The sequence below is a fragment of the Stenotrophomonas sp. TWI602 genome (assembly GCF_039674045.1).
Classification (GTDB): domain Bacteria; phylum Pseudomonadota; class Gammaproteobacteria; order Xanthomonadales; family Xanthomonadaceae; genus Stenotrophomonas.
In genome coordinates this window covers 1-94376 of record NZ_JBDJMT010000013.1, presented here as the reverse complement: position 1 = coordinate 94376, position 94376 = coordinate 1, and the positions used below count along the sequence as shown (strand labels likewise).

Below are 94376 nucleotides of genomic sequence, written 5' to 3'. Positions count from 1 at the left end.
GGCCGGCGCCACGCGATCGTCCAGCATTCATGAGAGCCGGCCAGCGGCCGGCACTACCGGGTGACAGCCGGCACCCACGCAAAAAAAAACAGCAACCGATGGCTGCTGTTTTCGTCGATGCAATGGTGCGCCCGGAGAGATTCGAACTCCCGACCGCCTGGTTCGTAGCCAGGTACTCTATCCAACTGAGCTACGGGCGCATTTACATCGAATTTTTACTGCTGATACCGACGGCGAAATCGATACCCTGTTGATGGTGCGCCCGGAGAGATTCGAACTCCCGACCGCCTGGTTCGTAGCCAGGTACTCTATCCAACTGAGCTACGGGCGCGTCAACAGGAGCGGAATTATGCGGATCGGCGTCGCATTCGTCAACGGTTTTTGTGAAGGTCTTCATTCAAATGAACGAAGAAGCTGCTCCACCACGGCTTCCGGCGTTTTCATCCAGGCGAAGTGATCGGCACGCGCACCCAGCATCTGCGCACTGACCACGCTGAGCTGCGCACGCATGCCCGGCATCTTGGCCAGCAGGCCCTGCATCGAGCCCGTCGGTGCCAACCAGTCGTGGTCCATCACCACGGCGGCCGCCTGGCCGCGCAGATCGCGCATCGCGGCCTCCAGATCGGTCGCCATGCCAGCGGCCGCGTAGTGATTGTTGAGGCCCACGCGCGACCAGTCGCGGATCAACCCGCGCGCCTCGGTGCCACCAAAGCCGAGCTTCTTGCCGTGCAGGACCCCTTGGCGCTGGGCCAGCCAGGGCAGGAAGCGATACACCAGCGGCAGGGTCCAGCCACGCGGGGCCGGGAAGGTGCGCCAGTACGGCGTGCCGCTGGCGACCAGCCACACGCGGGCGAAGCGCTGCGGATGCAGACCGGCGAAGCAGCAGGCCAGCTGACCGCCGAGACTGTGGCCGCCGATGATCAAGGGTGTTGCAGCGTCTCCGGCCACGTTTGCCAGGCTCGCCGGCAGGTCCTGCTCGAGGAGGTCGCGATAGCCCCAGTCCTGCGTGCGCGACGGGCGCAGGCTGCTGCTGCCATTGCCGCGCCACTCGTGCAGGTACACCGCAATGCCACGCGCAGCGAGCGCCTCGGCGAACGGCAGGTAATGGCGCGCGGCCACGCCCAGCGCCGGCAGCCACAGCAGGCGTGCGCGTGGCTGCGTCGGCACGCGCGCCAGCAGTTCGAAGCGATGCCCGTCTTCGGCCTGCACAGGCAGGGGCGAGGCGTCGATCATGCCGGGCGTGCCGCACCGAAGTGGTCGATCACCAGCACCTCGCTGCGGCCCGGGTAATAACCGCTCTGCAGGCCACGCGCGACGTAATCGATGGCCGCTTCGCAGGCATTGGGCAATGACAGCCCCTGGCACAGCTGCGCGGCGATGGCCGAGGCCAGCGTACAGCCGGTGCCGTGCGCATCCACCCGCAGGCGGGTATGGATGAATTCTTCGCGGGTCACACCGTCGAAGTAGCGATCGATCACGCGACTGCCTTCGTCCAGATGCCCGCCCTTGAGCAGCACCGCGCCGGCGCCCAGCTCCAACAGCGCGTCGGCGGCATCTTCGGCCTCCTCGGCGGTGACGATGCGGCGGCCGAGCAGCAGCTCCGCTTCGGGGGTGTTGGGCGTCAGCAGCGTCGCCAGTGGGATCAGGCGCGTGCGCATCGCCACCAGTGCGCTGTCTTCGAGCAGTTTGGCGCCGCTGGTGGCGACCATCACCGGATCCAGCACCACGTGCGGTGGGCGGTGCTTTTCCAGTGCGTCTGCCACCAGTGCGATCACCTCGGCGTTGGCCAGCATGCCCAGTTTCACCGCATGGATATCGAAATCGGCGAAGCAGGCATCGATCTGCGCCTGCAGGAAGTCCAGCGGCGGCACGTGTACGGCGGTAACGCCGCGTGTGTTCTGTGCGGTCAGTGCGGCGATCGCCGACAGGCCATGCACGCGATGGGCGGCGAAGGCCTTCAGGTCGGCCTGGATGCCGGCACCACCGCCGGAATCGGAGCCGGCGATGGTCAGGGCGGAAACGGGGCTGGAAGGCGTCATGCCCCAATTGTGCAATGTTTGTCGTGGCAGTGCTGCCGCGCCCTCAGCGCGCCCGCAGCAGTGCCCACTGCCGGTACAGCACGTAGCCCACCCCGGTGCCGCCGGTGAGCAGTGCCGGGGCGAGCAGGGCGTCGTAGCCGAAGCGCAGGAACAGCATGGCGCCCATCACGCCGCCGGCCAGGAAGCCGCTGACGATCAACCCGCTCAGGGTCAGTCGACGGATCGGCAGCGGCAGGCCGCGCATCAGGTGGCCCAGCCCGATCCCGAGATCGGTGAACATGCCGCTGAGATGGGTGGTGCGCACCACCGCGCCACTGAAGGTGGTGGCCATCGCGTTCTGCAGGCCGCACGCCATCGCCGCGGCCAGTGCCCCCCAGATCTGCTGCTGTTTGAACAGCGGGATCGCGATCAGCAGCAACAGCGATTCCAGTGCCAGCACTGCGCCATAGCGGCGGCCCAGTTGCAGGCCGCTGTCCTGGATGATCACGCCGCTGAGCGTGGCGCCCACGCAGAACGCGATCAACAGCCCCCACAGGTGCCCGACCACGCGCCAGTCGCGTTGGGCCAGCGCCATGCCGAGCTGGCTGGTGGTGCCGGTCATGTGGCTGACGGCCTGGTGTTCGAACCCCAGGAAGCCGACCACGTTGACCATCCCGGCCACGCAGGACAGGGCGATCGCCCCGATCCAGACCCAGGTGGGCAGCCGGATGCTCATCCGGCGTGCGCGGTGGTGGTCACGGCACGATCAACGGCCCGCGGGCGGGCCGTTGAACTGCACATCCGAGAAGCTGCCGCTGGCCGGATCGAACAGCGCGCCCCAGAACTGCGCGCCGCCATCGCAGACCCGGATTGCATCGCGCGCTGGATCGATGTCGGCATCGTCAGGCAGATGGAAGGCGTTGAGATAGATCAGCTGCCGGCCGTCCATTTCGATGCCGACATATTGGCGGTCGAAATCGGCAGCCTTGGGCACCTGCGTTTCCAGCGACGGCAACCGGGCTTCCAGCTGCTCCACCTGTTGGCGGCTGGGCGCCCAGTAGCCGGTGACGCGCCCCGGCTCGCGGCCGGGGCTGGAACGCGAGCAGGTATCCAATACCTGGGCGGCGACGACGGGGCGGGTCACCACCCAGGACTGGCCGGTCTTGATCGCGGTCGGGACGCTGGCGCCCGGCCGCGTATTGGCAGGCGTGCAGGCGGCCGCCAGCGCAGCAAGCGCCAGCGGCAGGACGGCACGGGACAGGGAACGGCTCACAACACCTCCGAGGCGTAATCGGCCAGGCGCGAACGCTCGCCACGGCGCAGCGTCACGTGCGCGCTGTGCGGCCAGTTCTTGAAACGGTCCACCGCGTAGGTCAGGCCCGAGGTGGTCTCGGTCAGGTACGGGGTATCGATCTGTTCGACGTTGCCCAGGCAGACGATCTTGGTGCCCGGGCCGGCACGGGTGATCAGGGTCTTCATCTGCTTGGGGGTGAGATTCTGCGCTTCATCCAGGATCAGATAGCGTGACAGGAACGTGCGCCCGCGCATGAAGTTCAGCGAGCGGATCTTGATCCGGCTGGCGATCAGGTCGTTGGTCGCCGCTCGGCCCCATGCGCCGCCTTCCTGGGTATGCGTGAGCACTTCCAGGTTGTCGGTCAGCGCGCCCATCCATGGGGTCATCTTCTCTTCCTCGGTACCGGGCAGGAAGCCGATGTCCTCGCCGACGCTGACCGTGGCGCGGGTCATGATGATCTCGCGGTAGCGCTGCTGGTCCATGGTCTGGGCCAGGCCAGCGGCCAGCGCGAGCAGCGTCTTGCCGGTGCCGGCGGTGCCGAGCAGGGTGACGAAATCGATCTCCGGGTCCATCAACGCATTGAGCGCGAAGTTCTGCTCGCGGTTGCGCGCGCTGATGCCCCACACCGCATGGCTGCCGTGGCGGAAATCGTTGACCAGCGACAACGTGATCTTGTCGCCGTCCACCTTGGCCACGCGCAGTTCGACTTCATCGTCGCCCGGCAGGTAGGCGTACTGGTTGGGGTGCCAGCTCTCGTCTTCGCTGGCGATGATTTCGTAACTGGTGCGGCCCTTGTCGCTCCAGCTGCGCAGGTTGTCGGTGTGCTTCTTCCAGAAGTCTTCCGGTAGTTCGGTGGCGCCGGTGTAGAGCAGGCTGAAATCGTCCAGTGCGCGGTCGTTCTCGTAATCCTCCGAGACAATGCCGGCAATCGCGGCCTTGATCCGCAGGTTGATGTCCTTGGAGACAAACACCACCGGAATCTCGGGCACCTGTTCCTTCAGCGCCAGGATCGCGCCGAGGATGGCGTTGTCCGGAATCACCGCGCCGAAGCTCTTGCCCGCATCGAAATGACTGGTCTGGAATCGCAGCAGGCCCACGCTTTGCTTGCCGCGCAGCTGCAGCCCGTTCGGCCGTTGCAGCGGGATGCCGTCGGCCAGGTTGTCCAGGCCCGAGGCCTGCACCAGCTCATTGAGGAAGCGGCTGACCTGGCGCGCGTTGCGGCTGGCCTCGGTGGTGCCCTTCTTGCCGTTGTCCAGCTCTTCGATCACCTGCATCGGCAGGTAGACATCATGCTCCTCGAACTTGAACAGCGCGGTCGGATCGTGCATGAGCACGTTGGTATCCAGTACGTAGATGCGCTTGCCTCGGGTCATCGTCAATTCCTGGTGGCAGAACAGGGACAAGCCATCACGACCTGCGGGGCAGGGTGATGACCATTGGGGGTGCCGGATTGATCACTGGGTTTTCGCGGCCTTCAGGGCTTCAAGGACGGTGTCTGCGTGGCCGGCCACTTTGACCTTGCGCCACACCTGCACGATACGACTGTCCGGCGAAATGAGGAAGGTGCTGCGCTCGATGCCACGCACCTGCTTGCCGTACATGTTCTTCAGCTTGATCACGTCGAACGCGGTGCACAGCGCTTCATCGCCATCGCTGATCAGCGGAAAGGCGAAGCCCTGCTTGGCGCAGAAATTGTCGTGGGATTTGACCGAATCGCGGGAGACGCCGAAGACGCGGGCGCCGGCCTTCGTGAACTGCGGGAGCAGCGCGTTGAAATCGATGCCCTCGGTGGTGCAGCCCGGGGTGCTGTCCTTGGGGTAGAAGTACAGCACCAGCCACTGGCCGGCCAGATCGCCGAGGGTGGTGGTCTCGCCGCCGGACAACGCCAGCGGCAGTGCGAGGGTGGTGCTGTCCAGGGTGTCGCCGTCGTTCATGGGTTCCTTTCCGGATCCTGGGGTAGATCTACTACAACTGCATGAAACCCCGCGCGCCCGTGACGAACGCGCGAAGCATCAGAACTTCATCGGGTCCATGATCGCATCGAGGTTGAGGTGATCGCAGAACTCGAGGAAATCATCACGCAGCGCGGCAATGTGCATGTTGGCCGGCACCCCGATCGTGACCTGCGCGGAGAACATTTCCGCACCGGTCTGCATCGCGCGGTAACGCGTGCTCTGCAGGTTTTCGATGGTGATGCCCTGGCGGTCGAAGAAATCGGCCAGCTGGAACAGGATCCCCGGCTTGTCGGCGGCGATCACTTCCACGATGTAGGGCAGCAGGTTGGACTGCGCCTGCTTGGCACCGGTGCGGTACCAGACCAGCTTCAGGCCTTCCTCGCGCTCCAGCCGGGTCAGCATCGCCTCCAGCTTGGCCACCGAGTCCCACGAGCCGGTGGCCAGGGCGGTGACGGACACGTCGCGCCCGACCGTGGCCAGGCGGGCATCGACCAGATTGCAGCCACTGTCGGCGATACGCCGGGTCACAGGCAGCAGGGGGGACTCCGGATGCGTCGTATAGGCGTTGATCAGGAGGTGGTTTTCGGTCGGCGCAGGCCGCGGCGTGGTGTCGGTCAAGAGGGTTCCGGGTGATGCAAGGTGAGTCTGAACGGCCGGCGACGGCACGTTCGCCGGAGTCCAGCATACTTGCCCGCGCTTTCGACCCGCAAGTAACATGCAACGTACATCTGGCCGGCGTTTACGCAGGCCCGGTGCCCCCTTTCTTCCGAGCACGATGTCCTTGTCCCTTTCCGGTCTCATCACCGCGCTGGCGACGCCCTTCCAGGCGAACGGCGCATTGGATCCCGACGGTTGGCAGCGCCTGCTGCACCTGCAACTGGAGGGTGGTGTTCACGGGGTGGTGGTGGCCGGTTCGACCGGTGAAGCCGCTGCCCTGTCCGACGACGAATACGACCAGCTGCTGCGCAGTGCGGTCAAAACCGTCGCCGGACGCATCCCGGTACTGGCCGGGACCGGCCTGTCGGGGACGGCCAAAACGATCGAGCAGACCCGTCGTGCGGCTGCCAGCGGCGCGACCCATGCGCTGGTGGTGACCCCGCCGTACGTGCGCCCGACCCAGGCCGGCCTGATCGCGCATTACCGCGCGGTGGCCGACCAGGGCGGCCTGCCGGTCATCCTGTACAACGTGCCCGGCCGTACCGGCTGCGACATGCTGCCCGAGACCGTGGCCGAACTGGCGCGGCACCCGAACATCGTGGGCATCAAGGAGGCGGTCGGCGATGTGGGCCGCGTCAATGCCCTGCTGGCGCTGCGCTCGCCGGACTTCGCCATCCTCAGCGGTGACGACGGTACGGCCGCGCGTTCGATCCTGTCCGGCGTGGACGGCCTCATCTCGGTGGGCTCCAACGCCCTGCCGGGCGCGTACCGCCGGATGTGCGACCTGGCGGCAGCCGGGGAACGCGAGGCGACCGAGTCGTGGGATGCCCGTCTCGAGCCGTTCCATGAATTCTGCGGCGTGGAGTCCAACCCGATCCCGGTGAAGGACCTGCTGCGCCGGATCGGCATTGGTGATGGCCTGCGCCTGCCGCTGCTGCCCTTGTCCGCGGCCCATCACGCCGCTGCCGAACACCTGGCCACCGATATCGGTGCGCTGGAAGCACTATCCAACCACTGATGTCAGTGGTCACCCAGGAGATTCCCATGCGTCAATCCGTTTCCGCCTTCCGCGTGCTGTCCTTCGCGATCCTGGCTACCGCCACCCTCGTCGGCACCACCGGTTGCTTCAAGCGCGGCGCCAAGGGCGACTACGCCCTGGCCCCGGAAGTGCGCCCGCTGGAAGTGCCGCCGGATCTGAACGTCCCGGCCGGCCAGGCTGCCGCTACCGCTGCCACCAGCTCCTCGCTGGCCTCGCAGGCGGCGCGCCCGGCGCCGGCCGCGAACCCGGCGGCCGCCAACAATGCCGGCTTCACCGTGCCGGGCACCAAGGAAGAGGTGTTCGCCAAGGTCGGTACCGCCCTGGAGGCCGTTGAAGGCGTGAAGATCGCCAGCAAGGCCCAGCTGCTGGGTTCCTACGATGTGGCCTTCGAAGGCAGCGACTTCCTGGTCCGCGTGGTCGCCGTCGATGCCGGTGCTTATGTGTCGGCCGTCGACCCGCGTGGCCTGCCGGCCACCGCAGCGGCTCCGACCAAGCTGCTGGGTGAGCTGAAGGCGAAGCTGGCCCCGTAAGGAGGCCTGCGGTAGGTCCGCTCGCTGACCGGGCAGGCATGCATTGCGTGCTTGCCCGGCTCTGACGCTGACGGCGTTGGGGCGAAGGGCAGCCGGCCAGCGGCCGGCACTACCGGGGATCCGGTTGGGGAAACAAAAAGGGCGCCCTAGGCGCCCTTTTTCGTTTGCGACATGCCGCGGCTCAGCGTTCCAGAAGGGGCAGCTTGTCCGGCTTGCCGTCCCATTCGCCGGCATCGGCGGGCGGGTCCTTGCGCACGGTCAGCACCGGCCAGGCCTTGGCCAGCTCGGCGTTCAGGGCGACGAACGCTTCCTGCCCGGCGGGCACGTCGTCTTCGGGGAAGATCGCGTTGACCGGGCACTCCGGTTCGCACAGGGTGCAATCGATGCACTCATCCGGGTCGATCACCAGGAAGTTGGGGCCTTCGTGGAAGCAATCCACGGGGCACACTTCCACGCAATCGGTGTGTTTGCACTTGATGCAGTTTTCGGTGACGACGAAAGGCATGGGGAAATCCGGCGTTAAGCCGACCAATTCTAGAACAGGTTGTGGCTGAATGCTGGCGTGGCGTGCTCAGACAGCGCGCCTCGATACCTGATCAAGTGCGGGCGGCCCTTGTGCAACAAGGCGTTGCGGGTGATGCGCGGCGCTTCCCTGTCAACGTGCGCCACCGCTGGCCAACCGCCCGGTGCATGCCCGGCCCGCAACCGGTCAGGCCACGTGGACCCGGCTCTCCGGCAGACCGGGGTGGTCCTGGCGCGCGCTGAACAGGCTGCCCGCATGCGGGCTTGCGGCCAGCGCCTCGGGCGTGTGGTCCAGCTGCGAACTGATCACGTACAAGGTGCGCAGGTCGGGGCCGCCGAAGGCAACGCAGGTGGGGTTCTTGACCGGCACCGGCTGCACCTGCAGCAGTGTGCCGTTGGCGCCATAGCAGCTCACCTGGCTGGCGCGCCATTGCGCGTTCCAGACCCGCCCATCGGCATCCACCGCCGACCCGTCGGGCTCGGCAGCGCGGTTGGCCAACGTGGTGAACACACGCACGTTGGCGGTGCTGGCGCGCTCTGGGTCGTAATCGCAGGCCATGATCTGCGGCGTCACCGAATCGCACCAGTACAGCGTGCGGCCATCCAGGCTGAAGCTGATCGCGTTGGGAATCACGATGCCCGGCAGCGGCAGTTCGCGCAGGCCGTGGCGGCTGGAGTACTGATAGAAGCGGCCATCGGCGGCGCGCGCCGGGTGTTCGTTCATCGTGCCGAACACGAAGTTGCCGTGACGGTCGGCGCGGCCATCGTTGCTGCGCGTGTATGCGTTGTGTGGGTCCACATCGGCCAGCCACTGCAGCGGCAGCGCATCGTCGGTGGCGGCAGCCAGGTCGGCGCGGTGCAGCGAACTGACCAATGCGACCAGCAGCGTGCCATCGTCGAACAACCCGATGCAGCCGGGGCGGTCCGGCAACACCCAGTGGCGCGTGCTGCCGCTGGCCGGCGTGTGCTGCCACAGCCGACGTTCGGCGATGTCGATCCAGAGCAGGCTCTGCCGCCGGTCGCACCAGAGCACGCCCTCGCCGTGGGTGCAGCGGCTGTCCACCGCCAGCGTGGCCGGCGCGCGTTCGAGGCTCATTGCGACGCACCGGTGGGCATCCGCACCATCGGCGTGGCGCCACAGCGGGATGGGGCGATCGGGCGAACGAACATGGGCATGGGCAGGCGCTCCTCGACAATGCCGCGCCACGCCCGGGAGTGGGCAGGGCGGCCAGGCGGGCATGGTCGCAGTGGAGGGCGTCGGTGATCAACCGGTGGTCGAGCGCGGCGATGCGCGCACGCCGCCGCGGGCCGCCGCCAGGTCCGGGCCCACCCGCCGCCGCCCAGCCGGCGCGAAAGGTATGAGAACCTGCGCCATCCGTCCCTGCTGCGGTCGTGCGCAGCGTCCCTTCAACCCAGGGTTTCCCATGACCAGTGCTTCGCTCAGCAGTACACGTGCCGGCAGCGGCGAGAACACCGGCTTCATCATCCTGATCAGCTGCGTGGCCACCATCGGTGGCTTCCTGTTCGGGTTCGACAGCGGCGTGATCAACGGCACCGTCGATGGCCTCAAGGACACCTTCCAGTCCAGCTCGGCCGGGATCGGCTTCGAGGTCGCCTCGATGCTGCTCGGCTGCGCGATCGGTGCGTTCTTCGCCGGCCGCCTGGGCGACCGGCTCGGCCGCCGCGGCGTGCTGATCATCGCGGCGGTGATGTTCCTGTTCTCGGCCCTGGGGGCCGGTGCGGCGCACAGCTCCACGGTGTTCATCATCGCCCGGGTGATCGGCGGGTTCGCGGTCGGCGCGGCCAGCGTGATGTCGCCGGCCTACATTGCCGAGGTGGCCTCGGCCCGGTACCGCGGCCGGTTGGCCACGGTGCAGCAGATCGCGATCATCAGCGGGTTGTTCTGTGCCTTCCTCAGCAACTATCTATTGGCCAAGGCGGCCGGCGCCTCCACCGAGTCCCTGTGGCTGGGCCAGGCGGCATGGCGCTGGATGTTCTGGATGCAGGCCATTCCCTCGCTGCTGTTCCTGTGCCTGCTGCTGGTGATCCCGGAAAGCCCGCGCTTCCTGGTGGTCAAAGGGCGCCGTGACCAGGCCCTGGCGGTGCTGACCCGTCTGTACGGGCCGGCCGAGGCCCAGGCCAAGATCACCGAGATCGAGGGTTCGCTGTCCCAGGACCAGCACCGCCCGACCTTCTCGGACCTGATCAGCAAGGCCACCGGCAAGCTGCGCCCGATCGTCTGGATCGGCATCGGCCTGGCGGTGTTCCAGCAACTGGTCGGCATCAACGTCGTCTTCTATTACGGCGCCGTGCTGTGGCAGGCGGTGGGCTTCTCGGAGAGCGACGCGCTGCTGATCAACGTGCTGTCCGGTGCGCTGAGCATCGGTGCCTGCCTGGTCACCGTGGTGCTGATCGACCGCATCGGACGCAAGCCGCTGCTGTGGGTCGGCTCGGTCGGCATGGCGATCTCGCTGGCGCTGGTCACCCTTGCCTTCGCCAGCGGCTCGCTGGATGCCGGCGGCAAGCTGCAGCTGTCCGACAGCATGGGCGTGCTGGCGCTGGTGGCGGCGAATGTCTACGTGATCTTCTTCAACATGTCCTGGGGCCCGGTGATGTGGGTGATGCTGGGCGAGATGTTCCCCAACCAGATCCGCGGCTCGGGGCTGGCGGTGGCCGGCGCGGCGCAGTGGACGGCCAACTTCGCCATCACCGTGTCCTTCCCGGTCCTGCTGGGCAGCATCGGCCTGGCCGGGGCCTACGGCATCTATACGGTGGCCGCGGTGCTGTCGGTGTTCTTCGTGCTGCGCTTCGTCAAGGAGACCAAGGGCAAGGAACTGGAGCAGATGGAGGGGTGAGCGCCGCTTCCGACATCCTCGTCGCGGGGCGCTTTGCCGGGTCGGGGGTGCACTCCCCGAGCCGGGCCTGGCAGGGCAGGCGCCGCACGCCCTGACCCTGAACGCAAAAAACCCCGCCGTGGCGGGGTTTTTGGCTTTCTGCACCGCGACTGGTGCTCCCTAGGGGACTCGAACCCCTGTTTTAGCCTTGAGAGGGCCACGTCCTAACCATTAGACGAAGGGAGCAGGCTTTGTCGCGAACTGCGCAGCGCGCTAGTATATGGACCTAGATGCCATTGGGCAATCCCGAAAACTCAACCGGAAGCGCCAACATCAATTCCTCTGCTACATCACCGTTCAGCCTGCGCGTGATCCCGCGCGATCAGCACAACATCTCCCGCAAGGACATCAGCCCCAACGCCCTGCGCGTTCTGTACCGGCTGCGTGATTCCGGGTTTGCCGGTTACCTGGTCGGCGGCGCCGTCCGCGATCTGCTGGTGAACGGCCACCCCAAGGATTTCGACGTCGCCACCGACGCGACGCCCGAGCAGGTCAAGCAGTTGTTCCGCAACTGCCGGCTGATCGGCCGCCGTTTCCGCCTGGCGCACGTGGTGTTCGGCCGCGAGATCATCGAGGTCGCCACCTTCCGCGCCAACATCGACGATGGCAGCGGCGACCGTGAGATGGAAAACGGCATGCTCGTGCGCGACAACGTGTACGGCAGCATCGAAGACGACGCGATCCGCCGCGACTTCACCTGCAACGCCCTGTACTACGCGATCGAGGATTTCTCGGTGCGCGATTACACCGGTGGCTTTGAAGACGTGCAGGCCCGCCTGATGAAGCTGATCGGCGACCCCGAGCAGCGTTACCAGGAAGACCCGGTACGCATGCTGCGCGCGGTGCGCCTGGCGGCCAAGCTGGGCTTCCAGATCGAAGAGGCGACCGCCGAACCGCTGCCGCGCCTGGCCAACCTGCTGGCCGAGGCCGCCCCGGCGCGTCTGTTCGAGGAAGTGCTCAAGCTGTTCCTGTCCGGGCACGGTGTGGCCAGCTTCGAGGGCCTGGAGCGGTACGGCCTGCTCGATGTCATGTTCCCGGAAAGCGCCGCGGCCCTGCGCAGCAATCGCAGTGGTGCGTTGCGCCGCATGGTCATCGAAGGTCTGCACAACACCGATCTGCGTGTGGCCAATGACGAGCCGGTGTCGCCGTCGTTCCTGTTCGCGCTGCTGCTGTGGCCGGCGTTCTGCCGCGCCCTGGCCAGCCTGCAGAAGCAGGGCGTCGCACTGGAAGAGGCGCAGCGCCGTGCGGCGGACCGCGTAACCCTGCACCAGCTCACCACGATCGCCCTGCCGCGCCGCTTCTCGCTGCCGATGCAGGAGATCTGGTTGCTGCAGGGCCGCTTCGGCTCGCGCCAGCGCAAGCGGGTGATCCGCACGTTGACCCATCCGCGCTTCCGCGCCGCCTACGATTTCCTGGTCCTGCGCCAGGTCGCCTCCAGCGAGCATGAAGCCGACGTGGCGTTCTGGCGCGAGGCCCAGCTGCAGTCCGGTACCGAGCTGGATTCGGCGCTGGATGCCGCCCAGGCCGACGGTGAGGGCGAAGACGGTGCACCGCGCAAGCGTCGCCGCCGCCGTCGTCGTCCCGGTGGAGTGGCAGGCGAGTAAGCCGTGACCCTGGCCTGTATCGGATTGGGCGCCAATCTCGGGGACGCCGCGCAGACCCTGCGCGATGCGTTCCAGGCGCTGGCGGCCCTGCCGCAGACCACACTGCGGGCGCGCTCGCAGCTGTACAGCACGCCGGCGTGGGGCAACCTGGATCAGCCGGCGTTCGTCAACGCCGCCGCCGTGCTGGAGACCCGGTTGCCCGCACCGGATCTGCTGGCTGCTTTGCTGGAGATCGAGCGCCGCTTCGGCCGCGTACGGGATCCTGCCGTGCACTGGGGGCCGCGTGCACTGGATCTGGACGTGCTGCTGTACGGCGAACAGAGCATCGATCTGCCGCAGTTGCAGGTACCGCATCCCTATCTGCATGAGCGCGCGTTCGCGCTGCTGCCGCTGGCCGAGATCGCGCCCGACGCCATCATTCCCGGGCACGGCCGCGTGCGGGATGCTGTGATGCGGGTCGAGGCCTGCGGGATCGCTTCAATAGGAGGATAATGCGGGGCTTATCGCCACCGGTTATCAGCTCATGAGTACCCACGCAGACAGCAAGCCCTGGACCGTGCCCGCGTTGGCCGAGGCCAAGCGCAACGGACAGAAGCTGGTGATGTTGACCGCCTACGATGCCGGGTTCGCCCGCAGCTTCGACGCCAACGGCGTGGACCTGATCCTGATCGGCGACTCGCTGGGCATGGTGGTGCAGGGGCATGACTCGACCCTGCCGGTGACCACCGACGACATGGTCTATCACACCCGCGCCGTGGCCCGTGTACTGCAACGCGCGCTGCTGGTGGCGGATCTGCCGTTCGGCGCCGACGCTACCCCGGAGCGCGCGCTGGATGCCTCGCTGCGCCTGCTGCAGGCCGGTGCGGAGATGGTCAAGATCGAAGGTGCCGGCTTCAAGCTGGACATCATCCGTTACCTGGTCGAGCGCGAGATTCCGGTCTGTTCGCACCTGGGCCTGACCCCGCAGTCGGTGCTGCGCCTGGGCGGTTATCGCGTGCAGGGCCGTGGCGACGCCGCCCAGCAGCTGCGCGATGATGCCAAGGCCGCGGTCGCCGCCGGCGCCAGCCTGGTCGTGCTCGAATGCGTGCCCACGCCGGTGGCTGCCCAGGTCACCGCGGACATCAGCGTGCCCACCATCGGCATCGGCGCCGGCCCGCAGTGCGATGGCCAGGTGCTGGTGCTGCATGATTTCCTCGGTCTGGACAGCGGCCATCGCCGTCCCAAGTTCGTCAAGGATTTCCTTGCCGAAGGCGGGTCGGTTGCCGGTGCGGTCCGTGCCTACGCCGACGCCGTGCGCGACGGCTCCTTCCCCGACGCAGAACACGCCTACGCCTCATGATCGAAACCGTCACCGAACTGTCCCGTCTGCGCGCCGTCGTCAACGGCTGGAAGCGCGAGGGCCTGCGCGTCGCGCTGGTCCCGACCATGGGCAACCTGCACGCAGGGCATTATTCACTGGTCACGCTGGCCCGGCAGTACGCCGATCGCGTGGTCTCCAGCGTCTTCGTCAACCCGACCCAGTTCGGCCCGAACGAGGACTTCACCCGCTACCCGCGCACGCCCGAAGCCGACACCACCGGGCTGGAGCAGGCCGGGTGCGATGTGCTGTGGCTGCCCACCGTTGAATCGATGTACCCGTTCGGCGTCGAGCTGGCGGCCAGCGTCAATGTGCCCGGCATCAGCGGCCTGCTCGAAGGCGCGCACCGCCCGGGCCATTTCGATGGCGTCTGCACCGTGGTCTCGCGCCTGTTCAACCAGGTGCAGCCGGATGTGGCGGCCTTCGGCAAGAAGGACTACCAGCAGCTGGCGGTGATCCGCCAGATGGTGGAAGACCTGGCCTTCCCGATCCAGATCGTCGGGGGCGACATCGTGCGCGAAGACGACGGTCTGGCGATGAGCTCGCGCAACCAGTATCTCAACGCCGAGCAGCGCCCGGTCTCGACCACCATCCACCAGGTGCTGCTGGGCATGCGCGAAGGCTTCATTGCGGGCAAGAGCCGCAGCCTGATCGAGGCCGAAGCCGCCGCGGCGCTGCAGGCCGCCGGGTTCCAGGTCGACTACGCCGTGGTCCGCCTGCCGGACCTGTCCGAGCCGGCCGATGCCAACGACGGCACCCGCGTGGCGCTGATCGCCGCGCGGATCGGCAACACCCGGTTGATCGACAACCTGGAGTTCTGAGGGCTGCGCCCCGCCGGGTAGGGCCACCCCATGGGTGGCTGCTGGGCGATGCCGGACGCGCAGCCACCCATGGGGTGGCTCTACCGGGGCGGCGGGGCGGCCTGAAGATGCTGAACGGTGGGCAGCCCCCTCCCGGGACCGGCGCCGCGCGCCCTGCCGCCGATCCAGCGGGTGCTAGAATTTCCCTTTCCTTTACCGTTGTCCCGTCGCCATGCACCTGTCCCTGCTGAAGACCAAGATCCACCGCGCCACCGTGACGCATTCCGAGCTGAACTACGAAGGTTCCATCGCCATCGATGACAACCTGCTGGCTGCCACCGGCATCCGTGAGTTCGAGCAGGTGCACATCTGGGACGTCACCAACGGTGCGCGTTTCTCCACCTATGCCATCCGCGCCGAAGCCGGCAGCGGTGTGGTGTCGCTCAACGGTGGCGCCGCGCGCCACGTGCAGGTGGGCGACATCATCATCATCGCGGCCTTCGCCAGCATGAGCGAAGAAGAAGCTGACAGCTTCAAGCCGAAGTTGGTATATGTGGACGGCAAGAACCAGATCTCCCACACCAACGACACGATCCCGACACAGGCCGCATGACACAGCACAACGGATTCGACCCGCTTCATTCCCATGCCCAGCGCCTGCGTGGCGCGAGCATCCCTTCGTTGATCGCCGCCGAACCGGGCCGCGCACAATCGCTGGGGCTGCGGGTCGGTCCGTTGTACGTCAATTTCGCGCGGCAGAAATACGACCGCGCGGCGTTGGATGCACTGCTGCAGCTGGCCGCCGAGCGCGATGTCGCTGGCGGCTTCCAGCGGCTGTTCCGTGGTGAAACGGTCAATGTGACCGAAGGCCGTGCGGCGCTGCACACCGCGCTGCGCGGCGATGCCAGCGGCGCTCCGGTGGCCGGTGAGGCCTTCGCCACCGCCGCGCAGGTGCGCCAGCAGATGGGCGAGCTGATCGCCGCGCTGGAAGCAACCACTATCACCGATATCGTCAGCGTCGGCATCGGCGGCTCGGACCTGGGGCCGCGGCTGGTCGCCGATGCGCTGCGTCCGGTCTCCGGGGCGCGCTTCCGAGTGCATTTCGTGTCGAACGTGGACGGTGCCGCGATGCAGCGCACGCTCGCCACGCTGGACCCGGCGACCACGGCCGGCATCCTGATCTCCAAGACCTTCGGCACCCAGGAAACACTGCTCAACGGGCAGATCCTGCATGACTGGCTGGGCGGCAGCGAGCGCCTGTATGCGGTCAGCGCGAATCCGGAGCGTGCGGCCAAGGCCTTCTCGATCGCCGCCGGCCGCGTACTGCCGATGTGGGATTGGGTGGGCGGGCGCTATTCGCTGTGGTCGGCGGTCGGTTTCCCGATCGCACTGGCGATCGGCTTCACGCGCTTCGAGCAGCTGCTCGAGGGCGCGGCGCAGATGGACGAACACGTGCTCACCGCGCCGCTCGAACAGAACCTGCCGGTCCTGCATGCCCTGACCGATATCTGGAACCGCAACCTGCTCGGCCATGCCACGCATGCGGTGATGACTTATGACCAGCGCCTGGCGCTGCTGCCGGCCTACCTGCAGCAGCTGGTGATGGAAAGCCTGGGCAAGCGGGTGCAGCTTGATGGCAGCCCGGTTGCCAGCGACACCGTGCCAGTGTGGTGGGGCGGGGCCGGTACCGATGTGCAGCACAGCTTCTTCCAGGCGCTGCACCAGGGCACCAGCGTGATCCCGGCCGACTTCATCGGCTGCGTGCACAACGATGACCCGTACGTGGTCAACCACCAGGCGCTGATGGCCAACCTGCTGGCGCAGACCGAGGCGTTGGCCAATGGCCAGGGCAGCGAGGATCCGCACCGCGAGTATCCCGGTGGCCGCCCGAGCACGCTGATTCTGCTCGACGCACTGACTCCGCAGTCGCTGGGTGCCCTGATCGCCATGTACGAACACGCCGTGTACGTGCAGTCGCTGATCTGGAACATCAACGCCTTCGACCAGTTCGGCGTGGAGTTGGGCAAGCAGCTGGCCAGCCAGTTGCTGCCCGCGCTGCAGGGCCAGTCGCATGCGATCACCGATCCGGTGACGCTGGAGCTGCTGGGCCGGCTGACCGCCTGACCACCGCGTAGATCCGACCGTTGGCCGGCTAAAAGGGCAGGTAGAGCCGACCGTTGGTCGGCTATCGCGCGCAGCGCGCGGTGTTGATCGATGTGGCGAAGAGCAGCCGACCAACGGTCGACTCTACCGGTTGATGCGCCCGTGTTTGAGCAGCCGACCAACGGTCGGCTCTACCGATGCAGGTTCAGTGCGGGTAGGGCCGACTAAAAAGGCAGGTAGAGCCGACCGTTGGTCGGCTATCGCGCGCAGCGCGCGGTGTTGATCGATGTGGCGAAGAGCAGCGGACCAACGGTCGGCTCTACCGGTTGTTGCGGCCGGTGTTTGCGCGGCCAGCCCGCGCCCGGCCTTACCGGCTTGGGTCGCGCTCCGGGCTCGGCCGCTTGGCCAGCTTGCGCTGCAGCGAGCGCCGGTGCATGCCGAGCAGACGCGCCGCGGCGGACACGTTGCCGCCGGTTTCATGCATCGCCTGCTGGATGTGCTCCCACTGCAGCCGGCTGATCGGGGTCATCGCATCCGGCGGCTCCATGTCGCCATCGTCGGCCGGGCCATCGTCTTCTTCGCCGAGCGCACGCAGGATCATCGGCACCGTGGCCGGCTTGGGCAGATAGTCGTCCGCGCCGAGCTTGATCGCTTCCACCGCGGTGGCGATGCTGGCATAGCCGGTCACCAGCAGGATCCGCATGTCTTCGCGCAGGGCGCGCAGCGGCTGGATCAGCGCCAGGCCGGATTCGGTGCCGAGCTTGAGGTCGATCAGCGCGTAGGCCGGCGGCTGCTGCCGGGCCAGCAGCAGGGCCGAGGCGGTGTCGCTGGCGGTGACGGTTTCCAACCCTTTGCGGGCCAGGCTGCGCTGCAGCGTGCGCAGGTACAGTTCGTCGTCGTCGACCAGCAGGCCATGGCTGGCCTGGCCGGGCGCGGGGGTGAAAGCAGTCATGCGGAAGTCTCCCGTGGGGACAAGGGAAGGCGGAAGCCGACGCGGGTGCCGGCGCCATTGGCCGGGCGCATCCACAGCTCGCCGTCCAGGCGTTCGATGGTGGCGTGGGACAGGGCCAGGCCCACGCCCATGCCATCGGTCTTGCCGCTGTTGAACAAGGTGCCGGGCAGCACGGCCTGGCGGGCATCGAAGCCGTGGCCGTAGTCGCGCACTTCGCCGATCAGGTCATCGCCCTCGATGCGCAGCGACAGATCCACCTGCGGCCGGTCGGCCTTCTCACCCGCGTCGGCGGCATTGTTGAGCAGCACCATCAGCAGGTGCCCGATGCCCGGGTCCAGTGGCAGGGTGAGCGGGGCATCCTCATTGCGCTTCAGCGCGATGGTCGGACGCACCAGCCGCCACTGTTCCAGCACCTGCGGCAACGTCACCGCATCGCGGCCGGGTGCATCGCCGGCGGCCGGGCGGGCGAGGGCGAGCACCCGCTCCCGACACTGCACCAGCAGCTCGCGCAGGGTTTCCACGTCATCGCGGACCTCGCTGCTTTCGGTCTGGTCGGCGATATCGTCGGCGAGCAGGGTCATGGTCGCCAGCGGGGTATTGAGCTCATGCGCCACCGAGGCGGCATGGGTGGCCAGCGCGACGATGCCCTCATTGCGCACGAAGCGTTCGCGCAGCATGGCCAGCTCGCGTTCGCGCTGGCGCAGGGCGATCGCCAGTCGGGTCGCGAACACCAGCACCACCGTGGCCGACAGCAGGAAGTTGCAGACCACGCCCCACTGCTGCATCTGCGCACCGGTGAAATAGCCGCTCGGCAGCGGCAGGCCGAACACGCCGCTTGCTGCATAGCCGATCAGGCAGGCCGCGGCCACGGCGAGGGTCCAGCGCAGGGGCAGGGCGAGCGCAGCCAGTGCGATCAGGATCAGGAAGAGTGAGCCGAAGGGATTGGCGATCCCGCCGCTCCAGCCGACCATCCAGGTCAAGACGGTGACATCCACCAGGATGTGGCAGAACGCGGTGAGTGGTGCGGTGTCGGCATCGTGTACGCGCAGTTGCGCATACAGATTGAACAGGGCCAGTGCAGCCACGCCGGCCCAAAGCGGCAGCTGCGGCAACTCCAGGCCCAGTACCCAGGTGGCGACCAGGATCGTGGCGGCCTGGCCAGCCACGGCCAGCCAGCGCAGGCTGCACAGGGTGCGGAGGAAGGGGGCGTCGGTACCGGTCATGTGCGCACATCGTATGCGCTCCGGCCTGGACCTGCCTGCGACAATAGGCCGCATCCGGGGTAGGCGGCGCGCGCGGGGCGCTGAACATGAGTGCCAACCAACGCTGGGCACCTACCCGTGCGCTGGGCGCGCTAAAATAGGCGGATGCATGACGCCGTGACCCGACCGACCCAACCCGCCGACTCCGCCGTGTGGGCCCGCCGCCAGACCCAGCCCGTCCATATCGGCGGCGTGGTCGTGGGCGGGGGCCATCCCGTGGTGGTGCAGTCGATGACCAACACCGACACCGCCGATGTCGCCTCCAGCGTGAAGCAGGTCGCCGAACTGTGGCGCGCGGGCTCGGAGATGGTGCGGTTGACCGTCAACAATCCCGAGTCGGCTGCGGCCATCCCGCGGATCGTGGAGAAGCTGCAGATGATGGGGATCGATGTCCCCCTGATCGGCGACTTCCATTACAACGGCCACCAGCTGCTGACCCAGGAGCCGGCCTGCGCCGAAGCGCTGGCCAAGTACCGGATCAATCCGGGCAACGTCGGCTTCGGCAAGAAGAAAGACACGCAGTTCGCGCAGCTGATCGAGTTTGCGATCCGCTACAACAAGCCGGTCCGCATCGGCGCCAACTGGGGCTCGCTGGACCAGTCCCTGGCCGCGCGCCTGATGGACGAGAACAGCCAGCGCGCGCAGCCGTGGGATGCCGGGCGCGTGCTGCGTGAAGCGCTGATCCGCTCGGCGCTGGATTCGGCGGAGACCGCCGTGGAACTGGGCCTGCCGCGCGATCGCATCGTGCTGTCGGCCAAGGTCAGCGGCGTGCAGGAGCTGATCGCGGTGTACCGCGACCTGGCCCAGCGCTCGGATTTCGCGCTGCACCTGGGCCTGACCGAGGCCGGTATCGGCAGCAAGGGCATCGTCGCCTCGTCGGCGGCGCTGGCGGTGCTGCTGCAGGAAGGCATCGGCGACACCATCCGTATCTCGCTGACCCCCGAACCGGGCCAGTCGCGCACGGCCGAAGTGATCGTTGCCCAGGAGCTGCTGCAGACCACCGGGCAGCGTGCCTTCACCCCGCTGGTCACGGCCTGCCCCGGCTGCGGCCGGACCACCTCGGAGTTCTTCCAGGAGCTGGCCAAGGTCGTGCAGAACCACGTGCGCGAGAAGATGCCGCTGTGGAAGGTGAGCCACCCGGGTGCGGAGAACATGACCCTGGCGGTCATGGGCTGCATCGTCAACGGCCCGGGCGAATCGCGCCACGCCAATATCGGCATCTCGCTGCCGGGCACGGGTGAAACGCCGGCCGCGCCGGTGTTCGTGGATGGCGAAAAGACGGTCACCCTGCGTGGCGAGAACATCGCCCAGGACTTCGTCACGCTGATCGATGAGTACGTTGAACGCACCTATGTCCGAAGCGCCGGGTAAGCCGACGGTGCTGGCCACGCCGGAGCCGGCCGCCGGCGTCCGCCACTGGATGGGCCGCAACGCCTGGCGCTTCGTGCTGCTGTTCGTGGGCGTGTTGCTGCCGTTGGCGGGCTTCGTCGCCCTGGCCGATGAAGTGCACGAGCTGGAGGCGATCTACTTCGACGACCTGCTGTTGTGGAAGCTGCACGCCCTGCATTCGCCGGGCCTGGACCGGTTCTTCGTGCTGCTGTCCAAGCTGGGCTACGAGTGGTTCCTGATTCCGGCCGACGTGCTGGTCGTGGGCCTGCTTGCCTGGCGCAAACGCTGGCGCGAGGCCAGTTTCGTCGCGATCTGCTTTGCCGGCTCGGCCCTGTTGAACCTGGGCAGCAAGCGCTTCTTCCAGCGCGACCGGCCCAGCCTGTGGGAGTCCATCGCCCCGGAGAGCACCTTCAGCTTCCCCAGCGGCCATGCCATGGGCTCGATGACCCTGGCCGTCACGCTGGTGCTGCTGGCCTGGAACACCCGCTGGCGCTGGCCGGTGGCCCTTGCCGCGCTTGCTTTCGCGGTCCTGGTGAGCGTCTCGCGCATGTACCTGGGGGTGCATTACCCCTCCGATATCCTGGCCGGCTGGTGTGCCGCCCTGGTCTGGGTGGTAGGGTGCTTCCTGGTCATGTTCCGCCGCCGCCATCCGTGGCGGCATCGCCACTGAAACAAATACGGCGGTAAACTGGCCGAAAGCGGCATGAAAGCGGGCTGCACCCATAGGCTGCTCCATTGGATCAGGCAAGGGTGAGAGGCACAGGGGGAGGGCAGGACAGCATGTCTGTGATGCGCGGACCAGAACGCGATGATGGGGAACCCGGTTCCTTGTGATCGCCACATCCCGCGGCTAGGCTTGCCCCCGTTCACAGTGTTTGACGAGGTTGGCGGATGACGATTCGAGTGTATCTGGTGGACGATCATGCCCTGGTGCGTACGGGCATGAAGATGATCCTCTCCAATGAAACCGACATCGAGGTGGTCGGTGAGGCGGAGAGTGGCGAAGATGCGCTGCCGGATATCCGCCGCCTGCGGCCCGACGTCGTGCTGTGCGATCTGCACCTGCCGGGCGTGAGCGGCATGGAAGTCACCGAGCGCGTGGTCCGTGGCGATCACGGCACCCGCGTGGTGATCGTCTCCGTCCTTGAAGATGGCCCGATGCCCAAGCGCCTGCTCGAAGCCGGTGCTTCCGGCTACATCGGCAAGGCCTGCGATGCACAGGAACTGCTGCGCGCGGTGCGTGATGCCGCACTCGGCCGCCGTTACCTGGGCAACAGCATCGCGCAGAACCTGGCGCTGTCGAACGTGGAAGGCAACCATTCACCGTTCGACACCCTGTCCCCACGCGAACTGGAAGTGGCGCTGCTGCTCACCCAGGGCCTGCGCCAGGAAGACATCGCCAAGCGCCTGAGCCTGAGCGCGAAGACCGTCAATACGCACAAGGCCCGCCTGTTCGAGAAGATGGGCATCAACGACAACATCGCGCTGGCGCGCATGGCCAGCCAGTACGGCCTGGTGGATCCGGCACGCCCGATGTAACCCGCCTTCTGGCGGCGGATGGAAAAACGCCCGGGCATGCCCGGGCGTTTTCGTTCAGTGCGCGCGGACCCGCGCGACGATCTTCGCGGCCTGGGCCGCACTCTCGCGCACCTTGTCCCACTCGCCGCGCTCGATCCAACCGCCCGGCACCATCCACGAACCGCCGATGCAGACCACGTTCTTCTGCTCCAGGTACTCGGCTGCCGTGTCTTCGGTGATGCCACCGGTCGGGCACAGCTTCAGATCCGGGATCGGACCGGCCAGACCCTTGATCATCGCCAGCCCACCCACGGCCGAGGCCGGGAACAACTTGCACACCCGGAAGCCGCGCGCATACAGCGCCAGCATTTCCGTCGGCGAGGCCGCACCCGGCACCACCGGCAGCGGTGCCTGCGCCAGCGCATCGGCCATGTGCGCCGGCGTACCCGGCGTGACCAGGAAATCCGCACCCGCATCGATCGACTGCTGCATCTGCTCCACGGTCAACACCGTGCCCGCACCCACCACCACATCCGGCAGCTCGCGCTTGAGCATGGCGAGCGCGTCCATCGCCACCGGCGTACGCAGCGTCAGCTCGATCGCCGGCAGCCCGCCCTCCAACAACGCCGCGCTGACCGCACGGGCCTGATCCAGCGTATGCACCGTCACCACCGGCAGAATGCCGGCGGCCTTCAACAGGGTTTCAGCGCGTTTCTGATGCTCGACGATGCTCATGCGTTTTCAATCCTTATTCCAAAAAGTACGACGCCAACAACGCGCCGATAAGTGTCGGGAGGCAGCGGGATGGCCCCAACCAGGACCGTTACAGCGCCATGGATGGCGCTGACGAGCCCCCATGGATGGGTTCACGGCGCGTCCTGGTTGGGGCCATCCCGCTGCCTCAACCAGAACATCCGGCCGCCGCGTTTGCGTCAGCTCACGCGTCCTTACCCTCATGCGGCGCATCCGCCGCCGCGGCATCATGCCCAAGCTCGTACTCCGCATCGTAATTCCAGATGCTGCCGTCATCGGCCGCCGGCCCGCACGAAATCGACATCGCGCCCTGATCGGCAGGACCCACCAGGCGGCGGCTCATCGCGAACAGATTGCGGCCCAGATCATGCGCCGCCGGTGCGGTGTTCGGCGCCGGCTCACGTGCCGCGAACTCGGCCGCATCCACCAACAGCTCCAGCGTGCCGGCCTCACCATCCAGACGGATGATGTCGCCCTCGCGCACACGTGCCAGCGGACCGCCACGCGAGGCTTCCGGGGTCATGTGGATCGCCGCCGGGAACTTGCCCGACGCGCCCGACAGACGACCGTCGGTAACCAGCGCCACGCGACGGCCCTGGTTCTGCAGCAGGCCCAGCAGCGGCGCCAGCGAATGCAGCTCCGGCATGCCGTTGGAGCGCGGACCCTGGTAACGGACCACCGCCACGAAATCGTGCGGCAGCACACCGGCAGCGTGCAGCTTGTTGAGGACCTGCGGCGCATCGACCACCACCGCCGGCGCTTCGATCGTGCGGAACTCCGGCTTCACCGCCGACAGCTTGATCAGCGAACGGCCGAGGTTGCCGCGCAGCAGGCGCAGGCCGCCCTGGGATTCGAACGGATTGGCCACGCCACGCACCACATCCGGATCGGCGCTCTCGCGCACACCGTCGATGTAGGTCAGCTTGCCGTCGCGCAACGCCGGCTCCTGGCCGTACTGCGGCATGCCGCCTTCGGCCACGGTCTGCAGGTCGGCGTGCATCAGGCCGGCCTCCATCAGCTCACGGAACACGAACGCGGTGCCGCCCGCGGCAGCGAAGCGGTTCACGTCGGCTTCGCCGTTCGGATAGACGCGGGCCAGCAGCGGGATCAGCTGCGAGAGCTGGTCCATGTCGTCCCAGGTCAGCACGATGCCGGCCGCACGCGCCACTGCGATCCAGTGGATGGTGTGGTTGGTCGAGCCGCCGGTGGCCATCAGGGTGACCACGGCGTTGACGATCGCGCGTTCGTCGATCAAGCGGCCGAGCGGTCGGAAGTCGTCGCCCAGCGCGCTGATCTCCAGCGCACGCACAGCTGCCTGGCGGGTCAGTGCATCGCGCAGCGGCGTATCCGGATTGACGAACGAGGCGCCCGGCATCTGCACGCCCATCGCCTCGAGCAGGGTCTGGTTGGAGTTGGCGGTGCCATAGAAGGTGCAGGTGCCGGCGCCGTGGTACGAGGCGGCTTCGGCTTCCAGCAGTTCTTCGCGGGTCGCCTGGCCGGCCGCATAGCGCTCGCGCACTTCGGCCTTCTGCTTGTTCGGAATGCCCGGGGTCATCGGGCCGGCCGGCAGGAAGATCGCCGGCAGGTGGCCGAAAGCGAGCGCACCGATCAGCAGGCCCGGCACGATCTTGTCGCAGACGCCGAGGTAGACGCTGGCATCGAACATGTCATGGCTCAGGCCGATCGCGGTTGACTGGGCGATCACATCGCGCGAGAACAGCGACAGCTCCATGCCGCCGCGGCCCTGGGTGACGCCGTCGCACATCGCCGGCACGCCACCGGCAACCTGTGCGGTCGCGCCGAGTTCGCGCGCGGTTTCGCGCAGGATCTCCGGGTAGTGCTCGAACGGCTGGTGCGCCGAGAGCATGTCGTTGTACGCGGTGATGATGCCCAGGTTGGGCGTCACGCCGCCGCGCAGGCGCGACTTGTCGGTCGGGCCGCACGCGGCGAACCCGTGGGCGAGGTTGCCGCAGCTCAGGCGCGAACGGAACGGACCGTCGCGCAGCGCCGCGTCGACACCGGCCAGGTAGGCGGCGCGCGAGGCGACGCTGCGCTGGACGATGCGCTCGGTGATGGCATGGAGTTTGGGATGCAGGCTCATTGGCTACCGGCTATGAGAAGGCGAACGGAACAACACCGGGGCAACTCAGTCACACCAGTGGACGCGCAGTTTCGCGCCGTCGAGATCGATCGCGTTGAGGATGGGATACAGCTGCGGATTGTTGCTTTCCAGCGCGTGCTTGAGCACTTCCAGCTTCTGCTTGCCACGCAGCAGCAACAGGCGCTGGCGGCTCTGCTTCAGGCCGTGCGGCGTGAGGGTGATGCGCAGCGGCCACTGGTTCGCACCGGGGCAGCCGGTGGCATCCAGCGCCGCGTAGGGCAGGGTGCTTTCCAGTGCGCGGTTCAAATCCTTCGAACCCGGGAACAGCGAGGCGGTGTGGCCGTCATTGCCCATGCCCAGCACGCTCACGCAGGGCCGCTGGCTGTGCCGGGCCTGCAGGTTGGCGCTGTAGACGCACTCGGGCAGCGGCTTGCCGACCCGCACCAGCGGATCGAAATGCGCGCCTTCAGCACGGGTGAGAAAGCTCTCCTTCACCAGCCATGCATTGCTGTCGCGATCCTGCGGCGAGAGCCAGCGCTCATCGACCAGGCTCACTTCCACCCGGTCCCATTGAACGTCCAGCTCGGCCAGTGCCTGGTAGATCGGCGCCGGCGTGGTGCCGCCGGAGAGCAGCATGCGCGCCCGGCCGAACTCGGCGATGTCGCGGTTGAGCTCGGCGGCCATTTCGGCGGCCACGGCCTCGATCCAGCCATCGGCATCGCCATGGCGGATCAGGGTGAAACGATCGGACGTATCCAGGGTATTCATGCGGTGCCTCCCGGCAGATCGCGTTCCACATCCGCCGCATACGCGGCCGCGCCGAGCAGGCCGGGGCTGGGGTGCATCACCGCCAGTGACGGCACCTTGGACATGATCGAAGAGAAGCGGCCCTTGTGTTCAAAGCGCTGGCGGAAGCCGGAGTGCTGCAGCGAATCGAGCATCTTCGGCACCAGGCCGCCGGTCAGGAACACGCCATCCCAGGCGCCCTGCATCAGCACCAGGTCACCGGCGATCGCGCCGAACACCGCACAGAACACATCCACGGTCCGCATCGCCTGCGGGTCGCCATGCAGCGCACGCGCGGTGACGTCCACCGGCTGCAGCTGGCCCGGATCGATGTCGGCCATCTCGCACACGGCGCGATGGATGTTGACCAGGCCGGGTCCGCAGATCAGGCGCTCGTTGGAGACACGGCCGAACTGTTCGGACAGGATTTCCAGGATGCGGATCTCTTCCGGCGTCCCGGGCGGGAAGCTGACGTGGCCACCCTCGGTTTCCAGCGGATAGCAGCGGCCGTGGCGCAGGATCAAGCCGCCCACGCCCAGCCCGGTGCCGGGGCCGATCACCGCGTAGTTGCGCGGCTGGCCCGGCTTGCCCGGCACCCACGCCGCGCCGCCGACCTGGATCACATCGTGCGGCTGCAGCAGCGAGATCGCCATCGCCTGGGCGGCGAAGTCGTTGATCAGGTGCAACTCATCGAAGCCGAGCATGTGCGCGGTGCGCATGCGCGAGATCACCCACGGGTGATTGGTGATGCGCGCTTCGTCACCGTCCACGCGGCCGGCCACGGCGAACACGCCGCGCTTGGCTTCCGCGCCGATCTGTTCGAGATAGTGCCGTGCGGCCTCGCCCAGTGAAGGGAACTCAGCGACGGCGAATTCGCGGATGCTGTCCTGCTGCAGTGGCGCGGCCAGCGAGGTGTCGGCGAGCGCGAAGCGAGCGTTGGTACCGCCGATATCCGCGACGAGGACCGGCTGGGACAACACCGTCATGCCTGGCCACCACGGGCAGCGTCGGCGTCGGCATCGGCGGGCAGGAAGCCGGCCGCTTCTTCCGGACCCCATTCACCGGCCGGGTAGGGCTGCAGCGGCAGCTTGGCTTCCTTCCATGCGTCGCTGACGCTGTCGATCCAGGCCCAGGCCGCGCGCACTTCGTCATCACGCACGAACAGCGCGTGGTTGCCGTTGAAGGCATCCAGGAACAGGCGCTCGTAGGCGATGCGGCGGTGCAGGCCGGTGGGTACGGACAGTTCCAGTTCCAGCGGGTGCAGTTCCAGCGCGCCCCATTCCGGGCCGGCCAGCGAACTCATCAGGCCCAGCTCGATGTTTTCCTGCGGCTGCAGCTGGAAGGTGATCCGGTTCGGGGTGGCGTTGCCGCGGTGCGGTCGTTCGAACAGCCAATGGGTGACCGGCTTGAGCGTGACCACCACGCGGGTGGTGCGCTCGGCCAGGCGCTTGCCGGTGACCAGATGGAACGGCACGCCGGACCAGCGCCAGTTGTCGATATGCGCGGTGACGCCGGCGAAGGTTTCCACATCGCTGCCTTCCGGCGGCTGGTAGGCCTGCGCGGGCTGGCCATTGATGGTGCCGGCGGTGTAGCGGCCACGCACGCTGTCACGCGCGGCGTGCTTGGCATCGAGCGGGCGCAGGGCGCGCAGCACCTTGACCTTCTCATCGCGGATGCGATCGGCTTCCAGCGAGGCCGGCGGCTCCATCGCGACCAGGCACAGCAGCTGCAGGATGTGGCTCTGGACCATGTCGCGCAGCGCACCGGAGCGGGCGTAATACGCATCGCGGCCGTCCACGCCCTCGCTCTCGGCGACCAGGATATGCACCGATTCGATGTAGTTGCGGTTCCAGACCGCCTCGAGCAGCGTGTTGCCGAAGCGCAGCGCGATCAGGTTCTGCACCGCGGCCTTGCCCAGGTAGTGATCCAGGCGGAACACGCGGTCTTCGTCGATCCACTGGCCGATGGTGGAGATGATCTCCTCGGCGCTGGCGCTGTCGCTGCCGATCGGCTTTTCCAGCATCAGCCGGTGCGGTGCGGCCAGGGCGCCGCCCTTGGCCAGGCCTTCGCAGGTGGAGATGTACAGGCCCGGCGGGATCGCCAGGTAGCTCACGCACTTGCGGTCGACCAGGTCATGGACCGATTCGGCCACGGACTCGGGATTGCGCAGATCCACCGAACGGTAGTCGATGCGCTGCAGCAGCGAGTGGATGTCGTCCTGGCTGGCCATGGGCATGGCCTGCTGCAGGCGCGGGCGCAGGATCTCGCGGAAGGCCTCGGTATCGTGCGGCGACAGCGCCAGCGCACGGACCTTGAAGTCTTCGGGGAGCAGGCCGTCGCCCAGCAATCGCAGCAGCGAGGGGAACAGATAGCGCTGGGCCAGGTCACCTGTGGCGCCAAACAGGAAGAGGGTGTCGTGCATCGCTCGAGTTTCAGATCCGGGTGACATCGTTGTCAATCGCTTCTCGTCTATGTTCTCGGGGGTCGGGCGGGGTCCGTTGTCTGCTTGTTGCAGGTGCAGCACGCCCCATGGATTCCGCCCGGCATGATGGCCTGCCGACCGGGTGTCGTGGGAGATATCGCATCCTCCCCGGCATCCCGATCACGGCCGACCATCGGATAGTGCCACGTGAAAACGTTTACATGGCAGAATGCGCAGACTGTATTCGATTGCAGTGGTCGCCGTCATGCGGCACCACGCCATCGACCTGCCATCGGGAGGGCCGAAGGCAGTTCCGCATAACAGCCCGGAGACCGGGCGGACTGGAATGGTGATATGGCAAAAGTGCAGTTGCAGGGCGTTCGCAAGGTCTACGACAACGGTCAGGTGGCCGTGCAGGGCGCGACCTTCGAAGTGGCCGATGGTGAATTGATGGTGCTGGTGGGGCCGTCGGGGTGTGGCAAGTCCACACTGCTGCGCATGGTCGCCGGCCTGGAGGAGATCAGTGGCGGCACGCTGACCATCGGCGAGCGCGTGGTCAACGACGTGGCGCCGAAAGATCGTGACATCGCCATGGTGTTCCAGAGCTACGCGCTCTACCCGCACATGACCGTGGCCGAGAACCTGGCCTTCGGCCTGAAGCTGCGCGGCCACGACAAGGCGACGATCAGCAAGCGGGTCAGCGAGGCGGCCGAAACGCTGGGCCTGACCGACATGCTCGACAAGCTCCCCAAGGCGATGTCCGGCGGCCAGCGCCAGCGCGTCGCGCTGGGCCGCGCCCTGGTGCGTGAGCCGGCGGTGTTCCTGCTGGATGAGCCGCTCTCCAACCTGGATGCGAAGCTGCGCCACAGCGTGCGTACGGAAATCGCGCAGCTGCACCGCAAGCTCGGCACCACGATGATCTACGTGACCCACGATCAGGTGGAAGCGATGACCCTGGGCCAGCGCATCGTGGTGCTCAAGGACGGCGTGATCCAGCAGATCGATACCCCGATGGCGCTGTATGACCGTCCGGCCAACCTGTTCGTGGCCGGCTTCCTCGGCAGCCCGGCGATGAACGTGCTGCGCGGCACCCTGCAGCGCACCGACAGTGGCTATGCCGTGCAGGACACCGGGCTGACCGCGCCGCTGGGCCAGGCCCGGATCGATCAGGCGTGGGTCGGCAAGGCGATCGCCGTGGGCGTGCGCCCGGAGCATCTGCAGCCGGCCGCCGCCGGGGATGCGACCGCGTTCGAGGCGATGATCGATGGCATCGAGCCGGTCGGCAACGAGATCTTCGTCAACATGACCAGTGGCGGCCAGCCGTTGGTGATGCGCGTGGCGCCGCAGGCGTTGCCCTCGGTGGGCGAGCCGATCCGTGTGGCGATCCACCCGCAGGGCCTGCATTTCTTCGATGCAGAGACCGGCGAGCGGTTGAACGACGCGTAACACGCGGCCGGGTTACGGGGTTGCCGGCCAGCGGCCGGCACTACCCGTGCCCGAATCCGGCAGTGCCACCAGATCCGGCAGTGCCACGAGATCCGGCAGTGCCACCAGATCCAGTAGTGCCACCAGATCCGGTTGTGCCGGCCGCTGGGCGGCTCCCCGTACACCCATCAACGTTCATGGCGTGCCGCATCGATCAACGGTCGATGCCTACCGGGTCTACCGCGCCAGACCGTCCAGCAAGGGCAGGTGAGCGGCCTGGACCCCGCCGACGCTCAACGGCTCCGGCGCGATCTCCAGCGGCAGTACCGCCAGGGCCAGGTCACCGGCCACCGACGCGACCGTGCCGATCGCCGCCTCGTTCTGATGTACCTGCGTGCCGCTGGTCGTGCCCTCCACGACCCGCAGCAGCTGCAGGGCGCGCTTGGCCTTGCCCAGGAAATGGGTGCGGGCCACGATTTCCTGGCCCGGGTAGCAGCCCTTCTTGACGCTGTACCCGTTCAGGCGGTCCAGCCCCAACTGCTGTGGCGTCCACTGCTCGCGCTGATCGGCGTCCAGTCGCGGCAGCCCGTAGCGCAGGTCGGACTGGCGCCAGGCCAGCGCGATATCCGCACTGTCGGCCGCAGCGGCCACGGCATCGGCCGCGCCGATCCGCAGGCTGCGCGGAAGCACATCGCTGCCGAGGTCCAGTTCGAGGTTTTCGCCGGCAAGTTGCGCAATCGCGGCCCCGGAGGCCGCTTCCGGCGCGGTGAAGCTCGCCACCACGGCCAGGTCGTTGCGCACCTCGATCCGGACCTTGCGGCGGAATACAAAACGCTGCAACTGCGACGCAATCGCATCGGCGTCGCCGTCGGCGAGCAGCAGCACGATGCGCTCCTCCTCCAGCCGCAACAGCTGGAACACAGCAATGGTGCGGCCCTTGGCCGTCAGCCAGGCACTCCACTGCCAATGCCGCAGGGGCAGGGCGGTGACGTCGCTGGAGAATTGGGCATGGGCAAAGGCGGCCGCATCGGCACCGCTGAGACTGAGCAGCTGGTGACCGGGGAGGCGCGAAAAGCCGGCGAAATCGGAGGGCAGGTTGTCAGGCACGTGAACGGGGTCTAAAATTTGTGCGTTGCGAGAACACCCATGATAGGCCAAACAACCCCCACTCCAGATTCTGAAGCTGAAGGCACGCTGGTACCGGAGGAGCAACCGCTCCCCGCGACGCCGGCAGTGCCTTTGGAAATCGGCGGCCGCGGCGGACTTGATCCGGTGCGGTACGGAGATTGGGAAAAAAACGGACGCTGCATCGATTTTTGATCAGCATTGAGCCAACGCGGCATTGCGCCGCCCAGCCGAGATAACGAGCCCAGCGAATGGCCGCCAGAGAACGTCCCCTTTCCCCGCACCTTCAGGTGTATCGCTGGCAGATTCAGATGGCCACCTCGATCCTGCATCGAGCGACCGGCATCTTTCTGTCTGTTGGAGCCCTGATCATTGCCGGCGGCCTGCTCGCCCTGATGATGGGTCCTGAATCCTGGAACTGCTTCACCGGCCAGGCCGGTAGCTGGTACGGCAAGCTCTTCCTGTTCGCCTGGACCTGGTCCTTCGCCTACCACCTGTGCAATGGCATCCGCCATATCGTGCAGGACTTCGCGATCGGCTTCTCCATCCCCGCCTTCGTGCGCAGCAGCTGGGTCTCGGTGTTCGCCAGCCTGGTGATCACCGCCCTGATCTGGGCCTATGTCTTCATGGGAGCGGCCGCATGAACAAGTACCGTACCCCGCTGAAGAACGTGCGTGGCCTGGGCGCCGCCAAGACCGGCACCGAGCACTTCGTGATGCAGCGCCTGACCGCCACCGCGCTGGTCGGCCTGAGCATCTGGTTCCTGGTGTTCGTGCTGAGCCTGATCGGCGCCGATTACGTGACCGCCACCGACGCGGTGTCCAAGCCGTGGAACGCGGTGCTGCTGGTCGGCTTCCTGGTCGCGATGTTCTGGCATGCCCAGCTCGGCCTGCAGGTCGTGCTGGAAGACTACATCCACAATTCGCTGCTGGCCCTGGCGCTGCAGACCACGGTGAAGTTCATCGCCGTGCTCGGCGGGATCGTCAGTGTTTTTGCGGTCGCCCGCATCGCGCTCGGCGTCGCCTGAGTCCAGGCACCAAGACAGGAATCCAGATTAGATGTCCGCTTACAAGATTACGGAACACAAGTACGACATGGTCGTGGTCGGCGCCGGCGGTGCTGGCCTGCGCGCCACGTTCGGTCTTGCCGCCAAGGGCCTGCAGACGGTCTGCCTGACCAAGGTCTTCCCGACCCGTTCGCACACCGTGGCCGCGCAGGGCGGTATTTCCGCCGCGCTGGGCAACATGGGTGAAGACGACTGGCGCTACCACTTCTTCGACACCATCAAGGGCTCGGATTGGCTGGGTGACCAGGACGCCATCGAGTACATGTGCCGCGAAGCGATCCCGGCCATCATCGAGCTGGAACACTACGGTGTGCCGTTCAGCCGTACCGAAGAAGGCAAGATCTACCAGCGCCCGTTCGGCGGCATGACCACCAAGTACGGCGAAGGCCCGTCCGCGCAGCGCACCTGCGCCGCGGCCGACCGTACCGGCCACGCCATGCTGCACACGCTGTACCAGCAGTCGCTGGCGCACAACGCGCGCTTCATGATCGAGTACTTCGCCCTCGACCTGATCTTCGATGACGAAGGCGTCTGCCGCGGCGTGCTCGCGCTGGACATGGCCGACGGCTCGCTGCACCTGTTCCGCGCCCATGGCGTGGTGCTGGCCACCGGCGGCTACGGCCGCGCCTACTTCAGCGCCACCTCGGCCCACACCTGCACCGGCGACGGCGGCGGTCTGGTCATGCGTGCCGGCCTGCCGATGCAGGACATGGAGTTCGTGCAGTTCCACCCGACCGGTATCTACGGCGCGGGCTGCCTGATCACCGAAGGCGTGCGTGGCGAAGGCGGCATCCTGCGCAACAGCAACGGCGAGCGCTTCATGGAGCGCTATGCACCGCACTACAAGGATCTGGCCTCGCGCGACGTGGTGTCGCGCTCGATGACCATCGAGATCCGCGAAGGCCGCGGCGTCGGCGAGCACAAGGATCACATCCTGCTCGACCTGACCCACCTCGGCCCGGGCGTGATCGACGACAAGCTGCCGGGCATCGCTGAAAGCGCCCGCATCTTCGCCGGCGTGGACGTGCACAAGCAGCCGATCCCGGTCATCCCGACCGTGCACTACAACATGGGCGGCATCCCGACCAACTACCACGGCGAAGTCGTGCGCAAGGTCGGCGACAACCCCGATGCGGTCGTGCCGGGCCTGTACGCCATCGGCGAAGCGGCCTGCGTGTCCGTGCACGGCGCCAACCGCCTGGGCTCGAACTCGCTGCTGGATCTGGTCGTGTTCGGCCGTGCGGTGGCCAACCGCTGCGCCGACACCATCAAGTCCGGCGCACCGCACAAGACCCTGCCGTCCGATGCCTGCGACAAGGCCCTGGGCCTGCTCGACAAGCTGCGTTACGCCAACGGCGACACCCCGACCTCGGTCATCCGCGATCGCATGCAGCGCACCATGCAGAACGACGCGGCGGTGTTCCGTACCAGCAAGACGCTGGAAGAGGGCTGCACCAAGATGGCCGAGATCTTCGACTCCTTCCAGGACGTCAAGGTCTCCGACCGTTCGCTGGTGTGGAACTCGGACCTGATCGAAACCTACGAGCTGAACAACCTGCTGCTCAACGCGGTGGCGACGATCAACTCGGCCGAACAGCGCAAGGAAAGCCGCGGCGCGCATGCGCATGAGGACTTCCCGGACCGCGACGACGTCAACTGGCAGAAGCACACGCTGGTCAACGTCGACGAGAACGGCAAGTGCGAGTTCGACTACCGTCCGGTCCACATGTACACGCTGAGCAAGGACGTGGACGTCGTCCCGCCCAAGCCGCGCGTTTACTAAGAGACCTGCGGCATGACCTCCGTCCACGCAGCGCTCGCCACCGCCACCTCCCGCACGGGTGGGGTGGTGCGTGCGCCGCGGGCCGGTGGTGTCGACTTCCTCATCTTCCGTGCTACCCGCGCCTGCTCTGCAGCGCGAGCCGCCTGAGCCAACGAGAACAGCCATGGCCGAGTTTTCCCTCCCCAAGAATTCCAAGATCGGAAAGGGCAAGCACTTCCCCGCCCAGACCGGTGCGAAGAACACCCGCACCTTCAAGATCTACCGCTGGAGTCCCGACGACGACAGCAATCCGCGCACCGATACGTATGAGATCGATCTGGACGCCTGCGGCCCGATGGTCCTGGACGCGCTGATCAAGATCAAGAACGAGATCGATCCGACCCTGACCTTCCGCCGTTCGTGCCGCGAGGGCATCTGCGGTTCGTGCGCGATGAACATCGACGGCACCAACACGCTGGCCTGCACCCGCGCGATTGCCGATTGCGGCAAGGCTGAAGTGCCGATCTACCCGCTGCCGCACATGAGCGTGGTCAAGGATCTGGTGCCGGACCTGACCCACTTCTACGCGCAGTACGCCTCGATCAAGCCGTGGATCCGTACCCAGACCCCGCCGCCGCCGGATCGTGAGCGCCTGCAGTCGCCGGAAGACCGCAAGAAGCTCGATGGCCTGTACGAGTGCATCCTGTGCGCCTGCTGCTCGACCAGCTGCCCGAGCTACTGGTGGAACGGCGAGCGTTACCTGGGCCCGGCCATCCTGCTGCAGGCCTACCGCTGGATCATCGACTCGCGCGATGAAGACACCGGTGCGCGCCTGGACGAGCTGGAAGACCCGTTCAAGCTGTACCGCTGCCACACCATCATGAACTGCTCGCGGACCTGCCCGAAGGGCCTGAACCCGGCGCTGGCCATTGCCGAGATCAAGAAGCTGATGATGGCGCGTCGCGCCTGATCCACGTATGTCCTGTAGAGCCACGCCATGCGTGGCTTCGCAGAAAAAGATCGAAACAGTAGAGCCACGCCATGCGTGGCTTTGCAGAAAAAGATCGAAACGGTAGAGCCACGCCATGCGTGGCTTTGCAGAAAAAGATCGAAACGGTAGAGCCACGCCATGCGTGGCTTTGCCTTATCTGGAAACGCAGAAAATGGACGAAGCAACTGAACTGAAAAAGCTGCGCTGGCGTTGCCGCCGCGGCATGCGCGAGCTGGACCAGCTGTTCGGCCGTTATCTGGACCGTTGCTGGCTGCAGGCACCGACAGACGAGCGCGAGGTTTTCCTGTTCCTGCTCGAGAGCGAGGACGATAAGTTGTGGCGCTGGTTCATGGGTTACGAGGAGTGCCCGCATGCAGCGCCCGCCGCCCTCATCGCCCGGATCCGCGCCCTTCCAGCGTGAGTGGTATCCCTCGCGCTGGCAGTGCCGCGCGCTGATCGCCATGGGCGCTGTGATGCCCTGGGCAGTGTGGGCGACCGATCTGCCCGCGCCGTGGGGCGTGCCGCTGGGCATGGTGGCGATGGCCGGCACCTGGTGGGAGGCGTGGCGATATGCGCGCCGCCCGGGCTGCGTCTTCGTGATTCCGGCGGACGAAGACCCGGTGCAGGTTGATGGCGAGCCGGTCGAGGCGCTGCAGATGCGGTGCCGCGGCCCGCTGGTGCAGCTGGGGTGGCGCCAGGACGGCCGCCGCCATTGGCGCCTGTTCTGGCCCGATACCCTTCCCCCGGGGCAGGCACGTGAACTGCGACTAGCCGTCCGGGCACACTGCATTTCCCGTTCACCCCCTGCAGTGGCACCATAGCCTGAATTGTCCGGCGTACCTGCATGTTCAAACCCATACCTGTCTCGATTGGCCTGCGCTACCTGCGCGCCAAACGCCGCAACGGCTTCATCTCCTTCATCTCCATGGCCTCGATCCTCGGCATTGCCCTGGGCGTGACCGTGCTGATCACCACGCTGGCGGTCATGAGCGGTTTCCAGAAGGAAATCCGCGATCGCCTGCTGCAGATGACCGCGCATACCACCATCACCACCGACGGCGCCCCGATGGCCGATTGGGCGCATGCGGTGGAGGTGGCCAAGAAAGATCCGCGGGTTGCCGGCGCGGCGCCGTACATCGAAATCCAGGCCATGCTCAGCGGTCCCCGCGTGCAGGGCGCCATCGTGCAGGGCATCGACCCGGCGCTGGAGCCGAACGTCTCGGTGATCAACCAGAAGGTCAAGAAAGGCAGCTTCGACAGCCTGACCGCGGGCAGCTACAACCTGCTGGTCGGCCAGGAACTGGCGATCTACCTCGGTGTCGGCGTCGGCGATACCGTGCTGGTCACGTTGGCCGAAGTGCAGGGCACGCCGATCGGCGCGATCCCGCGCATGAAACGCTTCACCGTGAGCGGCATCTTCGAAGCCGGTTACAACGAGGTCGACCGCGGCGTGGCCTACGCCAACATGGCCGATCTGGAAAAAGTACTGCGCATCGATGGCGTCACCGGTGTGCGCCTGAAACTGCATGACATGGACAAGGCGCTGGAGGTCGGCGTCGATCTGGCCCACAACCTGACCGGTGCCTACCGGGTCAGCGACTGGACCCAGCAGAACGCCAACCTCTACCACTCGCTGCGCATGGAGAAGGTGGTGATGGGCATCCTGCTCTCGCTGATCATCGCCATGGGCGCGTTCAACCTGGTCTCCTCGCAGGTGATGCTGGTCACCGACAAGCAGGCCGACATCGCGATCCTGCGCACCCTGGGCCTGACCCCGGGCGGCGTCATGCAGGTGTTCATGGTGCAGGGCTCGCTGATCGGCATCTTCGGTACCGTGCTCGGCGTGATCGGTGGCATCACCCTGACCTTGAACCTGGAGCGCATCCTCGGCGCGATCGAGACGCTGTTCAACGTCAAGCTGCTGCCGGAGGACGTTTACTACATCACCGGCCTGCCGACCGACATGCAGACCCCGGACATCATCGTGATCACCGCCGTGGCGCTGGTCATGAGCTTCCTTGCCACCCTGTATCCCGCCTGGCGCGCGGCACGTACCCAGCCGGCGGAGGCCCTGCGTTATGAATGAAGCACTCACCCTGGGCCAGGAAGTCATCCGCGCCGAAGCGCTGGCCAAGACCTATGCCGAAGGCCGCATGCAGACCCCCGTGTTCAACGGGCTGGACCTGCGCGTGGCGGCCGGCGAGACCGTGGCCATCATCGGCGCTTCCGGCGCCGGCAAAAGCACCCTGCTGCATCTGCTCGGTGGCCTGGATACGCCGACGGCGGGCGAGGTCTACGTGGCCGGCCAGCGCATGTCCGGCCTGTCCGACAGCCAGCGCGGCCAACTGCGCAACCGCGCGCTCGGCTTCGTCTACCAGTTCCATCATCTGCTGCCCGAATTCACCGCGCTGGAAAACGTGATGATGCCGGTGCTGCTGGGTGGCGAAGAAGTGGTTGACGCGCGCACCCGTGCGCAGGCGCTGCTGGAATCGGTCGGCCTGGGCCATCGCCTGGACCACAAGCCGGGCGAGCTGTCCGGCGGTGAACGCCAGCGTGCGGCCGTCGCCCGCGCCTTGGTCAACCGCCCGGCCTGCGTGCTCGGTGATGAGCCGACCGGCAACCTGGATGACAAGACCGCCGCGACCGTGTTCGAGCTGATGCTCGAGCTCAACCGCGCGCACCACACCAGCCTGGTGCTGGTGACCCACGACCGCTCCCTGGCGCGCAAGCTGGACCGCGTGCTGGAGTTGCGCGAAGGGAGGCTGCACAGCCTGGCGCACAGCGAGGTCTGAGCAGGCAGCAGCGCCTGCCTGGGCGCTGAACACCCGGCGGGTTCCTCTCGCCGGGACCACGCCGGGCGGCGCATGATCGGCGCACAGTCCCCAGCAGGAGGCGTCATGAAGCAGACCCTTGCCATCGCGGCCCTGTGCCTTGGGCTGGCCGCGTGCGCCAGTACCGGCCGCCTATCCACCGCGCAGAAGCTCGATCTCTACCGCGCCCACGCCGGGCCGCCGCAGCAGGACATGCCGCTGTACGGCTCGCTGTCGGGCTGGACGGCTCTCGGCGACAGTGCGCTGGCGGTCTGGACGCGCCCGAGCGAGGGCTATCTGCTGGATCTGGCCGGACCGTGCCAAGGGTTGGACTACGCCTCGGCGATCGGCCTGACCAGCCGGATCGGGCGCGTTTCGTCACGCTTTGACAAGGTGCTGGTGCGCGACCCGACGGCCGGCCCGGTGAATCTGCCGTGCTTCATCAGCAGCATCCGCAAGCTGGATACCAAGGCGTTGCGGGCGTCCGAGCAGGAGCTGCGCCAGGCGCAGGTGCAGGAGCGCGAAGAAGGCCAGCAGGCGCCGACCCCGTAGTGCCGGCCGCTGGCCGGCAACCGGATCCCGACCATCCCGACCGCTGGTCGGTATCACCGGCGATCACGCCTCCGGTACGAACCCGGCCGGCTTCTCCGCGCCACCGCTGAACAGGTATTTCACCAGCTCTTCTTCCAGGAACGCGCGGTGCTTGGGATCGCGCGGCGACAGCCGGTTTTCATTGATCAGCATGGTCTGGTGCGCCAGCCACGCGGCCCACGCCGGCTTGCCGATGTGGTTGAAGATGCGCTGGCCCAGTTCGCCGGGGTAAGGCACGAAGTCCAGGCCTTCGGCGTCGCGTTGTTCGTACTGGCAGAAAACGGTGCGGGGCATAGCGTTACTCGTTGTCTTGGGATGTTGCTGCGCGCCGCATTGTACGGCGCTTGGGCTGAGCGGGCGGTGCACCCGTTTCCAGCAGCTTGCGGATCGGCGCGGGCAGGCCGAGCGTGGCCAGTTCCTCGGCGGCGACCCAGCGCCGCCCTGCATCGTTGCCGCGCGCGCCCTGTACGGTTGCCACCAGCACCTGCAGATGCAACCGGTAGTGGCTGAAGGTGTGTTCCAGCAGCGGCAGCGGCTCGGCATCGTCCAGCGAGCCGTCGATGTGCGCGTCGAACCAGTCCTGCAGGGCGATCCCGCTGTCGGCCTGGGGCAGGGTCCATAGCTGCGCCCAGATGCCGGTGTCCGGCCGTTTCTGCAGTAGTACGCGGCCGCGTGCATCGCGCAGCAGCAACGCTACCGCCTCGCGCTCAGGCAGGGTCTTGCCCGGTTTGGGCGTCGGCAGCTGATCGGTGCGGCCTTCACGACGGGCAACGCAGGTCGCCTGCAGCGGACAGATCACGCAGGCGGGCCTGCTGCGGCTGCAGACGCTGGCGCCCAGGTCCATCTGCGCCTGGGTGTAATCGACCATGCGCGTGCCAGGCACCTGCGCTGCGTGCGCCTCGGCGACCGCCCACAGCTGCTTTTCGATCGCCGGCAGGCCGGGAAAGCCCTCGATGCCGTGATAGCGGGTCAGTACGCGCTTGACGTTGCCATCGAGAATCGCGAACCGGTCACTCCAGGCCTGGCTGAGGATCGCGCCCGCAGTGCTGCGGCCGATGCCCGGCAGCGCATGCAGTGCATCGAAATCACGCGGCAGCTCGCCGCCATGCAGGTCCACGCAGCGCTGCGCGGCGGCATGCAGGTTGCGTGCACGGGCGTAGTACCCCAATCCCGCCCACTGCGCCATCACCGCGTCATTGCTGGCGGCGGCCAGGTCGGGCAGGGTCGGGAACGCCGCGAGGAACTTCAGGAAGTACGGGATGACCGTGCTGACCTGGGTCTGCTGCAGCATGATCTCCGACAGCCACACCCGGTACGGCGAGCGCGGGTGCTGCCACGGCAGGTCATGCCGGCCGTGATCGTCGAACCAGTGCAGCAGCCGCGAGACGAAGACATCGTCGGCAGGCAATACGGCGCTGGCGGGAGGCTGGCGGGTCATGCAGATTCCGGAGAAGGACGGGAGCCACGCCATGCGTGGCTGCATCGGCAGCCGGGGAGACCGGTCACGGAGGTGAAGCAGCCACCCATGGGGTGGCTCTACAAGTGAAGCCGCTGCCTGGCCCGGCGGTGATCAGGCGCCGAGTGCTTCGGGCAGCAGGGCGTCTACAAAGGCTTCCGGGTCGAACACGCGCAGGTCTTCCGGGCGCTCGCCGATGCCGCAGAAGCGGATCGGAATGCCGAACTCGCGGGCGAGCGCGAACACCACGCCGCCCTTGGCGGTGCCGTCCAGCTTGGTCACCACCAGGCCGGTCACGTTGACCGCCGCGTGGAACTGACGCAGCTGCGAGAGCGCGTTCTGGCCGGTGGTGCCATCGATGACCATCAGCACTTCATGCGGCGCATTGGCATCGATCTTGCCGAGCACGCGGCGGATCTTGCCAAGCTCGTTCATCAGGCCGGCCTGGGTATGCAGGCGGCCGGCGGTATCGGCGATCAGCACCTCGGTGCCGCGTGCCTTGCCGGCCTGCAGTGCATCGAAGGCGACCGAGGCCGCATCGGCGTTCTGACCCTGCGCGACCACGGCCACGCCGTTGCGTTCGCCCCAGGCCTGCAACTGCGCGACGGCAGCGGCACGGAAGGTATCGCCGGCGGCCAGCATCAGGCTGTGGCCGTCGTCCTTGAAGCGCTTGGCCAGCTTGCCGATGGTGGTGGTCTTGCCGACGCCGTTGACGCCGACGGTGAGCACCACGAACGGCTTGGCGGTGCGGTCGATGACCAGCGGCCTGGCGACCGGCTGCAGGATCGCGATCAGCTCGGCGCGCAGCGCGGTGAGCAGCGCATTGGCATCGGTGAACTCGCGCGCCTTCATGCGCTTGCGCAGGCCTTCGACCAGCGCCGTGGTCGCGCCGACGCCGACATCGGCGGTGATCAGCGCGGTTTCCAGTTCGTCGAGCAGGTCGTCATCGAGCTTGGGATTGCGCGAGAACAGGCCGCCGAAACTGCGTGCGATCACGCTGTTGCGCAGACGCTCGCGCCAGCCGCTCTTGCCGGCAGCGGCGGGGGCCATGTCCTGGGAGGACGGGCGCTCGGTCACGATGGTCGGGGCAACCGGGGCAACCGGGGCAACCGGGGTAACCGTAGTGATCGGAGCTGGAACAGGCGACGGCGCAACGACGGCCGGCGCCGGGTTGCTCACAGGAGCGGCCGGAATCGGGGTGGGCGCGGCGGGCGCGACACGGGCCTCCAGCGGCGGCTCTTGAACCGGTGCAGCTACCGTCGGGGCAGGGGAGATAGGCTCCTGAACAACTGGCGCGGCCACCGCGGGTGCAGGGGCTGCCGGCGCCGGGGTCACCGGGGCAGGCACCACAGGTGCAGCCACCACGGGCGCAGGAATGACCGGCGCGGGAACCACTGGGGTCGGCGCGATCACGCGCTCCACCGGCGCGGCTGGCTCGGCAGCGGGAACAGGGGTTTCCACCACGGGCGGCAGCGGCGCAGGCGCCGGCGGTGCAGCAGGCTCGGTCCTGGCCTGCGGGAACGCGGCAGCCAACTCCTCGGCGGAGTAATGCTGGGTCTTGGCCGCCTCTTGCGGGGCGTCCTGGGGCTTTTTGCGACGGAAGAAGCTGAGCATTGGCAAAAGACGCTGAAATCAGAGGGCTATGCTACCACTGCGCCCCGAATGCCCATGGGCGTGCAGGTGCGGTGGGGCGGGACTCAAGTAATGGCCGATGCGGCCGTTACCGGTTGTGAAGGGCTGCGCCATGCGGGCGCGGCCGGGACCGCGAAACGGTGAACGATGAGCGTGATGTCCATTGCCAGCGCCGGCATGCGTGCCGCTTCGCTGGGCGTACAGGCGGCCGTCTCCAACGTGGCGCGATTGCCGGTGGCTGATTCCACGCGGCTGGGGATCGCGCAGGCCGCAACGGCAGGGGGCGGTGTCACCGCCACCGTGGTCGCCGCACCTGACGATGCCAACGCGCCCATCGCGGATCTGCTCACCGCCAAGCAGGCTGCGCTGGCGTTTGCCGCCAACGCCACCGTGATCCGGCGTCAGGACGAGATGCTGGGCACCTTGCTCGACCGCTGGGCCTGACCCGAGCGCACGCGCTGACCGCCGCGCGGCGCCATGCACCATCAACCGCGGCGGGCGCCGACCCGTGGCCGGCACCCACCTGCAGCACGACTTACGCCGACAGCTCCAACAACAGCTTGTTGAGCCGACGCACATACGCTGCCGGGTCCTTCAGCGTGTCGCCCGCGGCCAGCGCGGCCTGATCGAACAGCACGCGGCTCAGGTCGTCGAAGCGCGCGGCATCGCCTTCCTGATCCAGCTTGGCGATCAGCGGATGGGCAGGGTTGAACTCGAACACCGGCTTGCTGTCCGGCACCTTCTGCCCACTGGCTTCCAGGATCTGGCGCATCTGCAGGCCCAGATCCTGCTCGCCGATCGCCAGGATCGCCGGGGAGTCGGTCAGGCGGTGCGAGACGCGCACGTCGGCGACGTCATCACCCAGCGCGGTCTTGATGCGGTCCACCAGCGCCTGCTTGTCCTTGGCGACGGCTTCCTGGGCCTGCTTGTCTTCGGCGCTTTCCAGCGCGCCCAGGTCCAGGTCGCCACGGGCGACATCGACGAACGACTTGCCATCGAACTCGGTCAGGTACCCCATCAGCCATTCGTCGATGCGGTCGGTGAGCAGCAGCACTTCCACGCCCTTCTTGCGGAACACTTCCAGGTGCGGGCTGTCCTTGACCTGGGTGTGGCTGTCGCCGGTCAGGAAGTAGATCTTGTCCTGGCCCTCGATCATGCGGCCCACGTAGTCGGCCAGCGAGACGCTGGGCTCGCCACTGGCATCATGGGTGGAGGCGAAGCGCAGCAGGCCGGCGATCTTTTCGCGGTTGCCATAGTCTTCGGCCGGGCCCTCCTTGAGCACCTGGCCGAACTGCTTCCAGAAGCCGGCATAGACCTCCGGCTTGTCCTTGGCCAGCTTCTCCAGCATGTCCAGCGAGCGCTTGGTCAGCGCCGACTTCATCGAATCGATGACCGGGCCGGACTGCAGGATTTCGCGCGAGACGTTCAGCGACAGGTCGTTGGAATCCACCACGCCCTTGATGAAACGCAGGTACAGCGGCAGGAACTGCTCGGCCTGGTCCATCACGAAGACGCGCTGCACGTACAGCTTCAGGCCCTTGGGCGCGTCACGGTGGTACAGATCGAACGGCGCATGGCCGGGCACGTACAGCAGCGAGGTGTACTCCAGCTTGCCTTCGACCTTGTTGTGGCTCCACGCCAGCGGATCCTGATGGTCGTGCGCGGCGTGCTTGTAGAACTCCTGGTACTCGGCGTCGCTGATCTCGGTCCGCGGGCGCGTCCACAGGGCGCTGGCACGGTTGACGGTCTCCCATTCAACCTCGGCCGGGGCGTCGTCGCCGTGGTGTTCCTTGACCATCTGGATCGGCAGGCCGATGTGGTCGGAGTACTTCTTGATGATGCCGCGCAGGCGCCAGCCGTCGGCGAAGTCGCGCTGGTCGTCCTTCAGGTGCAGCACGATGCGGGTGCCGCGCTCGGGCTTGTCGATGGGTTCCACGTCGAACTCGCCTTCGCCGCGCGAGGACCAGTGCACGCCCTCGCTGGCGGGCAGGCCGGCGCGACGGGAATAGACGTCCACCTGGTCGGCGACGATGAAGGCGCTGTAGAAGCCGACGCCGAACTGGCCGATCAGCTGGGAGTCCTTCTTCTGGTCGCCGGAGAGCTGGCGCAGGAAGTCGCCGGTGCCGGATTTGGCGATGGTGCCCAGGTGGGCGATCGCTTCATCCCGGCTCATGCCGATGCCGTTGTCGTCGATGGTCAGGGTGTTGGCCGTGGCATCGAAACTGACGCGGATGCGCAGGTCGCCGGCGTTTTCGAGCAGGGCCGGCTGGGTCAGCGCTTCGAAGCGCAGCTTGTCCGAGGCGTCGGCCGCGTTGGAGATGAGCTCGCGAAGGAAGATTTCCTTGTTGGAGTACAGCGAGTGGATCATCAGCTGCAGCAGCTGTTTGACTTCGGTCTGGAAGCCCAGGGTTTCTTTTTGGGTCTGCACGGTCATGGGTCGTGTTGCTCCTTGGGACATTGCCGCGCCCGGCGCGGCGGCTGGCTCAAGGGGTAGGGGTGGATTGTCCCGAATTCAAGAGTGTCGGCAGCTTCGGGGGCTGAATCGCAAGCAGGAGCGCGGCGCCTGCATGTCCGTGTGGGAGGGCGGCGGGTACGGGGGGCCGGGACGCGGCGTGAACCCATCCATGGGGCCTCGTGGGCAGCATCCATGCTGCGCAACGGTCCCGGCCCCCCGTACCCGCCACCCTCTACAAGGTGGGTCGGACGTGCGACAGGTAGAGCCACGCCATGCGTGGCTGCATTTCATTCCAGCATCGGGATGCCTGGCAGAGACAGCGACCGGACCGCCTAGAATGTCGTCCTGAACCGCCTGCCATCCGTGCCCATGACTCTCTTCCGACCGTTCGCCCATCCCGCTTCCATCTGTCTCCGGAGCCACGCATGAAGCCGCGTCAGCCGGCGGGGGCCGTGGGCCAGGTGCGGATCATCGGGGGCAAGTGGCGCAATACGAAGCTGCCGGTGCCGCTGTCACCGGGGCTGCGGCCCAGCAGTGACCGGGTGCGGGAGACGCTGTTCAATTGGCTGATGCCGCGGCTGGGTGGGGCGCGGGTGCTGGATCTGTTCGCCGGCAGCGGGGCGCTGGGTCTGGAGGCGGTGTCGCGAGGGGCGGCGCAGGCGACGCTGGTGGAGCGCGATGTCGCATTGTCCCGCCAGTTGCGCGAGTCGGTCGCCAAGTTGGGCGCGCAGGAGCAGATCGCGGTGGTACAGGCCGATGCGCTGCAGTGGCTGCGTCAGCCGGCCGGAGCGCTGGCGGATATCGTGTTCATCGATCCGCCGTTCGCCGATGGGCTGTGGGAGGCAGTGATCACCGGGCTGCCGTCACATCTGGCCGCCGATGCCTGGCTGTACGTGGAGTCCCCGGCCGATCAGGCGCCGAGGATGCCCGCGCCGTGGCTGCTGCACCGCGAGGGGGGGACCCGGGAGGTGCGTTTTGCCCTGTATCGCCGCGCCACTGCTACACTTTCACCAGACCAACACGCGTAGCTGACGTATGACCGTGGCCAACCGCCGCATTGCCGTGTACCCGGGCACCTTCGATCCGATCACCAACGGTCACATCGATCTGGTGAACCGCGCTGCGCCCCTGTTCGAGAAAGTGGTGGTGGGCGTGGCGCAGAGTCCGTCCAAGGGGCCGACCCTGCCGCTGGAGCAGCGTGTGCAGCTGGCCCGCGATGCGCTGGGCCACAACCGCAACGTGGAAGTGCGTGGTTTCGATACCCTGCTGGCGCATTTCGTGCGCTCGGTGCAGGGCGGCATCCTGCTGCGCGGCCTGCGCGCGGTGTCCGATTTCGAATACGAATTCCAGATGGCGAGCATGAACCGCCATCTGATCCCGGAGGTCGAGACGCTGTTCCTGACCCCGGCCGAGCAACACAGCTTCATTTCGTCTTCGCTGGTCCGCGAGATCGCCCGTCTGGGCGGCGACGTGTCCGGCTTCGTGCCGTCCGCTGTGCTTGAGGCGCTGCGCAAGGTCCGTGAAGCGAAGTCGGGCCAAGCGTAGTACCTGTCAGACCCATACATACCAAGAATCACCAAGGGAGGAATTCCATGAACAACACCATGCGTGCCATGTTGATCGCGTCGTTCGCGCTGGCCTTCACCGCCTGCAAGAAGGAAGAGGCCGCACCGGTCGTCGAAGCCCAGCAGGCGCTGGTCGCCCCGGCTGCCGATGACGATGCCGGCTGGAAGAAGTACCTGCAGGCCGTGGCCGTGCAGAACATGGGCAACATCAGCAACAGCCCGTACCTGTACTACCTTGCCCCGGAATCGGATCCGGAATTCGCGGCCAAGTATGAGCGTCAGGTCGAAAGCGCCACCCAGGCCGTGGGCCGTGGCGTGCAGCCGGGCAACATGCTGGCCTTCGGTTCTTCGGCCTCGGCCAAGATGGCCGACATGATCCAGGCCGTGTTCAAGGACGTCTCGCCGGACTCGATGAAGGGTGTGCGCGTGGTGTTCATCGGCAAGGCCGCCGACAACGCCCGCGTCCAGTCGATCATCCAGCCGACCGGCGCCGAGTACATCTTCGTCGAAGCCAAGTAACCCGTGCAGTGGCGGCTGCGCCTTGTGCGCGGCCCGGGTGGCGCCCGCAGGGGCGTCACCGATGATCGGCCCGCGCGCCCGCGTGGGCCGGTTCTCATCCGCCGGCGCGGGCGTGGAGTAACGCCATGTCGCTGAAAATCAATGAGCTCTGCGTCAATTGCGACGTCTGTGAGCCCGCCTGTCCCAATCAGGCCATTTCGATGGGTGAAACCATCTACGTGATCGATCCGGCCCGCTGCACCGAGTGCGTGGGGCATTTCGACGAACCCCAGTGCGTGGTCGTCTGCCCGGTCGAATGCATCGATCCCGATCCGGACATTCCGGAAACCCAGGACGCCCTGCTGGCCAAGCTGCACGGGCTGCAGCGCGATCATCCCGAATTGTATGTCACGGAGTTTCTGCCCAAATGAGAACGCTGTCGCGTCGTTGGTTGCTGCTCGTCCTGCTGGTCAGCCCGAGCGTCTGGGCTGCGGAATCCCCGCAGGTGGCGCTGGCCAAGCATCCTGACGGCGCAGCCGTCGCCAGTGGCCATCACCTGGCCACCGAAGCCGGCATGGAAATCCTGGCCAAGGGCGGCAACGCATTCGATGCGGCCGTGGCCGTGTCCGCCACGCTGGCGGTGGTCGAGCCGATCAGTTCCGGCCTTGGTGGCGGCGGGTTCTTCCTGCTGCACGATGCAGCCACCGGCAAGGACGTGATGCTGGACGCGCGCGAAACCGCGCCACAGTCCGCCACGCCCGAAGCGTTCCTGGACAAGAAAGGCGAGCTGGACCGCGACCGTTCGGTCAATGGCGCCTGGTCGGCCGGTATCCCGGGCCTGCCGGCAGCGCTGGTGGAACTGTCCTCCAAGCACGGCAAGCTGCCGCTGAAGACCTCGCTGGCGCCGGCGATGCGCATCGCGCGCGATGGCTTCCCGGTGTATGCGCGCATGTCCAAGGGCTATCAGTCCCGGCGTGAGGTGATGCAGCGCTATCCCGGCACGCGCGAGGTGTATGAGCGCAACGGCAAGCCGATCGCCGAGGGCGACCTGTTCCGCCAGCCGGAACTGGCCAGGACCATGGAGCGTCTGGCCGACCAGGGCTTCGATGGTTTCTACCGGGGCGAGACCGGCACGCTGCTGCTCAAGGGCGTGAAGCAGGCCGGCGGCCATTGGACCGCCGAGGAACTGGCCGGCTATCGGGTCAAGCTGCGCGAGCCGATCGCCTTCAAGTACCGCGACTGGACCATCACCACCGCCTCGCCGCCGTCTTCCGGCGGCATCGCGCTGGCGGCCATGCTGCAGATCCTGGAAGGCTGGGACCTGAAATCGCTCGACCAGGCCCATCGCACCCACCTGGTGGTGGAAGCCATGCGCCGCGCCTACCGCGACCGCACCTTCTTCCTGGGCGATCCGGACTTCGTGGATATCCCGCAGAAGGTGCTGACCAGCAAGGATTACGCGCAGGGCCTGCGTGCCACCATCCATCCGGAGAAGGCGACCCCGAGCGATCTGCTCTCGGGCAACCCGACCCCGCTGGAAGATGACGAGACCACGCATTTCTCGATCATCGACCGCGAGGGCAACCGCGTCGGCGCGACCCAGACCGTGAACCTGCTGTACGGCTCGGGCCTGATTCCGTCGGGTACCGGCGTGCTGCTGAACAACGAAATGGACGATTTCGCGCTGAAGCCGGGCACGCCCAATGCCTTCGGCGTGATGGGCTATGCGGCCAATGCGCCCAAGCCGGGCAAGCGCATGCTCAGCTCGATGACCCCGACCTTCATGGAGTCTGCCGACAAGGTCGTGGTGCTCGGCACGCCCGGTGGCAGCCGCATCATCACCATGGTGCTGCTGGGCATCCTCGGCTACGACGATGGCCTGACCGCCCAGCAGGTCGCCGCGCTGCCGCGCTACCACCACCAGTGGCTGCCGGACCTGATCGAGGCCGAGAGCGGCACCTTCGATGCGGGCACCATCAAACAGCTGCAGGCGATGGGCCACAGGATCGATCTGCCCGGCGACACCGCCGCGGGTGGCCGCGGCTCCAGCCATGTCTGGGGCAACCTGCAGACCGTGGAATGGGACCGCCGCAGCAATGTCCTCAGCGGTGGCAGCGACCCGCGCAATCCGGTCGGCAGCGCCGCGGTCAGCCAGGCGCACTGATTGACCGCAGAAACGAGAAACCCCGTCCCAGTGGCGGGGTTTTTTCATGGGCGATGGCTAGCGAATATTTAACAGGGGCGCGACGATAATTTGCCAATGAAACTATGGTCCATCCGCGGTAACTCGCAGAAACTCGACGGCGGCGCGATGTTCGGTAATGCGCCGCGCGCGGTCTGGGAAAAATGGGCAGTGCCGGACGATCTCAACCGGATCGAACTGGCCTGCCGTGCACTGCTCGCCAGCCCACTGGCCGGCAAGACGGTGCTGTTCGAAACCGGGATCGGGGCGTTCTTCGAGCCGAAACTGCGGGACCGATACGGCGTGCAGGAGCCCAGCCATGTGCTGATCGAATCCCTGCGCGAGGCCGGGTTCGAGCACGAAGACATCGACGTGGTGGTGCTGAGCCATCTGCATTTCGATCATGCCGGCGGCCTGCTGGCACCGTGGAGCGAAGGGCGCTCGCCGGAACTGTTGTTCCCGAATGCGACCTTCCTGGTCGGGGCCGAGCACTGGGCACGTGCGCTGCATCCGCATCCGCGCGACCGGGCCAGTTTCATCCCGGAACTGCCCGGCCTGCTGCAGGCCAGTGGCCGTCTGGAGATCGTCGACGGTCCGTATTCCACCACCCTGGGCGACAGCGTGCGTTTCAGCTTCAGCGACGGGCACACGCCCGGCCTGATGCTGGCTGAGATCATCGGGCCGGAGACGGTGGATGGCCAGGCGCGGGGCGGCGTGGTGTTCTGTGCGGACCTGATCCCGGGCCGCTCGTGGGTGCATGTGCCGATCACCATGGGCTACGACCGCAACGCCGAACTGCTGATCGACGAGAAGCGCAGCTTCCTGGAAGACAAGCTGGCCCGCAACGTCCATCTGTTCTTCACCCACGACCCGCAGTGCGCGCTGGCCCAGGTGTCACGCGATGAAAAGGGCCGCTTCGGCACCGTGCACGAGCAGGGCGAACTGAAGGCCCGCGCGCTGGCGTAACGCTACGGTTGGCCCGGCCGCGCACCGCCCGGCGCAACCGCCTGTGCAACCACACCGGTAGTGCCGACCGTCGGTCGTCACGGCCCCCCCCGGCACCGGGCATCAACCCGGTGCGAGGCCAGGGCATGGCCAGGCCATGTGAAGCACCGACGGCCGTTGAGGGCCGCCGGTCAGAACGAGCGGATCAACCGACCACGCGGGTCCCGAAGATGCGGTCGCCCGCATCGCCCAGGCCCGGCAGGATGTAGCCCTTCTCGTTGAGCTGGGCATCGATGGCGGCGGTGAAGATCTCCACGTCCGGGTGCACGGCCTGCACGGCGGCGATGCCTTCCGGCGCGGCGACCAGGAAGATGCCCTTGATGCGGCGGGCGCCAGCGCGTTTGAGCATGTCGATGGTGGCGATCAGGGTGCCGCCGGTGGCCAGCATCGGGTCCAGGATCAGCGCGTCGCGCTCTTCCAGGCGGCCGGTCAGGCGCTCGAAGTAGGGCACCGGCTGCAGGGTTTCCTCATCGCGCTGCAGGCCGACCACGCTCACCCGCGCGGCGGGGATCAGCGAGAGCACGCCACTGAGCATGCCCAGGCCGGCGCGCAGGATCGGCACCACGGTGATCTTGGCCCCGGCAATGCGCTGCACCGTCACCGGGCCCGCCCAGCCGGCCATGGTGTGGGCTTCGGTCTCCAGGTCGGCGGTGGCCTCATAGGCCAGCAGCCCACCGAGTTCATTGGCCAGCTCGCGGAAGTCCTTGGTGCTCAGGGACGCATCGCGCATCAGGCCGATCTTGTGCTGCACCAGCGGATGGCGCACTTCGACGATTTTCATGGGGGAATCAGGGGAGAGGAGATGACACTAGTGTGCCGCAACGCCCAACCGAAGCCAAAAGCCGAAGCCGCCATGCCCGGTAGTGCCGAGCCATGCTCGGCAGGCCCGCCAGTGACGAAGCCGACGCTCGGCAGGCCCGCCAGTGACGAAGCCGACGCTCGGCAGGCCCGCGCCAGTGACGAAGCCGACGCTCGGCAGGCCCGCCAATGCCGAAGCCGACGCTCGGCAGGCCCGCCAGTGACGAAGCCGACGCTCGGCAGGCCCGCCAATGAAGAAGCCGATCACCGGCGCACCCGTCAACCCGAGGCAGCCGAGCATGGCTCGGCTCTACCCAGACCCCGATCTCCGCCCTTGATGTCCCCGGTGTCATCCTCATGCAACCTCCCGGACATACCGTGCTGACCCATTCTTTACACAGATTGGGGAATGCAGTGCAGAAGAAGCGTCCGTTGGGCCTGGCGATCAGCCTTTCGTTGCTGGCGGTGATCACCCCGTCGGCCCATGCCGCCGATACGCCCGATGGCAGCACCGTCTCCGGCAGCGCCGCCGCCGGTGCCGCCGCCATCGATCTGGACCGGGTCGAAGTCCGCCCGCAGTTGGAGTCGCAGACCCGCGCGGTCGACCTCAAGCGCAGCAGCGATGCGATCGAAGATGCGGTGTCCTCCGATGCCATGGGCGTCTATCCGGACCAGAACGTGGCCGAATCGCTGCAGCGCCTGCCGGGCGTCAGCGTCACCCGTGATCAGGGCGAGGGGCGCTTCGTGGTCATCCGTGGCCTGGATGCCAACCTCAACAGCGTCAGCGTCGATGGCATCGCGATTGGTACGCCGGAGGATTCCAGCCGCGCTGCACCGCTGGACGTGATTCCCTCCGACTCGACCGAGCGCCTGCGCGTGGTCAAATCGCCCACCCCGGACATGCCCGGCGACGCGATCGGCGGTGCGATCCTGGTCGAGTCCGCCTCGGCGTTCGACCGCGAAGGCCGCAACCTGCGCGGCAAGATCGAAGCCAGCCATCAGCAGCTCTCCGGCAACACCAGCCCCAAGGCCGCGATCAACTACAGCGAAGTGTTCGCCGATACCTTCGGCGTGGCGTTGGGGGTGAACTACCAGAACCGCAAGTTCGAATCGGACAACACCGAAGTGGAGTACGGCGAGTTCGACGGCGGTGCCGAGGACGACCTGTTCGCCACCAGCCTGCAGCAGCGCAAGTACGAGATCGAGCGCAAGCGCATCGGTGCGAACCTCAATCTGGATTGGCACCCGGATGACGACAATCGGTATTACCTGCGCACGCTGTACAGCCAGTTCGACGATGCCGAAACCCGCCAGCGCACCATCTTCAACTTCGGCGATGGTGACGTCACCGCGCTGGGCAGCAACCAGTACCGCGTCGATGACCTGCCGGCCGATGCGATCCAGAAGCGCATGCGCTACCGCACCAAGAAAGAAAACACCTTCACCACCAGCGCCGGCGGCGAGAACCGCCTGACCAATGCGGTGGTCGATTACAAGGTCGGTTACACGCGTACCGAAGAGCGCGTCAACGATGAGATGGAGGCGCGTTTCGAGTACAGCGGCGATGACCTCGGCGCCAGCGTCGATCAGAACAGTGGCATCCCGCGCTACAGCCTGACCAGCGCGCAGTGGATGGACAACGGCAACTACGATTTCGATCGTTTTGTGGTGTCGCCCAAGCAGGTCAACGACAGCGAGCGCAGTGCGCAGATCAACGTGCGCTTCGATGGCGATGCCTCCAGCATCAAGTTCGGCCTGCTCGGGCGCTGGCGCGACCGCGACGTCAATGTCGATGAGCGCGAACTGCGCGTCGGTCCGGACGTGGCGCTGTCGGACTGGACCACCTCCACCCCCGATCACCGCGGCGGCAGCCTCGGCCAGGGCATGAGCTCGGATGCCATGCGCCGCTACTGGGCGCAGTCCGGTGGCCAGTACAGTGCCCGTCCGCAGGATGCCGGCGGCAATGCGCTGACCTCGCTGGAAGAGGATTACACCGCCAGTGAGGACATCTTCGCCAGTTACGTGATGGGCACCTGGGATGTCGGCGCGCTGCGCATCATCGGTGGCGTGCGTGTGGAGAACACCCAGTTCAGCGCCACCGGCAACAGCGTCGAGGTGGCCGGTAACGGCCGCAGCTTCACGGTCACCCCGTTGAGCGTGAGCCGCAGCTACACCAACGTGCTGCCTGGCCTGCACCTGCGTTATGACGCCGGTGATGACTGGGTGCTGCGTGCGGCCGCCAACAAGACCGTGTCGCGCCCGTCGTTTGGCGATGTGGCGCCGCGGGTCGGCCTGAGCCGCGGTGACGAGGAAGTCCGGATCGGCAATCCGCAGCTGGATCCGTATGAATCAAAGAACATCGACCTCTCGCTCGAGAAGTACATCGGCAGCACCGGCATCGTCTCGCTGGGCGTGTTCCACAAGTCGATCGACGGCTACATCGTCAACACGGTGAGCAACAACGATCCGGCGTATCCGGACTTCGAGGTCACCCGGGTGATCAACGGCAACCAGGCCACGGTGAAGGGTGCCGAGTTCAACTGGCAGCAGCAGCTCGCCTTCCTGCCGGCCGGTTGGGATGGTCTGCTGGTCGGCGCCAGCGGTACCTGGCTGGATACGGATTTCGATCCGGGCGTGGCCGGCCGCGAGCGCGACGATTTCATGCTGCCGCGTGCCTCCAAGCACGTGTACAGCGCGCACATCGGCTATGAAAAGGCCGGCTTCAGCACCCGCGTGGCCGCGGTCTACCGCAGCGAGTACCTGGATTCACTGGGCGACAGCCGCGCCTATGACATCTATGTGGCGCCCAACACCCAGCTCGACTTCAGCATGGACTACAAGATCACCTCGAACGTGAGCGTCTACTTCGAAGCCCAGAACCTGCTCGACAAGCCGCTGGAGCTGTACCAGGGCGTGCGCTCGCGCACCCTGCAGAACGAAGAATACGGCCGCACCTACGCCCTCGGCCTGAAGGTGGCCCTGTGATGCGCGCGTCCCATGGTCTGAGCCTGCTCGCACTGGCGCTGTTGACCGCCTGCCAGCCGGCAGCCGCGCCCGAGCCAGCGGCGCCGGCCCCGGGGGTCGCACCGACCGGCACCGACGCCTCCACGGCACGTGATGTGGCCACGGTCGCCGAGGCGTTCCTCACCCCGATGACCCCGGACGACAACATCGACTCGCCGGCCAGCTGGACCACGCCCGAGGGCCAGGTCTGGTTGATCGCCACCGCCAAGGCCACCGACAAGCTGGTGGTCTACGACGGGCAGACCGGGGCGAAGCTGCGTGACGTCGGCAGCCTCGGCACCGCGCCGGGTCAGTTCGATCGCCCCAACGGCATTGCCGTGGTCGATGACCTGGTGCTGATCGTGGAGCGTGACAGCCACCGTGTGCAGGTGCTGCAGCTGCCGGATTTCAGCCCGCTGGGCGTGTTCGGCGCCGATGACCTGCGCAAGCCGTACGGGCTGTGGGTGAACAAGCTCGGCAACGGCTACGACGTGTACGTCACCGATTCCTACGACGCCGGCGAAGACGCGCAGGGCAACGACGTGCTGCCGCCGCTGGCCGAACTGGACAAGCGCGTGCGGCGTTACGCGCTCACCGTGCAGGGCGGCAAGGCGCAGGCTGCGCTCACCGCCAGCATCGGTGACACCACCGAAGCTGGCGCGCTGCGGGTGGTCGAATCGATCTGGGGCGACCCGGCCAACGACCGCCTGCTGATCGCGGAAGAAGACGAAACCTACGCCAGCGAGTTCAAGGTCTATACGCTGGAAGGCCGCTTCAGTGGCACCACGTTTGGCCGCGATGCCTTCCAGGCCCAGGCCGAAGGCGTGATGCTGCGGACCTGCGGCAAGGACGGTTGGTGGATCACCACCGAGCAGGGCAAGCAGCGCAGCGTGTTCCATCTGTTCGACCGGCACAGCCTGAAGCATGTCGGTGCGTTCCAGGGCAACACGGTGGCCAACACCGACGGCATCTGGTCGATGCAGGCACCGTCCGCGCGTTTCCCGCATGGCGCGCTGTATGCCGTGCACGATGACCAGGGCGTGGTCGCCTTCGACTGGGCGAGCATCGCCAAGCAGTTGTCGCTGCCGCTGGAGTGCGGCGCGTGAGCCGCGTTCCTGCCGCCCTGACCGCGCTGACGATGGCGCTGCTGCTGTGCAGTGGCAGCGCCTCGGCAAAGAAGGGCCCCGAGACCGGTGCCGAGCCCAACACCCAGGTGCCGGCCGGCAACCGCCACTACGCGGCGACCGGCTTCCCGGACCGCCTGGTCGCCTCGCCGGCGCAGGACGCCGCACGCGGCTTCTCGGTTGCGTGGCGCACCGACACCTCGGTCAAGGCGCCGGTGCTGGAGTGGGTCGCCGCCGGCGACTCGCCGGATGTGGGCACGCCGACCCGGATCACCGCCACCACGCAGGCGCTGACCACCGAACTGGGCGCGTCCCATCATCACCGTGCCGACATCACCGGCCTGCAGCCGGATACGCTTTACCTGTGGCGCGTGCAGGGTCAGAACACCTGGAGTGCATGGAACCAGCTGCGCACCGCCGGCCGTGCCGAGCAGCCGCTCACGTTGTTGTACTTCGGTGATACCCAGAACAAGAACCTCAGCCACGTCTCGCGGGTGATGCGGGCCGGCATCAAGGCCGCCCCGGACGCGCGCCTGAGCCTGTTCGCCGGTGACCTGGTCAGCGGGGGCGACGGGCAGGACGACAGCGAGTGGGGCGAGTGGTTCGCCGCTGCCGGCTGGCTGCCGCAGGAGACCGCCGTGGCCCCGGCGATCGGCAACCACGAGTACTTCGAGGAGTTTGAAGACACCCCGCAGGAGCGTCGCGTGCTCGGCCGCCATTGGCCGGTGACGTTCGCACTGCCGCGTAATGGTGTGGACGCCGCGGATACCAGCACCTACTGGTTCGACTACCAGGGCGTGCGCATCGCCGTGCTCGACGGCACCTCCGCGCTCGATCTGGGCACCGCCAAGGCGCAGGCCGCCTGGCTGGACACCGTGCTGGCGGAGAATCCGCACCCGTGGAGCATCGTGCTGCTGCACCAGCCGTTCTATTCCCCGCGCGAGGGCCGCGAGAACACCGAACTGCGCGATGTGCTGCTGCCGGTGGTGCGCCGCCACCAGGTCGATCTGGTCCTGCAGGGCCACGACCACACCTACGGCCGCCGTGGCGAAGGCCAGGGCGCGACGCCACAGTTCGTGGTCACCGTGGCCGGGCCGAAGCAGTACCGGCTGTCCGATGAGGCCCGCGCCACCATGGCGCCGGTCGGCGAGGACACGCAGCTGTTCCAGGTGCTGAAGATCGATCCCAGCCACCTGCGTTACGAGGCGCGCACCGTCACCGGCCGCCTGTACGACGGCTTCGAGTTGACACGCGGCACCGATGGCCGCAAACAGAAAGCCGAACTGACGCAGGGACGCATCGCCCCCCGTGACTGCACGCGCGCCCAGACCCTGAAGGGCCGCGCCGACCGTTGCTGGGAATGACCGACCGGCTGGGCCGCTGCTGCGCGCCCGGCCATTCGTGGAGACTGAGATGATCCATCGCCGTTCCCTCGGGCTGGCCGTATTGGCCGCCTCGCTGCTGCTGCTCGCCGGTGCCAGCGTCGCCGGCAACGCCGTCCTGCACCCCTTCCTCGCCGCGCAGCCGAAGAACGCGCCGGACGAAGTGCATCTGGCCGTGGAGATACCGGCCGGCAGCTTCACCAAGTACGAGATCAAGGAGGACGGTCTGGTCCACGTGGACCGCTTCCAGTCGATGCCGGTGGCGTACCCGGCCAACTACGGCTCGATGCCGCGCACCCTGGCCGGCGACAACGACCCGCTCGACGCACTGGTGCTGACCCGCGAGCCGTTGCATCCCGGCGTGATCGTACGGTTCCGTCCGATCGGCTTCCTGAAGATGGTCGATGACGGGGAGCAGGATGAGAAAGTGATCGGCGTGCCGACCGACAAGATCGACCCGACCTACGCCAACATCCGCGATCTGAATGATCTGCCGCTGATCGAACGGCAGCGCATCGAAGCCTTCTTCCGGGTTTACAAAGACCTGCCGGCCGGCCGCAATCCGGTCCAGCTCAACGGTTGGGGCAATGCCGCCGAGGCCAAGGCGCTGATTCGTACCTCCATGCAGCGCTTCGATGCGCAGCAGCGGCGCGCGAAAGGCGATTGATTTTTTCGTCCGCTATGCTCAGTGTTGGTCGCCTGCGCATCGTCGATGTCAGGCTTTTCAACGGAGTGGGCGGCAGCACATGGAAGAGGAGATCAAGCGCGGCGTACTGACCGTGATCCACTGGATCGTGGTCGGCTTCATCGTGCAGATTCTGGTGTTCGGTATCGGGCGTGTCGCGCTGTTCGCTTTCAGCGGCGGCCGCTTTGGAAAAGACGATTGGACGGCCGCACACCAGAACTGGACCTATTTCACCGGCTTCGCGGTGATCGCTTTGGTGTGGGCCCTGATCGCACTCTACAACAACGGCCTGCTCTGGTAGCGGTGCCGGGCGATCACGCCCGGCCCGCGTCTGTCTTCTGCAGCCGCCGCAGGAACACGGCCATCTCCTTGACCGCCTGCTTGTCGCCGTTGGTCTCGGCGACAGCACTGCCTTCCCGCCACGCCTGTGCTGCCGCGTCCGTATCGCCGGCCGCCAGATGTGCCTTACCCAGCCATTTCCAGCCCGCCGAGTAGCGCGGATCCTGTGCGACACAGCGCTGCAGATGGATGACCGCCTCCGCGCTGTCGCCCGCGTCGAGCAGGGCCTTGCCCAGGCCGAAGCGGAGCAGAGCGCTGTCGCGTCCACGCTCGAGCAGGCGTTGCAGTGCGGGGATATCCATCGATGCGTCTACCGTGTAGTACCGGCGCCCATCAACGGCCGCCGGCCGCCTGGTAACGGCGCGCCACTTCGGCCCAGTCGATCAGTTCGAAGAAGGCGGCGATGTAGTCCGGGCGGCGGTTCTGGTAGTTGAGGTAGTAGGCGTGTTCCCACACATCCAGCCCCAGGATCGGCGTGCCGCCGGAAAGGCCGGCGAACTCGCCCATCAACGGGTTGTCCTGGTTCGGGCTGCTCTCCACCCGCAACGTGCCATCACGGCTCAACGTCAACCACGCCCAGCCACTGCCGAAACGGGTCTGCGCAGCCTTGGTGAAGGCGTCCTTGAACGCGGCGTAGCCGCCGAGGTCGCGCTCGATGGCGGCCGCAACAGTGCCGTCCGGCTGGCCGCTGCTGGCGGTCAGCACCGTCCAGAACAGGCTGTGATTGGCATGCCCGCCGCCGTTGTTGCGGACGGCGTTGCGCACCCCCTCGGGCAGAGAGCCGATATCGGCGATCAGTGCATCGATATCCGTGCTCTGGACCCCGGCATCGGCGAGCGCGACATTGAGGTTGGTGATGTAGGTCTGGTGGTGCTTGGCATGATGGATTTCCATCGTGCGTGCATCGAAGTGCGGCTCGAGTGCGTCGTAGGCATAGGGCAGGGCGGGGAGGGTGTAAGCCATGGTTATCTCCGGAAGAGCAGGTGAGGGTGGTGCCGGCACGCAGCACGGTGATGCCACGATAGAACCTCAAGCACGATTGAGGTCAAGCGCGGCGGAGTGGAACAGTACGGACCACCCACGCGTAACCGCTGCCTGTCCTTCACCTGCACTGGCTATCATTGCCTCAACAATCTTCCGGGGTAGTCTCGTGTCGGTAGCGCTGGTGTGGTTTCGTCGTGATCTGCGGTTGCAGGACAACCCGGCCCTGCAGGCCGCCTTGGACGCGGGCCACGTGCCGGTGCCGGTCTACATCCATGCGCCGCAGGAGGAGGGTGACTGGGCCCCGGGTGGTGCGTCGGACACGTGGCTGCATCGTTCGCTGGCGGCGCTGGACGCCGACCTCCGCGCACGCGGCTCGGCGCTGGTGCTGCGCCAGGGCGACAGCCAGGCACAGCTGCAGCAGCTGATCGAGCAGACCGATGCTGTCGCGGTGTACTGGAACCGAAAGTACGAGCCAGCCACGCAGCCACGCGATGCGAAGATCAAGCGGGACCTCCGCGAGCTGGGCATCGAGGCCGAAAGCCACAACGGCAGCCTGATGTTCGAACCGTGGGACGTAGCGACCCAGCAGGGCGGGCCGTACAAGGTGTTCACCCCGTTCTGGCGCAATGCGTTGACCCGTCTGCAGCTGTCGGCACCCACACGCTTGCCGGACCGGCTGCCTGCGCACACCGCGAGCGGCGAGAGCCTCGACGCGCTCGGCCTGGCGCCGTCGATTCCGTGGGATCGGCAGTTCTGGGACCACTGGCAACCGGGCGAGGCGGGCGCGCACGAGGCGCTGGGCGTCTTCATCGACGGTGCGCTCAACGGTTATCGCGAGCAGCGTGATCTGCCGGACCGGGTCGGCACCTCGATGCTGTCGCCGCATCTGCATTTCGGCGAGATCGCACCGTGGCAGATCGCGCGTCGTCTGCAGGCCGAGCGCAGCGCCAGTCGCGATGCCGACATCGACGGCTACATCCGCGAGTTGGGCTGGCGCGAGTTTTCGTATCACCTGCTGCATCACTTCCCGCAGACCCCGGATCACAACCTCAACCCGCGCTTCGATCAGTTCGACTGGGCCAAGCCCGATGCCGACGCGCTGCGTGCGTGGCAGCAGGGCCGCACCGGCATCCCGATCGTGGATGCGGGGATGCGTGAGCTGTGGGCCACCGGCTACATGCACAACCGCGTGCGCATGATCGTCGCCAGCTACCTGTGCAAGCACATGCGCCAGCATTGGCGCGAAGGCGCGCGCTGGTTCTGGGACACCCTGGTCGACGCGGATCTGGCCAACAACACCATGGGGTGGCAATGGGTTGCCGGCACGGGTGCGGACGCGGCGCCTTACTTCCGGATTTTCAATCCGGTGACGCAGTCGCAGAAGTTCGATCCGCAGGCACGCTACATCACGCGCTGGGTACCCGAACTGGCGGCACTACCGGTGAAGGCGCGCTTCGCCCCGTGGCAATCGCCGCAGCTGCTGGCCGAGCTCGCGCCGGGCTATCCGACCCTGCCGCTGGTGGATCTGAGCGAGGGCCGGGATGCCGCATTGGCAGCGTACCGGCATACCGGCGGGACCTGACGGGTCTGCCGGATCAGTCGCTTGCGACGTAACCGTTTACCTGAACAGGGAGCTGCCGGGCGTGTCATTCATCATGCCGGCATCGCGTTCGGCTGTTTATGCTCTTCACGCCCCGCACGCCGGCGGCGTCCGGTAACCAAGGAGAAACCTCATGATTCGACCCGCAACCCGCAACGTGGCCCTGGCCCTGATGACCGCTGCCGCCCTGACGGCCTGCGCCACCGGTGGCTCCTACGTACAGAGTGACCAGTACGGCAACCCCGTTGAACAGCAGAACCGCACCGGCCGCAATGCGCTGATCGGTACCGCCGTCGGCGTCGCTGCAGGCCTGCTCAGCGGCAACAGCGCGACCGAGCGCCGCCAGCACGCCATGATCGGTGCCGGTATCGGCGCACTCAGCGGCGCGGCCGTCGGCCAGTACCAGGACCGCCAGGAACGCGCCCTGCGCGAGCGTACCGCCAACACCGGTATCGACGTCTCCCGTAATGGCGACAACCTGGTCCTGAACCTGCCGGACGGCATCACCTTCGATTTCGGCAAGTCCACGCTGAAGCCGCAGTTCTACAGCTCGCTCAACGGCGTGGCCAGCACGCTGGCCGAGTACAACCAGACCATGATCGAAGTCGTCGGCCACACCGACAGCATCGGCAGCGATGCGGTCAACAATCGCCTGTCCAAGGAACGCGCCGACTCGGTCGCCGCCTATCTGGCCGGCCAGGGTGTGCAGCGTGCCCGCATCGAAACCCTCGGTGCCGGCAAGGCCTACCCGATTGCCGACAACAACACCGATGCCGGCCGCGCGCAGAACCGCCGTGTCGAGATCCGTGTGATTCCGTTGCAGCAATAACAGCGCGCCAGCGCGCTGTTATTGCGTGTTGCGACCCGCAGGCTCGCAACACAAAAATGCCGCCCTTACAGGCGGCATTTTTTGTAGGTACCGGCCGTTGGCCGGTACGCCCGGAACAACTCCGTCCGCTCGCACACCCACACGACCGCACCGCCCACACGACCGCACCGCCCACACGACCGCACCGCCCAAGGGCGGCGTTGTCGTTCATACGGCACTGCGCTGATGAAGCAGCATTACCCCGCGGTCACCGTCTCCAGAATCCGCTTCCCGGCCGCCTGCAGCTCCGTTTCCACCTGGGTCTGCTGCTGCTTGGCCAGCTTCGCCGCCGGGCATTGCGCGAGCATGTAGTTGGCATCGAAGTTCATCTTCTCGACCAGGAAATCGACGAACGCGCGCACCTTCGGCGAGACCAGCCGGCCGCCGGCGAACACCGCGTTGAAGTCCACTTCCGGCCCGGTCCAGCCGGCCAGCACGCGGCGCACCATCCCGGATTCAACGAATGGCTTGGCCATCACGTCACCGGTCAACAGCAACCCTTCGCCGCACACCAGTGCACCGTTCAACGCCGACGGATCATTGGCCACCAGCAGCGGATTGACCGGGAAATCGAGCAGCTCGCCCCCGTTCTCGCCCAGTTGCCAGAAGAAGCGGTTGTTGTTGAGGTTGCGCGCTTTGCGCATGGCCAGGATGCGGTGGAACTGCAGCTCATCCGGATGCAGCGGCTCGCCGTAGCGTTCGATATAGGCCGGGCTGGCGAATACCTGCGTGCGCAGGCTGCCAAGCTTGCGCGCGACCAGGTTGGAGTCGGGCAGGGTGCCCACGCGCAGTGCCAGATCCGCTTCACCGGCGATCAGGTCGAGCTTCTCGTTGCCCAGATGCATGTCCAGCTGGATTTCCGGGTACTGCGCATGGAACTGGCCGAGCAGCGGCGCGATCCATGTGATGCCGATCGAGTAGGGCACGGTGAAGCGCAGCCAGCCGCGCGGGCCGGACTGCAGCTGGTTGACCGCACCTTCGGCTTCTTCCAGCTCGCGTGCGATGCGCTGGCAATGCTCGTGATAGACCGAGCCGGCCTCGGTGAGGCCGAGGCGGCGGGTGGTCCGGTGCAGCAGGCGTGCGCCGAGACGCGTTTCCAGTTCCTGCACTTTGCGGCTCACCGTCGTCTTGGGGAGCCCCAGTGCCGTGGCGGCGGCGATGAAACTGCCTTGCTCGACCACTTTGACGAAGATCAGCGTGTCGTTGAGATCGTGGGCCATGACGGGATCCAAAGTCGGGGGAGGGGAAGAGTGCCGCAAATGATTGTGCCGGGCACGGGATGATTATTCCCCTAAATCCGGACTAATCAAGGGGGAGTTTGAGGACTAATCTGGCGCCATTCCAGATATGAAGGACGACAACCATGTGGTTGCGGAACATTCTTGGCCGCCTGCGTAGCGGCCCCAACGCCCCGCTGGACCTCGCGATGACCGTGGAAGTCCGTCCGGGCTCCTTGTCCCGCAAGGCTTTTCGGGAGTTTACCCCGCCTGCCAACATGCAGCGCGGCGGCAGCTTCCGGCTGGGCTCGCGCAATGGCGACCGACTGGGTCGAATTGGGATTATCCCGGCGACGGGAGTGAAAGTCCCATGAATGGGACATTGGCCCCCGAGGTGCTGGTGCTCGGTGGCACCGGCAGCGTGGGCCAGGGGATCGTGGCGGCCTTGCTGGAGGCCGGCAGCCCCGTGTTGGTGGTCGGCCGCGACCCCGGCCGGCTGGCCGCGCTGCAGGAGCAGTTCGCCGATGAGCCGGGGCTGGAAGTCCTGCTCGGTTCGCTGGGCGACGACGCCTCGGCGCGCACCGTGGCCGAGCGCGTCGGCGGGCGTCCCCGCGCGCTGGCGGCCGTGGTGGATGCGATGGGCGGGCCGTACAACCGTGGGCGGGTGACCGACCGCAGCGGCGATGCGCTGTTGCAGGCGCTGCTGGCCGACGTGATGCCGCACGTGCATGCCGGCCGCCATCTGCTGCCGCTGGTGCGCGGTGGCGCCCAGGTGCGGCGCTACGTGCTGGTCGGCGGGCCGGCCGGCTTCAAGCCGTGGGCCGGGCACGGTGAGTCCTCCATCACCATGTCCGCCACGCGCATGTACGCGCAGGTGCTGCACCAGGAAGCCCAGGCACTGGGCGTGCGCGCGCAGATGCTGGAAGTGTGCGATCCGGTGTGCACCCCGGCCAATGCGGCCAAAGCCTGCATCGAATGGCCGAGCGCGCTGCTCGTCGGCCGTCGTGTGGTCTCGCTGCTCGACAACTGCACCGACAACCGCGCCATCGTGCGCTGCGATGCACGCGATGCCGAACTGCCGCGCGGGCTGCTGCACCTGGACCGCCCCCCGCCGATGTCGCGCGACACGGTCGGCACGGCTTGACCTCTACCAAGGTTCAGGTCCCAGGCTACGCCCCCCACGTCGCCCCACGTTTTCGATTCTGTATCACCACCCCTACGTACGGATGCATGACATGACTTCCAACTCCTCCCCGCATCGTTTCACCCGACGGCTGACCATGGCCGGCGTTTCCATCCTCGCCGCCGCGGTGTTGACCGCCTGCAGTGGCAGCCACGCTGAAGAAGCCGGCATGCCGCCGCCGCCCTCGGTCAGTGCCGCCCCGGTACTGGTCAAGCAGGTCAGCCAGTGGGACGACTTCAGTGGCCGCGTCGAAGCGGTCGAAAGCGTTGAACTGCGCCCGCGCGTCTCCGGCTACATCGACAAGGTCAACTATGTCGAAGGCCAGGAGGTCAAGAAGGGCGATGTGCTGTTCACCATCGACGCGCGCAGCTACCGCGCCGAGCTGGATCGCGCCACCGCCGAGCTCAACCGCGCGCGCACCCAGGCCCAGGTGAGCCGCAGCGAAGCCGACCGTGCCCGGCGCCTGTCCGACCAGCAGGCCATCTCCACCGAGACCTGGGAACAGCGCCGTGCGGTGTCCGAGCAGGCCCTGGCGCAGGTGCAGGCCGCTCAGGCTGCCGTCGATGCGGCGCGCTTGAACATGGAGTTCACCCAGGTGCGCGCGCCGATCAACGGCCGCGCCGGTCGCGCGATGGTGACCGCAGGCAACCTCGTCACCGCCGGCGACAGCGCCAGCGTGCTGACCACGCTGGTCTCGCTGGACAAGGTCCATGTGTACTTCGATGCCGATGAAGGCACCTTCCTGCGTTACGCCCAGATGGCGCGCAAGGGTGAACGCCCGAGCGAGCGCGACAGCGAACTGCCGGTGAAGGTCGGCCTGTCCGGCGAGACCGGCTACCCGCATGAAGGCAAGGTCGACTTCCTGGACAACCAGGTGACCCGCAGCACCGGCACCATCCGGGTCCGCGCGCTGCTGGACAACGCCGACCGCGCCTTCACCCCGGGCCTGTTCGCCCGCGTGCAGCTGCTGGGCAGCGGCCAGTTCCAGGCCATGCTGATCGATGACAAGGCCGTGCTGACCGACCAGGACCGCAAGTTCGTCTACGTGGTCGACAAGGACAACAAGGCACAGCGCCGCGATATTGAACTCGGCCGCACCGCCGACGGCCTGCGCATCGTCGAGCAGGGCCTGAAGGCCGGAGACCGCGTGATCATCGATGGCGTGCAGAAAGTCTTCATGCCGGGCATGCCGGTCCAGGCCAAGGCCGTTGCGATGCAGCCGGTTGCCGCACCGGTAGCCGCGCCGGCTGTTGCAAAGAATTGAAGGGCAGCCGACTGACCGTCGGTTCTACATAGCAGCCGACCAACGGTCGGCTCTACCGTGACTGCCATCGCCCCGTGCAGGGGAACCCGCCACCGCTGTCGCCTGCGACAGCGGCCGGGGTCGTGCACGCCGGCGCTGGTGAAACCCCAGGAATCCACCCATGGACTTTTCCCGTTTTTTCATTGACAGGCCGATCTTCGCGGCGGTGCTGTCGATCGTGATCTTCGCCGCTGGCCTGATCGCGATCCCGATGCTGCCGATCAGCGAGTACCCCGAAGTGGTGCCGCCCTCGGTGGTGGTGCGCACGGTGTACCCGGGCGCCAACCCCAAAGTGATCGCTGAAACGGTGGCCACGCCACTGGAAGAAGCGATCAACGGCGTCGAGGACATGATGTACATCAAGTCCGTCGCCGGCTCGGACGGCGTGCTGCAGATGACGGTGACCTTCCGCCCGGGTACCGATCCGGACGAAGCCGCGGTCAAGGTGCAGAACCGCGTCGCCCAGGCGCAGGCGCGCCTGCCCGAGGACGTGCGCCGCCAGGGTGTCTCCACCCAGAAGCAGTCGCCGACCTTCCTGATGGTGGTCCACCTGACCTCGCCGGACGGCAAGTACGACTCGCTGTACCTGCGCAACTACGCCCGCCTGCACGTCAAGGATGCCTTGGCACGCCTGCAGGGCGTCGGTGATGCGCAGATGTTCGGCGGCGGTGACTACGCCATGCGTGCGTGGCTGGACCCGGACAAGATCGCCGCGCGCGGCCTGACCGCCAGCGACGTGGTGCGTGCGATGCGCGAGCAGAACGTGCAGGTCTCGGCCGGCCAGCTCGGCGCCGAGCCGATGCCGAGCAGCGACTTCCTGACCCTGATCAACGCCCAGGGTCGCCTGCGCAGCGAGCAGGAATTCCGCGACATCGTGCTCAAGGCCGGTGACGACGGTGAAGTGGTCCGCCTGTCCGATGTCGCCCGCCTGGAACTGGGTGCCGGTGACTACACGCTGCGCTCGCAGCTGGACGGCAAGAACGCGGTCGGTATCGGTATCTTCCAGGCCCCGGGTGCGAATGCGCTGGAGATCCGTGACTCGGTCATCCACACCATGGATGAGCTGACCAAGCAGTTCCCGGCCGGCGTGAAGTACGAAGCGGTGTACGACACCACCATCTTCGTGCGTGACTCGGTCAAGGCCGTGGTCTCCACGCTGCTGGAAGCCATCGCGCTGGTGGTGCTGGTGGTGATCCTGTTCCTGCAGACCTGGCGCGCCTCGATCATTCCGTTGATCGCCGTGCCGGTGTCCATCGTGGGTACGTTCGCGGCGCTGTACGTGCTGGGCTTCTCGATCAACACCTTGACCCTGTTCGGGCTGGTGCTGGCGATCGGCATCGTGGTCGATGACGCGATCGTGGTGGTGGAGAACGTCGAGCGCAACATTGAAGAAGGCCTGACCCCGCTGGCCGCGGCACACCAGGCGATGCGTGAAGTGTCCGGGCCGATCGTGGCGATCGCGCTGGTGCTGTGTGCCGTGTTCGTGCCGATGGCGTTCCTGTCGGGCGTGACCGGTGCGTTCTACAAGCAGTTCGCCGTCACCATCGCGATCTCGACCGTGATCTCGGCGATCAACTCGCTGACCCTGTCGCCGGCCCTGGCCGCACGTCTGCTCAAGCCGCACGGTGCACCCAAGGATGGCCTGACCCGTCTGATCGATCGTCTGTTCGGCTGGATCTTCCGTCCGTTCAACCGCTTCTTCAAGACCAGTTCGGAGAAATACCACGGTTCGGTCGGCCGCCTGCTGGGCCGCCGCGGCCTGGTGTTCGTGGTCTATGCCGGCCTGCTGCTGGCCACCGGCCTGATGTTCAAGGCGGTGCCGGCCGGCTTCATCCCGACCCAGGACAAGCTGTACCTGATCGCCGGTGTGAAGCTGCCGGAAGGCTCCTCGATCGCACGTACCGACGCCATGCTGGCCAAGGTCGCCGAGATCGCGCGCAACACCGATGGCGTGGCGCACACGATCCAGTTCCCGGGTCTGAACGCGCTGCAGTTCACCAACACGCCCAACACCGGTGTGGCCTTCGTTCCGCTCAAGCCGTTCAGTGAGCGCAAGGGCCGCACCGCCGCGCAGATCAATGCCGAGATCAACGCCAAGATCGCCGGGCTGCAGGAGGGCTTCGCGTTCTCCATGATGCCGCCGCCGATCCTCGGCCTGGGTAACGGCAACGGCTACCAGATGTTCATCCAGGACCGTAGCAACCTCGGTTACGGCGCACTGCAGACCGCGGTGAGCACGATGCAGGGTGCCGTCGCGCAGACCCCGGGCATGGCGTTCCCGATCACCAGCTACCAGGCCAACGTGCCGCAGCTGGATGCCGAAGTGGACCGCGTCAAGGCCAAGGCCCAGGGCGTGGAACTGACCGAGTTGTTCGACACCCTGCAGACCTACCTGGGCTCGTCGTATGTAAATGACTTCAACCAGTTCGGTCGTACCTGGCAGGTGATCGCCCAGGCCGACGGCCAGTTCCGTGACAGCGTGGAAGACATCGGTCGCCTGCGCACCCGCAACAACCGTGGCGAGATGGTGCCGATCGGCTCGATGGTCACCGTGAAGGAAACCTACGGTCCGGACCCGGTGCTGCGCTTCAACGGCTACCCGGCGGCCGATCTGGCCGGCGAAGCCGACCCGCGCATGCTGTCCTCGGCCGAGGCCATGGCCAAGCTGACCGAGATTGCCGGGCAGGTGCTGCCGGTGGGCATGCAGACCGAGTGGACCGACCTGAGCTACCAGCAGGCCACCCAGGGCAAGGCCGCCTTCATCGTGTTCCCGGTGGCGATCCTGCTGGCGTTCCTGGTGCTGGCCGCGCTGTATGAAAGCTGGTCGCTGCCGCTGGCGGTGATCCTGATTGTCCCCATGACCCTGCTGTCTGCGTTGTTCGGCGTATGGATGACGGGCGGTGACAACAACGTGTTCGTGCAGGTCGGCTTGGTGGTGCTGATGGGCCTGGCATGCAAGAACGCCATCCTGATCGTCGAGTTTGCCCGCGAACTTGAAATGGGCGGCAAGGGCATCGTGGAGGCTGCACTGGAAGCATGCCGCCTGCGTCTGCGCCCGATCGTGATGACCTCCATCGCGTTCATCGCCGGCACCATCCCGCTGGTGATCTCGCATGGCGCCGGTGCGGAAGTCCGCTCGGTGACCGGTATCACGGTGTTCGCCGGCATGCTGGGCGTCACCCTGTTCGGCCTGTTCCTGACCCCGGTGTTCTACGTGGCCCTGCGCAAGTTCGTCAGCCGTAATGGTGGCGGGCAGCTGGTGACCCACGGCGAACCGACCATCCACCACTGATTCCTTCCCCCGCGAGGTTTTTCCTATGAATACCGCTACCCAAAAGATCGCCCTGGTCACCGGTGCCACCCGCGGCATCGGCCTGGAAACCGTCCGTCAGCTGGCTCAGGCCGGCGTGCATACGCTGCTGGCCGGGCGCAAGCGCGACGTCGCCGTGGCCGAGGCACTGAAGCTGCAGGCCGAGGGCCTGCCGGTGGAGGCGATCCAGCTGGACGTCGGTGATGCCGCCAGCATCGCCGCCGCCGTGCAGACCGTGACCGAGCGTCACGGCCGCCTGGACATCCTGGTCAACAACGCCGGCATCCTGCTCGATGACATCAAACTGGCCCCCTCGGCGCAGACCCTGCAGACCTGGCGCGATACTTTCGACACCAACGTGTTCGCGGTGATCGCCGTCACCCAGGCGTTCCTGCCGCTGCTCAATGCCTCGCCGGCCGGCCGCATCGTCAACGTGTCCAGCATCCTGGGCTCGCTGACCCTGCACAGCCAGCCGGGCTCGCCGATCTATGGCTTCGCGGTGCCGGCCTACAACGCCTCCAAGAGCGCGGTAAATGCGTGGACCGTGCAGCTGGCCTATGAGCTGCGCGAGAGCACCACGAAGGTCAACACCGTGCATCCGGGCTACGTCAAAACCGACATGAACGGTGGCGAAGGTGAGATCGAAATCAGCGAAGGTGCGCGTTCCAGCGTCGGCATGGCACTGATCGATGCCGACGGCCCGAACGGCAGCTTCACCTACCTCGGCGAGGTGCTGCCATGGTGATCCGTCTGTTGACCGTGGCCGTGACCAGCGCGCTGCTGGCCGGCTGCGTCAGCGTCGGCCCCAACTACCAGGCGCCGCCGGCCGAGCCGGTGAGCCTGCAGGGCGCCGCCGCGCCGGTGTTCACCACCACCTCGCCGGTGGCGAGCTGGTGGGCCCAGTTCGATGACCCGGTGCTGGAGCAGCTGGTGCATGAAGCACTGGGCACCAACCTGGACCTGCGCATCGCGATGTCGCGCGTGCGTGAGGCCCGCGCGGTGTTCGTCGAGCAGCGCCTGGACCAGTTGCCGCACGTCACCAGTGGTGGCAGTTACGACCGTCGCAAGCAGCCGGATGCCACCCTCGGTGGCGAGCGTGTCTTCAGCGAAAGCTACCAGCTCGGCTTCGATGCCGGCTGGGAGCTGGATCTGTTCGGCCGCCAGCGCCGTGCCGCCGAAGCGGCGCGCGCCGACCTGGGCGCCGAGCAGGACAACCTCGCCGATGCACAGGTCACCGTCGCCGCCGAAGTGGCCCGCAACTACTTCGAACTGCGCGGTACCCAGAAGCGCATCGCGGTGGCCAAGCGCACCCTGGTCAATCTGCGCGACACCCAGAAGCTCACCGAAACCCGGTGGGAACTGGGCGCCGGCAGCGAGCTGGACGTGCAGAGCAGCCGTGCGCGCCTGAAGGCGATCGAGGCCGACATCCCGCTGCTGGAAGTGGCCGAGGTGCAGTCACGTCATCGTCTGGCGGTGCTGCTGGGCCAGCGCCCGGACGCACTGGACAGCCTGCTGCAGCCGCGCGAGATGCGGCCGTACGCCAAGGCGTTGCCGCTGGGTGACACCACCGATCTGCTGCGTCAGCGCGCCGATGTGCGCGTGGCCGAGCGTCGGCTGGCCGCGGCGACCGCACGGGTTGGCGTGGCCACGGCAGACCTGTTCCCGCGGATCAGCCTGAGCGGGTTTGTCGGGTTCCTGTCTGGTGATGCCAGTGGCCTGGTCAACGGCAGCAACAAGGCATGGTCGGTGACGCCGTCGATCAGCTGGGCCGCGTTCGATTTCGGTACGGTCAAAGCCCGTCTGCGCGCCAGCAAGGCACAGGCCGATGGTGCTGCCGCCGAGTACGAAAAGGCCGTGCTGCTGGCGCTGGAAGACACCGAGAACGCGTTGACGCGGTACGCCAAGCAGCAGGCTCGCCTGGCGATCGTCGCCGAGCAGGCCCAGGCGGCGGGGCGCGCAGAGGAACTGGCGCAGATCCGCTTCCGCGAGGGGTCGGAAGACTTCCTGACCCTGCTCGATGCGCAACGCACCCAGCTGGCCGCGGACGATGCACTGGCCGAGGCCGAATCCACGGTCAACGTCAGCGTGGTCGGTGTGTACAAGGCCTTGGGGGGTTGGGGCCAGCAGCAGGATGCGGCCAACACCCCGGTGGCGGTCACGCAACACTGACCCCACCGTTGGGCACGGGGCGGCGAGGGCGCCGTCCCGACAGCAAGAAAGGCAACAGCCGTCACATCCGCTGCGCAGTGCGTCGCGATTGACGGCTTTGCCTCTGCACGGTGTCTGTGCACGGTGCTAAAAGCGTGGGTCGTTTTCTGGAGTGGCCCGCATGCAACCCAATCCGTGGCGTCCTGTCCGCCTGCATCTGCACGACCCGGGACCTGCCTCCGGGGCGGGACTTTCCCGTGGCGTGATCGCGCTGTTGGTGGTGGCGATCCTTGCGGTGGTCACGGGATTCTGTTGCCTGACCGAAGGCCTGTTCGAGATCGGCCTGATCGCCACCGGTGTGTTCATCGCCATCGGCGCGCGGATCTGCCAGGCACGTGAGCAGCACCAAGCGCTGTATCGACTGCTGCAGAAGATGGATGAGCGGCAGCCATGACTGACGCTGTGAAAACGCAGGCCGCCGTACGGCCAACCTGAAGCCGATGGACGGTACTCTGACCGCCCATCGCGCGTCTGCTTACTTGCCCGCCGGTGTTGGCACGGGGAACCGCAGTTCCGCCTGCACCGGATAATGATCCGAGGGCAGCACGCCACCGGGTTTCTGGTCCAGCGTGCTGAAGCTGTCCACGCTGAAACCGCGCACCAGGATCCAGTCCAGTTCCACCGTCGGCTTGCCGGTGAAATCATGGAAGGTCAGGCGCGGGCCATCGACCTTGCCGGCGAGTTTTCGAGCATCGCCCAACGCAGCGGTAAATGCCTTGTAGGTGTCACTGCCGGGCTCACTGTTGAAATCGCCGGTGACCACCACCGGGATGTCCTTGGGCAGTGTGGCCAGCCGCGAGACGATCAGCTTTGCGCCGAGGACGCGGCGCGGCTCATCTTCGTCACGGTAGGGCAGGTGGGTGTTGAACAGATAGAAGCGCTGCCCATCGGCCTGACGCTGGAACAGTGCCCAGGTCACCATGCGCGGGAACAGGTTGCCCCAGGTGATGCTGCCCGGCACGTCCGGTGTGTCGGAGAGCCAGAAGTCACCCGATTCGAGCACCTTCAGCCGCGCACTGTCGTACAGCACGCCCATGTGTTCGTCGCCGTTGCCGCCGCGGCGGTCCCTGCCGAACAGGGTGTAGCCGGGCAGGTGCGCGACCAGGTACTCGCCCTGTTTCTGCACCAGCTCCTGGGTGCCGATCACCTCGGGCTTCTGCTCACGGATCAGCGTGACCATCGCATCGCGGCGGTCCTCCCAGCGCTTGCCCGGGTCGGTATCGGCCGGCGTGCGTACGTTGAACGACATCACCTTCAACGCATCGGGTGCCTGCGCCCAGGCGCTGGCCAGCGGGGCGGCGAACATCATCAGGGCCAGCAGCGCGGGCCGATGGAAACGAGACAGCATGTGGAATCCCTCCATTCCATGAAAACGTTCCCAAAGGGTCGCATGGAAGGGCAGGAAAAGGATATGCAGGACATGGCGGTTGATCGGCAGTGCCCCCTCAGCTCGACAGCAGGATCACGCCGATCGTCATATTGATCGCTGCCCCCAGCACCAGCACCCACAGCGTGGACAGGATCGTGTTCAACCACGAGCGCTGCAGCGCGATCTTCAGCCACCCGGCCTGCACCACCGCATACCAGAGCGCGGCGAGCACGCCGACCGCGACGCCCAGCGTGGTCGACAGCTGGCCCGGCAGCCGCACGAACACCATGCTGGTGGACAGCGCCACCGCGAACGGTGCGGTCAGGTAGCACTGCATGAAAAACGGACGGCGCAGCGACTCGCGGGTCATCGGCACGTGCTTGCGACGCAACAGGTGCGTGGTGGTCACCAGGGGCCAGATCGCGAACGTGATCGAGCGGTACAGCAGCAGGCTCTCTTCATTGCCGAAGATCGAGCGCGACAGCGCCCCGGTGCCGACCACCTGCTGGTGCAGCATCAGCTCCACCCCGTGCGCGACCAGCACCGCCAGCATCAGGAACATGGGCGGGCTGATCGCATCGTCGAACTGGCGCTCCAGCTTTTCCTTCAGCTCGGTATCCACGTACTGGGCCATCCGCCGCGGATACACGATCACGCGGTACAGCGTGCGTGGGAAAAACAGGAACCAGGTGCACAGCTCGTAGAGGAACTCTTCCAGCGACCGCAGCAGTTTGAGGAAGTCCATCCCGGGGTCCTTGCGAGGGGGAAGCCAGCACCGCCGAGGATACCCGGGACAGGGCTCAGCGGATCGCGACTGTCAGGCTGTGCGGTGCCTTTTCATTGCGACGCGCCTGGGAACGCATCTGGTAGACCTGCACGACATAGGTACCGGTGGTCGGCAACGTGCCGCTCCAGCGCCGCTTTTCGTCGTTGCTGCCCAGCGCCTCCCCCTGGCCGGGCGTCACGCCGGGCGCGAACACATTGAAGTTGGCATTCGGGCTGCCGTCGATCGTCACCGCCATGGTCTGGCCGGCGCGCGCGGCAATCGTGTAGCGGACAGTGTCATAGCCGGACAACGTGCCACGCACGGTGGCACTGCTGGCGCCCTTGGTGAAGTGCACGGGGGTGGTAGTGACCTTGTCCGCTGCGGTGGCCAGCATCGGCGTCAGGGCGAGCAGGGCGGTCAACAGCAGTGAGCGGAGCGGCGTCATGGCATGTCCTTGGTGGGGCCCGGCAAGGGCGTTTCGTCCCGAGCATGGGCGTGACCCCATCAAGGGATTGTCGATGCGCTGCGACCCTCGCCGCACTGCGATGAACGCAGCGTGCTCTACCGGTCTCGGTCGCTGGTGCGTTCTGAATTGTTTACGCAGGTGCCCGGCGCGTGCATGCACCAGCCTCTTCCACGCACACATGGGTAACGCCGGCAGGCCTAGCGTGGATTCACCGGCACCACTTCGATGCCGAACACCGGAGATACGGCAATGGCCAACACCCCGAACCCGCAGCAGGGTCAGAATGATCCGCAGCGCAATGCCCCGCAGCAGGGCCAGCAGGAGCAGCAGGATCAGCGCGATCGCGATGCCCAGAAGCAGCAGCAACAGCAGGACCAGGATCAGCAGGGCCAGCGCTCGGGCCAGCAGAGCGACCAGGAAGAATAAAACGGGTCCGCACGCACCGTGGCCCGGTCGGATTGGCCGGGCCGTTTGTGTTGCCGCCAGCGAGAGAGCATCGCGTGTTACTGAACGTCTTCCAGCGCTCGCCCGGCTGACCGGCTACCATGCCCGCATGAGCATCCCCGTACCAGATAGCAGCGTGCCGCGCCTGCTGGGTTTTGACGTCCCGACATTGCAGACCATTGTCGATCACGGCGCGGACGAGGCCATTGTCGCCATGCTCGATGTTGTTCCCGATGCCCACTGGTTGAAGCTGTTCGACGAACGGGTGGCCGCGCTCAAGGGCGAACTCGGGCTGGCCGGTGTCGAACTCGACGGCACCTCGATTCTGTTCTTCGGCTCCATCGCGGACAGCCGCCGCCTGGCGACCGCCGTGTCGGCCCTGATCAATGCCATCAACATGGAAGTGGCCGGCCACACCGATCCGTTCCAGTCGACGGCGCCATAGCTCCTCACGAGTCGATACGGCACGTGCGCAGCAGCACGCTGTCACCCAGGCCCGCATCTGCCGTGCGGTACGGAGCAGGGCAGGTGCCGCGGATCTCGGTCACCCACAGCACCATCATGCCGACGATGCGATGGGCCTCGTTGGGCCACTGTGCGACCAGCCGATCATGGATCGCGTCATACACCGCCCAGCGCTCGGCGGCCGACACCCCGCCTGCCCAGCACTGCGCCAACTCGGCCTGCGCCAGCCGAAAAGCCTCTTTCTGTCCGTCCATAGCGTTCCCCCAACACAGTCCATATCGGACAGGCGCCTGCCTGCCCGGGTGAGCCCCCTGCAATGAGGTAAACGCGGTTGGGCCGACGCACCGGCCAGCGCGCAGTGCGCACACGGTGCGCCGCCGTAGGCTGAACGCGTGGGCGCCAGGTTGGTAAAACATAACAGGACGTCCTGTATAGTTACGATCCCGTCGCCCCCCCTTTGCGCACCATGACCCCGACCAAGACCCAGCGCTGGAGCCTGCTGCTCACCGTTGCCGCCGGCCTGTTGCTGATCACCCTCGACAACTCGGTGCTCTACACCGCCTTGCCCACGCTGACCAAGGAACTGGGCGCGACCCCGCTGCAGGGCCTGTGGATCATCAACGCCTATCCCCTGGTGATGGCTGGCCTGCTGCTGGGTGCCGGTACCCTCGGCGACCGGCTGGGGCACCGGCGCATGTTCCTGATCGGCTTGGTGATTTTTGGGATCGCCTCGCTGCTGGCCGCGTTCGCGCCGGACGCCAATCTGCTGATCGCCGCCCGCGCGCTGTTGGCCGTGGGCGCGGCGGCGATGATGCCGGCCACGCTGGCGCTGATCAGCCTGACCTTCGAGGACGAACGCGAGCGCAATCTGGCCATCGCCGTATGGGGCTGCATTTCCATCGTCGGCGCGGCCCTCGGCCCGATCGTCGGTGGCGTGCTGCTGGCGCACTTCTGGTGGGGCGCGGTGTTCCTCATCAATGTGCCGATCGTGCTGCTGGCCATGGTCGGGGCGGTGCTGTTCGCGCCCCATGGCACGCCCGATGCAAGCAAGCCGTGGGACCTGATCTCCTCGTTGCTCAGCCTGGTCGCCTTGTCCGGGCTGGTGGTGGCGATCAAGGAGGTTGCGCATGCGCCGCCGAACGGGGGGCTGGCAGCCGGTGCGGCGCTGGTCTTCGTGGTGGGGCTGGTGCTGTTCCTGCGCCGCCAGCGCCGGCTGCCGTACCCGATGCTCGACGTGGCCATCTTCCGTAACGCTCCGTTTCTGGCCGGCGTCCTGTCTGCGGCGTTCGCGATGTTCGCCATCGCCGGCCTGCAGTTGCTGACCACCCAGCGTTTCCAGCTGGTGGCCGACTACACCCCATTGCAGGCGGGCCTGCTGGTGTCTGTGGTGGCGATCGGGTGCCTGCCCAGCGCCATTTTCGGCGGCATGTTCCTGCACCGCGTCGGGCTGTTGCCGCTGATCACCGGCGGGCTGGGCGTGGGCACCGCCGGTGTGGTGCTGGTCGCGGCCACCTTCGGCGGCCACCTCGGCTGGACCCTCGCCGGATTGCTGCTGACCGGGCTGGGCATGGGCGCCACCATCTCCGTCGCCTCCACCGCGATCATCGGCAACGTGCCCCCGCATCGCGCTGGCATGGCCTCCTCGGTGGAGGAAGTGTCCTATGAGTTCGGCAGCCTGTTCGCGGTCTCTCTGCTGGGCAGCCTGATCGCCGCGCTGTATTCGGCCACCGTGACGCTGCCGGACGGTGTGGACGCCGGTGCGGGCCAGAGCATCCAGCAGGCGCTTGCACTGGCCGCACAACCGGGCGACGCCGCCGGGTGGCTGGCAGCAGCCAGCACCGCCTACGACGCCAGCTACGTTTGGGTACTGTATGTGATTGCCGGGGTGCTGCTGGTCGGCACCGTCACCACCGGCGTGCTGCTGCGCCGCCATGGCCCCGGCACGGCCACCACCGTCTCCCACGCCCACTGACCCATGCGCCCGAGCAACCGAACCAACATCCTGGATGCCGCCGTCCGTGTGATCGAACGCGACGGCATCACCGCACTGACCTTTGAAGCGGTCGCCGCCGAATCCGGCATCGCCCGGGGCGGGCTGCTGTATCACTTCCCCTCGCGCGATGCGCTGCTGCAGGGCATCCACCAGCACCTGGCCGGCGTGTGGGAGGCGAGCATGATCGAGGCCGCGGGCAAACCTGCCGACGCGGCAGGGCCCCCCGAGCGCTACCAGGCCTACGCGCTCACCTGCGCACAGACGGCCACCCGGGCCGAACTGCAGCTGATGTTCGATGCAGCCGCCACCGACGAGAACATGCAGCCGTGGACCGCAGTGGTCGAGCGCTGGTCGCCGCCCACGCCGCAGGACCTGAGCGATCCGGCTGCGCTGGACCTGTTCATCGCCAAGCTCGCCGCCGACGGCATGTGGGTGTTCGAAGCGCTGTCGCGCTCGCGGCTGGCGCCGGAGGTGCGGCAGGCCATCGCTGACCGGCTGGCACAGATGATCGCGGCCGCCTCCAAGACAGCGTGATGCCTGCCATGCGGGTACCCTTGGCGGTTCACTTCTTGAACAACGGGTCCGCCTGATGGATTACCAACTTGTGATCAAGTTCTGGCGCAAGTCGCTGGATGATGAGGCCTTCCTGGCCACGCTGGAGGCCGAGCTGACCACCGCGCTCGGCAAGGCCGCGACGCTGGACGGTTACGACGTCAGCGCGAAAGAGATCAACCTTTTCATGTTCACCGCGGATCCGCGCCCGACCTTCCGGAAGACCAAGGATGTGCTGGAGGCGATGGGCGTGCTGCACAGCGTGTCCGCGGCGTACCGGCTGGTGGGCGGTGCGCAGTTCACTTCGGTGTGGCCGCTGCGGATGGCGCGGAAGTTCACGTTGCCGTGAGGGGCTGAGCGGCTGTCTGGCTGGCGGAAGACGGGCACAAAAAAGGCCGGGACCTTCGATTTCTCTAGGGTTCCAGCCTTTGATGCACCGTCGAAACGGCTAATTGGTGGAGGGGTGGAACCCTGCGCCAAACCTATGTAACTCAGCGCCTTAGAACCGCTGCGAACTCCTGCGGAAAGGTGCGGAATCCAGCCCCATCTGCCAGCAATCCTACCAGTTCTGCCCGGCCGGGGGCACCAGCCAAGTGCATCAGACAGGACGCCAGTTCGATTCCCATTTGCGGAATTGAACCCGCGTCCGCATCGACTCACCCGACCTTCGATCAGGCGGTGACGAACCGCTCCCGAAATGCTCGCCGGCCCTGGTCGTAAGGCATAGGGTTGGTGGCGTGGGGGACCGGCGCGCTTCTGTCCCCGATGAGGTAATTGATCCGGTAGGTGCAGTTGCCGGATGGGTGCAGCATGCCGCCAATCACCCGCTCGGGTTTCAGGACCCGCTCCTGGATCAGACGGTCCAGCACCTTCTGGACCTGCGGCCCGAGCCCGACGAACACGGCATCCTTCAGTTCCTCGACCTCCGCCGCGAAGTTCTCCAGCAGGTACTTCCTCAGCAAGGGATCCTTGGTCATGTCAGGTGAGCCACGGTAATCGTCGCCCTTGACGAACACCGGATAGCGCAGCAGCGAGGTTGTCTGCACCAGGTGGCGCGAAGTGGAGAACAGGTCGGCCGAATCGGTCAGGCCGAGCCACTTGTGACAGCTCCAATGGTTGAGCTGGTTGATGAGGTTGCTCCGCAACGGCTCACCACTGAACGCGCCGACGCTCTTGGCGGCCTGGATCGCTTCCGAGCTGGACTTGCCGGCCTGAAGCGCGCGCCGCGCCTCGTTGTTGGCATTGACCATCTGGGTGGGGCCCGGTGTGATCCCGACCAGAACGATCCGCGCACTGGGGTTGATGTACTCGAACGGCGCGTAATAAATCTTCAGGTCGCCGCTTGCATCCATCAGCAGGCGCGGGTCGCGCACCACCGGAAGCGTCGACCCACAAAGAATCGGCGCGTACTTTTCGATCAAGTTTGTTTTCATTGTTTGATGTGTCCTGGTCTACGGCTGGTCCGTCAGCCTGCTGGAATCAGTCCGAAGCCTACAGCCGATCGTCATCCTGGGTCGCGGCCCAGAAGTCGTCGAACAGGGCCAGCTTGGCTTCGTCTTTGGTTGCGTAGGTCTTGGTGCTGAACCGGCTCCCGATCCGGTAGCCCGACCGCTTGAACTTGTTTATGTGTACCCCGACGTTGTGCCCCTGTATGTTCAGGAACGGATTCCCCTTAGAGGACGTGCGCCAACTTCGCGTGAGCCACTTCTTTCGGCGGACCGCCCGATTGCGCAAACGGTTTTCCCGGCGCTTGGGCCACTCGTAGTCGCCGCTCATCTTCTCGGCGCAGACGCACCCAACGTAGAAGTTCTCGTCCAGATCCGGATGCTCCATGATGTGGACGTAGCGGATCTTCTCGTTGCCGCACATCTGGCAGGTCGCGTAATCGGTTTCGTCCGCCGACTCGCCGTCGGCCCGCAGGTCGACCACGTCCACGCAGTGCCATCCTTTGTGGGGCACACCCGGCTGGTCCCATCGATTTCCGCTCATGCCAGTTCACTCCATCTCAGAATCCCGGGTACTTCCGCCAGATCCGCTGGTTCAGCTCTTCGTTGTCGCTGTACTCGCCGATCGCCCAATCCTTGAAGGCGTGGAGGTCTTCAGCCAATTCGGTGATGACGTCGCGCAGTTCCAGCGGCTTCAGCCACTCGGCAGGGATCGCCTTCACGCCGTGCATCGCGCCCAGCAGGTTGCCGACGATCGCTCCGGTCGAGTCGGAGTCACCATCGTGGTTCACGGCCAGGATCGCGCCCTGTTTGAAATTGCGGGCGACCAGCGCGCAATAGATGGAGATCGCCAGGGCCTCCTCGGCGATCCAGCCCTGGCCCAGCCGGGCTATGGCTTCTTCATGTGGCAAACCGGAATCGGCTAACTCCTCAGCCATCTCGATTGCGCGCAGCGTCTCCTCAAAGCCGGGCACAGCTCGCAGTAAGAGTTTGGCGGCGGCCAACGCCTCGCGCAGCGGCGCGCCATCGGTCAGGGCCAGGATCAGAACCGCCAGCACACCACCGGTCAGGGCTCCAGTCGGGTGCCCGTGGGTCAGCGCAGCCAACTCGGTACCCAGCCGGAAGGCGTCTTGAGGGGATTCGTACTGGCGCAGGCGCCAGGCGAACAGCCCGACCGGCGCAACCCGCATGACGCCGCCGCAGCCCTTGCTGTCGTTGCGGGCCGGCTCCCCAAGGGAGTGCATCGCCCGCAGGGCCGATAGGCAGGTGTTGCCCGGTGCGCGACGGCTGTGCAGCTGACGCTGCTGGAACAGCCAGCCAGGCTCATCGGTGCCGAAGTCGATTTCGCATGTCGGGCGTTCGCCTTGGGTTTGCAGCCAGCGCAAATAGGCGTGCGCCGTTACCCCGGAATAGGTCGTGATGCCTTTGAAGCAGCCGCGCACCCAGCCTCGGATTAACCCCTCGGCGGTGAACAAGGTCATCTGCGTGTCGTCGGTGATCGTCCCAATGGCACCATAAGCCGGTGCGTACTGGGTGATTCCCTTCGGGCCGAAGCGACGCAGAATCTCGGTCCGCTTCATGAACTCAACCGGTGCGCCCAGCGCATCGCCGACTGCACCACCGAGCAGGCAGCCCAGAAACCGCCCCTGGACCGTGCGCTTTTTCTGGCGCTTGCTGCGCCAGGCCGGAGGTGCCGGTGTCTCGAATTCTTCCGCCGCGCCGTATCGGCAACAGGCTCCTCGTCCTCATTGCCGGACAGGGTGTAGTAGACGCCCAACTCTGCGACTACGCGGGCGGCGGGCCGGGCAACGAGGTCGAGCTGCTTACGCCACTCAGGCACATCGGAGCCGTCCCAACTGATGCCCAGGCCTTTCTCCCAGTAGGACAGGTAGGCCTCGCCCCGGTCGGCGGCGTAGTAGTTGCCGTTGCCGGCGGAGCAGTCGAGCGCGTACTCCCAGTTGTTCTCGCGTATGCAGACTCCGTGCTCGGGGTGAGGCACTTGCCCCAGCCCGATCAGGTATTCCGCGCTCTTGGCGTCCAACGGGCGAAACACGGCCACCCGCAAGCGTCCGTCGTCCCGGGCGGTGATGGCAGCGATCAGAGCATCGCCACGTTGGATGGTGACCAGTTTGCAGCCGAGGTCCACGGGCCCGACCTCGAGCCACCAGTGGTCCCCGGCCGCTGAAATGACATCGCGGGCATCGTCGGGCGCCAACAGCTCGGCAAGCCGATCCATTGCGGGTTCGACCTGCTGCCATTCGGCCTCCCCATCCCGGCTACGCTGCTGCAGACCGTGCAGCATCACGGCCAGCGGCAGGTCCCCGTTGTCTAGCACGGCCGACTTCAGATCAGCCGCTGGGATGGGGTACGGGATGTCCGGCAACCCGTACTGCGCCAGCGTCTCTGGCTTGAGGTGAAGCTCTGCGAAATTATGCATGGCGCCGGTGCCGACCCTTTTTTCGCTGCGCCGCTTGTCATTAGCACAATGCGACGCACACACAAATCAAAATAGAGTCATAGACAGATTCTAGGGCAGACCATATACTTTCCGCAATAAGCCGTACAAGCATTCGCTAACCCGAACGAGCCAGCCAGGATGTCGAACGAACAGCTTGCAGATCTAACCCAGCCACAACGCGACCGGCTCGCGTTAGTGGAGTTGCGCGTGCGCTTCATCGGGGAGATACGCCGCCAGGACTTGGTCACGCGGTTTGGCATCCAGTCCGCCGCCGCATCCAGGGATCTAGCGCTGTACAAGGAGTTGGCCCCGGGCAACATCGACTACGACCCCAAGGGCAAGTCCTACGTCCTGGGGCCGGACTTCCGGCCCGTATTCGACTTTCCCCCAGAGCGGGTGCTGTCGTGGCTGACCCAGGGCTTTGGCGATGGTGAGCCGATGCGGCTCAAGGCGTGGGTGGCCAGCGAGAGCCCGTCACGGCTCACGCATCCGGATCTGGATGTGCTGGCGAGCGTGACCCGTGCGATTCACCAGGAGTGTCCGCTCGGCATCGAGTACCACTCCATCTCCAGTGGCCGCACTGAGCGGGAGATCGTCCCGTTCGCGCTGATCGACAACGGTCTGCGCTGGCACGTCCGCGCCTTCGACCGGAAGTCGCAGGAATTCCGGGATTTCGTCATCACCCGGATCAAGCGCCCGGTCCTTATGAGGGATGCAGATGTGCAGCCCCATGAGCGCAGTGATCAGGACATCCAATGGACCCGGATCGTGGAGCTGGAGATGGTGCCGCACCCGGACCAGCCCCGTCCTGAAATTACGGAGATGGACTACGGCATGGTTCGCGGGTCACTGCGGATGAAGCTGCGTGCGGCCACCGCCGGATACATCTTGCGGCAGTGGAGTGTGGACTGCTCGCCGGACCACAGTCTGCGCGGTTATGAATTCAGGCTCTGGCTGAAAGATCACCTGGCGCTGTACGGCGTCAAGAACGCTGTGTTGGCGCCGGGGTACCGCTCGCCCGACCAAAACAAGGGAGAGCAATAACGTGGCCTACAACCCCAAACGCGCGCTGGAACTTCTCCGCATCGGCTCCGGACGCGCCGATGCCACTTTCCGCGACGGCCAAGAAGATGCCATTCGTCACATCGTCGAAGGCAAAGGCCGCTTGCTGGTCGTGCAGAAGACCGGGTGGGGCAAGAGCTTTGTCTACTTCATCGCGACCAAGTTGCTGCGGGAAGCTGGAGCCGGCCCGGAGTTATTGATCTCGCCGCTGCTGGCACTGATGCGAAACCAGATCGCAGCGGCAGAGCGGATGGGGGTTCGCGCCGCCACCATCAACTCCGATAACCAGGATGAATGGAAATCGGTTGAAGCCAAGCTCCGTCGAAACGAAGTGGACATTCTGCTGATAGCGCCAGAAAAGCTGGGCAACGACTGGTTTAACACAGAGGTTCTAGCTGGTATCGCAGGGCAGATTTCGCTGATGGTTATCGATGAGGCCCATTGCATTTCCGATTGGGGTCACGACTTCCGTCCTCACTACCGACTGCTGGAACGTATCGCCAGAACGCTTCCAGCCAATCTGCGGCTACTGGCCACAACGGCAACAGCAAACGATCGGGTTATGGAAGACCTTGTGGCTGTGCTCGGCCCCAACATGAAGGTGCTGCGTGGTGACCTGAATCGAGATTCTCTGACGCTGCAAACGATGCGTTTGCCCAGTCAGGCTGTCCGTCTGGCCTGGATCGCGCAGCAACTCAGTTCACTTCCAGGGCACGGCATCATTTACACGCTCACTATCCGAGATGCCAATCAACTGGCAGATTGGCTCAAGGCCCGGGGCTTTGCTGTAGAGGCCTATACAGGTAAGACAGGTGATCGGCGTGAGGAGCTAGAGCAGGCTCTGCAGGAGAACAAGGTTAAGGCACTTGTAGCGACCACCGCATTGGGTATGGGCTACGACAAGCCGGACCTGGCATTCGTTATCCATTTTCAGATGCCCGGCTCAGTTGTCGCCTATTACCAGCAAGTAGGGCGCGCAGGAAGAGCGCTGGAATCTGCATATGGCGTGCTCTTGAGCGGAGATGAAGAAGAAGGAATTACCGACTGGTTTATCCGTAGCGCGTTCCCAACTCGCCAAGAGGTAGACGATGTCCTGGGGGCTCTTAATGAGGCACCGGAAGGACTTTCAATACCTGACCTCATGACCTGCGTGAACATGAGCAAAGGCCGCATCGAGAAGACTATCACGGCACTGTCTCTCGAATCTCCAGCGCCGATCGCCAAGCAAGGTACGAAGTGGCAGCTTACTGCAGCCGAGCTAGGAGACGGATTCTGGGCGCGAGCAGACCGGCTCACCAAATTGAGGCGGGCCGAACTCCAGCAAATGCAGGAATACGTCTCTCGGCCTTTCGGGCAGCACATGGGCTTTCTGATTGATGCGCTTGATGGCGATTCAAGCACCGTCAGCCCACCGTCCTTGCCGCCGCTGTCAGAAGACGTAGATCAGTTGCTGGTTCGGGAAGCCGAGGAATTTCTTTGTCGCACAAGTCTACCCATCGAGCCTCGCAAAAAATGGCCCGTGGGGGGAATGCCGCAGTACGGAATTCACACCGCATCCACCATTCCCTATCAAGCGCAGCCAGGCAAGGCCCTCTGCGTCTGGGGCGATGCCGGTTGGGGTGGCTTGGTTCGACAGGGAAAATACCACGACGGCTACTTTTCCGATGACCTCGTGGCTGCGTGCGTGAAGATGATTCATGAGTGGAATCCGCAGCCGAGCCCTACCTGGGTGACCTGCGTTCCTTCGCTTCGGCATCCCGAATTGGTGCCGAATTTCGCGCAACGCTTGGCTGCTGCGCTGGGTCTGCCGTTTCATATGGTCATCGCAAAAACAGACGCAAGGCCCGAACAGAAAACGATGGCAAACAGTACACAACAGGCGCGCAACATTGATGGTTCGCTCGCACTCAACGGCCAGCCCATTCCTCCCAGCCCGGTCCTCCTGGTTGATGACATGGTCGACTCGCGCTGGACGCTGACGGTGTCTGCATGGCTGCTGCGCAAAAGCGGTAGTGGCGCGGTTTGGCCTATGGCCCTTTCACAGACGGGGCACGACGAATGACGCCAGTCCTCTCTCCCAACACCCAGGCGATCTTGCTGCTGACTGCGCCGCTCATTGCCGGACGAGGCACTGCGTCATCGGATCTGCTCTCGCCTGGTGAATACAAACGTCTCGCGCGTCATTTGCGCGAGATCCAGCGTCAACCTGCCGATCTCCTCTCGCCGTACGCAGCTGAGATCTTGCGCGCGTGCCAGCCGGTGATTGACGAGAGCCGCCTGCAGAAATTGCTGGGGCGCGGATTCCTGCTGAGCCAAGTGATCGAGCGCTGGCAAGCGCGCGCCATCTGGGTAGTCAGCCGCGCCGATGCAGAGTACCCCCGCCGTCTGAAGGCCCGCCTGCGCGAAGACGCCCCGGCAGTGCTCTACGGCTGTGGCGACATGGCTTTGCTCGAAACTGGCGGGCTTGCCGTCGTTGGATCGCGCCATGTGGACGACGCCCTCATCGACTACACAATGGCAGTTGGCCGGCTCGCTGCTCGGGCAGGTAGAACGCTTGTCTCTGGTGGCGCCAAGGGCATCGATCAGGCCGCCATGCGTGGCGCGCTCGAGGAGGGTGGGAAAGTTTGTGGAGTGCTGGCGGATAGTCTGGAAAAGACCACCATGAACCGCGAGCACCGCAATCTGCTGCTCGATGGGCAGCTGGTCCTGATTTCGCCCTACGACCCGAGTGCCGGGTTCCATGTGGGCAACGCCATGCAGCGGAACAAGTTGATTTATGCATTGGCAGACACCTCACTGGTGGTCAGCTCCGATCTCAACAAGGGTGGCACTTGGGCGGGTGCTGTCGAGCAGCTCGACAAACTCAAGTTTGTCCCGGTCTTCATTCGATCGACGGGCGAGTCTTCCGCCGGATTGGATGGTTTGCGAAAGAAAGGCGCACTTCCCTGGCCTAACCCGCAAGACGTGGATTCGTTCGAGGATGTGTTCAACGTGGCGATGCCAACGCCGACGGCATCCCCACAGGTTGGTTTTGCGCTGTTTTCAAACGAAGACCCAGCGTCGGCTGACGCCAAGCCAACGTCGCCCGTGCCACCCGACGCCGCGCCATTGCCTCAGGCGGAGAGCGAGCCATCGGCGTCGGTCGACGTTGTGTCCGATGCGCAGCCACCCGCACCAGCATTGGAAGAGCCGCCATCAGTCACACCAGAGGCTTTGGCGTCGACAGACGATGTCAAGGAATCTGCGCAGCCGGAATCGAGCCCAGCCGAAGTGCTCTTCGCTGCCGTGCGCGCCACGATTAAGCAGCTATTGAGAACGCCGATGAAAGACACCGAAGTGGCCGCCGCGCTGAACGTTTCCAGCGCGCAGGCCAAGGCGTGGTTGCAGCGTCTGGTCGACGAAGGCGTGATCGAAAAACGGAAGAAGCCAGTAGGTTACGTCGTCAAGCAATCGAGTCTGTTCGAGTGAGCGATGACAACAATAGTGCAAAGCCTTCGCAGCCCCGCGTTTTTGCCGTGGCGAAATCTGACGTGTCGAACTTGGCCTCGCGCACCAGCGTCGTGGCTACCGACTTCATGGCCGATTCGAATAGATCAAGAAGGTAGTCCTGCTGCGTGGCGTCGATGTTGCGCGGCGTCACGTCGTCAATGGCGGCGCGTTTGAATCGGTTACTCATGATTAATGCTCCTTGTTGGCGTGGATGACCCCAGCAGTTCAACACGACGACCTCGATGGGTCGGTTGATGCTGAACATCCTGCTGTCCTTCGCCCAGTTCGAGCGCGAGGTCACCGGCGAACGCATCCGCGACAAGATCGCAGCCAGCAAGCGCAAGGGCATGTGGATGGGCGGCGTGCCACCGCTGGGCTACGACGTCGAGAACCGCCGACTGGTGCCCAACGAACGCGAGGCCAAACTGATCCGGCACATATTCCAGCGCTTCGTTGAACTCGGCTCCAGTACGGCGCTGGTCAAGGAGCTGAAACTGGATGGCGTGACGTCGAAGGCGTGGACCACGCAAGACGGCAAGACCCGCGAGGGCAGACCGATCGACAAGGGCCACATCTACAAGCTCCTCAGCAACCGGACCTACCTTGGCGAGTTGCGGCAAAAGGACCAGTGGTACCAGGCGGAGCACCCGCCCATCATCAGCCGCGAACTGTGGGATATCGTCCACGCGATCCTGGCCACCAATGGCCGGGCACTGTCGCCGTGGCACACGACCAAGAAGAATGGCCGTCGCTACCGTTACTACGTGCCACAGCGGGACGCCAAGGAGCACGCGGGCGCCTCGGGTCTGCCGCGACTGCCGGCGGCCGAACTCGAATCGGCCGTGCTCGACCAACTGCGCGCAATCCTGCGTGCCCCGAATCTACTCGGCGACATGCTGCCGCAGGCGATCAGGCTCGATCCAACCTTGGACGAGGCGAAGATCACCGTGGCCATGACCCGGCTCGACGCGATTTGGGATCAACTTTTCCCGGCCGAACAGACCCGGATCGTGGAACTGCTGGTCGAGAAAGTCATCGTGTCACCCAACGACCTCGAAGTGCGGCTGCGCGCCAACGGCATCGAACGCCTGGTGTTGGAGTTGCGCCCCGAGCCGGTCGAGCAACAAGTGGAAGCACTGGCATGAGCGACATCCGCATCCAGAAGACGGGCGAGGCCGACATCCTGCAGACCAGCGACGGCAGGCTGACCTTGTCCGTGCCGATCCAGATCAAACGCCGCAGCGGCCGCAAGCTGGTCACCTTGCCAAACGGCGAAACCGCGCCGGTTAGACCGTGGGACGTAGCACCGACCTCCATCCAACTGGCGCTGGCCAGGGGCCACCGCTGGCTGGCGATGCTGGAGTCAGGAGAGGCGAAGTCCTTGAAGGAGATCGCCACGCGGGAAGGAATCGACAACAGCTACGTCAGCCGGATGGTCAACCTGACCACGCTGGCACCCGACATAGTGGCGGCCATCCTGGACGACGCATTGCCGAATCACGTCACGCTGTTTGATCTGGCGGTTGATCCGCCAGCGCTGTGGGATGAGCAGCGGGCCAGGCTCATGTAGACCGAGCGGGGGCACAGGGGTAAAATTGCCCAAGGTGCCCACCTTACTTGCACACGAGTAAAAAAAGGCGTTGCCTCACTGTCACTGAAAACCTCTCTTTGAGCCTCGTCGTCGGGGACTTAAACGTGTGCGCCTGACCCGAAATCGGCGTGGCATTGAGGAAAGGTTTGTCATGACAATCAAAGAACTCGCGTATTCCGCGCAGCAGCACCTTCAGGCCAGCACTGGTGGCTCATTCAAGCGAGCCCACGTCTACGAGCTGTTGGCAGCTTCCTTCGGCTTCAACTCTCACGCCGCGTTTGGCGTTGACACTGTGCTCACGGAACTTCGCCAGAAAGACCGGCGGGTGGTCCCGCAAAGTGCGCTCATCAAGCGGCGTTGCATCGAGCTTGGGTATCAACCTGACACCGCGATTCTGGCGTCGTCGGCGTTGGAATCTTTCCTGGCAGAGCGCCAGATCGGTGTCGCCAGCATCTCGTCATTGGTCAGTCGCCTGAGAGGGGAGTCGTCCAGCCAAGACGAAGAGCTCGAATACGACGAGGATGAGCTATTCGACCCTACCGACGAGGCGTTCGGACCGATCCTTCTAGATGGATTGGCTGCGGCGGCTAGTAAGGGCAATGCCCTGGCTCACTACGCGCTGGCGCTGATACACGCCCCTGACGATGAAGACGACCCGGACGCTGGAAGTTCCTATTGGTACTCCCAGGGGCAGCAGGGCCGTGTCCTGACGGGGGTGGAAAAGGAGTGGGCCGAAGCCCACGAGACTCGTCTCGCTCAAGCCGAGAAGTACTCGCGGCACCTGAGGGAGGCCAGTCGACTGGGGAATCAGGATGCACTTCTCGACTTGGCGGATCGATTTGACGATCCGTCCTTCTTCGAGCAGTCGCGCCACGGCGTCGATGCTGACCCAGCAGCGATTGCGGCGATCGCAGAACGCATGGGCCGCACTTCAGACGCCAAGCATTGGCTGACGCTGGCTGCCGAGATGGGAGATACGGACGCCGTCCTCCAGCTCATTGAGGGACACGATCAAGGTGACCTACAGCGATGCTGGACGTGGGTGTATCTCTCGCAGTTGGTCGGAACGGATCTGACTCGGGACGCGCAATACGCCATCAACGAGGACGGTTCGGACTACGACGATGACGTCGGCGGTCCAGCCTACGTCGCAGGTCGTGACGGGGTAGATCTTGAACCGCTTGCTCCGGCGCAAGACGCCGCTGCCAGGCTCGCTGCGCAGAAGCTGTTTGACCAGATCGAATAGAACGCACGGTAAGACTGCTCGCTTTGCGCTAGGGACGTTTGCCCACTCCGGTAGCCAATGCTGCAATCCAACCGCTTGATTCGTCCGCGCGTAACCCTTTGATCTGTATGGGCCTGCGTTGCGGCCTTCGCGGACTTCGGGCCAGTTCCAGGGAGCGAGGTCGGAGCGAGGAATGGCCAGGAGAGAGTGCAATGTGGCCCGGAACGGCCGATTTGGGCGGCTGGCAAAGTCCGCAGGCTTCCGCAGGACCCCCCAATAACACGCGGGAACTGGCGCAAATAGACAAGAAAAAGCCCCAACTGATAACAGTTGGGGCTTCAGTATTGGTGGAGGTGGGCGGAATTGAACCGCCGTCCGAAGGCACTCCATCCCCGGTACTACATGCTTAGCTCACCGTTAGATCTCATCCTGTGGCAGCACGGCGTGCAAAGCGCACCCCAGGACCAGCCTGCTTTAGTTAAGTCGTGACTGACAGGCAGCCATCACAACCGGTTCCGTGATAATGACCCTACATCTACGAGCACGGGCACAAGTAGGTTCGGGGGTTCGCCTAAGGCGGCTGTAGAACTAAACGCTAAAGCTGTTTTTAGGCAGCGATTGCGAAGTCGTTCGAACCGTAGTTGTCGTCGTTGGCAACTAAAAGTTTGCTGCTGGATTAACGAGGAAAGCTGCCCCCTCGGCATGCACCAAGTAACTTCACAACCCCCGTCGAAACCAATGCACCCCCGGTTTCTTCAAGAACCGCACTTCATCCGGAATACAGCACCGGAACTCTACTTGACGGAGTGGATGCTACTCCAATCCAGCTGAACAGTCACCTTGGTCCTCTGCGCCTTACTTCTGCAGCTGGCGGCGGCTGTCGGCCTTGTGGCGGGCCTTTTCCTTCTTCAGGCGATTGTGCTCGTTGCGCACGGTCATGGCCTGCTTCTTGGCTTTCGGCTCAACCCGGGCCATCAGCGATTCCACCTGGGCCACTAGGCGGCGGTGCTCCAGGCTGTCGTAGCTCTGGGTTTCCGAGGCGACGCGCTTGGCATTGCGGATCAGGTAGGTCAGCACCTTGAGCAGCGCGGCCGGGTCCATGGCGCGGGCGAGTTCGTCAAAGATGAACTCCAGCGCCGCCACGTCGGCGCGCAGGGTGGTCAGTTCGTCCGCCGCCAGTGCGGGTGCCGGGGTAGTTTCGAGAGTCACGCGCGGATCCTTTCCGTATCAATGCGGGGATTCTGACAGCTGAGCGGGGTTGGCGGGGAAAGATCGTTGTCTCGCCGCTCTCAGGCGGACGATACCCGCTCGGCCCGACCCGCCCAGCCGCGGTGCAGTGCCATGCCGACCAGCATCGCCGGCACGAACCACAGCGCTTCGCTGGCGCCGTAGCCGGCACCGACCAGCGCGGGCCCAGGGCAGTAGCCCGCCAAGCCCCAGCCAATGCCGAACAACGCTGCGCCGCCGAGCAGGCGGGTGTCGATCCGTTGGCTGTCGCTGAGATGGAACTGATCGGCCAGGCGCGGCCGCGGCGCGCGCAGTACGAACCGGAACAGCAGCGCGGTGGTGGCGACGGCGCCGCCGAGCACGAACAGCAGGGACGGGTCGAACGCGCCGGTGACATCCAGGAAACCGAGGATGCGCAGCGGATCGGTCATGCCCGAGACTGCCAGGCCCAGACCGAACAGAGCGCCCGCACCGAGCGCGACGAGGATCTGTCGGCTCATGCGATCCCCGCGAGATGGCGGACGATGAAGGTGGTCAGTATCGCGGTGGTCATGAACACCCCCACGGCGACCAGCGAACGCAAGGACAGGCGACCCAAGCCGCAGACGCCATGGCCGCTGGTGCAGCCGCCGCCCAGCCGGGTGCCAAAGCCCACCAGCAGGCCGCCTGCGATCAGCAGTACCGGTGGAAAGCCGGTGCGTGGGGGCGCGGCGGAGGGTAGCCAGTGCAGCGCAAGTGCACCCGCCGCGATCAACCCCAGCAGAAATGCATAGCGCCACGCCGTCTCGCCACGCTTCGGGAACAAGGCGCCCGCGGTGATGCCGCTGATGCCAGCGATGCGGCCGTTGAGCCAGAGCAGTGCGGTGGCGGCAAGGCCGATCAACACCCCGCCAGCCAAAGGGGTCACCCAGTAAGGCGTCACGGTCGATCGCCGGCGGTGGCAGGACGGTACTGATATGGCATGGGCCTGTCCTGTAATTTAGATAAATCTAAATTAGGGATGTCTCAGGTAAAGTGCAACCCATGCGTGACTTGAATCCGACCAGACACCCGCCTTCAGCCTCCCGCGCTGCGGAGATGGCCGCCCAGGCTGGCCAGGCCGCCGCGCTGCTCAAGGCGCTGGCGCACCCCGCGCGGCTGCGGGTGCTGTGTCGGTTGGTAGAAGGCGAGGCGTCGGTAGGGGAGCTGCAGCCGCTCAGTGGACTGGGCCTGTCGGCGCTGTCCCAGCACCTGGCCGTCCTGCGTGGGATGGCGTTGGTGACCACGCGGCGCGAGGCGCAGACGATTTTCTATGCGTTGGCCGACTCCCCGGCACTGGGTGTGCTGGCGGCGCTGCATGACGCCTATTGCCCGGACGGGGATGCCGGCACTGCCTGACCTGGCGGTGCTACAACCGTGTCGTAGATCACCCGGTTAACCGGGTGATCGTCCGAGGGTCGCCGCTGGCCGGCTGGATGCCCGCTGCGGGCACCGTGCGCGTCATCAGGCGTCGCGGTTGTGCCGGCGCATCGTGCGCGACTTCTCCCGCGCCCAGTCCCGGTCCTTCTCGGCATCGCGCTTGTCGTGGGTCTGCTTGCCCTTGGCCAGCGCGATCTCGAGCTTGATCTTGTTCTTGCTCCAGTACATCGCGGTGGGCACGATCGTGTAGCCATCGCGCTGCACCTTGCCGATCAGCTTGTCGATCTCACTGCGATGCAGAAGCAGCTTCCGCTCGCGACGGTCGTTGGCCACCATGTGGGAGGAGGCCTGGATCAACGGGGTGATCTGCGCGCCGATCAGGTAGATCTCGCCATCACGCACGTAGGCGTAGGCATCGATGATGTTGCCGCGCCCGGCGCGGATCGACTTGACCTCCCAGCCCTGCAGGGCCAGGCCGGCTTCGAAGCGATCTTCGATGTGGTACTCGTGACGGGCACGCTTGTTGAGCGCGATGGTTTTGTTGGCCGTCGCGTCCTTTGCTTTATCCTTGCCGCTGTTCTTGCTCATTTCCCTATTGTCTCCGATTCGGGCACGCCCGGTCGATTCATCAGACATCTGTATCGCATGCCAACTATCCGACGTAGTGCCCTGGTCGAACATTCGGCTGCCCGCATGTTCGACCTGGTCAATGATATTGACGCCTATCCGCGCCGCTTCCGCTGGTGTTCGGCCTCGCAGATCCTGGAGTCTGGCCCGGACCGCCTGGTCGCGCGCCTGGATCTGGGCTTTGGGTCGTTCTCGACCTGGTTCATGACCGAGAACACGCTGCAGCGCCCGCACAGCATCGATATGCAGCTCAAGGACGGGCCGTTCAAGCGTCTGCACGGGCGCTGGGAGTTCCATGCGCTGGCCGAGGACGCCTGCAAGGTCACGCTGACGCTGGAGTTCGAGCCGACCTCACGTCTGCTTGGTCCGGCCCTGGCGCTGGGCTTCCAGGGCCTGGCCGACCGCATGGTGAACGATTTCGTCCGCGTCGCCGACGCCCAGGACTGAGCGGTGATCACCGTCGAGGTGGTGCTGGCCTGGCCCGATCGGGCCGCGTCGCGGGTGCTGTCGCTGCCCGAAGGCGCCACGATCGCCGAGGCCATCGCGGTGGCCGCCATTGACGGCAGCGCGCAATGCCCGGCCGTAGCCGTGCACGGCCTGCTGGCCAAGCCGGATCAGGTGCTGCGCGAGGGCGACCGGGTCGAGCTGCTGCGTCCGCTGCTGGCCGACCCGAAAGACAACCGCCGCCGGCGCGCACGCGCCGGCAGCTGAGTGAAGAAGGCAGGCCTCAGCGGCCGCGCTTCTTCTTGTCCTTCGGCAGGTTGCGGCCGAACTGGCGCAGCGTGCTGCGGGCCAGCTGGGCGTCGTCGCTGGCGAAGTACTCGCCGTCCCAGCGGGTGACCGCATCGTTCTCGAAGTAGACGGTGAAGTTCTTCACTTCCGTCTTGCCCACGCGGTTCACGCGCTGGCTGGCGGTGTAGTCCCAGCGCTGGGCGTGGAACGGGTCCGGGATGGAGGGCGTGCCAAGCAGGGCGTTGACCTGCTGCTTGCTCTGGCCCACCTGCAGCTGACCGACGGCCTGCTCCCGGATCAGGTTGCCCTGATAGATGGGTTGCTTGTAAATGATGCCGCAGCCCGTGGTGGACAGGGCAACGGCGGCGACCAGCAGGAGATTGCGCATCGGGGAATGGCGTTTGGGGAAATCGAGTCGATGATACACTCCCGACGTGTCGCCGCGACCCAATCCGAGGCAGCTGGCGCTAAATCGCCAATGAACGGAGAACTATGGAAACCCACGACCTGCGCAAAGTCGGCCTCAAGGTGACCCACCCGCGTATGCGGATCCTGGCGCTGCTCGAGCAGCGCAATGCCAGCCACCACATGACCGCCGAAGACATCTACCGCCAGCTGCTGGAGCACGGTGATGAGATCGGCCTGGCCACGGTGTACCGGGTGCTGACCCAGTTCGAGGCCGCCGGCCTGGTGCTGAAGCACAATTTCGAAGGCGGCCAGGCCGTCTACGAGCTGGATCGCGGTGGCCACCACGACCACATGGTCGATGTGGACAGCGGCAAGATCATCGAATTTGAAAGCCACGAGATCGAAGAGCTGCAGCGCAAGATCGCGGCCGACCATGGCTACGAGCTGGAAGAGCACTCGCTGGTGCTCTACGTGCGCAAGAAGCGCCGGTAACGGGCCGCTGGCGGCCCGGATGCGATCAAAAAACCCCGGGCATGCCCGGGGTTTTTGCTTTCAGCGCCAGGCACCGGTTCTGGCGGGGAGCCGGCCAGCGGCCGGCACTACCCATCACGGGGGGGGCTCAGACCTGCAGCAGCTTGCGCGCCGCAGCCCGGGCTTCCTTGCTGACTTCCACGCCGCCCAGCATCCTGGCCAGCTCTTCCTCGCGGGCCTTGGTATCCAGCTTCTCGACCGCGCTCTGGGTCATGCCGTCCACCGGCGCCTTGCTGACCCGGTAGTGGGCGTGGCCCTTGGAGGCGACCTGCGGCAGGTGGGTGACGCACAGCACCTGACGCTTCTCGCCCAAGGCGCGCAGCTTCTGCCCGACGATATCGGCCACGGCGCCGCCGATGCCCGAATCGACTTCGTCGAAGACCATGGTCGGCACCGCATCCAGGCCCAGCGCGGCCACTTCGATCGCCAGCGAGATACGGGACAGCTCACCGCCCGAGGCGACCTTGCGCAGGGCACGCGGCGGCTGGCCGGCGTTGGCGGCAACCAGGAACTCGACCCGCTCGGCGCCGTTCGGGTCCGGCTTGACCACGGTCTGCGGCTCGATCTCGATCAGGAACTGACCGCCGCCCATGCCCAGCTCACCGATCAGGGTGGTGGTGGTGTCCGACAGCGCCTTGGCGGCCTTCCGGCGGCTGGCGCTGAGCACCTCGGCCACGGCTTTCCACTGGCCAGCGGCACGGTCGATCTCGCCGGCCAGGGCCTGCAGGCGCTCGTCGGCACCCCGCAGCTGCTCGACTTCGGCCTCCATGGCGTCGCGATGCTCGCCCAGCCCTTCCATCGGCACGCGGTGCTTGCGGGCGAGGTCGTGCAGGCGGCCGAGACGGCGCTCGATATCCTCGAACTGCTCCGGGTCGGCATCCAGGTCGTCATGGACGCGGTCGAGCAATGACAGCGCTTCGTCCAGCTGGATGGCGGCGCTGTCGAGCAGGGCATCGACCTCGCCGAGCCGGCTGTCGTGTTCGGCCACGCGGGCCAGATCGTGGCGGGTCTGCTGCAGCAGCTGCAGCACCGAGACCTCGTCATCGCCATTGAGGCGGCTGACGGCCACGTCGCAGGCGCCGATCAGCGCGCTGGCATGGGCCTGGCGGCGGTGGCTGCTGCCCAGGGTGGCGATCGAGGCCGGGTCCAGGTCTTCGCGCTTGAGCTCGCTGAGCTGGTGTTCCAGATAGCCGATCCGGTCGCTCACGTCGCCCTGGCGCGAGAGCGCCTCGGCTTCGTCCACCAGCGTCTGCCAGCGTGCGGCGGTCTGGCGGACCTGGGCGCGCTCGGCATCGTTGCGGGCAAAGGCATCCAGCAGCGAGAGCTGCGAGGGGCGCGAGAGCAGGGCCTGCTGTTCGTGCTGCCCGTGGATCTCGACCAGCATGCTGGCCAGCTCGGTCAGCTGGGTCAGCGTCACCGGGCGGCCGTTGATGAAGGCGCGCGAGCCACCGTCGGCACGGATCACCCGTCGCAACTGGCACTGTTCTTCGTCGTCCAGCTCGTTGTCGCGCAGCCACTGGCGCGCCGGGGCGTCGGCCAATGGCGCGAATTCGGCCGAGAGCTCGGCGCGCGCGGCGCCGTGGCGGACCACGCCGCTGTCGGCGCGCAGCCCGGACAAAAAGCCCAGCGCGTCCACCATCAGCGACTTGCCCGCGCCGGTTTCACCCGAGACCACGGTCATGCCGGCGCCGAATTCCAGCTCGGTGGCGCGGACGACCGCGAAATCCTTGATCGATAGATGTCTAAGCATGGTCTACGTTGTACACGAGGGGCGTCTCCAAGCCGCGCACGCTAGCATGGGCGGGGGGCGTCTCCAATGACTTGCCAACGCCCCGTGCAGCCATTATCTAAGTGGGCGTCTCACAGGCTGATTCCATGCATCCTTCCGCGTCCCATCTCGCCCCGCGTGCCCGCCATCTGCTGCGGACGCTGATCGCGCGCCACATCCAGGATGGCGAACCGGTCGGCTCGCAGACCCTTGCCCGGCATGCCGGCCTGGACGTCAGTCCGGCCACGATCCGCAACATTCTGGGCGACCTGGAAGACCTGGGCCTGCTCAGCTCGCCGCATACCTCGGCCGGCCGGGTGCCGACCGCGCACGGCTACCGGGTGTTCGTGGACAGCCTGGTCAAGATGCAGCCGCCGGGCGAGGGCGAGCTCAGCCGCCTGCGCACCGAGCTGGCCACCGGCACCGGCACCCAGGCCCTGCTCGGCAGTGCCTCGGAGCTGCTTTCGGCGATGAGCCATTTCGTCGGGGTGGTCAGCGCCCCGCGCCGGGAGCAGTTCGCGTTCCGGCATATCGATTTCGTGGCGCTGGACGCGCGCCGGGTGCTGGCGATCCTGGTGTTCGCCGACAACGAGGTGCAGAACCGGGTGATCGAGCCTCGCCGCGGCTTCAACCCCGGCGAGCTGGAGCAGGTCGCCAATTATCTCAATGCGAACTGCGCCGGTCGGCCGCTGGCCGAGATCCGGGCCCGGCTGCTGCTGGAGCTGCGCGATGCGCAGTCGGAAATGGAGCAGTTGCTGGCGCACAGCATCGAGCTGGCCGAGCAGGCGATGGTGCCGCCGGCCGATGACATGGTGCTGGCCGGGCAGACCCGCCTGATGGGCGTGCAGGACCTGTCCGATCTGGAGCGCCTGCGCGAGCTGTTCGATGTGTTCGCCAGCAAGCGCGAGATCCTGCAGTTGCTCGAGCGCACCATCCAGGCCCCGGGCGTGCGCATCTTCATCGGCGAGGAGACCGGGGTGATGCCGCTGGAGAGCGTCTCCTTGGTCACCGCCCCGTACTCGGCCGATGGCCAGGTGCTGGGGGTGCTGGGGGTGATCGGCCCGAAACGGATGGCCTACGACCGCATGATCCCGCTGGTGGAAGCCACCGCCCAGGTGCTGGGGGCCGCGCTGGGCTCGCCCGCGGGCGGCGGATTGTCCCGCGATCGCGCATAAAGCGGCCCTGGACTCTTGAATCCCGTAGCCGCGCCCACATAGGGGTGGGTGGAGGCGGAGAGTCACCGCCAAGGATCCGGAAATGAACCAAGATCAGTCAGATATCGCATCCCAGAATCCCGCCGGCGAGCCGGGCGCTGAGCCGTCCCTGCAGCAGCAGCTGGACAGCCTGCACAACGAGCTGGCCCTGCTGCGTTCGGAGTCGCTGCGCGAACGCGCCGACCTGGACAACCAGCGCAAGCGCGTTGCCCGTGACGTGGAACAGGCGCGCCGCTTCGCCAATGAAAAGCTGCTCGGCGAGCTGCTGCCGGTGTTCGACAGCCTCGATGCCGGCCTCAATGCCGCCGGCAGCGAGCCGAGCCCGCTGCGCGAAGGTCTCGAACTGACCTACAAGCAGCTGCTCAAGGTCGCCGCCGACAATGGCCTGACCCTGCTCGACCCGACCGGCCAGACCTTCAACCCGGACCACCACCAGGCCATCAGCCAGGTCGACGCGCCCGGCGCGGCGCCCGGCAGCGTGGTGCAGGTGTTCCAGAAGGGCTACCTGCTCAACGACCGCCTGCTGCGGCCGGCGCTGGTCGTGGTGGCCCGCGACTGACCCACGGGTCGGGCCGCCGGGGCAGGCCCGGCGGTCCGCCCCGGCGCGGATCCCGGTGGCTCGC

General features: G+C 66.2%; 101 protein-coding genes, 3 tRNA genes, 1 other RNA gene and 1 pseudogene. 61 read left to right on the top strand and 45 right to left on the bottom strand.

Annotated elements, in window-relative coordinates; genetic code table 11:
* Nucleotides 1-123 precede the first annotated feature (123 nt).
* From ABE483_RS13280 to ABE483_RS13240, 9 genes are all read right to left on the bottom strand, one after another.
* Nucleotides 124-200: transfer RNA gene (locus ABE483_RS13280), tRNA-Arg, on the bottom strand.
* Nucleotides 201-254: 54 nt separating this feature from the next.
* Nucleotides 255-331: transfer RNA gene (locus ABE483_RS13275), tRNA-Arg, on the bottom strand.
* Between the two features lie 62 nt (nucleotides 332-393).
* A complete protein-coding gene (locus tag ABE483_RS13270) occupies nucleotides 394-1233 on the bottom strand; it encodes an alpha/beta fold hydrolase (RefSeq protein ID WP_313212558.1) in 840 nt (279 codons plus the stop codon).
* A complete protein-coding gene (gene thiD, locus ABE483_RS13265; RefSeq protein WP_313212559.1) occupies nucleotides 1230-2039 on the bottom strand; it encodes a bifunctional hydroxymethylpyrimidine kinase/phosphomethylpyrimidine kinase in 810 nt (269 codons plus the stop codon). Before thiD ends, ABE483_RS13270 begins: the two co-directional genes overlap by 4 nt.
* Before the next feature lie 43 nt (nucleotides 2040-2082).
* Nucleotides 2083-2754: a YoaK family protein gene (locus ABE483_RS13260; RefSeq protein WP_313212560.1), complete on the bottom strand. Its 672-nt coding sequence runs from the start codon at nucleotides 2752-2754 to the stop codon at nucleotides 2083-2085.
* A 30-nt stretch (nucleotides 2755-2784) separates the two neighbouring features.
* Nucleotides 2785-3264, bottom strand: coding sequence for a hypothetical protein (locus ABE483_RS13255; RefSeq protein ID WP_313212566.1), 480 nt, complete (start codon nucleotides 3262-3264; stop codon nucleotides 2785-2787).
* A gap of 23 nt (nucleotides 3265-3287) precedes the next feature.
* Nucleotides 3288-4685 (bottom strand): PhoH family protein, encoded by a 1398-nt coding sequence (locus ABE483_RS13250; RefSeq protein WP_313212561.1) that lies wholly within the window; start codon nucleotides 4683-4685, stop codon nucleotides 3288-3290.
* A gap of 81 nt (nucleotides 4686-4766) precedes the next feature.
* Nucleotides 4767-5246 (bottom strand): peroxiredoxin, encoded by a 480-nt coding sequence (locus ABE483_RS13245; RefSeq protein ID WP_176989669.1) that lies wholly within the window; start codon nucleotides 5244-5246, stop codon nucleotides 4767-4769.
* Between the two features lie 78 nt (nucleotides 5247-5324).
* On the bottom strand, nucleotides 5325-5885 hold the full coding sequence (locus tag ABE483_RS13240; protein WP_019183297.1) for a glycine cleavage system protein R: 561 nt from the start codon (nucleotides 5883-5885) through the stop codon (nucleotides 5325-5327).
* Between the two features lie 163 nt (nucleotides 5886-6048).
* Between ABE483_RS13240 and dapA the strand changes: the two genes are divergently transcribed.
* Together dapA and ABE483_RS13230 are read left to right on the top strand one after the other, a co-directional pair.
* Complete coding sequence (gene dapA / locus ABE483_RS13235; protein WP_313212567.1) at nucleotides 6049-6942, top strand: 4-hydroxy-tetrahydrodipicolinate synthase; 894 nt, start codon at nucleotides 6049-6051, stop codon at nucleotides 6940-6942.
* A 26-nt stretch (nucleotides 6943-6968) separates the two neighbouring features.
* Nucleotides 6969-7493, top strand: a complete 525-nt coding sequence (locus tag ABE483_RS13230; RefSeq protein ID WP_152151542.1) for a hypothetical protein — start codon at nucleotides 6969-6971, stop codon at nucleotides 7491-7493.
* Nucleotides 7494-7674: 181 nt separating this feature from the next.
* On the opposite strand, the gene fdxA is transcribed toward ABE483_RS13230, so the two are convergent.
* Together fdxA and ABE483_RS13220 are read right to left on the bottom strand one after the other, a co-directional pair.
* On the bottom strand, nucleotides 7675-7998 hold the full coding sequence (fdxA, locus tag ABE483_RS13225; RefSeq protein ID WP_137189155.1) for a ferredoxin FdxA: 324 nt from the start codon (nucleotides 7996-7998) through the stop codon (nucleotides 7675-7677).
* Nucleotides 7999-8202: 204 nt separating this feature from the next.
* Nucleotides 8203-9111 (bottom strand): SMP-30/gluconolactonase/LRE family protein, encoded by a 909-nt coding sequence (locus ABE483_RS13220; RefSeq protein WP_346481847.1) that lies wholly within the window; start codon nucleotides 9109-9111, stop codon nucleotides 8203-8205.
* Between the two features lie 328 nt (nucleotides 9112-9439).
* Between ABE483_RS13220 and ABE483_RS13215 the strand changes: the two genes are divergently transcribed.
* Complete coding sequence (locus ABE483_RS13215) at nucleotides 9440-10870, top strand: sugar porter family MFS transporter (protein ID WP_346481846.1); 1431 nt, start codon at nucleotides 9440-9442, stop codon at nucleotides 10868-10870.
* Between the two features lie 150 nt (nucleotides 10871-11020).
* On the opposite strand, the gene ABE483_RS13210 is transcribed toward ABE483_RS13215, so the two are convergent.
* A tRNA-Glu gene (locus ABE483_RS13210) sits at nucleotides 11021-11095 on the bottom strand.
* Nucleotides 11096-11145: 50 nt separating this feature from the next.
* On the opposite strand from ABE483_RS13210, the gene pcnB reads away from it, so the two are divergent.
* From pcnB to pgi, 6 genes are all read left to right on the top strand, one after another.
* Nucleotides 11146-12513, top strand: a complete 1368-nt coding sequence (gene pcnB, locus ABE483_RS13205; protein WP_152151658.1) for a polynucleotide adenylyltransferase PcnB — start codon at nucleotides 11146-11148, stop codon at nucleotides 12511-12513.
* Between the two features lie 3 nt (nucleotides 12514-12516).
* Nucleotides 12517-13005 (top strand): 2-amino-4-hydroxy-6-hydroxymethyldihydropteridine diphosphokinase, encoded by a 489-nt coding sequence (gene folK / locus ABE483_RS13200; protein ID WP_346465524.1) that lies wholly within the window; start codon nucleotides 12517-12519, stop codon nucleotides 13003-13005.
* A gap of 31 nt (nucleotides 13006-13036) precedes the next feature.
* Nucleotides 13037-13852: a 3-methyl-2-oxobutanoate hydroxymethyltransferase gene (panB, locus tag ABE483_RS13195; RefSeq protein WP_121041839.1), complete on the top strand. Its 816-nt coding sequence runs from the start codon at nucleotides 13037-13039 to the stop codon at nucleotides 13850-13852.
* A complete protein-coding gene (panC, locus tag ABE483_RS13190) occupies nucleotides 13849-14691 on the top strand; it encodes a pantoate--beta-alanine ligase (RefSeq protein ID WP_019183274.1) in 843 nt (280 codons plus the stop codon). The genes panB and panC overlap by 4 nt, the downstream gene beginning before the upstream one ends.
* A 211-nt stretch (nucleotides 14692-14902) precedes the next feature.
* A complete protein-coding gene (gene panD, locus ABE483_RS13185) occupies nucleotides 14903-15283 on the top strand; it encodes an aspartate 1-decarboxylase (RefSeq protein WP_019183273.1) in 381 nt (126 codons plus the stop codon).
* Nucleotides 15280-16794: a glucose-6-phosphate isomerase gene (gene pgi, locus ABE483_RS13180; protein ID WP_346481845.1), complete on the top strand. Its 1515-nt coding sequence runs from the start codon at nucleotides 15280-15282 to the stop codon at nucleotides 16792-16794. Before panD ends, pgi begins: the two co-directional genes overlap by 4 nt.
* A 346-nt stretch (nucleotides 16795-17140) precedes the next feature.
* On the opposite strand, the gene ABE483_RS13175 is transcribed toward pgi, so the two are convergent.
* Nucleotides 17141-17725: a response regulator transcription factor gene (locus ABE483_RS13175; protein ID WP_019183269.1), complete on the bottom strand. Its 585-nt coding sequence runs from the start codon at nucleotides 17723-17725 to the stop codon at nucleotides 17141-17143.
* Nucleotides 17722-18948 carry an ATP-binding protein gene (locus ABE483_RS13170; protein ID WP_313212903.1) on the bottom strand — a complete coding sequence of 409 codons (1227 nt, stop codon included), beginning with the start codon at nucleotides 18946-18948 and terminating at the stop codon, nucleotides 17722-17724. Before ABE483_RS13170 ends, ABE483_RS13175 begins: the two co-directional genes overlap by 4 nt.
* Before the next feature lie 144 nt (nucleotides 18949-19092).
* Between ABE483_RS13170 and ispG the strand changes: the two genes are divergently transcribed.
* The 3 genes from ispG to ABE483_RS13155 all read left to right on the top strand — a co-directional run bounded on the left by ispG (nucleotide 19093) and on the right by ABE483_RS13155 (nucleotide 21915).
* Nucleotides 19093-20358: a flavodoxin-dependent (E)-4-hydroxy-3-methylbut-2-enyl-diphosphate synthase gene (gene ispG / locus ABE483_RS13165; RefSeq protein ID WP_313217914.1), complete on the top strand. Its 1266-nt coding sequence runs from the start codon at nucleotides 19093-19095 to the stop codon at nucleotides 20356-20358.
* Entirely contained in the window at nucleotides 20339-21046 is a 708-nt protein-coding gene (locus ABE483_RS13160) for a phosphatase PAP2 family protein (RefSeq protein WP_346481844.1), read from the top strand. The genes ispG and ABE483_RS13160 overlap by 20 nt, the downstream gene beginning before the upstream one ends.
* Nucleotides 21047-21267: 221 nt before the next feature.
* Entirely contained in the window at nucleotides 21268-21915 is a 648-nt protein-coding gene (locus ABE483_RS13155) for a response regulator (protein WP_019183265.1), read from the top strand.
* A gap of 54 nt (nucleotides 21916-21969) precedes the next feature.
* Here the strand turns inward: ABE483_RS13155 and ABE483_RS13150 are convergent, their stop codons facing one another.
* The 5 genes from ABE483_RS13150 to zwf all read right to left on the bottom strand — a co-directional run bounded on the left by ABE483_RS13150 (nucleotide 21970) and on the right by zwf (nucleotide 27956).
* The gene (locus ABE483_RS13150; protein ID WP_346463690.1) at nucleotides 21970-22629 is read right to left on the bottom strand and encodes a bifunctional 4-hydroxy-2-oxoglutarate aldolase/2-dehydro-3-deoxy-phosphogluconate aldolase; all 660 of its coding nucleotides are present in this window, start codon (nucleotides 22627-22629) and stop codon (nucleotides 21970-21972) included.
* A gap of 202 nt (nucleotides 22630-22831) precedes the next feature.
* Complete coding sequence (gene edd / locus ABE483_RS13145) at nucleotides 22832-24748, bottom strand: phosphogluconate dehydratase (RefSeq protein ID WP_346463688.1); 1917 nt, start codon at nucleotides 24746-24748, stop codon at nucleotides 22832-22834.
* Nucleotides 24749-24793: 45 nt separating this feature from the next.
* Nucleotides 24794-25516 (bottom strand): 6-phosphogluconolactonase, encoded by a 723-nt coding sequence (gene pgl / locus ABE483_RS13140; protein WP_346481843.1) that lies wholly within the window; start codon nucleotides 25514-25516, stop codon nucleotides 24794-24796.
* Nucleotides 25513-26520 (bottom strand): glucokinase, encoded by a 1008-nt coding sequence (glk, locus tag ABE483_RS13135; RefSeq protein WP_313217922.1) that lies wholly within the window; start codon nucleotides 26518-26520, stop codon nucleotides 25513-25515. Before glk ends, pgl begins: the two co-directional genes overlap by 4 nt.
* Nucleotides 26517-27956: a glucose-6-phosphate dehydrogenase gene (gene zwf, locus ABE483_RS13130; RefSeq protein WP_313211456.1), complete on the bottom strand. Its 1440-nt coding sequence runs from the start codon at nucleotides 27954-27956 to the stop codon at nucleotides 26517-26519. Before zwf ends, glk begins: the two co-directional genes overlap by 4 nt.
* A 354-nt stretch (nucleotides 27957-28310) precedes the next feature.
* Between zwf and ugpC the strand changes: the two genes are divergently transcribed.
* The gene (ugpC, locus tag ABE483_RS13125; protein WP_313211458.1) at nucleotides 28311-29402 is read left to right on the top strand and encodes a sn-glycerol-3-phosphate ABC transporter ATP-binding protein UgpC; all 1092 of its coding nucleotides are present in this window, start codon (nucleotides 28311-28313) and stop codon (nucleotides 29400-29402) included.
* Nucleotides 29403-29414: 12 nt separating this feature from the next.
* On the opposite strand, the gene ABE483_RS13120 is transcribed toward ugpC, so the two are convergent.
* Both ABE483_RS13120 and ABE483_RS13115 read right to left on the bottom strand, forming a co-directional pair.
* Nucleotides 29415-29570 (bottom strand): hypothetical protein, encoded by a 156-nt coding sequence (locus ABE483_RS13120; RefSeq protein WP_346481842.1) that lies wholly within the window; start codon nucleotides 29568-29570, stop codon nucleotides 29415-29417.
* 48 nt (nucleotides 29571-29618) lie between these two features.
* A complete protein-coding gene (locus ABE483_RS13115) occupies nucleotides 29619-30488 on the bottom strand; it encodes a folate-binding protein (RefSeq protein WP_313211460.1) in 870 nt (289 codons plus the stop codon).
* A 39-nt stretch (nucleotides 30489-30527) separates the two neighbouring features.
* On the opposite strand from ABE483_RS13115, the gene ABE483_RS13110 reads away from it, so the two are divergent.
* From ABE483_RS13110 to ABE483_RS13065, 10 genes are all read left to right on the top strand, one after another.
* Nucleotides 30528-30701: a DUF1674 domain-containing protein gene (locus ABE483_RS13110; RefSeq protein WP_102788321.1), complete on the top strand. Its 174-nt coding sequence runs from the start codon at nucleotides 30528-30530 to the stop codon at nucleotides 30699-30701.
* 56 nt (nucleotides 30702-30757) lie between these two features.
* Nucleotides 30758-31150: a succinate dehydrogenase, cytochrome b556 subunit gene (gene sdhC, locus ABE483_RS13105; RefSeq protein ID WP_313211464.1), complete on the top strand. Its 393-nt coding sequence runs from the start codon at nucleotides 30758-30760 to the stop codon at nucleotides 31148-31150.
* Entirely contained in the window at nucleotides 31147-31533 is a 387-nt protein-coding gene (sdhD, locus tag ABE483_RS13100) for a succinate dehydrogenase, hydrophobic membrane anchor protein (protein ID WP_313211466.1), read from the top strand. The genes sdhC and sdhD overlap by 4 nt, the downstream gene beginning before the upstream one ends.
* Nucleotides 31534-31564: 31 nt before the next feature.
* Nucleotides 31565-33355, top strand: coding sequence for a succinate dehydrogenase flavoprotein subunit (gene sdhA, locus ABE483_RS13095; RefSeq protein WP_121041870.1), 1791 nt, complete (start codon nucleotides 31565-31567; stop codon nucleotides 33353-33355).
* Between the two features lie 163 nt (nucleotides 33356-33518).
* Nucleotides 33519-34304: a succinate dehydrogenase iron-sulfur subunit gene (locus ABE483_RS13090; RefSeq protein ID WP_088432210.1), complete on the top strand. Its 786-nt coding sequence runs from the start codon at nucleotides 33519-33521 to the stop codon at nucleotides 34302-34304.
* 193 nt (nucleotides 34305-34497) lie between these two features.
* Nucleotides 34498-34746 (top strand): succinate dehydrogenase assembly factor 2, encoded by a 249-nt coding sequence (locus ABE483_RS13085; RefSeq protein ID WP_019183252.1) that lies wholly within the window; start codon nucleotides 34498-34500, stop codon nucleotides 34744-34746.
* Entirely contained in the window at nucleotides 34697-35146 is a 450-nt protein-coding gene (locus tag ABE483_RS13080; protein ID WP_346481841.1) for a hypothetical protein, read from the top strand. The genes ABE483_RS13085 and ABE483_RS13080 overlap by 50 nt, the downstream gene beginning before the upstream one ends.
* Nucleotides 35147-35169: 23 nt before the next feature.
* Nucleotides 35170-36411: a lipoprotein-releasing ABC transporter permease subunit gene (locus ABE483_RS13075; RefSeq protein WP_346481840.1), complete on the top strand. Its 1242-nt coding sequence runs from the start codon at nucleotides 35170-35172 to the stop codon at nucleotides 36409-36411.
* Complete coding sequence (gene lolD, locus ABE483_RS13070; RefSeq protein WP_121041874.1) at nucleotides 36404-37117, top strand: lipoprotein-releasing ABC transporter ATP-binding protein LolD; 714 nt, start codon at nucleotides 36404-36406, stop codon at nucleotides 37115-37117. The genes ABE483_RS13075 and lolD overlap by 8 nt, the downstream gene beginning before the upstream one ends.
* A gap of 105 nt (nucleotides 37118-37222) precedes the next feature.
* Nucleotides 37223-37687, top strand: a complete 465-nt coding sequence (locus ABE483_RS13065; protein ID WP_088432205.1) for a DUF6491 family protein — start codon at nucleotides 37223-37225, stop codon at nucleotides 37685-37687.
* A 63-nt stretch (nucleotides 37688-37750) separates the two neighbouring features.
* Here ABE483_RS13065 and ABE483_RS13060 read toward each other — a convergent pair whose 3' ends face one another.
* The 3 genes from ABE483_RS13060 to ftsY form a co-directional block, all read right to left on the bottom strand.
* Nucleotides 37751-38020, bottom strand: coding sequence for an oxidative damage protection protein (locus ABE483_RS13060; RefSeq protein WP_019183247.1), 270 nt, complete (start codon nucleotides 38018-38020; stop codon nucleotides 37751-37753).
* A 4-nt stretch (nucleotides 38021-38024) separates the two neighbouring features.
* Complete coding sequence (gene mutY / locus ABE483_RS13055) at nucleotides 38025-39164, bottom strand: A/G-specific adenine glycosylase (RefSeq protein WP_346481839.1); 1140 nt, start codon at nucleotides 39162-39164, stop codon at nucleotides 38025-38027.
* A 132-nt stretch (nucleotides 39165-39296) separates the two neighbouring features.
* On the bottom strand, nucleotides 39297-40796 hold the full coding sequence (gene ftsY / locus ABE483_RS13050) for a signal recognition particle-docking protein FtsY (protein ID WP_346481838.1): 1500 nt from the start codon (nucleotides 40794-40796) through the stop codon (nucleotides 39297-39299).
* Nucleotides 40797-40961: 165 nt separating this feature from the next.
* On the opposite strand from ftsY, the gene ABE483_RS13045 reads away from it, so the two are divergent.
* Nucleotides 40962-41258: a hypothetical protein gene (locus ABE483_RS13045; RefSeq protein ID WP_313211481.1), complete on the top strand. Its 297-nt coding sequence runs from the start codon at nucleotides 40962-40964 to the stop codon at nucleotides 41256-41258.
* A 91-nt stretch (nucleotides 41259-41349) separates the two neighbouring features.
* On the opposite strand, the gene htpG is transcribed toward ABE483_RS13045, so the two are convergent.
* Nucleotides 41350-43248 carry a molecular chaperone HtpG gene (htpG, locus tag ABE483_RS13040; protein WP_346481837.1) on the bottom strand — a complete coding sequence of 633 codons (1899 nt, stop codon included), beginning with the start codon at nucleotides 43246-43248 and terminating at the stop codon, nucleotides 41350-41352.
* Nucleotides 43249-43694: 446 nt separating this feature from the next.
* Here htpG and rsmD point away from each other — a divergent pair, with 446 nt between their 5' ends.
* The 6 genes from rsmD (at nucleotide 43695) to ABE483_RS13010 (ending at nucleotide 48480) form a co-directional block, all read left to right on the top strand.
* Nucleotides 43695-44297, top strand: a complete 603-nt coding sequence (gene rsmD, locus ABE483_RS13035) for a 16S rRNA (guanine(966)-N(2))-methyltransferase RsmD (protein WP_313211486.1) — start codon at nucleotides 43695-43697, stop codon at nucleotides 44295-44297.
* A 7-nt stretch (nucleotides 44298-44304) separates the two neighbouring features.
* On the top strand, nucleotides 44305-44814 hold the full coding sequence (gene coaD, locus ABE483_RS13030) for a pantetheine-phosphate adenylyltransferase (protein WP_313211488.1): 510 nt from the start codon (nucleotides 44305-44307) through the stop codon (nucleotides 44812-44814).
* 47 nt (nucleotides 44815-44861) lie between these two features.
* Nucleotides 44862-45353: a hypothetical protein gene (locus ABE483_RS13025; protein ID WP_019183240.1), complete on the top strand. Its 492-nt coding sequence runs from the start codon at nucleotides 44862-44864 to the stop codon at nucleotides 45351-45353.
* 125 nt (nucleotides 45354-45478) lie between these two features.
* Entirely contained in the window at nucleotides 45479-45763 is a 285-nt protein-coding gene (locus ABE483_RS13020; RefSeq protein WP_070427136.1) for a YfhL family 4Fe-4S dicluster ferredoxin, read from the top strand.
* Nucleotides 45760-47496, top strand: coding sequence for a gamma-glutamyltransferase (gene ggt, locus ABE483_RS13015; RefSeq protein ID WP_313211494.1), 1737 nt, complete (start codon nucleotides 45760-45762; stop codon nucleotides 47494-47496). The genes ABE483_RS13020 and ggt overlap by 4 nt, the downstream gene beginning before the upstream one ends.
* A 96-nt stretch (nucleotides 47497-47592) precedes the next feature.
* Nucleotides 47593-48480: an MBL fold metallo-hydrolase gene (locus ABE483_RS13010; RefSeq protein WP_313211496.1), complete on the top strand. Its 888-nt coding sequence runs from the start codon at nucleotides 47593-47595 to the stop codon at nucleotides 48478-48480.
* A gap of 184 nt (nucleotides 48481-48664) precedes the next feature.
* Here the strand turns inward: ABE483_RS13010 and upp are convergent, their stop codons facing one another.
* Nucleotides 48665-49300 (bottom strand): uracil phosphoribosyltransferase, encoded by a 636-nt coding sequence (upp, locus tag ABE483_RS13005; protein WP_070470290.1) that lies wholly within the window; start codon nucleotides 49298-49300, stop codon nucleotides 48665-48667.
* A 431-nt stretch (nucleotides 49301-49731) separates the two neighbouring features.
* On the opposite strand from upp, the gene ABE483_RS13000 reads away from it, so the two are divergent.
* From ABE483_RS13000 to ABE483_RS12980, 5 genes are all read left to right on the top strand, one after another.
* The gene (locus ABE483_RS13000) at nucleotides 49732-52302 is read left to right on the top strand and encodes a TonB-dependent receptor (RefSeq protein ID WP_346481836.1); all 2571 of its coding nucleotides are present in this window, start codon (nucleotides 49732-49734) and stop codon (nucleotides 52300-52302) included.
* Nucleotides 52302-53426: a phytase gene (locus tag ABE483_RS12995; protein ID WP_313211501.1), complete on the top strand. Its 1125-nt coding sequence runs from the start codon at nucleotides 52302-52304 to the stop codon at nucleotides 53424-53426. The genes ABE483_RS13000 and ABE483_RS12995 overlap by 1 nt, the downstream gene beginning before the upstream one ends.
* A 32-nt stretch (nucleotides 53427-53458) precedes the next feature.
* Nucleotides 53459-54808 (top strand): metallophosphoesterase family protein, encoded by a 1350-nt coding sequence (locus ABE483_RS12990; protein ID WP_313211543.1) that lies wholly within the window; start codon nucleotides 53459-53461, stop codon nucleotides 54806-54808.
* 49 nt (nucleotides 54809-54857) lie between these two features.
* Nucleotides 54858-55493 carry an inorganic diphosphatase gene (locus ABE483_RS12985; RefSeq protein ID WP_346481835.1) on the top strand — a complete coding sequence of 212 codons (636 nt, stop codon included), beginning with the start codon at nucleotides 54858-54860 and terminating at the stop codon, nucleotides 55491-55493.
* Nucleotides 55494-55572: 79 nt separating this feature from the next.
* Entirely contained in the window at nucleotides 55573-55812 is a 240-nt protein-coding gene (locus ABE483_RS12980; protein WP_313217945.1) for a hypothetical protein, read from the top strand.
* 13 nt (nucleotides 55813-55825) lie between these two features.
* Here ABE483_RS12980 and ABE483_RS12975 read toward each other — a convergent pair whose 3' ends face one another.
* Both ABE483_RS12975 and ABE483_RS12970 read right to left on the bottom strand, forming a co-directional pair.
* Nucleotides 55826-56152, bottom strand: coding sequence for a tetratricopeptide repeat protein (locus ABE483_RS12975; RefSeq protein ID WP_313217947.1), 327 nt, complete (start codon nucleotides 56150-56152; stop codon nucleotides 55826-55828).
* Between the two features lie 31 nt (nucleotides 56153-56183).
* Nucleotides 56184-56813 (bottom strand): superoxide dismutase, encoded by a 630-nt coding sequence (locus ABE483_RS12970; RefSeq protein ID WP_346464482.1) that lies wholly within the window; start codon nucleotides 56811-56813, stop codon nucleotides 56184-56186.
* 187 nt (nucleotides 56814-57000) lie between these two features.
* Between ABE483_RS12970 and ABE483_RS12965 the strand changes: the two genes are divergently transcribed.
* Both ABE483_RS12965 and ABE483_RS12960 read left to right on the top strand, forming a co-directional pair.
* Nucleotides 57001-58416, top strand: a complete 1416-nt coding sequence (locus tag ABE483_RS12965; protein WP_346481834.1) for a deoxyribodipyrimidine photo-lyase — start codon at nucleotides 57001-57003, stop codon at nucleotides 58414-58416.
* A gap of 151 nt (nucleotides 58417-58567) precedes the next feature.
* Nucleotides 58568-59263: an OmpA family protein gene (locus ABE483_RS12960; protein WP_088432184.1), complete on the top strand. Its 696-nt coding sequence runs from the start codon at nucleotides 58568-58570 to the stop codon at nucleotides 59261-59263.
* A 236-nt stretch (nucleotides 59264-59499) separates the two neighbouring features.
* Here ABE483_RS12960 and ABE483_RS12955 read toward each other — a convergent pair whose 3' ends face one another.
* Entirely contained in the window at nucleotides 59500-60522 is a 1023-nt protein-coding gene (locus tag ABE483_RS12955; protein ID WP_121041912.1) for a LysR family transcriptional regulator, read from the bottom strand.
* Between the two features lie 367 nt (nucleotides 60523-60889).
* Between ABE483_RS12955 and ABE483_RS12950 the strand changes: the two genes are divergently transcribed.
* From ABE483_RS12950 to ABE483_RS12925, 6 genes are all read left to right on the top strand, one after another.
* The gene (locus tag ABE483_RS12950) at nucleotides 60890-61663 is read left to right on the top strand and encodes an SDR family oxidoreductase (RefSeq protein ID WP_313217951.1); all 774 of its coding nucleotides are present in this window, start codon (nucleotides 60890-60892) and stop codon (nucleotides 61661-61663) included.
* A gap of 91 nt (nucleotides 61664-61754) precedes the next feature.
* The gene (locus ABE483_RS12945) at nucleotides 61755-62966 is read left to right on the top strand and encodes an efflux RND transporter periplasmic adaptor subunit (RefSeq protein WP_313217952.1); all 1212 of its coding nucleotides are present in this window, start codon (nucleotides 61755-61757) and stop codon (nucleotides 62964-62966) included.
* Between the two features lie 160 nt (nucleotides 62967-63126).
* Nucleotides 63127-66297 carry a multidrug efflux RND transporter permease subunit gene (locus tag ABE483_RS12940; RefSeq protein ID WP_346481833.1) on the top strand — a complete coding sequence of 1057 codons (3171 nt, stop codon included), beginning with the start codon at nucleotides 63127-63129 and terminating at the stop codon, nucleotides 66295-66297.
* Between the two features lie 25 nt (nucleotides 66298-66322).
* Nucleotides 66323-67060, top strand: coding sequence for an SDR family oxidoreductase (locus ABE483_RS12935; RefSeq protein WP_121041922.1), 738 nt, complete (start codon nucleotides 66323-66325; stop codon nucleotides 67058-67060).
* The gene (locus tag ABE483_RS12930; RefSeq protein WP_346481832.1) at nucleotides 67054-68484 is read left to right on the top strand and encodes an efflux transporter outer membrane subunit; all 1431 of its coding nucleotides are present in this window, start codon (nucleotides 67054-67056) and stop codon (nucleotides 68482-68484) included. Before ABE483_RS12935 ends, ABE483_RS12930 begins: the two co-directional genes overlap by 7 nt.
* A gap of 160 nt (nucleotides 68485-68644) precedes the next feature.
* A complete protein-coding gene (locus ABE483_RS12925; protein WP_313211516.1) occupies nucleotides 68645-68917 on the top strand; it encodes a hypothetical protein in 273 nt (90 codons plus the stop codon).
* Between the two features lie 81 nt (nucleotides 68918-68998).
* On the opposite strand, the gene ABE483_RS12920 is transcribed toward ABE483_RS12925, so the two are convergent.
* The 3 genes from ABE483_RS12920 to ABE483_RS12910 form a co-directional block, all read right to left on the bottom strand.
* Complete coding sequence (locus tag ABE483_RS12920) at nucleotides 68999-69871, bottom strand: endonuclease/exonuclease/phosphatase family protein (RefSeq protein ID WP_346481831.1); 873 nt, start codon at nucleotides 69869-69871, stop codon at nucleotides 68999-69001.
* 97 nt (nucleotides 69872-69968) lie between these two features.
* Complete coding sequence (locus ABE483_RS12915; protein WP_313217955.1) at nucleotides 69969-70637, bottom strand: hypothetical protein; 669 nt, start codon at nucleotides 70635-70637, stop codon at nucleotides 69969-69971.
* A gap of 55 nt (nucleotides 70638-70692) precedes the next feature.
* Nucleotides 70693-71103, bottom strand: coding sequence for a g-type lysozyme inhibitor (locus ABE483_RS12910; RefSeq protein ID WP_346481830.1), 411 nt, complete (start codon nucleotides 71101-71103; stop codon nucleotides 70693-70695).
* Nucleotides 71104-71373: 270 nt separating this feature from the next.
* Here ABE483_RS12910 and ABE483_RS12905 point away from each other — a divergent pair, with 270 nt between their 5' ends.
* The gene (locus tag ABE483_RS12905) at nucleotides 71374-71550 is read left to right on the top strand and encodes a hypothetical protein (protein ID WP_183073778.1); all 177 of its coding nucleotides are present in this window, start codon (nucleotides 71374-71376) and stop codon (nucleotides 71548-71550) included.
* 127 nt (nucleotides 71551-71677) lie between these two features.
* On the top strand, nucleotides 71678-72013 hold the full coding sequence (locus ABE483_RS12900; protein WP_346481829.1) for a hypothetical protein: 336 nt from the start codon (nucleotides 71678-71680) through the stop codon (nucleotides 72011-72013).
* Between the two features lie 4 nt (nucleotides 72014-72017).
* On the opposite strand, the gene ABE483_RS12895 is transcribed toward ABE483_RS12900, so the two are convergent.
* A complete protein-coding gene (locus ABE483_RS12895) occupies nucleotides 72018-72287 on the bottom strand; it encodes a hypothetical protein (protein ID WP_346465569.1) in 270 nt (89 codons plus the stop codon).
* A gap of 212 nt (nucleotides 72288-72499) precedes the next feature.
* On the opposite strand from ABE483_RS12895, the gene ABE483_RS12890 reads away from it, so the two are divergent.
* From ABE483_RS12890 to ABE483_RS12880, 3 genes are read left to right on the top strand one after another with little or no spacing between them, the layout of a single operon-like run.
* A complete protein-coding gene (locus tag ABE483_RS12890) occupies nucleotides 72500-74005 on the top strand; it encodes an MFS transporter (RefSeq protein ID WP_313217957.1) in 1506 nt (501 codons plus the stop codon).
* A 3-nt stretch (nucleotides 74006-74008) separates the two neighbouring features.
* Nucleotides 74009-74560, top strand: coding sequence for a TetR/AcrR family transcriptional regulator (locus ABE483_RS12885; RefSeq protein ID WP_346481828.1), 552 nt, complete (start codon nucleotides 74009-74011; stop codon nucleotides 74558-74560).
* Between the two features lie 55 nt (nucleotides 74561-74615).
* Nucleotides 74616-74927, top strand: coding sequence for a hypothetical protein (locus tag ABE483_RS12880; RefSeq protein WP_123729002.1), 312 nt, complete (start codon nucleotides 74616-74618; stop codon nucleotides 74925-74927).
* A 322-nt stretch (nucleotides 74928-75249) separates the two neighbouring features.
* Here the strand turns inward: ABE483_RS12880 and ABE483_RS12875 are convergent, their stop codons facing one another.
* From ABE483_RS12875 to ABE483_RS12860, 4 genes are all read right to left on the bottom strand, one after another.
* Nucleotides 75250-75999, bottom strand: coding sequence for a hypothetical protein (locus tag ABE483_RS12875; RefSeq protein WP_346481827.1), 750 nt, complete (start codon nucleotides 75997-75999; stop codon nucleotides 75250-75252).
* Nucleotides 76000-76069: 70 nt separating this feature from the next.
* Nucleotides 76070-76513: a hypothetical protein gene (locus ABE483_RS12870; protein WP_346481826.1), complete on the bottom strand. Its 444-nt coding sequence runs from the start codon at nucleotides 76511-76513 to the stop codon at nucleotides 76070-76072.
* A gap of 70 nt (nucleotides 76514-76583) precedes the next feature.
* Nucleotides 76584-77603: an ADP-ribosylglycohydrolase family protein gene (locus ABE483_RS12865; RefSeq protein WP_346481825.1), complete on the bottom strand. Its 1020-nt coding sequence runs from the start codon at nucleotides 77601-77603 to the stop codon at nucleotides 76584-76586.
* Complete coding sequence (locus ABE483_RS12860; protein ID WP_346481824.1) at nucleotides 77600-78460, bottom strand: hypothetical protein; 861 nt, start codon at nucleotides 78458-78460, stop codon at nucleotides 77600-77602. Before ABE483_RS12860 ends, ABE483_RS12865 begins: the two co-directional genes overlap by 4 nt.
* 159 nt (nucleotides 78461-78619) lie before the next feature.
* Between ABE483_RS12860 and ABE483_RS12855 the strand changes: the two genes are divergently transcribed.
* Genes ABE483_RS12855 through ABE483_RS12845 form a run of 3 tightly spaced genes read left to right on the top strand, consistent with a single transcriptional unit; the run spans nucleotide 78620 to nucleotide 83011 of the window.
* Nucleotides 78620-79525 carry a WYL domain-containing protein gene (locus tag ABE483_RS12855; RefSeq protein WP_346481823.1) on the top strand — a complete coding sequence of 302 codons (906 nt, stop codon included), beginning with the start codon at nucleotides 78620-78622 and terminating at the stop codon, nucleotides 79523-79525.
* 1 nt (nucleotide 79526) lies between these two features.
* A complete protein-coding gene (locus ABE483_RS12850) occupies nucleotides 79527-81605 on the top strand; it encodes a RecQ family ATP-dependent DNA helicase (protein WP_346481822.1) in 2079 nt (692 codons plus the stop codon).
* Nucleotides 81602-83011, top strand: coding sequence for a DNA-processing protein DprA (locus tag ABE483_RS12845; protein ID WP_346481821.1), 1410 nt, complete (start codon nucleotides 81602-81604; stop codon nucleotides 83009-83011). Before ABE483_RS12850 ends, ABE483_RS12845 begins: the two co-directional genes overlap by 4 nt.
* On the opposite strand, the gene ABE483_RS12840 is transcribed toward ABE483_RS12845, so the two are convergent.
* Nucleotides 82986-83219, bottom strand: a complete 234-nt coding sequence (locus tag ABE483_RS12840; protein ID WP_346481820.1) for a hypothetical protein — start codon at nucleotides 83217-83219, stop codon at nucleotides 82986-82988. The two genes, ABE483_RS12845 and ABE483_RS12840, sit on opposite strands and share 26 nt — an antisense overlap.
* 49 nt (nucleotides 83220-83268) lie before the next feature.
* Here ABE483_RS12840 and ABE483_RS12835 point away from each other — a divergent pair.
* The 4 genes and pseudogenes from ABE483_RS12835 to ABE483_RS12820 form a co-directional block, all read left to right on the top strand.
* Nucleotides 83269-83373: pseudogene (locus tag ABE483_RS12835) on the top strand (recombinase family protein); the annotation flags it as partial.
* Nucleotides 83374-83379: 6 nt separating this feature from the next.
* The gene (locus ABE483_RS12830; RefSeq protein ID WP_346481848.1) at nucleotides 83380-84177 is read left to right on the top strand and encodes a recombinase family protein; all 798 of its coding nucleotides are present in this window, start codon (nucleotides 83380-83382) and stop codon (nucleotides 84175-84177) included.
* Nucleotides 84174-84602 (top strand): LacI family transcriptional regulator, encoded by a 429-nt coding sequence (locus tag ABE483_RS12825; protein WP_346481819.1) that lies wholly within the window; start codon nucleotides 84174-84176, stop codon nucleotides 84600-84602. The genes ABE483_RS12830 and ABE483_RS12825 overlap by 4 nt, the downstream gene beginning before the upstream one ends.
* 172 nt (nucleotides 84603-84774) lie before the next feature.
* Nucleotides 84775-85869 (top strand): hypothetical protein, encoded by a 1095-nt coding sequence (locus ABE483_RS12820; protein ID WP_346481818.1) that lies wholly within the window; start codon nucleotides 84775-84777, stop codon nucleotides 85867-85869.
* Between the two features lie 324 nt (nucleotides 85870-86193).
* On the opposite strand, the gene ssrA is transcribed toward ABE483_RS12820, so the two are convergent.
* From ssrA to ABE483_RS12800, 4 genes are all read right to left on the bottom strand, one after another.
* Nucleotides 86194-86596: a transfer-messenger RNA gene (gene ssrA / locus ABE483_RS12815) on the bottom strand.
* Between the two features lie 107 nt (nucleotides 86597-86703).
* Complete coding sequence (locus tag ABE483_RS12810; RefSeq protein ID WP_346481817.1) at nucleotides 86704-87057, bottom strand: hypothetical protein; 354 nt, start codon at nucleotides 87055-87057, stop codon at nucleotides 86704-86706.
* 80 nt (nucleotides 87058-87137) lie between these two features.
* Entirely contained in the window at nucleotides 87138-87575 is a 438-nt protein-coding gene (locus ABE483_RS12805) for a DUF6691 family protein (protein WP_346481816.1), read from the bottom strand.
* Nucleotides 87572-87997, bottom strand: coding sequence for a YeeE/YedE family protein (locus tag ABE483_RS12800; RefSeq protein ID WP_346481815.1), 426 nt, complete (start codon nucleotides 87995-87997; stop codon nucleotides 87572-87574). Before ABE483_RS12800 ends, ABE483_RS12805 begins: the two co-directional genes overlap by 4 nt.
* 155 nt (nucleotides 87998-88152) lie before the next feature.
* Here ABE483_RS12800 and ABE483_RS12795 point away from each other — a divergent pair, with 155 nt between their 5' ends.
* Nucleotides 88153-88452, top strand: a complete 300-nt coding sequence (locus tag ABE483_RS12795) for a metalloregulator ArsR/SmtB family transcription factor (RefSeq protein WP_346481814.1) — start codon at nucleotides 88153-88155, stop codon at nucleotides 88450-88452.
* 105 nt (nucleotides 88453-88557) lie between these two features.
* Here ABE483_RS12795 and smpB read toward each other — a convergent pair whose 3' ends face one another.
* Complete coding sequence (gene smpB, locus ABE483_RS12790) at nucleotides 88558-89061, bottom strand: SsrA-binding protein SmpB (RefSeq protein ID WP_088433158.1); 504 nt, start codon at nucleotides 89059-89061, stop codon at nucleotides 88558-88560.
* A gap of 57 nt (nucleotides 89062-89118) precedes the next feature.
* Here smpB and ABE483_RS12785 point away from each other — a divergent pair, with 57 nt between their 5' ends.
* Nucleotides 89119-89547, top strand: coding sequence for a type II toxin-antitoxin system RatA family toxin (locus tag ABE483_RS12785; protein ID WP_026069778.1), 429 nt, complete (start codon nucleotides 89119-89121; stop codon nucleotides 89545-89547).
* A gap of 3 nt (nucleotides 89548-89550) precedes the next feature.
* Nucleotides 89551-89811, top strand: coding sequence for an RnfH family protein (locus ABE483_RS12780; RefSeq protein ID WP_313211557.1), 261 nt, complete (start codon nucleotides 89551-89553; stop codon nucleotides 89809-89811).
* A gap of 16 nt (nucleotides 89812-89827) precedes the next feature.
* On the opposite strand, the gene bamE is transcribed toward ABE483_RS12780, so the two are convergent.
* A complete protein-coding gene (bamE, locus tag ABE483_RS12775) occupies nucleotides 89828-90220 on the bottom strand; it encodes an outer membrane protein assembly factor BamE (protein ID WP_019183163.1) in 393 nt (130 codons plus the stop codon).
* A gap of 104 nt (nucleotides 90221-90324) precedes the next feature.
* Between bamE and fur the strand changes: the two genes are divergently transcribed.
* The gene (gene fur / locus ABE483_RS12770) at nucleotides 90325-90732 is read left to right on the top strand and encodes a ferric iron uptake transcriptional regulator (protein ID WP_070470227.1); all 408 of its coding nucleotides are present in this window, start codon (nucleotides 90325-90327) and stop codon (nucleotides 90730-90732) included.
* A gap of 127 nt (nucleotides 90733-90859) precedes the next feature.
* Here the strand turns inward: fur and recN are convergent, their stop codons facing one another.
* Entirely contained in the window at nucleotides 90860-92521 is a 1662-nt protein-coding gene (gene recN / locus ABE483_RS12765) for a DNA repair protein RecN (protein ID WP_313211560.1), read from the bottom strand.
* Between the two features lie 125 nt (nucleotides 92522-92646).
* Here recN and hrcA point away from each other — a divergent pair, with 125 nt between their 5' ends.
* Both hrcA and grpE read left to right on the top strand, forming a co-directional pair.
* On the top strand, nucleotides 92647-93714 hold the full coding sequence (hrcA, locus tag ABE483_RS12760) for a heat-inducible transcriptional repressor HrcA (protein ID WP_088433152.1): 1068 nt from the start codon (nucleotides 92647-92649) through the stop codon (nucleotides 93712-93714).
* Nucleotides 93715-93796: 82 nt separating this feature from the next.
* Nucleotides 93797-94312, top strand: a complete 516-nt coding sequence (gene grpE, locus ABE483_RS12755; protein WP_121042061.1) for a nucleotide exchange factor GrpE — start codon at nucleotides 93797-93799, stop codon at nucleotides 94310-94312.
* Nucleotides 94313-94376: the final 64 nt, after the last annotated feature.

Excerpts from the sequence above, each read along its gene's own strand:
- ABE483_RS13270 (WP_313212558.1), bottom strand. The coding sequence starts at position 1,233 with ATGATCGACGCCTCGCCCCTGCCTGTGCAGGCCGAAGACGGGCATCGC.
- thiD (WP_313212559.1), bottom strand. The coding sequence starts at position 2,039 with ATGACGCCTTCCAGCCCCGTTTCCGCCCTGACCATCGCCGGCTCCGAT.
- ABE483_RS13260 (WP_313212560.1), bottom strand. The coding sequence starts at position 2,754 with ATGAGCATCCGGCTGCCCACCTGGGTCTGGATCGGGGCGATCGCCCTG.
- ABE483_RS13250 (WP_313212561.1), bottom strand. The coding sequence starts at position 4,685 with ATGACCCGAGGCAAGCGCATCTACGTACTGGATACCAACGTGCTCATG.
- ABE483_RS13245 (WP_176989669.1), bottom strand. The coding sequence starts at position 5,246 with ATGAACGACGGCGACACCCTGGACAGCACCACCCTCGCACTGCCGCTG.
- ABE483_RS13230 (WP_152151542.1), top strand. The coding sequence starts at position 6,969 with ATGCGTCAATCCGTTTCCGCCTTCCGCGTGCTGTCCTTCGCGATCCTG.
- fdxA (WP_137189155.1), bottom strand. The coding sequence starts at position 7,998 with ATGCCTTTCGTCGTCACCGAAAACTGCATCAAGTGCAAACACACCGAT.
- ABE483_RS13220 (WP_346481847.1), bottom strand. The coding sequence starts at position 9,111 with ATGAGCCTCGAACGCGCGCCGGCCACGCTGGCGGTGGACAGCCGCTGC.
- ABE483_RS13215 (WP_346481846.1), top strand. The coding sequence starts at position 9,440 with ATGACCAGTGCTTCGCTCAGCAGTACACGTGCCGGCAGCGGCGAGAAC.
- panB (WP_121041839.1), top strand. The coding sequence starts at position 13,037 with ATGAGTACCCACGCAGACAGCAAGCCCTGGACCGTGCCCGCGTTGGCC.
- panC (WP_019183274.1), top strand. The coding sequence starts at position 13,849 with ATGATCGAAACCGTCACCGAACTGTCCCGTCTGCGCGCCGTCGTCAAC.
- panD (WP_019183273.1), top strand. The coding sequence starts at position 14,903 with ATGCACCTGTCCCTGCTGAAGACCAAGATCCACCGCGCCACCGTGACG.
- pgi (WP_346481845.1), top strand. The coding sequence starts at position 15,280 with ATGACACAGCACAACGGATTCGACCCGCTTCATTCCCATGCCCAGCGC.
- ABE483_RS13175 (WP_019183269.1), bottom strand. The coding sequence starts at position 17,725 with ATGACTGCTTTCACCCCCGCGCCCGGCCAGGCCAGCCATGGCCTGCTG.
- ABE483_RS13170 (WP_313212903.1), bottom strand. The coding sequence starts at position 18,948 with ATGACCGGTACCGACGCCCCCTTCCTCCGCACCCTGTGCAGCCTGCGC.
- ispG (WP_313217914.1), top strand. The coding sequence starts at position 19,093 with ATGCATGACGCCGTGACCCGACCGACCCAACCCGCCGACTCCGCCGTG.
- ABE483_RS13160 (WP_346481844.1), top strand. The coding sequence starts at position 20,339 with ATGTCCGAAGCGCCGGGTAAGCCGACGGTGCTGGCCACGCCGGAGCCG.
- ABE483_RS13155 (WP_019183265.1), top strand. The coding sequence starts at position 21,268 with ATGACGATTCGAGTGTATCTGGTGGACGATCATGCCCTGGTGCGTACG.
- ABE483_RS13150 (WP_346463690.1), bottom strand. The coding sequence starts at position 22,629 with ATGAGCATCGTCGAGCATCAGAAACGCGCTGAAACCCTGTTGAAGGCC.
- edd (WP_346463688.1), bottom strand. The coding sequence starts at position 24,748 with ATGAGCCTGCATCCCAAACTCCATGCCATCACCGAGCGCATCGTCCAG.
- pgl (WP_346481843.1), bottom strand. The coding sequence starts at position 25,516 with ATGAATACCCTGGATACGTCCGATCGTTTCACCCTGATCCGCCATGGC.
- glk (WP_313217922.1), bottom strand. The coding sequence starts at position 26,520 with ATGACGGTGTTGTCCCAGCCGGTCCTCGTCGCGGATATCGGCGGTACC.
- zwf (WP_313211456.1), bottom strand. The coding sequence starts at position 27,956 with ATGCACGACACCCTCTTCCTGTTTGGCGCCACAGGTGACCTGGCCCAG.
- ugpC (WP_313211458.1), top strand. The coding sequence starts at position 28,311 with ATGGCAAAAGTGCAGTTGCAGGGCGTTCGCAAGGTCTACGACAACGGT.
- ABE483_RS13120 (WP_346481842.1), bottom strand. The coding sequence starts at position 29,570 with ATGGGTGTACGGGGAGCCGCCCAGCGGCCGGCACAACCGGATCTGGTG.
- ABE483_RS13110 (WP_102788321.1), top strand. The coding sequence starts at position 30,528 with ATGATAGGCCAAACAACCCCCACTCCAGATTCTGAAGCTGAAGGCACG.
- sdhC (WP_313211464.1), top strand. The coding sequence starts at position 30,758 with ATGGCCGCCAGAGAACGTCCCCTTTCCCCGCACCTTCAGGTGTATCGC.
- sdhD (WP_313211466.1), top strand. The coding sequence starts at position 31,147 with ATGAACAAGTACCGTACCCCGCTGAAGAACGTGCGTGGCCTGGGCGCC.
- sdhA (WP_121041870.1), top strand. The coding sequence starts at position 31,565 with ATGTCCGCTTACAAGATTACGGAACACAAGTACGACATGGTCGTGGTC.
- ABE483_RS13090 (WP_088432210.1), top strand. The coding sequence starts at position 33,519 with ATGGCCGAGTTTTCCCTCCCCAAGAATTCCAAGATCGGAAAGGGCAAG.
- ABE483_RS13085 (WP_019183252.1), top strand. The coding sequence starts at position 34,498 with ATGGACGAAGCAACTGAACTGAAAAAGCTGCGCTGGCGTTGCCGCCGC.
- ABE483_RS13080 (WP_346481841.1), top strand. The coding sequence starts at position 34,697 with ATGCAGCGCCCGCCGCCCTCATCGCCCGGATCCGCGCCCTTCCAGCGT.
- ABE483_RS13075 (WP_346481840.1), top strand. The coding sequence starts at position 35,170 with ATGTTCAAACCCATACCTGTCTCGATTGGCCTGCGCTACCTGCGCGCC.
- lolD (WP_121041874.1), top strand. The coding sequence starts at position 36,404 with ATGAATGAAGCACTCACCCTGGGCCAGGAAGTCATCCGCGCCGAAGCG.
- ABE483_RS13065 (WP_088432205.1), top strand. The coding sequence starts at position 37,223 with ATGAAGCAGACCCTTGCCATCGCGGCCCTGTGCCTTGGGCTGGCCGCG.
- ABE483_RS13060 (WP_019183247.1), bottom strand. The coding sequence starts at position 38,020 with ATGCCCCGCACCGTTTTCTGCCAGTACGAACAACGCGACGCCGAAGGC.
- mutY (WP_346481839.1), bottom strand. The coding sequence starts at position 39,164 with ATGACCCGCCAGCCTCCCGCCAGCGCCGTATTGCCTGCCGACGATGTC.
- ftsY (WP_346481838.1), bottom strand. The coding sequence starts at position 40,796 with ATGCTCAGCTTCTTCCGTCGCAAAAAGCCCCAGGACGCCCCGCAAGAG.
- ABE483_RS13045 (WP_313211481.1), top strand. The coding sequence starts at position 40,962 with ATGAGCGTGATGTCCATTGCCAGCGCCGGCATGCGTGCCGCTTCGCTG.
- htpG (WP_346481837.1), bottom strand. The coding sequence starts at position 43,248 with ATGACCGTGCAGACCCAAAAAGAAACCCTGGGCTTCCAGACCGAAGTC.
- rsmD (WP_313211486.1), top strand. The coding sequence starts at position 43,695 with ATGAAGCCGCGTCAGCCGGCGGGGGCCGTGGGCCAGGTGCGGATCATC.
- coaD (WP_313211488.1), top strand. The coding sequence starts at position 44,305 with ATGACCGTGGCCAACCGCCGCATTGCCGTGTACCCGGGCACCTTCGAT.
- ABE483_RS13025 (WP_019183240.1), top strand. The coding sequence starts at position 44,862 with ATGAACAACACCATGCGTGCCATGTTGATCGCGTCGTTCGCGCTGGCC.
- ABE483_RS13020 (WP_070427136.1), top strand. The coding sequence starts at position 45,479 with ATGTCGCTGAAAATCAATGAGCTCTGCGTCAATTGCGACGTCTGTGAG.
- ggt (WP_313211494.1), top strand. The coding sequence starts at position 45,760 with ATGAGAACGCTGTCGCGTCGTTGGTTGCTGCTCGTCCTGCTGGTCAGC.
- ABE483_RS13010 (WP_313211496.1), top strand. The coding sequence starts at position 47,593 with ATGAAACTATGGTCCATCCGCGGTAACTCGCAGAAACTCGACGGCGGC.
- upp (WP_070470290.1), bottom strand. The coding sequence starts at position 49,300 with ATGAAAATCGTCGAAGTGCGCCATCCGCTGGTGCAGCACAAGATCGGC.
- ABE483_RS12995 (WP_313211501.1), top strand. The coding sequence starts at position 52,302 with ATGCGCGCGTCCCATGGTCTGAGCCTGCTCGCACTGGCGCTGTTGACC.
- ABE483_RS12990 (WP_313211543.1), top strand. The coding sequence starts at position 53,459 with ATGGCGCTGCTGCTGTGCAGTGGCAGCGCCTCGGCAAAGAAGGGCCCC.
- ABE483_RS12985 (WP_346481835.1), top strand. The coding sequence starts at position 54,858 with ATGATCCATCGCCGTTCCCTCGGGCTGGCCGTATTGGCCGCCTCGCTG.
- ABE483_RS12980 (WP_313217945.1), top strand. The coding sequence starts at position 55,573 with ATGGAAGAGGAGATCAAGCGCGGCGTACTGACCGTGATCCACTGGATC.
- ABE483_RS12975 (WP_313217947.1), bottom strand. The coding sequence starts at position 56,152 with ATGGATATCCCCGCACTGCAACGCCTGCTCGAGCGTGGACGCGACAGC.
- ABE483_RS12970 (WP_346464482.1), bottom strand. The coding sequence starts at position 56,813 with ATGGCTTACACCCTCCCCGCCCTGCCCTATGCCTACGACGCACTCGAG.
- ABE483_RS12960 (WP_088432184.1), top strand. The coding sequence starts at position 58,568 with ATGATTCGACCCGCAACCCGCAACGTGGCCCTGGCCCTGATGACCGCT.
- ABE483_RS12955 (WP_121041912.1), bottom strand. The coding sequence starts at position 60,522 with ATGGCCCACGATCTCAACGACACGCTGATCTTCGTCAAAGTGGTCGAG.
- ABE483_RS12950 (WP_313217951.1), top strand. The coding sequence starts at position 60,890 with ATGAATGGGACATTGGCCCCCGAGGTGCTGGTGCTCGGTGGCACCGGC.
- ABE483_RS12945 (WP_313217952.1), top strand. The coding sequence starts at position 61,755 with ATGACTTCCAACTCCTCCCCGCATCGTTTCACCCGACGGCTGACCATG.
- ABE483_RS12940 (WP_346481833.1), top strand. The coding sequence starts at position 63,127 with ATGGACTTTTCCCGTTTTTTCATTGACAGGCCGATCTTCGCGGCGGTG.
- ABE483_RS12935 (WP_121041922.1), top strand. The coding sequence starts at position 66,323 with ATGAATACCGCTACCCAAAAGATCGCCCTGGTCACCGGTGCCACCCGC.
- ABE483_RS12930 (WP_346481832.1), top strand. The coding sequence starts at position 67,054 with ATGGTGATCCGTCTGTTGACCGTGGCCGTGACCAGCGCGCTGCTGGCC.
- ABE483_RS12925 (WP_313211516.1), top strand. The coding sequence starts at position 68,645 with ATGCAACCCAATCCGTGGCGTCCTGTCCGCCTGCATCTGCACGACCCG.
- ABE483_RS12920 (WP_346481831.1), bottom strand. The coding sequence starts at position 69,871 with ATGCTGTCTCGTTTCCATCGGCCCGCGCTGCTGGCCCTGATGATGTTC.
- ABE483_RS12915 (WP_313217955.1), bottom strand. The coding sequence starts at position 70,637 with ATGGACTTCCTCAAACTGCTGCGGTCGCTGGAAGAGTTCCTCTACGAG.
- ABE483_RS12910 (WP_346481830.1), bottom strand. The coding sequence starts at position 71,103 with ATGACGCCGCTCCGCTCACTGCTGTTGACCGCCCTGCTCGCCCTGACG.
- ABE483_RS12905 (WP_183073778.1), top strand. The coding sequence starts at position 71,374 with ATGGCCAACACCCCGAACCCGCAGCAGGGTCAGAATGATCCGCAGCGC.
- ABE483_RS12900 (WP_346481829.1), top strand. The coding sequence starts at position 71,678 with ATGAGCATCCCCGTACCAGATAGCAGCGTGCCGCGCCTGCTGGGTTTT.
- ABE483_RS12895 (WP_346465569.1), bottom strand. The coding sequence starts at position 72,287 with ATGGACGGACAGAAAGAGGCTTTTCGGCTGGCGCAGGCCGAGTTGGCG.
- ABE483_RS12890 (WP_313217957.1), top strand. The coding sequence starts at position 72,500 with ATGACCCCGACCAAGACCCAGCGCTGGAGCCTGCTGCTCACCGTTGCC.
- ABE483_RS12885 (WP_346481828.1), top strand. The coding sequence starts at position 74,009 with ATGCGCCCGAGCAACCGAACCAACATCCTGGATGCCGCCGTCCGTGTG.
- ABE483_RS12880 (WP_123729002.1), top strand. The coding sequence starts at position 74,616 with ATGGATTACCAACTTGTGATCAAGTTCTGGCGCAAGTCGCTGGATGAT.
- ABE483_RS12865 (WP_346481825.1), bottom strand. The coding sequence starts at position 77,603 with ATGAAGCGGACCGAGATTCTGCGTCGCTTCGGCCCGAAGGGAATCACC.
- ABE483_RS12860 (WP_346481824.1), bottom strand. The coding sequence starts at position 78,460 with ATGCATAATTTCGCAGAGCTTCACCTCAAGCCAGAGACGCTGGCGCAG.
- ABE483_RS12855 (WP_346481823.1), top strand. The coding sequence starts at position 78,620 with ATGTCGAACGAACAGCTTGCAGATCTAACCCAGCCACAACGCGACCGG.
- ABE483_RS12845 (WP_346481821.1), top strand. The coding sequence starts at position 81,602 with ATGACGCCAGTCCTCTCTCCCAACACCCAGGCGATCTTGCTGCTGACT.
- ABE483_RS12840 (WP_346481820.1), bottom strand. The coding sequence starts at position 83,219 with ATGAGTAACCGATTCAAACGCGCCGCCATTGACGACGTGACGCCGCGC.
- ABE483_RS12830 (WP_346481848.1), top strand. The coding sequence starts at position 83,380 with ATGTGGATGGGCGGCGTGCCACCGCTGGGCTACGACGTCGAGAACCGC.
- ABE483_RS12825 (WP_346481819.1), top strand. The coding sequence starts at position 84,174 with ATGAGCGACATCCGCATCCAGAAGACGGGCGAGGCCGACATCCTGCAG.
- ABE483_RS12820 (WP_346481818.1), top strand. The coding sequence starts at position 84,775 with ATGACAATCAAAGAACTCGCGTATTCCGCGCAGCAGCACCTTCAGGCC.
- ABE483_RS12805 (WP_346481816.1), bottom strand. The coding sequence starts at position 87,575 with ATGAGCCGACAGATCCTCGTCGCGCTCGGTGCGGGCGCTCTGTTCGGT.
- ABE483_RS12795 (WP_346481814.1), top strand. The coding sequence starts at position 88,153 with ATGGCCGCCCAGGCTGGCCAGGCCGCCGCGCTGCTCAAGGCGCTGGCG.
- smpB (WP_088433158.1), bottom strand. The coding sequence starts at position 89,061 with ATGAGCAAGAACAGCGGCAAGGATAAAGCAAAGGACGCGACGGCCAAC.
- ABE483_RS12785 (WP_026069778.1), top strand. The coding sequence starts at position 89,119 with ATGCCAACTATCCGACGTAGTGCCCTGGTCGAACATTCGGCTGCCCGC.
- bamE (WP_019183163.1), bottom strand. The coding sequence starts at position 90,220 with ATGCGCAATCTCCTGCTGGTCGCCGCCGTTGCCCTGTCCACCACGGGC.
- fur (WP_070470227.1), top strand. The coding sequence starts at position 90,325 with ATGGAAACCCACGACCTGCGCAAAGTCGGCCTCAAGGTGACCCACCCG.
- recN (WP_313211560.1), bottom strand. The coding sequence starts at position 92,521 with ATGCTTAGACATCTATCGATCAAGGATTTCGCGGTCGTCCGCGCCACC.
- hrcA (WP_088433152.1), top strand. The coding sequence starts at position 92,647 with ATGCATCCTTCCGCGTCCCATCTCGCCCCGCGTGCCCGCCATCTGCTG.
- grpE (WP_121042061.1), top strand. The coding sequence starts at position 93,797 with ATGAACCAAGATCAGTCAGATATCGCATCCCAGAATCCCGCCGGCGAG.